105 protein-coding genes and 1 pseudogene (2 of these 106 cut by a window edge) are annotated in these 114026 nt (G+C 71.4%); 55 read left to right on the top strand and 51 right to left on the bottom strand.

Annotation, left to right across the window (positions count from 1 at the left end):
• The 3 genes from NE234_RS22960 to NE234_RS22950 form a co-directional block, all read left to right on the top strand.
• A protein-coding gene (locus NE234_RS22960) for an acylase (protein WP_252782555.1) crosses the window boundary here: on the top strand, positions 1-889 show its 3' end. 1424 nt of this gene lie to the left of the window's left edge; 889 of the gene's 2313 nt are visible here — the last part of the coding sequence; its start codon lies off the left edge, out of view; its stop codon occupies positions 887-889.
• A 92-nt stretch (positions 890-981) separates the two neighbouring features.
• On the top strand, positions 982-1287 hold the full coding sequence (locus NE234_RS22955) for a hypothetical protein (RefSeq protein WP_252782554.1): 306 nt from the start codon (positions 982-984) through the stop codon (positions 1285-1287).
• Positions 1288-1397: 110 nt separating this feature from the next.
• A complete protein-coding gene (locus tag NE234_RS22950; RefSeq protein WP_252782553.1) occupies positions 1398-3851 on the top strand; it encodes a tetratricopeptide repeat protein in 2454 nt (817 codons plus the stop codon).
• Between the two features lie 216 nt (positions 3852-4067).
• Here NE234_RS22950 and NE234_RS22945 read toward each other — a convergent pair whose 3' ends face one another.
• The 5 genes from NE234_RS22945 to NE234_RS22925 are packed head-to-tail and all read right to left on the bottom strand — an operon-like array spanning position 4068 to position 11941.
• Positions 4068-5405, bottom strand: coding sequence for a UDP-glucose dehydrogenase family protein (locus NE234_RS22945; protein ID WP_252782552.1), 1338 nt, complete (start codon positions 5403-5405; stop codon positions 4068-4070).
• Between the two features lie 14 nt (positions 5406-5419).
• A complete protein-coding gene (locus tag NE234_RS45430) occupies positions 5420-6547 on the bottom strand; it encodes a right-handed parallel beta-helix repeat-containing protein (protein ID WP_252782551.1) in 1128 nt (375 codons plus the stop codon).
• A complete protein-coding gene (locus NE234_RS22935; protein ID WP_252782550.1) occupies positions 6544-8523 on the bottom strand; it encodes a right-handed parallel beta-helix repeat-containing protein in 1980 nt (659 codons plus the stop codon). Before NE234_RS22935 ends, NE234_RS45430 begins: the two co-directional genes overlap by 4 nt.
• A gap of 36 nt (positions 8524-8559) precedes the next feature.
• Positions 8560-10674 carry a right-handed parallel beta-helix repeat-containing protein gene (locus NE234_RS45425; protein ID WP_252782549.1) on the bottom strand — a complete coding sequence of 705 codons (2115 nt, stop codon included), beginning with the start codon at positions 10672-10674 and terminating at the stop codon, positions 8560-8562.
• 1 nt (position 10675) lies between these two features.
• Complete coding sequence (locus NE234_RS22925) at positions 10676-11941, bottom strand: glycosyltransferase family 2 protein (protein WP_252782548.1); 1266 nt, start codon at positions 11939-11941, stop codon at positions 10676-10678.
• Between the two features lie 1057 nt (positions 11942-12998).
• Here NE234_RS22925 and NE234_RS22920 point away from each other — a divergent pair.
• On the top strand, positions 12999-13832 hold the full coding sequence (locus tag NE234_RS22920) for an SAM-dependent methyltransferase (RefSeq protein WP_252782547.1): 834 nt from the start codon (positions 12999-13001) through the stop codon (positions 13830-13832).
• Positions 13833-13913: 81 nt separating this feature from the next.
• Here the strand turns inward: NE234_RS22920 and NE234_RS22915 are convergent, their stop codons facing one another.
• Both NE234_RS22915 and NE234_RS22910 read right to left on the bottom strand, forming a co-directional pair.
• On the bottom strand, positions 13914-15023 hold the full coding sequence (locus NE234_RS22915; protein ID WP_252782546.1) for a hypothetical protein: 1110 nt from the start codon (positions 15021-15023) through the stop codon (positions 13914-13916).
• A 123-nt stretch (positions 15024-15146) separates the two neighbouring features.
• On the bottom strand, positions 15147-15974 hold the full coding sequence (locus tag NE234_RS22910) for an SAM-dependent methyltransferase (RefSeq protein ID WP_252782685.1): 828 nt from the start codon (positions 15972-15974) through the stop codon (positions 15147-15149).
• Between the two features lie 177 nt (positions 15975-16151).
• On the opposite strand from NE234_RS22910, the gene NE234_RS22905 reads away from it, so the two are divergent.
• From NE234_RS22905 to NE234_RS22885, 5 genes are all read left to right on the top strand, one after another.
• The gene (locus tag NE234_RS22905; RefSeq protein ID WP_406567050.1) at positions 16152-17060 is read left to right on the top strand and encodes a helix-turn-helix domain-containing protein; all 909 of its coding nucleotides are present in this window, start codon (positions 16152-16154) and stop codon (positions 17058-17060) included.
• Between the two features lie 70 nt (positions 17061-17130).
• Entirely contained in the window at positions 17131-19500 is a 2370-nt protein-coding gene (gene pabB, locus NE234_RS22900; RefSeq protein WP_252782545.1) for an aminodeoxychorismate synthase component I, read from the top strand.
• Between the two features lie 36 nt (positions 19501-19536).
• Entirely contained in the window at positions 19537-20838 is a 1302-nt protein-coding gene (locus tag NE234_RS22895; protein WP_252782544.1) for a serine/threonine-protein kinase, read from the top strand.
• A 369-nt stretch (positions 20839-21207) separates the two neighbouring features.
• Entirely contained in the window at positions 21208-25560 is a 4353-nt protein-coding gene (locus NE234_RS22890; protein WP_252782543.1) for an NYN domain-containing protein, read from the top strand.
• Between the two features lie 120 nt (positions 25561-25680).
• Entirely contained in the window at positions 25681-25947 is a 267-nt protein-coding gene (locus NE234_RS22885; RefSeq protein WP_252782542.1) for a hypothetical protein, read from the top strand.
• A gap of 15 nt (positions 25948-25962) precedes the next feature.
• On the opposite strand, the gene NE234_RS45420 is transcribed toward NE234_RS22885, so the two are convergent.
• The gene (locus NE234_RS45420) at positions 25963-26739 is read right to left on the bottom strand and encodes a mechanosensitive ion channel domain-containing protein (protein WP_252782541.1); all 777 of its coding nucleotides are present in this window, start codon (positions 26737-26739) and stop codon (positions 25963-25965) included.
• A 145-nt stretch (positions 26740-26884) separates the two neighbouring features.
• Between NE234_RS45420 and NE234_RS22875 the strand changes: the two genes are divergently transcribed.
• Positions 26885-28147, top strand: a complete 1263-nt coding sequence (locus NE234_RS22875; protein WP_252782683.1) for a cytochrome P450 — start codon at positions 26885-26887, stop codon at positions 28145-28147.
• Between the two features lie 12 nt (positions 28148-28159).
• On the top strand, positions 28160-29479 hold the full coding sequence (locus NE234_RS22870; protein WP_252782540.1) for a GH39 family glycosyl hydrolase: 1320 nt from the start codon (positions 28160-28162) through the stop codon (positions 29477-29479).
• Positions 29480-29510: 31 nt separating this feature from the next.
• On the opposite strand, the gene NE234_RS22865 is transcribed toward NE234_RS22870, so the two are convergent.
• The 11 genes from NE234_RS22865 to NE234_RS22815 all read right to left on the bottom strand — a co-directional run bounded on the left by NE234_RS22865 (position 29511) and on the right by NE234_RS22815 (position 40480).
• The gene (locus NE234_RS22865; RefSeq protein WP_252782539.1) at positions 29511-29969 is read right to left on the bottom strand and encodes a hypothetical protein; all 459 of its coding nucleotides are present in this window, start codon (positions 29967-29969) and stop codon (positions 29511-29513) included.
• 5 nt (positions 29970-29974) lie between these two features.
• The gene (locus NE234_RS22860) at positions 29975-30442 is read right to left on the bottom strand and encodes a hypothetical protein (RefSeq protein ID WP_252782538.1); all 468 of its coding nucleotides are present in this window, start codon (positions 30440-30442) and stop codon (positions 29975-29977) included.
• Between the two features lie 324 nt (positions 30443-30766).
• Positions 30767-31159, bottom strand: coding sequence for a hypothetical protein (locus NE234_RS22855; protein ID WP_252782537.1), 393 nt, complete (start codon positions 31157-31159; stop codon positions 30767-30769).
• Positions 31160-31202: 43 nt separating this feature from the next.
• The gene (locus NE234_RS22850) at positions 31203-31742 is read right to left on the bottom strand and encodes a hypothetical protein (protein ID WP_252782536.1); all 540 of its coding nucleotides are present in this window, start codon (positions 31740-31742) and stop codon (positions 31203-31205) included.
• A gap of 156 nt (positions 31743-31898) precedes the next feature.
• The gene (locus tag NE234_RS22845; RefSeq protein ID WP_252782535.1) at positions 31899-32300 is read right to left on the bottom strand and encodes a hypothetical protein; all 402 of its coding nucleotides are present in this window, start codon (positions 32298-32300) and stop codon (positions 31899-31901) included.
• A gap of 332 nt (positions 32301-32632) precedes the next feature.
• Complete coding sequence (locus NE234_RS22840; protein WP_252782534.1) at positions 32633-33028, bottom strand: hypothetical protein; 396 nt, start codon at positions 33026-33028, stop codon at positions 32633-32635.
• 14 nt (positions 33029-33042) lie between these two features.
• Positions 33043-36564, bottom strand: coding sequence for a polysaccharide biosynthesis protein (locus NE234_RS22835; protein ID WP_252782533.1), 3522 nt, complete (start codon positions 36562-36564; stop codon positions 33043-33045).
• A gap of 50 nt (positions 36565-36614) precedes the next feature.
• A complete protein-coding gene (locus NE234_RS22830) occupies positions 36615-37388 on the bottom strand; it encodes a polysaccharide deacetylase family protein (protein WP_252782532.1) in 774 nt (257 codons plus the stop codon).
• Positions 37381-38328: a glycosyltransferase family 2 protein gene (locus NE234_RS22825; protein WP_252782531.1), complete on the bottom strand. Its 948-nt coding sequence runs from the start codon at positions 38326-38328 to the stop codon at positions 37381-37383. Before NE234_RS22825 ends, NE234_RS22830 begins: the two co-directional genes overlap by 8 nt.
• Complete coding sequence (locus NE234_RS22820) at positions 38325-39632, bottom strand: GNAT family N-acetyltransferase (RefSeq protein WP_252782530.1); 1308 nt, start codon at positions 39630-39632, stop codon at positions 38325-38327. The genes NE234_RS22825 and NE234_RS22820 overlap by 4 nt, the downstream gene beginning before the upstream one ends.
• On the bottom strand, positions 39629-40480 hold the full coding sequence (locus NE234_RS22815; protein ID WP_252782529.1) for a glycosyltransferase family 2 protein: 852 nt from the start codon (positions 40478-40480) through the stop codon (positions 39629-39631). The genes NE234_RS22820 and NE234_RS22815 overlap by 4 nt, the downstream gene beginning before the upstream one ends.
• Before the next feature lie 451 nt (positions 40481-40931).
• On the opposite strand from NE234_RS22815, the gene NE234_RS22810 reads away from it, so the two are divergent.
• Genes NE234_RS22810 through NE234_RS22800 form a run of 3 tightly spaced genes read left to right on the top strand, consistent with a single transcriptional unit; the run spans position 40932 to position 43953 of the window.
• Positions 40932-41969 carry a thiaminase II/PqqC family protein gene (locus NE234_RS22810; RefSeq protein WP_252782528.1) on the top strand — a complete coding sequence of 346 codons (1038 nt, stop codon included), beginning with the start codon at positions 40932-40934 and terminating at the stop codon, positions 41967-41969.
• A complete protein-coding gene (locus NE234_RS22805) occupies positions 41966-43012 on the top strand; it encodes a thiaminase II/PqqC family protein (RefSeq protein ID WP_252782527.1) in 1047 nt (348 codons plus the stop codon). The genes NE234_RS22810 and NE234_RS22805 overlap by 4 nt, the downstream gene beginning before the upstream one ends.
• Entirely contained in the window at positions 42985-43953 is a 969-nt protein-coding gene (locus NE234_RS22800; protein ID WP_252782526.1) for a DMT family transporter, read from the top strand. The genes NE234_RS22805 and NE234_RS22800 overlap by 28 nt, the downstream gene beginning before the upstream one ends.
• A 55-nt stretch (positions 43954-44008) precedes the next feature.
• On the opposite strand, the gene NE234_RS22795 is transcribed toward NE234_RS22800, so the two are convergent.
• Positions 44009-45157 carry a saccharopine dehydrogenase NADP-binding domain-containing protein gene (locus NE234_RS22795; RefSeq protein ID WP_252782682.1) on the bottom strand — a complete coding sequence of 383 codons (1149 nt, stop codon included), beginning with the start codon at positions 45155-45157 and terminating at the stop codon, positions 44009-44011.
• A gap of 47 nt (positions 45158-45204) precedes the next feature.
• Here NE234_RS22795 and NE234_RS22790 point away from each other — a divergent pair, with 47 nt between their 5' ends.
• A complete protein-coding gene (locus NE234_RS22790; protein ID WP_252782525.1) occupies positions 45205-45849 on the top strand; it encodes a TetR/AcrR family transcriptional regulator in 645 nt (214 codons plus the stop codon).
• Between the two features lie 598 nt (positions 45850-46447).
• Here the strand turns inward: NE234_RS22790 and NE234_RS22785 are convergent.
• Positions 46448-46615, bottom strand: coding sequence for a hypothetical protein (locus NE234_RS22785; RefSeq protein ID WP_252782524.1), 168 nt, complete (start codon positions 46613-46615; stop codon positions 46448-46450).
• 162 nt (positions 46616-46777) lie between these two features.
• On the opposite strand from NE234_RS22785, the pseudogene NE234_RS22780 reads away from it, so the two are divergent.
• Both NE234_RS22780 and NE234_RS46270 read left to right on the top strand, forming a co-directional pair.
• Positions 46778-47128: pseudogene (locus tag NE234_RS22780) on the top strand (putative protein N(5)-glutamine methyltransferase); the annotation flags it as partial.
• On the top strand, positions 47108-47878 hold the full coding sequence (locus tag NE234_RS46270; protein ID WP_454923400.1) for a hypothetical protein: 771 nt from the start codon (positions 47108-47110) through the stop codon (positions 47876-47878). The pseudogene NE234_RS22780 and the gene NE234_RS46270, both read left to right, overlap by 21 nt.
• 428 nt (positions 47879-48306) lie before the next feature.
• Here NE234_RS46270 and NE234_RS22770 read toward each other — a convergent pair whose 3' ends face one another.
• Positions 48307-48834, bottom strand: a complete 528-nt coding sequence (locus tag NE234_RS22770; RefSeq protein WP_252782523.1) for an ATP-binding protein — start codon at positions 48832-48834, stop codon at positions 48307-48309.
• 163 nt (positions 48835-48997) lie between these two features.
• Here NE234_RS22770 and NE234_RS22765 point away from each other — a divergent pair, with 163 nt between their 5' ends.
• Entirely contained in the window at positions 48998-49861 is an 864-nt protein-coding gene (locus tag NE234_RS22765) for a helix-turn-helix domain-containing protein (protein ID WP_252782522.1), read from the top strand.
• A 180-nt stretch (positions 49862-50041) separates the two neighbouring features.
• Here NE234_RS22765 and NE234_RS22760 read toward each other — a convergent pair whose 3' ends face one another.
• From NE234_RS22760 to NE234_RS22735, 6 genes are all read right to left on the bottom strand, one after another.
• A complete protein-coding gene (locus NE234_RS22760; RefSeq protein ID WP_252782521.1) occupies positions 50042-51673 on the bottom strand; it encodes a WXG100 family type VII secretion target in 1632 nt (543 codons plus the stop codon).
• Positions 51674-51711: 38 nt separating this feature from the next.
• Positions 51712-52917, bottom strand: a complete 1206-nt coding sequence (locus NE234_RS22755) for a UDP-N-acetylglucosamine--N-acetylmuramyl-(pentapeptide) pyrophosphoryl-undecaprenol N-acetylglucosamine transferase (RefSeq protein WP_252782520.1) — start codon at positions 52915-52917, stop codon at positions 51712-51714.
• A gap of 184 nt (positions 52918-53101) precedes the next feature.
• Positions 53102-54538, bottom strand: coding sequence for a glycoside hydrolase family 18 protein (locus tag NE234_RS22750; protein WP_252782519.1), 1437 nt, complete (start codon positions 54536-54538; stop codon positions 53102-53104).
• Positions 54539-54700: 162 nt separating this feature from the next.
• The gene (pip, locus tag NE234_RS22745; protein WP_252782681.1) at positions 54701-55681 is read right to left on the bottom strand and encodes a prolyl aminopeptidase; all 981 of its coding nucleotides are present in this window, start codon (positions 55679-55681) and stop codon (positions 54701-54703) included.
• Between the two features lie 72 nt (positions 55682-55753).
• Positions 55754-57064: a sensor histidine kinase gene (locus tag NE234_RS22740; RefSeq protein WP_252782518.1), complete on the bottom strand. Its 1311-nt coding sequence runs from the start codon at positions 57062-57064 to the stop codon at positions 55754-55756.
• Positions 57061-57735 carry a response regulator transcription factor gene (locus NE234_RS22735; RefSeq protein ID WP_252782517.1) on the bottom strand — a complete coding sequence of 225 codons (675 nt, stop codon included), beginning with the start codon at positions 57733-57735 and terminating at the stop codon, positions 57061-57063. The genes NE234_RS22740 and NE234_RS22735 overlap by 4 nt, the downstream gene beginning before the upstream one ends.
• Before the next feature lie 79 nt (positions 57736-57814).
• On the opposite strand from NE234_RS22735, the gene NE234_RS22730 reads away from it, so the two are divergent.
• From NE234_RS22730 to NE234_RS22700, 7 genes are all read left to right on the top strand, one after another.
• Positions 57815-58306, top strand: coding sequence for a hypothetical protein (locus NE234_RS22730; protein WP_252782516.1), 492 nt, complete (start codon positions 57815-57817; stop codon positions 58304-58306).
• Positions 58307-58390: 84 nt separating this feature from the next.
• Complete coding sequence (locus NE234_RS22725; RefSeq protein WP_252782515.1) at positions 58391-59164, top strand: SDR family NAD(P)-dependent oxidoreductase; 774 nt, start codon at positions 58391-58393, stop codon at positions 59162-59164.
• A gap of 7 nt (positions 59165-59171) precedes the next feature.
• Positions 59172-59936 carry a crotonase/enoyl-CoA hydratase family protein gene (locus NE234_RS22720; protein ID WP_252782514.1) on the top strand — a complete coding sequence of 255 codons (765 nt, stop codon included), beginning with the start codon at positions 59172-59174 and terminating at the stop codon, positions 59934-59936.
• An 863-nt stretch (positions 59937-60799) separates the two neighbouring features.
• Complete coding sequence (arfB, locus tag NE234_RS22715) at positions 60800-61228, top strand: alternative ribosome rescue aminoacyl-tRNA hydrolase ArfB (protein ID WP_252782513.1); 429 nt, start codon at positions 60800-60802, stop codon at positions 61226-61228.
• 148 nt (positions 61229-61376) lie between these two features.
• The gene (locus NE234_RS22710) at positions 61377-62945 is read left to right on the top strand and encodes a DHA2 family efflux MFS transporter permease subunit (RefSeq protein WP_252782512.1); all 1569 of its coding nucleotides are present in this window, start codon (positions 61377-61379) and stop codon (positions 62943-62945) included.
• A gap of 655 nt (positions 62946-63600) precedes the next feature.
• Positions 63601-64152: a hypothetical protein gene (locus tag NE234_RS22705; protein WP_252782511.1), complete on the top strand. Its 552-nt coding sequence runs from the start codon at positions 63601-63603 to the stop codon at positions 64150-64152.
• Positions 64153-64273: 121 nt separating this feature from the next.
• Positions 64274-65215 carry a hypothetical protein gene (locus NE234_RS22700; RefSeq protein WP_252782510.1) on the top strand — a complete coding sequence of 314 codons (942 nt, stop codon included), beginning with the start codon at positions 64274-64276 and terminating at the stop codon, positions 65213-65215.
• A 232-nt stretch (positions 65216-65447) separates the two neighbouring features.
• Here the strand turns inward: NE234_RS22700 and NE234_RS22695 are convergent, their stop codons facing one another.
• Positions 65448-66062, bottom strand: a complete 615-nt coding sequence (locus NE234_RS22695) for a TetR/AcrR family transcriptional regulator (protein ID WP_252782509.1) — start codon at positions 66060-66062, stop codon at positions 65448-65450.
• Between the two features lie 111 nt (positions 66063-66173).
• Here NE234_RS22695 and NE234_RS22690 point away from each other — a divergent pair, with 111 nt between their 5' ends.
• Positions 66174-66965, top strand: coding sequence for an SDR family NAD(P)-dependent oxidoreductase (locus tag NE234_RS22690; protein WP_252782508.1), 792 nt, complete (start codon positions 66174-66176; stop codon positions 66963-66965).
• Positions 66966-67020: 55 nt separating this feature from the next.
• Here NE234_RS22690 and NE234_RS22685 read toward each other — a convergent pair whose 3' ends face one another.
• The 3 genes from NE234_RS22685 to NE234_RS22675 all read right to left on the bottom strand — a co-directional run bounded on the left by NE234_RS22685 (position 67021) and on the right by NE234_RS22675 (position 69601).
• On the bottom strand, positions 67021-67764 hold the full coding sequence (locus tag NE234_RS22685) for a GNAT family N-acetyltransferase (RefSeq protein WP_252782507.1): 744 nt from the start codon (positions 67762-67764) through the stop codon (positions 67021-67023).
• 286 nt (positions 67765-68050) lie between these two features.
• Complete coding sequence (def, locus tag NE234_RS22680; protein WP_252782506.1) at positions 68051-68581, bottom strand: peptide deformylase; 531 nt, start codon at positions 68579-68581, stop codon at positions 68051-68053.
• Between the two features lie 57 nt (positions 68582-68638).
• Positions 68639-69601, bottom strand: coding sequence for a DivIVA domain-containing protein (locus NE234_RS22675; RefSeq protein WP_252782505.1), 963 nt, complete (start codon positions 69599-69601; stop codon positions 68639-68641).
• Between the two features lie 214 nt (positions 69602-69815).
• Here NE234_RS22675 and NE234_RS22670 point away from each other — a divergent pair, with 214 nt between their 5' ends.
• Positions 69816-70343, top strand: coding sequence for a gamma carbonic anhydrase family protein (locus NE234_RS22670; protein ID WP_252782504.1), 528 nt, complete (start codon positions 69816-69818; stop codon positions 70341-70343).
• 72 nt (positions 70344-70415) lie between these two features.
• Here NE234_RS22670 and NE234_RS22665 read toward each other — a convergent pair whose 3' ends face one another.
• Both NE234_RS22665 and NE234_RS22660 read right to left on the bottom strand, forming a co-directional pair.
• Positions 70416-71609, bottom strand: coding sequence for a CU044_5270 family protein (locus NE234_RS22665; protein WP_252782503.1), 1194 nt, complete (start codon positions 71607-71609; stop codon positions 70416-70418).
• The gene (locus NE234_RS22660; protein WP_252782502.1) at positions 71602-72189 is read right to left on the bottom strand and encodes an RNA polymerase sigma factor; all 588 of its coding nucleotides are present in this window, start codon (positions 72187-72189) and stop codon (positions 71602-71604) included. The genes NE234_RS22665 and NE234_RS22660 overlap by 8 nt, the downstream gene beginning before the upstream one ends.
• A 226-nt stretch (positions 72190-72415) precedes the next feature.
• Between NE234_RS22660 and NE234_RS22655 the strand changes: the two genes are divergently transcribed.
• Positions 72416-77077, top strand: a complete 4662-nt coding sequence (locus NE234_RS22655; protein WP_252782501.1) for a hypothetical protein — start codon at positions 72416-72418, stop codon at positions 77075-77077.
• Between the two features lie 115 nt (positions 77078-77192).
• A complete protein-coding gene (locus NE234_RS22650) occupies positions 77193-77363 on the top strand; it encodes a hypothetical protein (RefSeq protein WP_252782500.1) in 171 nt (56 codons plus the stop codon).
• A 148-nt stretch (positions 77364-77511) separates the two neighbouring features.
• Here the strand turns inward: NE234_RS22650 and NE234_RS22645 are convergent, their stop codons facing one another.
• Entirely contained in the window at positions 77512-77793 is a 282-nt protein-coding gene (locus tag NE234_RS22645; protein WP_252782499.1) for a metal-sensitive transcriptional regulator, read from the bottom strand.
• Between the two features lie 222 nt (positions 77794-78015).
• Between NE234_RS22645 and NE234_RS22640 the strand changes: the two genes are divergently transcribed.
• Both NE234_RS22640 and NE234_RS22635 read left to right on the top strand, forming a co-directional pair.
• The gene (locus NE234_RS22640) at positions 78016-78633 is read left to right on the top strand and encodes a DUF47 domain-containing protein (protein ID WP_252782498.1); all 618 of its coding nucleotides are present in this window, start codon (positions 78016-78018) and stop codon (positions 78631-78633) included.
• Between the two features lie 79 nt (positions 78634-78712).
• On the top strand, positions 78713-79711 hold the full coding sequence (locus NE234_RS22635) for an inorganic phosphate transporter (RefSeq protein WP_252782497.1): 999 nt from the start codon (positions 78713-78715) through the stop codon (positions 79709-79711).
• A gap of 85 nt (positions 79712-79796) precedes the next feature.
• On the opposite strand, the gene pstB is transcribed toward NE234_RS22635, so the two are convergent.
• The 5 genes from pstB to mshD form a co-directional block, all read right to left on the bottom strand.
• Complete coding sequence (gene pstB / locus NE234_RS22630) at positions 79797-80573, bottom strand: phosphate ABC transporter ATP-binding protein PstB (protein ID WP_252782496.1); 777 nt, start codon at positions 80571-80573, stop codon at positions 79797-79799.
• A 12-nt stretch (positions 80574-80585) separates the two neighbouring features.
• A complete protein-coding gene (pstA, locus tag NE234_RS22625; RefSeq protein ID WP_308206914.1) occupies positions 80586-81464 on the bottom strand; it encodes a phosphate ABC transporter permease PstA in 879 nt (292 codons plus the stop codon).
• Positions 81461-82438, bottom strand: coding sequence for a phosphate ABC transporter permease subunit PstC (gene pstC, locus NE234_RS22620; protein ID WP_252782495.1), 978 nt, complete (start codon positions 82436-82438; stop codon positions 81461-81463). The genes pstA and pstC overlap by 4 nt, the downstream gene beginning before the upstream one ends.
• 107 nt (positions 82439-82545) lie before the next feature.
• Positions 82546-83649, bottom strand: a complete 1104-nt coding sequence (gene pstS, locus NE234_RS22615) for a phosphate ABC transporter substrate-binding protein PstS (RefSeq protein WP_252782494.1) — start codon at positions 83647-83649, stop codon at positions 82546-82548.
• Positions 83650-84029: 380 nt separating this feature from the next.
• A complete protein-coding gene (gene mshD, locus NE234_RS22610) occupies positions 84030-84884 on the bottom strand; it encodes a mycothiol synthase (RefSeq protein ID WP_252782679.1) in 855 nt (284 codons plus the stop codon).
• Positions 84885-85001: 117 nt separating this feature from the next.
• On the opposite strand from mshD, the gene NE234_RS22605 reads away from it, so the two are divergent.
• From NE234_RS22605 to NE234_RS22595, 3 genes are all read left to right on the top strand, one after another.
• Complete coding sequence (locus NE234_RS22605) at positions 85002-85691, top strand: hypothetical protein (protein WP_252782493.1); 690 nt, start codon at positions 85002-85004, stop codon at positions 85689-85691.
• A 42-nt stretch (positions 85692-85733) separates the two neighbouring features.
• Complete coding sequence (locus NE234_RS22600) at positions 85734-86048, top strand: hypothetical protein (protein WP_252782492.1); 315 nt, start codon at positions 85734-85736, stop codon at positions 86046-86048.
• Positions 86049-86151: 103 nt separating this feature from the next.
• Positions 86152-86991 (top strand): hypothetical protein, encoded by an 840-nt coding sequence (locus tag NE234_RS22595; RefSeq protein WP_252782491.1) that lies wholly within the window; start codon positions 86152-86154, stop codon positions 86989-86991.
• A gap of 120 nt (positions 86992-87111) precedes the next feature.
• Here the strand turns inward: NE234_RS22595 and NE234_RS22590 are convergent, their stop codons facing one another.
• On the bottom strand, positions 87112-87963 hold the full coding sequence (locus NE234_RS22590) for an SDR family oxidoreductase (RefSeq protein WP_252782490.1): 852 nt from the start codon (positions 87961-87963) through the stop codon (positions 87112-87114).
• Between the two features lie 100 nt (positions 87964-88063).
• Here NE234_RS22590 and NE234_RS22585 point away from each other — a divergent pair, with 100 nt between their 5' ends.
• Positions 88064-88639 carry a TetR/AcrR family transcriptional regulator gene (locus tag NE234_RS22585; protein ID WP_252782489.1) on the top strand — a complete coding sequence of 192 codons (576 nt, stop codon included), beginning with the start codon at positions 88064-88066 and terminating at the stop codon, positions 88637-88639.
• A 482-nt stretch (positions 88640-89121) separates the two neighbouring features.
• On the opposite strand, the gene NE234_RS22580 is transcribed toward NE234_RS22585, so the two are convergent.
• Positions 89122-89829, bottom strand: a complete 708-nt coding sequence (locus NE234_RS22580; RefSeq protein ID WP_252782488.1) for a winged helix-turn-helix transcriptional regulator — start codon at positions 89827-89829, stop codon at positions 89122-89124.
• A gap of 135 nt (positions 89830-89964) precedes the next feature.
• Here NE234_RS22580 and NE234_RS22575 point away from each other — a divergent pair, with 135 nt between their 5' ends.
• From NE234_RS22575 to NE234_RS22560, 4 genes are all read left to right on the top strand, one after another.
• Positions 89965-90219, top strand: coding sequence for a MoaD/ThiS family protein (locus tag NE234_RS22575; protein ID WP_252782487.1), 255 nt, complete (start codon positions 89965-89967; stop codon positions 90217-90219).
• Positions 90220-90341: 122 nt separating this feature from the next.
• Positions 90342-91046, top strand: a complete 705-nt coding sequence (locus NE234_RS22570; RefSeq protein ID WP_252782486.1) for an LmeA family phospholipid-binding protein — start codon at positions 90342-90344, stop codon at positions 91044-91046.
• Positions 91047-91098: 52 nt separating this feature from the next.
• The gene (locus tag NE234_RS22565) at positions 91099-91605 is read left to right on the top strand and encodes a sigma-70 family RNA polymerase sigma factor (RefSeq protein ID WP_252782485.1); all 507 of its coding nucleotides are present in this window, start codon (positions 91099-91101) and stop codon (positions 91603-91605) included.
• Entirely contained in the window at positions 91602-92327 is a 726-nt protein-coding gene (locus NE234_RS22560) for an anti-sigma factor family protein (RefSeq protein WP_252782484.1), read from the top strand. Before NE234_RS22565 ends, NE234_RS22560 begins: the two co-directional genes overlap by 4 nt.
• An 87-nt stretch (positions 92328-92414) precedes the next feature.
• On the opposite strand, the gene NE234_RS22555 is transcribed toward NE234_RS22560, so the two are convergent.
• Entirely contained in the window at positions 92415-92726 is a 312-nt protein-coding gene (locus NE234_RS22555; RefSeq protein ID WP_252782678.1) for a TlpA family protein disulfide reductase, read from the bottom strand.
• A 490-nt stretch (positions 92727-93216) separates the two neighbouring features.
• Between NE234_RS22555 and NE234_RS22550 the strand changes: the two genes are divergently transcribed.
• The 5 genes from NE234_RS22550 to NE234_RS22530 all read left to right on the top strand — a co-directional run bounded on the left by NE234_RS22550 (position 93217) and on the right by NE234_RS22530 (position 96188).
• Complete coding sequence (locus NE234_RS22550) at positions 93217-93639, top strand: DUF4395 domain-containing protein (protein ID WP_252782483.1); 423 nt, start codon at positions 93217-93219, stop codon at positions 93637-93639.
• Between the two features lie 75 nt (positions 93640-93714).
• Positions 93715-94554 carry a sulfurtransferase gene (locus NE234_RS22545; RefSeq protein ID WP_252782482.1) on the top strand — a complete coding sequence of 280 codons (840 nt, stop codon included), beginning with the start codon at positions 93715-93717 and terminating at the stop codon, positions 94552-94554.
• 42 nt (positions 94555-94596) lie between these two features.
• Entirely contained in the window at positions 94597-94905 is a 309-nt protein-coding gene (locus tag NE234_RS22540; protein ID WP_252782481.1) for a DUF1416 domain-containing protein, read from the top strand.
• Positions 94906-95331: 426 nt separating this feature from the next.
• On the top strand, positions 95332-95778 hold the full coding sequence (locus tag NE234_RS22535) for a hypothetical protein (protein ID WP_252782480.1): 447 nt from the start codon (positions 95332-95334) through the stop codon (positions 95776-95778).
• Positions 95775-96188: an SMI1/KNR4 family protein gene (locus NE234_RS22530; RefSeq protein WP_252782479.1), complete on the top strand. Its 414-nt coding sequence runs from the start codon at positions 95775-95777 to the stop codon at positions 96186-96188. Before NE234_RS22535 ends, NE234_RS22530 begins: the two co-directional genes overlap by 4 nt.
• A 49-nt stretch (positions 96189-96237) precedes the next feature.
• On the opposite strand, the gene NE234_RS22525 is transcribed toward NE234_RS22530, so the two are convergent.
• On the bottom strand, positions 96238-96615 hold the full coding sequence (locus NE234_RS22525) for an Mth938-like domain-containing protein (RefSeq protein ID WP_252782478.1): 378 nt from the start codon (positions 96613-96615) through the stop codon (positions 96238-96240).
• Between the two features lie 135 nt (positions 96616-96750).
• Between NE234_RS22525 and NE234_RS22520 the strand changes: the two genes are divergently transcribed.
• The 6 genes from NE234_RS22520 (at position 96751) to NE234_RS22495 (ending at position 103803) form a co-directional block, all read left to right on the top strand.
• A complete protein-coding gene (locus NE234_RS22520) occupies positions 96751-97506 on the top strand; it encodes a YbaB/EbfC family nucleoid-associated protein (protein ID WP_252782477.1) in 756 nt (251 codons plus the stop codon).
• Positions 97507-97518: 12 nt separating this feature from the next.
• The gene (locus NE234_RS22515) at positions 97519-97842 is read left to right on the top strand and encodes a hypothetical protein (RefSeq protein WP_252782476.1); all 324 of its coding nucleotides are present in this window, start codon (positions 97519-97521) and stop codon (positions 97840-97842) included.
• 7 nt (positions 97843-97849) lie between these two features.
• The gene (locus tag NE234_RS22510) at positions 97850-98329 is read left to right on the top strand and encodes a hypothetical protein (protein WP_252782475.1); all 480 of its coding nucleotides are present in this window, start codon (positions 97850-97852) and stop codon (positions 98327-98329) included.
• An 85-nt stretch (positions 98330-98414) separates the two neighbouring features.
• Positions 98415-102089: a DUF6531 domain-containing protein gene (locus NE234_RS22505; protein ID WP_252782474.1), complete on the top strand. Its 3675-nt coding sequence runs from the start codon at positions 98415-98417 to the stop codon at positions 102087-102089.
• 8 nt (positions 102090-102097) lie between these two features.
• On the top strand, positions 102098-102481 hold the full coding sequence (locus NE234_RS22500) for a hypothetical protein (RefSeq protein WP_252782473.1): 384 nt from the start codon (positions 102098-102100) through the stop codon (positions 102479-102481).
• A complete protein-coding gene (locus tag NE234_RS22495) occupies positions 102478-103803 on the top strand; it encodes a hypothetical protein (RefSeq protein ID WP_252782472.1) in 1326 nt (441 codons plus the stop codon). The genes NE234_RS22500 and NE234_RS22495 overlap by 4 nt, the downstream gene beginning before the upstream one ends.
• Here NE234_RS22495 and NE234_RS22490 read toward each other — a convergent pair.
• From NE234_RS22490 to NE234_RS22480, 3 genes are read right to left on the bottom strand one after another with little or no spacing between them, the layout of a single operon-like run.
• The gene (locus tag NE234_RS22490; RefSeq protein WP_252782471.1) at positions 103697-104689 is read right to left on the bottom strand and encodes a hypothetical protein; all 993 of its coding nucleotides are present in this window, start codon (positions 104687-104689) and stop codon (positions 103697-103699) included. The genes NE234_RS22495 and NE234_RS22490 overlap by 107 nt on opposite strands.
• Positions 104689-105285: a hypothetical protein gene (locus NE234_RS22485; RefSeq protein WP_252782470.1), complete on the bottom strand. Its 597-nt coding sequence runs from the start codon at positions 105283-105285 to the stop codon at positions 104689-104691. The genes NE234_RS22490 and NE234_RS22485 overlap by 1 nt, the downstream gene beginning before the upstream one ends.
• Positions 105282-105881, bottom strand: coding sequence for a hypothetical protein (locus tag NE234_RS22480; protein WP_252782469.1), 600 nt, complete (start codon positions 105879-105881; stop codon positions 105282-105284). Before NE234_RS22480 ends, NE234_RS22485 begins: the two co-directional genes overlap by 4 nt.
• Before the next feature lie 180 nt (positions 105882-106061).
• On the opposite strand from NE234_RS22480, the gene NE234_RS22475 reads away from it, so the two are divergent.
• The 3 genes from NE234_RS22475 (at position 106062) to NE234_RS22465 (ending at position 109065) form a co-directional block, all read left to right on the top strand.
• Complete coding sequence (locus NE234_RS22475) at positions 106062-107372, top strand: S8 family serine peptidase (protein WP_252782468.1); 1311 nt, start codon at positions 106062-106064, stop codon at positions 107370-107372.
• A gap of 60 nt (positions 107373-107432) precedes the next feature.
• Positions 107433-107861 carry a YbaB/EbfC family nucleoid-associated protein gene (locus NE234_RS22470; protein ID WP_252782467.1) on the top strand — a complete coding sequence of 143 codons (429 nt, stop codon included), beginning with the start codon at positions 107433-107435 and terminating at the stop codon, positions 107859-107861.
• 190 nt (positions 107862-108051) lie between these two features.
• Positions 108052-109065: a WXG100-like domain-containing protein gene (locus tag NE234_RS22465; protein ID WP_252782466.1), complete on the top strand. Its 1014-nt coding sequence runs from the start codon at positions 108052-108054 to the stop codon at positions 109063-109065.
• A gap of 93 nt (positions 109066-109158) precedes the next feature.
• On the opposite strand, the gene NE234_RS22460 is transcribed toward NE234_RS22465, so the two are convergent.
• Positions 109159-109500, bottom strand: coding sequence for a hypothetical protein (locus tag NE234_RS22460; protein WP_252782465.1), 342 nt, complete (start codon positions 109498-109500; stop codon positions 109159-109161).
• A 16-nt stretch (positions 109501-109516) separates the two neighbouring features.
• Between NE234_RS22460 and NE234_RS22455 the strand changes: the two genes are divergently transcribed.
• Both NE234_RS22455 and NE234_RS22450 read left to right on the top strand, forming a co-directional pair.
• Positions 109517-109924 carry a hypothetical protein gene (locus tag NE234_RS22455; protein WP_252782464.1) on the top strand — a complete coding sequence of 136 codons (408 nt, stop codon included), beginning with the start codon at positions 109517-109519 and terminating at the stop codon, positions 109922-109924.
• A gap of 36 nt (positions 109925-109960) precedes the next feature.
• The gene (locus NE234_RS22450) at positions 109961-110887 is read left to right on the top strand and encodes a hypothetical protein (RefSeq protein WP_252782463.1); all 927 of its coding nucleotides are present in this window, start codon (positions 109961-109963) and stop codon (positions 110885-110887) included.
• A gap of 22 nt (positions 110888-110909) precedes the next feature.
• Here the strand turns inward: NE234_RS22450 and NE234_RS22445 are convergent, their stop codons facing one another.
• The 3 genes from NE234_RS22445 to eccCa form a co-directional block, all read right to left on the bottom strand.
• Positions 110910-111278, bottom strand: coding sequence for a YbaB/EbfC family nucleoid-associated protein (locus NE234_RS22445; RefSeq protein ID WP_252782462.1), 369 nt, complete (start codon positions 111276-111278; stop codon positions 110910-110912).
• Positions 111279-111322: 44 nt separating this feature from the next.
• Positions 111323-112054 carry a hypothetical protein gene (locus NE234_RS22440; protein WP_252782461.1) on the bottom strand — a complete coding sequence of 244 codons (732 nt, stop codon included), beginning with the start codon at positions 112052-112054 and terminating at the stop codon, positions 111323-111325.
• Positions 112055-112127: 73 nt separating this feature from the next.
• Positions 112128-114026: the 3' end of a type VII secretion protein EccCa gene (gene eccCa, locus NE234_RS22435; RefSeq protein ID WP_406567048.1), read on the bottom strand. Its footprint extends 2007 nt past the window's final position; the window shows 1899 of its 3906 coding nt (coding positions 2008-3906); the start codon falls outside the window, past its right edge; its stop codon occupies positions 112128-112130.

Raw genomic sequence — 114026 nt, 5'->3', positions numbered from 1 at the left:
CTACGTCACCAACGCGAACAACAGCCCCTGGCTGACCAACCCGGACGCGCCGCTCACCGGGTTCCCGCAGATCTTCGGGGACACGGGCACGCCGCGCTCGCTGCGGACCCGGCTCGGCCTGGACATGGTGAAGCAGCGGCTCGCCGGAACGGACGGGCTCGGGCCGCGCGGGTTCGACCTGACGACCCTGCGGCGGACGATGCTCGGCGACCGGGACCTGAGCGCCGAGCTGCTGCGCGACCAGCTCGTGGCCTACTGCCGCGAACACCCGACGCTGACCGCGACCGACGGCTCGCCGGTCGACGTACGTGACGCGTGCCGGGTGCTGGCCGCCTGGGACTCGCGCACCGACCCGGGCAGCAGGGGCGCCGTCCTGTGGCGGGAGTTCCTGAACGGCGCGTCGAGCCCGGCGCTGTTCCGCACGCCGTTCGACCCCGCGCACCCGGTGACCACCCCTCGGGACCTCAACACGGCGGACCCGGCCGTCGGCCGTGCCCTCGCCGACGCCGTCCAGCGGATGGCGTCGCTGCGCGTGCCGCTGGACGAGCCGCTGGGCGCGGCGCAGCGGTACGCCGGGATCGCCATCCCCGGCTGCCCGGGCGGCGAGGGCTGCTTCAACGCCATCTACCCCGCGAGCCCGGACCTGCAGGCGAACGGCACCTATCCCGACGTGACCTCCGGCTCCAGCTTCATCATGGCGGTGTCCCTCACCCCGGCCGGGCCGCGGGCCTCGACGATCCTGACCTACTCCGAGTCCGCGAACCCGAACTCGCCGCACCACACCGACCAGACCCGCCTCTTCTCGGCGAAGCAGTGGGTCCCGGACCGGTTCACCGACGCCGACATCACCGCCGACCCGGCGTACCGCACCACCCGCGTCACGGGCTGACGCGCGCGATGCTCGCACCAGCCGCATGGCAGGGAGTGGACACTTTCCTGGCGTGGCGTGGTTTCGCGTTCGGGTGAGGCGATGATGTGGCTATGGCGAGGCGTGTGCTGATGTGGGGCGGCCTTACGTTGACGGTGGCGGCCGCGGCGGGACTGGGGGCGTACCTGTCCATGGTCGGGTTGGACAAGGCCGACAAACTGGCCAGCGTGCTGGGGCTGTTCGTCGCCGTGGCCGGGCTGGTGCTCACCGTGTACGGCGTGTTCGCCGACCGTCGGGCCGGCGACCAGACGGGACGACGGCAGGCGCCGGCGGCGGGGAAGCGGTCGGTCTCCATCGGCGGCGACAGTTCCGGGATCGTCTCCACCGGCGATGACGCCACCAACATTCAGTCGCGATGAGGCGACCTCGCCGGGACGGACGACGAGAGCCGGCCTCGTCGTCCGCCACCGGCCCATTGCCCGCTTCGGCGCTGGAGGAGGCGGTCGGGCCGGTGGCAGGGAACGCGCCTGTGGGCGGATCGGTGCGGGTGGGCGGGGACAACGAAGGGATCATTTCCACCGGTCCGGGTGCTACCAACATTCAGGCGGTGTTGCCGGCGGAGGCGTTGCGGCCGGTCGATCAGGTCGACGCTGTGCCGGGGTTGAGCAACGTTCCGGCCGGTCAGCATGACTTCGTCGGCCGGTCCGATGAGCTCGCCGACTTGGAGGAGGCTCTGGCGGGTGCGGGGCCGGTGGTGGTGGCCGCGGTGCACGGGCTGGGCGGGGTCGGCAAGTCCACGCTGACCGCCCGGTATGCCGCCGCGCATGCCGGGAGGCTGAATCCGGTCTGGTGGGTCACCGCCGATACCGCCGCCTCGCTGCAGGCGGGACTGGCCGCCCTGACGGTAGGGCTGCAACCGGAGTTGGCGGCCGTGCTGCCGTTGGAGGCGCTGGCCGAGCGGGCGGTGGGCTGGCTGGCCTGCCATACCGGGTGGCTGCTGGTCCTGGACAACGTCACCGACCCGGCCGACGTCGCACCCGTGCTGGCCCGCGCCCGGTCCGGGCGGGTGGTGGTGACCAGCCGGCTGGGCGAGGGCTGGCATCGCCTGGGCGCCCGGACACTGCGTCTGGACGTACTGGCCGAAGAGCACGCGGTCGACCTGCTGACCCGGATCGCCGCCCGCGACCGGCCCGGCGCCGACCTGGACGGCGCCGCCGAACTGGTTCGAGAGCTGGGGTGCCTGCCGCTGGCGGTGGAACAGGCCGCCGCCTACCTGCACCAAAACCACCTGAGCCCACGCGCCTACCTTCAGCTGCTGGCCGAGCACCCGGCCGTCATGTACGACCAGGCCGCCCTCGGCGCCGACAGCGAACGCACCATCGCCCGCATCTGGCGCCTCACCCTCGACCGCCTGGCCGAGACCCCGCAGGCCGCAGACCTACTGCGGACCCTGGCCTGGTACGCCCCCGAACAGATCCCACGCACCCTGCTGACCGGCCTGACCGACCCGCCGGCCCTGCAGCAGGCACTGGGCGCACTGGCCGCCTACAACCTGATCACCCTGAACCAGGCCGGCGTCACCGTGCACCGCCTGGTCCAAGCCGTCGCCCGCACCATCGACCCCGGCGACCCCCACCGCCGGCCCGACGCCGTCACCACCGCACTGCACGAGGCCACCCGGCTGCTCCGCGAAGCGATACCCGACCAATGGCGCGAGCCGAGCACCTGGCCGCAGTGGCGGGCACTGGCCCCGCACATCGACGCCGTGGCCGACCGCACACCCACCGACGACCAGACCACCACCCTCGCCGACCTGCTCTTCAAAACGGGAGGGTTCCATTTTGAGCAAGGAGCCCTCGACCAGGCCATCAACTACCGCACCCTCGCTTCGAACACCTTCGCCCGGCTCTTGGGCGAGGACCATCCCAAGACGCTGGACTCGCGGACCACCCTGGCGTACGCGTATGAAGCGGCAGGTGATCTTGGGCGGGCGATTTCGCTGTTCGAGGCGGCCGTGGCGGACTGTGCGCGGGTGCTGGGCGAAGACGAATACCTCACGCTGGCCTCGCGGATTCACCTTGCGAGCGCATATCACCATGCGGGTGATCTGAGACGCGCGATCCCGCTGCTCGAGGCGGCCCTGGCAGACTGCCTGCGGGTGCTGGACGAGGACGACTACCTTACGCTGGGCGCACGGAACAACCTGGCGTACGCGTATCGGGACGCGGGTGACCTTGGGCGGGCGATTCCGCTGTTCGAGGCGACCGCGGCGGACTGTGCGCGGGTACTCGGCGAGGACCACGCCGACACGCTGACCGCGCGGAACAACGTCGCATTCGTGTACCAAGATGCGGGTGATCTTGGGCGGGCGATCCCGCTGTTCAAGGCGAACCTGGCGGACTGCGTGCGGGTATTCGGTGAGGATAAACCGCAAACGCTGGCATCGCGGAACTACCTTGCGCTCGCGTATGAGGACGCGGGCGATCTAGAGCGGGCGATCCCGCTGTTCGAGGCGACGCTTGCCGCCCGGACCCGGGTGCTGAGCAAGGACCATCCCGACACGCTGGCCTCGCAGCTTTACCTTGCGGGCGCATATCAGAGTGCGGGTGATCTGGAGCAGGCGATCCCGCTGCTCGAGGAGACCCTGGCGGACTGCGTGCGGGTACTGGGCGAGGATCGACCGCAAACGCTGGGCTCACGGAACAACCTCGCGTGCGCGTATCGGGACGCGGGTGATCTGGGGCGGGCGATTCCGCTGTTCGAGATGACCCTGGCGGACTGTGTGCGGGTGCTGGGCGAGGACCACCCTGACACGCTGCTCGTGCGGCACCACCTTGCACTCACGTATGAGGCGGCGGGTGATCTGGGGCGGGCGATTCCGCTGTTCGAGTCGACCCTGGCGGACTGTGTGCGGGTGCTGGGCGAGGACCACCCGGAAACCGGGAGGATCCGCCGCAACCTGGAGTCTGCGGCCAGGCGATAGACGATCCGTGCCGCTGTGCGGGGTGGCAGAACGACTGAACGCCGTCCCGCCACTCGGGGGAGGGCTTCCTCGTGGCGGGACGGCTCAGGACGCGGTGGTCGTCGTGGAACGGGCGGCACCGGCGCCGCCCGCCCGTTGCACCACGACGACCACCCCGTACCGCCCGGCGCGGCCGGACGCCCCCTCGGATGGGCGACCCGGCCACGCCGTGCGGGGTCAGTTGCGGCCGAGGGCGCGGTACTCCCAGCCCGCGGCGCGCCAGGCGTCGGCGTCCAGGGCGTGACGGCCGTCGACGATCCGCCTGTGCCGGACGACCTCGCCGAGCGCGGCCGGGTCGACCTCGCGGAACTCCGCCCACTCGGTCAGCAGGACCACGACGTCGGCGTCGCGCGCGACGTCGAGGGCGCTGTCGCCGTAGCGGAGCTCCGGGTAGGCGCGGCGGGCGTTGTCCAGCGCCGCCGGGTCGAACACCCGGACGTGGCCGCCCAGCCCGTGCATCGTGCGGGCCACGTCGAGGGCCGGCGCGTCGCGGATGTCGTCGGAGTTCGGCTTGAACGCCGCTCCCCACGCCGCGATCCTCGCCCCGGCGAGCTGCCCGCCGAGCAGCTCACGTACGAGGTCGACCGTACGGGCGCGGCGGCGGCGGTTGATGGCGTCGACCTCGCGCAGGAACGACACGGCCTGGCCGACGCCGATCTCCTCGGCCCGGTGCGCGAAGGCGCGGATGTCCTTGGGCAGGCAGCCGCCGCCGAAGCCGAGGCCGGGGCGAAGGAACTTCCCGCCGATGCGGTCGTCGAGGGCCAGGGAGTCGGCCAGGTCCTTGATGTCGGCGCCGACCGCCTCGCAGACCTCGGCCATCGCGTTGATGTAGGAGATCTTGGTGGCGAGGAAGGAGTTCGCCGCGACCTTGACGAGCTCGGCGGTGGCCAGGTCGGTCCGGACGACCGGCGTGCCCAGGTCCAGGATCGGGGCGAAGGCCGCGCGCAGCCGCTCGTTCGCCCAGTCGGAGGCGACACCGAAGACGAGGCGGTCGGGGCGCATCGTGTCCTCGACGGCGAAGCCCTCGCGCAGGAACTCGGGGTTCCACGCCAGCTCGACCTCCGTGCCGGCGGGCGCGAGCTCCTGGATCACGTCGGTGAGGACGTACGCGGTGCCGACCGGGACGGTCGACTTGCCGACCACGAGGGTGCGGCGCTCCAGATGCGGGGCGAGGGCGCGCACGGCGGCGTGGACGTAGGTCAGGTCGGCGGCGTCGGAGCCCGGCTGCTGCGGGGTGCCGACGCAGATGAAGTGGACGTCGCCGAACGCCCCCGCCTCCTCGAACGACGTCGTGAAGCGCAGCCGTCCGGAGTCGAGCGCTTTCGTGAGAAGCTCCGGCAGGCCGGGTTCGAAGAAGGGCACCTCGCCGGAGGCCAGCTTGGCGATCTTCTTCTCGTCGACGTCCACGCCGAGGACCTCGTACCCCAGGGCCGCCATGCAGACCGCGTGGGTGGCGCCCAGGTAACCGGTGCCGATCACGGTGAGCCGGGGCAGCTCGGTCGGCTTCGGGGTCATGCCTTCTCCTTCATTCACTTGTTGACGCACTTTCCGTTCTTGGTGAGCCGACCGCCGCTCACCTTGTTGTCGCAGAGGATCGTGTTGCCGCCGGCCGTGTCGTTGATGCCGACACCGCCGCCGCCGGCCAGGTCGATCGTGTTGCCGCGGAACGTGTTGCCGGTGCCCCAGCCCTTGATGATCTGGTGGGTCTGGAACCCGTCCGCGGGGGTCTTCGTGCCGGTGTTGTCCTGCAGCACGTAGTCGTTGCCCTTGACGTCGACCCAGGAGTCGTTGTGCTTGTCGCCGCCGAGGTTCGACCCGTCGAAGACGTTGCCGATGACGCGGCCGCCGGTCGTGCCCTCCTTGATGTCCACCGCCTCGGCGGTGGCCTGGATGACGTTGCCGCGCACGACGTTGTGGTCGCTCTTGTCCATCTTTCCGCCGGAGACCTGGCTCCAGTTCGACTCGGCCGAGCCGAGGTAGACGCCCTCGCCGAACTTCGCGCGCCGCCGGCCGGTGCCCCAGATCTTGTTGTACTGGACCGTGTTCCCGGTGCTGAAGTCGCGCAGGTGGATGGCCTCGTCGCCGATGTCGTGGACGGCCAGGCCCTGGATGACCGAGCCGTTGCTGCCGTCCGCCATCACGCCCTTCTGGCTGTTCTGGACGCTGAAGCCGATCAGGTGCCAGTACGCCGCGTGGTCGAGGTGGAAGGCGTAGCCCTTCTTGATGCCGCCGCCGTCGAGGATCGCCGAGGCGTCCCCGCACAGGCTGATCGGCCGATCCGCCGTGCCGGAGGCGCGGGTGGCGAACTTCCCCTGGTACGTGCCCGGCGACAGCTTGATGACGTCGCCCGGCTTCGCCTGCTCGAGCGCGCTCTGCAGCGCGTCGGCGCTGTCGACGGTGCGCGTGGCCGACGGGCAGGTGATCTTCTCCGCGCCGGTCGGGACGGGCAGGTCGGGCTCCGGGCCCGCCGACGCGCCGGCGTCCCCGCCGTCGCCGCCGGCGGGGGAGGACTCCGGTGCGGGCCGGAGGCGGGAGGCGGTCTTGTGGTGCTTCGCCGGCGAGGACCCGCCGCGGCCTCCGGCCAGCAGCCAGGTCAGGCCGGCCACGAGGAGCGCGCCGACGACCAGCCCGGAGACGAACTTCAGGTCGATCTTCACAGCGACTCCCGTACCTGCTCGTCCGCGCCGCCGGAGGGAAGGGTGAGCGCCAGCAGATCGGGGCTCGTCTCGGTCGTGTCGACCTTACGCGCGCGCTGCAGCGCCAGCACCGGCCGCTGCTCCAGCCTGCGCTGGTCGTCGTACGGGTGGACGTGGCGGCGGCCGATCCGCAGCCCGCTGCCGCGCGAGCGCAGCGCCGAGACCACGACGAGCAGGAAGACGAGGGTCCAGATGATGTTCATCGGCTTGGCGACCCGCTTGACCTCCGTCCAGAAGCCCGCGGTGTCGTGCCAGCCCGTCGTGCCGTTGTTCGAGATGGCCGCGGTGCCCTTCGCCCGGGACACGTCCAGCGCGCTCGTGCCCGCGCCGCCGAACGTGTTGCCCGTGATGCGGGCGCCGCCGACCTGGCCGACCAGCGAGACGCCGTGCCGGGACGCCGACTGCACCGTGTTGCCGATCACCGAGCCCGTCGAGTCGCGCAGGTAGATGGCGGTGTCGGTGTCGTCGACGATGTTGCCGGCGATGTTCGCGGCGGTGACCCCGCCGCGCAGCACGATGCCCTGGCGGGCCTGCCTGCTCAGCTCGTTGCCGGAGATCTGCACGCCGGTCGCGTCGCCGCTCGCCACGATCCCCATGTCACCCCCGACCACCTTGCTCGTCTGCACGGCCAGGTGTGTGCCGCCGAGCAGTTCGACCCCGTAGCGTCGATTGTCCCGTGCCGTGCTGCTGGTGACTGAACTGTCCCCGTACGCGCGCGGGGACTCGCCGCTCGCGGACGGGCCGTTCGCCAGCGGCTGGCCGTTGAGGGTGAAGCCGTTGCCGCCGTTGCCCTCGGCGGTGCAGCCGGTGATGCGGACGTTCTCGGTGCCCCGCGACAGGACGAACCCGTCGCCCCGGCTGCCGGTGACGGTGGTGTTCTCGATGCTGGCGTTCCGGGCGAACCGGTGCATCAGCACGCCGTTCACCTGGCTGTTCTTGATCCGGTCGTTCGTGATCTGCGTCCCGTCGGACGCCGAGACGAAGATCCCGTACGCGTCGCCGTCGATGGTGCTGTGGTCGACCGACCCGGTGACGAGGTTGGCGGCCGGGATGAGGAAGCCGACGCTCGTCTTCCCGTTCGACGTCATGACCTCGACCTCGTTCTGGCCGCCCCGCGTCGTGTCGGTGGTGCCGTCGGCCAGCTCCACGCGCTTGGGCGCCGAGGCGCCCGGGTCGACGCGTTCGGCGGCGTCGTCGGGCCGGTCGCTGCCGGTCATCGCGATCCCGCCGGTGGGGCCGCTCCAGAAGCCCAGGTCGGACACCCGGGCGTACTTCATCTGGAACTCGCCGCCGATCGCGCGGATGTAGGCCCGCCCGTCGCCGAGGCGCGTGTCCGTGGTGCCGGACTGGTCGTTCCAGCTCATGATCCGCACCGGGTTCTGCGCCGAACCGTTGATGCGGATGCTGGCGCCGAAGCCGACGATCGAGGTGAACACCCCCGGAACGCTCTTCATCCGGATCGTCAGCGGGCCCGATGAGCTCTGCAGCACGAGCTTGGCGCCCGCCGCGACGAAGACGTTCACGCCGAGCACGTACGAGCCGTCGTTCTGCTGCTGGAAGTCCCGCTGGGCGTACTTCTGCAGGTCCGCGACGTAGTACGGCCGGCTGCGCTGCGGCAGCACCAGCGTCTTGCCGATCGAGGACCCGAAGATGTTCGGCTGGCGCATCGCCGCCGCGCGCGGGCCGCCCCGGCGCAGCGTCGAGGTCAGCACCGCGTTGGTCTGCATGATGCGCTGGCTCTCCTGGTCGACCAGCGCCGCCTCCTGCCGCGCGTCGTTCGGCGACACGTCGTCGACGGCCGGCAGACCGGCGGGCTTCTCGGTGTACCGCACGTAGGCGTACGTGCCGCCTGCGGCCAGGCCCAGCACCAGGACGGTGGTGACCAGCCGCCGGCCGCGCCGGCGCGGCGCCGCCTCGCCCGAGTCAGGCGCTGCCATCGCGTACCTCCCGCTTTCGCGTCGTCCCCGTGCCGTTCATCGCCCGTCACCGCCCGCGGTGATGCCCCGCAGCGCACGCGCCGGGCGTTCCGCGAGCTGCCGCTGCGCCGCGTACGGGTCGATCCCGCGCCGGTTCCGCCGGGGAAGCGCGCGCGACCGGACCATCATGAAGATCACGATGAGGAACACGGCGGCCCAGATGACGTTCATCGGCTTGGCGTACCGCATCGCCTTCGTCAGCAGGCTGGACGTGTCGTCCCAGCCGGAGGTGTCGTTGTTCTCCCGGGTCAGCGTGCCGTGCGAGCCGGCCTTGCTGATCGCGCTCGGCCCGGACCCGCGCAGGGTGTTGCTGACCACCTGCGTGCCGTCCATACCGCCGCGCAGCACGATGCCGTGCCGGGTCGCGCCCCGGATGATGTTGCCCGACAGCTTCCCGCTCGAGTTGCGCAGGTAGATGCCGACCTGAACGCCGTTCACGAGGTTCCCGGCGACCTGCGCGCCGGTGACCCCCTCGCGCAGCGCGATGCCCTGCCGTCTCTGCCCGCTGAGCTGGTTCCCGGAGATCTGCACGTTCGTGGCCGCGGACCGTACGACAATGCCCATGTCGCTGCCGATGACCTTGCTGGTCTGCACCGCCAGCCGGTTGCCGCCCAGGACCTCGATGCCGTAGTGGCCGTTGTCCCGTGCCGTGCTGCCGTTGACGGAGCTGTTGCCGTACGCCTGCGGGGACTCGCCGCTCGCCGACGGGCCGAGCGCGAGCGGCGACCCGTTGAGGGTGTAACCGTTGCCGTGGTTGCGCTCGGACGTGCTGCCGGTGATCCGGACCCCCTCGGTGGCGCGGGACAGGACGAACCCGTCGCCGCCGCTGCCGGTGACCGTGGTGTTCTGGACGCTGGCGTCCTTCGTGTAACGGTGCAGGAGGATGCCGTGGGCGAGGCTGTTCTCGACCCGGTCGTCGATGATCTGCGTCTGCGTGGAGCCGGAGACGAAGATCCCGTACGCGTCGCCGGTGATCCGGCTGTGCTCCACCGCCCCGGTGACCAGCCCGGCGGCCGGCACGTGCGACGCGGTGCCGCCCGGTCCGTCCGGGCCGGCTGGAGTCACCTCGACGTCGCCGGGGCCCACGGCCTTGGTCTGGTCCTTCTTACCGGCCAGCCGTCGCGCCTTGGCCTCGTGCCGCTGCGTCTTGGTCAGGTGCCGGGCCGCGTTGGCGGGCCGCTCCGTCCCCGTCAGCGAGATGCCGCCCGTACGGCCGCTCCAGAAGCCCAGGTCGGACACCTGCGCGTACGACATGCGGAACGCGCCGCCGATCGCGCGGATGTACGCGCGCCCGTCGCTCACCTGGGTGTCCGGCTGCCGCGTCCGCACGTTCCAGCTCATGATGCGGACCGGCGCCTGGGCGGTGCCGTTGATGGTGATGGTCCCGCCGAAACCGACGATCGAGCTGAACGCGCCGGGGACGCTGCCCATCCGGATCGTCAGCGGCCGGCCGTTGCTCTGCAGTGTCAGCTTCGCGCCGTCGGCCACGAAGAGGTGCGCGCTCAGCAGGTACGAGCCGTCGTGCAGCCGCCGGAAGTACCGGCCGCCGTAGCGCACCAGGTCCGTGATCGTGTAGGCCGAGTCATCGGTGCGCTGCGGCAGGACGAGCGTCTTGCCGTGCGCCGAGCCGAAGATCTCCGGCTGCTTCCACGTGAGCGACTCCTTGCCGCCCCCCTGCATCAGCGAGGACAGGACGGCGCGGATCTGGATGATCCGCTCGTCCTCCTGGTCGACCAGGGCGGCCTCCCGCCCGCCGTCGTCCTGAGGCGCGGCGGCCCCGGTCTGCGACGGGGCGGGGATCGTGGGCGGGGTGGAGGGCTGCGATGCCGCGGCGCCGGACGGCGTACGGGAGGCGTGGGGCTTCGCCGTCGTCGCGGTCGTGCGGGAGGCGTCTGGCCCCGGCGTGACGAGGGTTCCCCGGGTGCTCCGGGCACCGGGGGTGGTGCCGCGCGACACGGTGCGGTGCGGGGCGGGGGAGGGCGTGGCGGCGTGGACGTCCGCGGGCAGCAGCGGCAGGCCGAGCGCGAGCGCCGCGACCAGGAGCCCGCGCGCCCCGGCGTTCGCGGGCACGCGGTACCGGCCCGGTCGTGCGCCGGGCGTGGTGGCCGTCACCTCAGACCGCCTGTTCCTGCAGCGTGGCGGCGGTCTGCCCGGCCCCGCCGATCTGGTCGGAGGTGCGCGTCAGCCAGCCCTGCCGGTTCATGGTCACGAAGGCGTAGAGCTTGATCGGCAGCGCGATCAGCATGACCACGACCGCGGTCAGCGGCAGCAGCAGGATCTCCTGCGGGTGCCGCTTGAGGTGCGACCAGCCTCGGATGCCACGGCCGGCCAGCATCCAGCCCACCGACAGGCCGATGCCGAGCGGACCCATGTGCAGCCGGCTGAAGACGAAGTACCCGAGCGTGACGCCCATGGTGACCGGCGTCAGCAGGATCTGCAGCACGGTGACCTTGGTGACGAAGGGCGTCTTCCACAGCCAGCCCTTCCACAGGGCGGTGAGGTAGCAGCGGTAGGAGTTGCGGCTCCAGCGGACGCGCTGCTTGATGAACGCGCGGAAGCTCGCCGGGAACATCGACACCGCGCGGGCCGAGGACTGGTGGACGGTCTTGTAGCCCTGGGAGAGGGTGAGCCAGGTCAGGCGGCCGTCGTCGCCGGCGATGCAGCGGCGGCCCAGGAAGAACTCGTTCTCCAGGTGCTCCACCACGGGCAGGATCACGGACCGGCGGTAGGCGGCGGTGCGGCCGGACAGGCAGGCGACGCCGCCCTTGCTGCCCATGGCCGGGACGTAGTCGTAGTAGCGGAGGTTGACCAGCCAGTCCGCGATGCGCCGCCAGACGCTGGTGGTGCGCTGGTAGACGTTCTGCTGGGTGCCCACGCCGCCGACCTCGGGGTCCTCGAACGGCATCTGCACGGCGGCCAGCAGCCCGGGCTCCCACCAGGTGTCGGAGTCCGCGAACACGATGACGTCGTACTTGGCCGCCCGGATGCCCACGCCGAGCGCCGAGCGCTTGCCGGCGTGCTCGTAGACCAGCACGTTCAGCCGGGGGTCGGTGATCTTGGCGAGCCGGCGCTGGGCCTCGCGGTCCGCGACGTCGATCACGATGATGACCTCGTCCGGGTCCTGGTCGAGCCAGCTGCTCAGGCAGCGCAGCAGGATGTCCGGGTCCTCCCGGTAGGAGGGGACCACGACCGAGACGGTGGTCTTGAAACCGTTGATGACGGGCTTGTAGAACCGCGACAAGATCACGCGGTAGAGCCAGAGCGACCAGACCAGGAGACCCGCGAGGCCCAGCGGAACGAAGGTGTGCCAGCCGCCGCCGGCCGTCGCCGACGAGATCCAGGTCCAGGCATGGCTCGACCATGCGGTGATAGACGACAAGGTGATCCTTCCCCCGGCGCCGTCACCGGCGCCAACCCCAAGATCAGCTGGAGAGCCGGAGCTCCCCTCGCGCAACCGGGCCCCATTGCCCCACATGTCACGACAAACACGCTAGACCCCAAAATAACTATCAAACGTTCAAGTATCGCGACAAGTTCTCGACCGCAGCTGTAACGCCATCGAAACAGGAAAGGCGAAGCATGAAGCACGTTTCAGGCTTTCGTAGTGGAAGGTGGGTTGAATAGGAGGTTGGTTTTAAACCACCTCCAGGTGTCCGGAACCCGATGCCCGGCGCCGGGCCGACCGGCCGCTTGATGATCACGACTGGTCGCCGCGTCGCGCGGGCGTTCCCGGGGGTCGGGCGAACGCGCCGCGTATCGCCGGCGCCGAGTTATCGATGCCCCTTCGGGGGCGCGGGGCGCGGGCTTCGCCGGTGGCCGGGACGGTGCCGATTTCGGGTGATGGAAATGCCGGTAAATCTCCATTCACTTCGCGGTGTCGAATGCTCGATCGTGAGGCGTCGTCCCGTTTCGGAAGGCGCGCTCGTCTTTTCGGCCGAGCTTTTTGTCATGGCGCTCCGGTCATTAACGGGTGCTGCTCGGCCGGGCCCGCGGAATCCGTTCCTCGCCGCCCTCGGGCCGGATGGGGCGCTCGGGGGCAGGTCGGCCGGGTCCGGCGGCCGCGCGGACGTCTCTCGCCGAGCGGGTGCGGGGCCGGGATCGGGCGGTCGCGGGGCGCGCGGTCAAGACGTGAATCGCCCTCACGTCAGAAAACGGAAATTAACCGCTATTCGGGCAATCTGCGGCCCTGAGCGCGCCGGCGCGGACCGTGACCCGGGCCACACTGTCAATGGCCGGTCATGGTCCGCGGCGACCGGCCGGCGGGCCGTGGGCGGCCGCCGCCTGGGGCGGTCCGGGGCCCGGCGGGTGCGGCCGCCGTGGAGGGCCTCGGACCCGGCGGCCACCTGTGGCCGTGCCGCGTCGATAACCGAGCGGGCCGGGGCTCGTGGGCTACGTTCGCAGGGTTGGGGTCAACCGTTTTGGTAGGAGATGCGCCGATGCATGATGAACTGTCCCAGCCGGTCGAGCGCCCCAAGATCGACACTTCGGTGCCGCACTCGGCCCGGATCTTCGGGTACTGGCTGGGCGGCAAGGACAACTACCCGGTGGACCGGGAGGCCGGGGACCGCGTCAAGGAGCTGTTCCCGCAGATCGTCGACCTGGCGCGGATCGGCCGCCACTTCCTCGGCCGCGTGGTCCGGTACCTCGCCGAGGAGGCCGGCGTCCGGCAGTTCCTGGACATCGGCACCGGCCTGCCGACCGTGGACAACACCCATGAGGTCGCCCAGCGGGTCGCCCCCGAGTCGCGTGTCGTCTATGTCGACAACGACCCGCTCGTCCTCGCACACGCCGAGGCGCTGCTCACCGGACTGCCCGAAGGGGCGACCGAGTACATCCACGCGGACGTGCGCGAGCCGGAGAAGATCCTGGCGGACGCGGCCCGGACGCTGGACTTCGACCGGCCCGTCGCGGTGATCCTCATGGGCATCCTCGCCCACGTGGAGGACTACGACGAGGCGCGGTCGATCGTACGGCGACTGCTCGACCCGCTCCCGTCCGGCAGCTACCTGGCGGTCCGGGACGGTACGGACACGGACCCGGCCTACCGGGAGGCCCTCCGCCAGTACAACGCCACCGGCGCGGTCCCGTACCACCTGCGCAGCCCGGCACAGATCACCGGCTTCCTCGACGGCCTCGACCTCGTCGAGCCGGGCGTCGTGTCCTGCCCCCTGTGGCGGCCCGAGGTCTCGCCGCTGACCCCCGCCGAAGAGGTCGCCCTGTACGGCGGCATCGGCCGCAAAGGACGTCGTTCTCACCGCTCGGACCGGTGATGCCGGCGTCGTGCGCGCCGCCGCCCGTGGTGGTGGGAGGGCTCGTGCTCGGTGGCGCACCGCGACGGGCGGTCACGCCGTTCAGGTCCCGAGGCGCTTGCGCAGCTCGGACCACAGACCGTCCGCGGGCTGCTCGGGCGTGACGGACAACGACCACCGAGCGGACTCGGCGGCCCTGACGAGAATCAGTCCGGGCCCACAGAACCGGGCGCTTTTGAGGTTCTCGTCCGAGTAGCTGTAGATAAGGGTTTCGGGTCTGCTGCTGAATCTGCATCCCTCCCGGCGGCGGTGCTTCTTGAGACAGCGGTACTCGACCCGCCACGATTGCGCGGTGTCGATGTGGATGCCGAGAACGGCCGGCGCGTTCGACCGGTGGACGAGCACCTCCGAGCCGGTTCCCTGATACTCGCGCGGCAGTTCCACGGCCTCGCCGAGCGGACGCAGCCGGACCGTCCATGACCCGGTTCCCGGTCGTACCTCGGACGGAGCGATGCGTAGGTGCGTGGGAGCGTAGTGACTGTCCGGGGTGGTGGCGAGGTAGAAGCGAGAGCGCCCGCTGCCCCCCATCTGGTGGAGGTCGATGGTCTTCGGCTTGGCCTCTTCCGCCGGAACGAGCGCGGAGTCGAAGTGGGTGAAACCAGTACCGTGCCTGGTCACCTCCATGATCGCTCCCTGGCCTGGCTCGGGCCAGTCGATCGGGATCAGGTAGGTCCGCTCGTTGCTCCCCGAGTAGGAGAACCGCTCCTTCTGGAACGGCTGCGGAGCAGGCGGCTCGCCGCGGTCGCGCGCGGCGCGCGAGACGTCGATGGGCACCGGTAGCCCGTGGGCGCGGGCGTCGAGCCGGACGAGGGCGTTCCTGGCGTAGGCGAGCTCCTGCCGGACCCGCTCGGAGTCACGGGCGTCGAGCGCGTCCCTGGCGTTCCCGTAGGAGTCGAGCGCCCGCCCGTAGTCGGCCAGCGACTCCGGCCGTACGTCCGGCGCGGCCGGATCGAAGGTGAGCTGGGCGATCTCTTCGCCCAGTTCGGTGACGACCTCGGCGAGTTCCGCGATCCGCCGGTCCCGCTTGCTCACGTGCCCGTTCCGCGCGACGGCCGTCGGCTCCGGCGGCGACGAGGCCCGCGTCACCCGGATGACGAGCAGGATGAGCAAGACGCTGGCGACACCCAGCACATAGCCGAGCCCGACCTCCACGACGGCCTCCCGACCGACGGACGCTCCGGGGGACGAAGCGCAAGATCGCCTCATCGTAGCCCCCGTCCCGAACCAGCCGCTGACCTGCCGTCATCGGTCGCCCCGGCGGCGGGCGTTGGAGGGTCAGGGCTTGCGGCCCACCCCGCCGAGCGTCTCGACGCGGGGCGGGATGCCGAAGGGGCTGTGCTCCGGGCGCCACTGGGAGACGGGCACCACGCCGGGCTCCAGGAGCTCCAGGCCGTCGAAGAACCGGGTGATCTCCTCCGGAGAACGCAGGTGGTACGGCACGGCGCCGCCGCGGTTGTACCGCTGGTGCGCCTCCCGCCGTTTGGGATCGGCGTCGGTGCCGTCGTTCAGCACGAGGTGGCTGCCGGACGGCAGGGCGTCCAGCAGCCGGCGCACGATCGCGTGCGGGTCGTCCCGGTCGTCGAGGTGTCCCATGATGCCCATCAGCATCAGCCCGACCGGGCGGCCGAAGTCGAGGGTCTCGGCGGCCGCCTCGAGGATGCGGTCGGGGTCGCGGACGTCCGCGTCGATGTAGTCGGTGGCCCCCTCGGCGGTGCTGGTCAGGAGGGCGCGGGCGTGCGCCAGCACGAGCGGGTCGTTGTCGACGTAGACGATCCGCGCCTCGGGAGCGACCCGCTGGGCGATCTCATGGGTGTTGTCCACGGTCGGCAGGCCCGTGCCGATGTCCAGGAACTGCCGGATTCCGACGTCCTCCGCCAGGTGGCGCACCGCGCGGGCGAGGAAGTGCCGTACGGCGCGGGCGGCGTCGACGATCCCCGGGAAGATCTCGGTGAACTCGTCGCCGGCCTGCCGGTCGACGGGGTAGTTGTCCTTCCCGCCGAGCCAGTAGTTCCAGATGCGCGCCGAGTGCGGCACGGTCGTGTCGATCTCCGGTGGCGCCGGTCGTTCGGGCTCGGCGGGGGAGGAGGGGGGCCGGTGGTCGATTCCGGGGTGCTGCCGATCGGATGCGTGCGCGTCGTCGGTCACGGGGAAGACCTTTCCTCGATGCCGCGGGAGGGATGCCGTAGGGCAAACCGTCCAATCCGGTTCGCACGGCCGAGGCTATCGTGAGAAGCTTCGGAAGCGATCAGTGTCGGCGACGGTGGAGCGGAGAGAGACGGCATGGTCACTGGCCCCCTCGCTGGTGGCGTGGCCGACAGCGCTCTGCTGGCCTACCGCCAGGCCGGTCCCACGGTGTTGCGGATGCTCGTCGGCGCCCAGCTCCGCAGGTTGCGCGAGGCCAGCGGCCTCACCTGCCAGAGCGCGGGCGCGGCCATCCAGGCGTCACACTCCAAGATCAGCCGACTCGAGCTGGGACGGCGCGGTTTCAAGCAGCGCGACGTCTCGGACCTGCTGACGCTGTACGGCGTGGACGGCGGCGCCGAGCGCGCGACCCTGCTCGAACTCGCCGAGCTGGCCACCGCGCCGCCGTGGTGGCGGGAGTACGCCGACGTGGTCCCGCGCTGGTTCGAGGACTACCTCGGGCTGGAGCAGGCCGCCAGCGTCATCCGCACCTACGAGGTCCAGTTCGTTCCCGGCCTGTTGCAGACGCCGGAGTACGCCCGCGCCGTCGTCCGCCTCGCCCATCGCGAGCAGCCCGAGGCCGTCATCGACCGGCGGGTCGCGCTCCGGATGAAGCGGCAGCGGCTCCTGCTGCACCGGCCGAACCCGCCCAAGCTCTGGGCCGTGATCGACGAGGCGGCGCTGCGCCGCCCGATCGGCGGCGCGGACACCATGCGCGCCCAGCTGCGCCACCTCCTCGAGGTCGCCGAGCTGCCGAACGTCACCGTCGAGGTCATGCCGTTCAGCGCCGGAGGCCACGCCGCGGCGGGCGGCCCGATCACGCTGCTGCGCTTCCCCGAGGACGACATCCCCGACGTCGTCTACCTCGAGCAGCTCACGAACGCCGTCTACGCCACGAAGACGACCGACGTCGACTACTACTGGCACGTTCTCAACCGCGTGGTCATCGAGGCGGAGCCGCCGAACGCCTCAGTGAAGATCCTCCAGCGGATCCTCCGCGAGACCTGAGCCCGGCGCGGCACGGGGACATATCCTTCGAGGTGAGCTCCGCGGACACCGGCGAGAGATTTCGCGCTCGATGCGAACCCTGCTGATCGATAACTTCGACTCCTTCACCTACAACCTCTTCCACCTGCTGGCCGAGGTGAACGGACGGCCGCCCGTGGTCGTCCGCAACGACGTCGAATGGTCCTCGCTCGACCCGCGCGACTTCGACGGCGTGGTGATCTCTCCGGGGCCCGGGCGTCCCTGCCGGGAACGGGACTTCGGGGTCAGCGCCCGCGCGATCCGCGACTGGGACCGGCCCGTGCTCGGGGTGTGCCTCGGCCACCAGGGACTGTGCGAGCTGTTCGGCGGCACCGTCGGCCACGCCCCCGAGCCCGTGCACGGCATCGCGTCCCCCATCCACCACGACGGGCGGGACCTGTTCGCGGGCATCCCCTCGCCGTTCACCGCCGTCCGCTACCACTCGCTGGCCGTGACCGCGCTGTCGGAGGAGTTCGAGCCGCTCGCCTGGACGCCCGACGGCGTCCTCATGGGCGTACGGCACCGGCGGCGCCCGCTGTGGGGCGTGCAGTTCCACCCGGAGTCGATCGGCACCGAGTACGGCCGGGAGCTCCTCACCAACTTCCGCGACCTCGCCATGGCCGGTGGCCTCGCCGGTGTCCGTGACTCCGCGGAGGTCCATGGCCCCGCCGGCGTCCATGACCCCGTCGAGGTGCATGGGCCGCTGGAGATGCCTGTCCTCGCCGAGGCCGGCGGCCTCATCGACGCCCGTGACGCCGCTGCGGTCCGTGGCCCCGCAGGCCACCGATCCCGCCCGCTCGTGCGGCCGGCTCCCGGCGTGCGCGCGCCGTCCGAGCGGCCGTACCAGCTGCAGGTGCGGCGGATCGAGCGGGCGCCGGATCCGGAGGCCGCCTACCAGGGCCTGTTCGCGGGCCGGCCGCGGAGCTTCTGGCTGGACGGCGCGGCCGGGGCCGCCGTCGGATCCCGCTTCTCGATCATGGGGGACGGCACCGGCCCGCGGTCGGAGTACCTGACCTACCGCGTGCGCGAGGGGACCGTACGGGTGGAGCGGCCGGGGCGGTCCGTCGAGCTCCTCCCAGGGCCGTTCCTCGACCGGCTCGACGAGCGCCTCCGGGCGCGCGCCCTGCCGCCGGACGACCGGCTGCCGTTCGACTTCACCCTGGGCTACGTCGGTTACCTCGGCTACGAGCTGAAGGCCGAGACCGGCGGCACCGCCGCGTACGACGCTCTGACGCCCGACGCGGCCCTGCTCTTCGCCGACCGCGCCGTGGTGTTCGACCACCGGGAGCGCACCTGCCACCTGCTGTGCCTCGGCGAGGGTCCTGAGGACCCGCACGCCGCGGCGTGGCTCGACGAGACCGAGGCACGCCTGCTGCGCCTGCCCACCGCGCCCGCCGAGGCCGCCGAGGGCGGACCCCTGTCCCGGCCGGTCCGCGCACCGGCCGAAGGCGAACCCCTGTCTCAGCCGGTCCGCGCACCCCTTGAGGGCCGGCCCTTGTCTCAGCCGGTCCGCGCGCCCGCTGCGAGCGGACTCCCGGCCGCGCCGGACCGTGCGCCCGCGCTTCCGTACGAGCTGCGTCACGGTGAGGACGCCTATCTCAAGCTCATCGGCGAGTGCGCCCGGGAGATCCACGACGGCGAGTCGTACGAGATCTGCCTGACCAACCAGGCCGTCGCCCGCGTGGCCGCCGATCCGCTGCGCACCTACGGATTCCTGCGCCGGGTGAGTCCCGTCCCGTACGGCGCGCTGCTGGACTTCCCGGGCGTCGCGGTGCTCAGCGCCTCACCCGAGCGCTTCCTGTCCGTCGGCGCCGACCGCGTCGTGGAGTCCAAGCCGATCAAGGGCACGCGACCGCGCGGCACGACGCCGGAGGAGGACGCCGCCCTCCGCCGCGACCTGCGCGACAGCGCCAAGGACCGGGCCGAGAACCTGATGATCGTCGACCTGGTCCGCAACGACCTCGGCGCGGTCTGCGAGGTGGGCTCGGTGCACGTGCCGCGCCTGTTCGCCGTCGAGACGTACGCCCCGGTGCACCAGCTCGTGTCGACCGTCCGTGGGATGCTGCGGCCCGATGCCTCCGCCGTCGACTGCGTACGGGCGGCGTTCCCCGGCGGCTCGATGACCGGTGCGCCGAAGCTGCGCACCATGGAGATCATCGACCGGCTGGAGGGCGGTCCGCGCGGGGTCTACTCCGGCGCGCTCGGCTGGTTCTCCCTCAGCGGCGCCGCCGATCTGGCGATGGTCATCCGGACGATCGTGATCACGCCCGAGACGGTCGGGTTCGGGGTCGGCGGGGCGATCGTGGCGGCGTCCGATCCGGCCGCGGAGTTCGAGGAGACGCTGGTCAAGGCGAGGGCGATGGCCGTCGCGCTCGGCCTGAGCACCGCGCCCGGCACCGGACGACGCTCTCCGAGGAGGTGATCCGCGGCGGCCGGTGTCGGTATCGTGGCGCGAACGATGACTGTCACATTCGGCCCCACCACGGTGCTCGGCGACCGGTACCGCCTGGTCGCGCGCATCGCCGTCGGCGGCCAGGGTGAGGTCTGGCGGGCGGAGGACACCGCCCTCGGACGCCCGGTCGCGGTCAAGCTCCTGCGCGGCGAGTACGCCGACAGCGCGGAGTTCCGCCAGCGGTTCCGCCTGGAGGCGCGGAACGCCGCCGCCCTGTCGCACCCCGGCATCGCCCAGGTCTTCGACTACGACGAGGGCCAGGGCGACGAGCCGCCGTACCTCGTCATGGAGTACGTCGAGGGTGAGTCCCTCGCGGCGACGATCGCACGGGACGCGCCGATGCCGCCGGACCGCGTGCTGGAGATCATCGCGTCGGCCTCGGCCGCCCTGGCGGTGGCGCACGCCGCCGGGCTCGTGCACCGCGACGTCAAGCCCGGGAACCTCCTGGTGGGCCGCGACGGCACCATAAAGATCACCGACTTCGGGATCGCCCGCGCGGTGGACGCCATTCCGCTCACCCGGACCGGCATGCTGATGGGCACCCCGCTGTACCTCGCGCCCGAGCAGGCGACGGGCAAGCAGGCGACGGCCGCCGCCGACCTCTACGCGCTGGGCATCATCGCGTTCGAGCTGCTCACCGGCCGGCCGCCGTACGAAGGGCCGGCGACCGCCGTGCTCGTCGCGCACCGCGACACCCCGCTGCCCGAGCTCCCAGGGTCCGTGCCGTCCGGCGTCCGCGACCTGGTCGGCGCGCTGACGGCCAAGGACCCGGCGGCGCGGCCCGCCGGCGCGGCGCTCGTCGCCGACCGGGCGGCCCGGCTGCGCGCCGATCCGGGCGTGACGATCGCCGGCGGCACGCGGGTCGACGGGGCCACGGTGCCTCCGGCGTACCCGGTCGGCGCCGCGGTGACCTCCGCTCCGGTGGGCGTCGCGTCGGGTCACCCGTCGCTCGGCGCACTGCCGGATCACCGGCCGGGCGGCGCGACCCAGGTGCTGGCGGTGCCGCCGGTCGCCGACGAGCCGGCCCGGCGGAGCCGGGCGCTTCCGCTGGCGATCGGAGGGCTGGCGATCGCCCTGCTGGCCGGGGGAGTCGGCTGGTTCGCCCGCCCGACGTCACCGCACCACCCTGCCACCACGCCGTCCTCGGCGCCCGTCTCCGCGCGCCCGGTCTCCTCGCACCCGGTCTCCCGGCCGTCGCCGACCGCGCACCGGAGGCCCGTCCACAAGGTGCAGCCCCCGCCGAAGCGCACGATGCCTCGCCCGCCGAAGTTGAAGCACAAGAAGCCCGGGCACGGCAAGCACCACTAGATTCGCGGCCGCGAGGCCATGGATCGAAACGGGTCACGACCGACCTCGCGCGTCGCCGTGATCGGCGCACGCAACGATCGGCGTCGTTTCCGTCAGCTCGGGTCGTCAACGTGTTCGGACCGAATCCGCCATTTAAGACGGCCCTGATCAGGCCAACTTCTTGATCTAGTAATTCCGCGGTCCGGCGACTGATTCACATCGGTCGCTGCGCTGTAGGAAGATCAACTATTTGCGCCCTTCCAGCCGCTTCCCCCGTGCGAGACCCGAGCGTATAGTGAATGCAACTAACGGGGCGTTCACATCAATGACGCAAAACTATGCGGCCTAGTCCGCTAACGCATTATCCCTGACCTGCAACGAAGGTATTCCATGCGTAAGTGGCGATTCATTACAGGTGCTGAACTAGAGGATCTCGTCGCAGCTGAGATCGACAAAGCGAGGGACCTCCTCGGTCTGCTCCGGCCGGACGAAGGCGAGCAACTGGCCACCGTGCTGGACAAGTTAAGCGCCTTGGCGCCGAGTGACGCGCTCGCCGATGGCGACCTGACGACTCTGACCGATGGCCTCGTCGCCATCGCCTGTGCGCAGGCGGATCTCGACGAGACCGAGGACGCGCTCGACAGGCTCAACGTCGCACACGAGCTGGCCCGAGGGGGCCGGGTCGGCGGCGGCCCGTCACGGCAGATGCGGCTCTGTCTGCAGATGGCCTGCGACGTGATGACCCGGCAGCAGGTCCGGGAGATCGGTGCATCCGAGGACGGATCGGTCGATGCTCTGATCACCGAGCTCGAGGAGCTGATCAACGAGGTCCACGGGCAAGCGATCACTCTTCAATACCGGATCAGGATCAACGAAGTCCTCCTGCGTGAGTTGGAGAGCCTGCGCGAGGCGAACAGTGGGGATGTCAATTTCGAGCAGCGATTGGTTCGGAACAACATCACCGCGGTGCTCGGGCTCATTCTTCCTCATCACATGAAGAGCGTTCAGGCGAGGTGGCGGGAGATAGCCCGGCATGTCGCACCCCACGCCCTGCGCTTCGCAGAAGAAGAATACGCGTTGCCGCAGCCTCTGACGGACCTGCTCGGGCGGGAGTCGCTGGAGCGACTCGAAGAGGCGGTGTCCTCCGGTGACAACAGCTCACTCATCGATGCGTTGGCGGACGTGGAAGACCTCCTCACGGGCAACCTCCTGCTGAGGCTGGACGCCACTCCCGAGGTCATCCCTCCAGAACGCAAGGTGTTCTCCCGGCCGGGAGTGCAGGATCCCCAGTGGCTGAACGCCAAGAGCAAACTCGACCGTAACAATCGCGACGCCATCATCGATCTGCGCAACCTGTGGCTTCGCCGGGGACAGAACGTCTACACCCGGATGTGGCTCGCGTACGCCTTGGTCAAACTCGGCCGTCCGGCTGAGATTCACGAAGCCATAAGCCTTTACCAGGGGGTAATCGACGACGAGCGGTTCGACCGGGAGCGCAATGGCAGTGCCTACTGGAACCTGGCCGTCTCACTCAGCCGGGTGCCCGCGCGGGCCGCTGACGCACTCGAAGCGCTGCTGCCGGTGCTCGACCTGGAGCGCCACCCTGCCGGCGCACTGGACCTCGCCATGCTCTGGGCGGAACAGCAGGGGCGGACGGACGTCCAAAAGCGGTTGTACGCGAAGTTCCGCTATCCGGAGGCACGTCTGCTCGGCGCCCTGTGGAGCGCCCGCGAAGGCATCGAGGGCGGCGAGCGCACGGCTTCATCGGAGCATCTGCGCAGGCTGGGTGCGCTCCTGAGCAATCCCGACCATGAGTTCCCGAACCCGGCAGAGCGGATCGATGTCCGCAAGCTCGATCAAGCGGCGAGAGACTTCGTCGGGCTCAACATCCTGGACGCCGGCATCGAATGGTTCCAGCAGCGGTTGACCTACCCGGGCGAGTTCTACAGTTACAAGAACTGGGAGTGTCTGGCCGACCTGTATGAGCACGCGGGGGATTTCGCCGGTTCCTGGCGGGCCAGGTGCCAAAGCCTCGAGCGAACACTCCGGACCAGTGCCAAACAACGCCGGCCCGAGATGGCCAGCGGCCCGTTCAAACGCCTCCTCACCTGGGGAATGCGTCACGGCTTCCAGGAGGACGCCCTTCGGGAACTCCGCAAGCACTGGCAGAAGACCACCCTCAGCCAGGGCGAGGTACGGGTCTGGGAGGAGAAGCTCGGTCCGGTCGGCCCGGTGGGCTCGCGGCAGGCGGGCTCCTCCGCGGCGAGGCCGACCGGCGGCTCGGATCGAACCCGTGGGCCGCAGCCGGACGGGCTCAGCGCCGCGGCGGCCCAAGAGATAGTGGACCGCCTCGCGCCACGCTTCGAACACGTCTCTTCGGCCCAGGGCCTGTCCGCTTTGACCGCCGAGACCGACGAACTCCTGACCGCCGCCGCCGCTCTCGGCCGGTCCGGCCCCCAGGCGGCGATCAAGGCGATCCGCGCGATCTCCGCCCTGGCGGCAGAGTTCCAGCGCGGTGTGAACGAGAAGCGCGCCCAGGCGCTGGACGCGGAGATGCGTGAGCACGGTCAGGCCCTCCAGCAGGTGCTGGACGGGGTCCCGCTGGAGTTGCGGGGTCTGGCGCGGGCCTCGCTGAACGTCGTGCAAGGGCTCGCGGCCCACTTGCGCGGGGTCCCCGACCTCAACCTGACGATGCCGGCCGATCTGCACATGACATTGACCGCTCGGGACGTCAGGACCAGGTTGGCTGTCCGGCTCCACAACCCGGCCGTCGAGTCGGCCCGGCGGGTCCGCGTTGCGTTCAGCTCCGAGACCCCCGAGCTGACGGTGCTCAATCCACTGGTCACTCTGGACGAGATCCGGCCGGAGGAACGGCGGCTCGTCGATGTCGAGGTTCAGTTGACCGGCGCGCCCGCTCCGGCGGCCTGCAAGGTCCTCTGCCACGTCACCTGGGACTCGCTCGGCGTCGAGCGGGAGGTCCACGCACGCGCCGACGTTCCGGTCGGCCCGCCGGGTGATCCGGTACCCGTGACCGAGCGGTTCGTGCTCGCGGCACCTGTCGCGGCCGACCGAGTCGATCTCTTCCAGGGCCGAGATCGGGAGCTTCGCGAACTGCGCGAGGCATTCGCCGGCGGACGGATGCGGCGGCTCTATTTCGTGAACGGAATCCGCAAGGTCGGTAAGTCCACGCTCGTACGCCACCTCGGCAGGGTCTGTGCCCCAGAGGTACTCACCCTCATGGTCGACTTCGACATCGACACAGGGCTGAACGACAAACGGCTCATCCGCGAGCTCCTCCGCAAGGCGCAGCATTCGCTGCGGGAGTATCCGGAGTTCGCCGACTACGAGATCCCCCTGCCGGGCGCCGCCGACTTCGAACTCGACGCGCCGTGGACCGTCTTCGAGACCTCACTGCGGGACCTGCAACGCCGGACGGGACGGCAGATCCTGATCTGTTTCGACGAACTCCAGGAGGTCGTCAGGCGCATCAACGACCCCTCGGAGGAGCTCAGCGGCAGCATGCTGTCCTGGCTGCGCACGAAGGTCCAGTCCGAGTCCGACCTGCTTTTCCTGTGCACCGGGTCGGAGTCGTACGACGCGACCAAGCGCCGGGTGGAGAGCCGTCTGTGGGCGAACATGCAGCCGTACAACATCTCGTTCGTCGATAGATCGGCCATGACGCGGATCGTCACGGTCCCCCTTCAGCGGGACGAGGTCCGCTGGCTGCCTGAATCCCTCGACCTGCTGTGGGACCTCACCGAGGGCCACCCGTGGGTGATACAGGTGCTGGCCGCCGGTGCCGTCACCGCCCTCAACCGGGAGCAACGCCGGGTGGTCCTGCCGGGAGACATCATCCGCGCCGCCGACGTCGCGGCCACCGAGTCGCGGGTGAGTGACTGGTGGTGGAACGAAGAAGAGGGCGTGGTGACCGAGGCGCACCGGCAGATCGCCTTCCTGATCCTCAAACACCAGCCCGGCCCGCGCCGCGGAGTGACCACGAGCGAGTTGTTCCAGGCGTGCGCTCGCTCCGGTATCCAGTCACCCGGAATGTACGTCGACACGATGGCGGCGCTGGAACTCCTGACCCTCGAGGAGTCCGCCGACGGCGACCGCTGGCGCATCCGTGGCGGGTTCCTGGAGCGATACCTCGAGAGCCTGCTCGCCCGGGTGATCAGCGAAGCGCAGGTGGACACCTCGGCGAAGGCGGCCAACCAGCCGCTCGGGGTCTTCCTCGACGTGGAGAACATCAAGCGCTCGCTCATGGAGCTCATCGAAGAACGCCCGGTCGATGAACGGATCCGGCTCCAGCGCCGGATCCGCGGTGACGAGTTGGGGAACCGACTGCTGAAGGCGGCGGCCCGGCACGGTAATCCGGTTATCAGGTGGGCCGTCGCGAACTGGCATGTGGCCTACCTCGAGGGCGACCAGATGTCCTACAAGTCCGCCGGTTACCAGCCGGACATCGCCGGCGCGGACAAGGCCAACGCCTCCGACCATGTCTTGAAGGAGCACATCCATGCCGCACTTCGCGACAACGAGTTGAGCGCCTTCGTCATCGGGACCGGGGACGGCGACTACCAGGCCATCACTCAGACGCTGCAGTCGCAGGGCAAGTACCTGGTGCTCTGGGCCACCCGGAAGAACATGAGCAACGCCTTCGGGGCCAATCTGCGCAGCAGCGACGGGACGCTCGTCGTCGAGTTCCTGGAAGACATCGTCTTTTCCGACGACGACCTCACTTGACAGTCCTTTGACGGCTTACGCATTCTGAAGGGAGGCAAGCCACACCTCGCTTCCTTATATCTCCTCGGCACGCGTCCGCTCAGCCGGAGCCGGCGTGCGAGCGAGAACAGGAGCGGGGAGATGCGAGGACTGGGTAGCTTCACCGCTGGAGCCGCCGTCGGAAGCGCGTCCCTTCAGCTCGCCGAGCACGCCGCCGGCGGGTTCTCGCTCCTCTTGGTGCCGGTGCTGTTGTACTGGCTCCTCATCATCTTCCTCGCGCTGGCCGCCGTGTTCTGCGGGCCGGCCCGGCGCCGCGCGGCCCGTGCCGTACTCGAACTCCTGATCAGCCATGGCGCACGCTCCACGAGCCGGCCCCGCCGGTCTGGTGCGCGGCGACGTGGCACTTGATCCGCCGGTGGCCGGTCAGCGTCCGGTTGCCGTTCCTTCGTCGTGGCTCCGTCCGTCGTTCTCCGCGCCGGCCTGAGCGGCGACGGCTGACCCGGTGACGATGGTCGCGTCGGTGCTCGCCGTCTCGCCGGCCGAGGGCGTCCCTACGGCGGGGTCGGGGGCGGTCGGCGGGCCGACGGCGGCGGACAGGACCTGGGCGTTCGGCAGGTGGTAGTCGCCGTCCTCGGACTGGAGCAGGACGTACGTCAGGCCGATCTCCAGCACGGTGCCCTGGAACTCCCCGCCCAGCGGCCCGGACGACAGGCGTACCTCGTCGCCGACGGTGAACGGCCTGGACAGCAGCAGGATGATGCCCGCGAAGAGGTTGGCGAGGGTCTGCTGGGCCGCGATGCCGACGAACACCCCGGTCAGCGCGCCACCGAGCACGAGCTGCCCGACGGGCAGGCCGAGCAGTTGCAGCGTGAGCACGAGGGTCGTGAGCCCGCCGATCAGCACGAGGACGAGCCGCACCATCGTGGCGTGGCTGGTTCCGAAGCGGGGCAGCAGGAGGTCGCGCGCCCGGCCGGACAGGCCCAGCGTCGCGGCGAACGCCAGCAGGCAGAACACCACCGCGCACCCGACCGCCGCCAGTTGCCAGGGCAGCCGCTGACCGTCGGGCAGCCGGGCCTGCTGGCGGGCGAGGATCGACCCGGCCATCGCGAGGACGGCGAGCACCGCCGCGATGATCGAGCGCCATGGCCGTGCCCTCCTGCGAACCCGGGCGACCTGGTCGGCCAGGTGGATCTGGTTCACGCACGACCACCTTCACGAGCTTCGGAACCTGAATCGCGCGCATCCTAACGCCTCGTGGTTGGCACGATCCGGCCGATAACGCGTCAACCGCGGTCGTACGGGTTAGCGTCCAAGGAGGTGGTACGTGAACCACGATGGGGGTCTCATGGGCGCGCGAACCCGGGCCGAAGAGCCTGACGTCGACCTCGCCGGACTGGAGTTCTGGGCGCGCCCCGCCGAGGAGCGGCTGGCCGCCTTCGCGCGCCTGCGCTCGTGCGACCGGCCCGTGTTCGTGAAGGAGCGGCGGGTGCCGTTCGTACGGGACGGGCGGGGCTTCTACGCGCTCGTACGCCACGACGACGTCGTACACGCCAGCCGGAACGCCAAGGTCTTCAGCAGCGAGCCGGCGGCCACGTCGCCCGAGCCGCCGCCGTGGATCGTCCTGCTGTTCGGGCGGCCGATGGTGAACATGGACGACCCGCGTCACGCCCGGCTGCGGCGGATCGTCTCCCGCGCGTTCACCCCGCGCCGGCTCGCCCGCATCGACGAGCACATCGCCGCGACGGCCCGGGCGATCGTCGACGACGTCCTGGAGCGCCGGTCGGGCGACTTCGTGGCCGACGTCGCCGCCCGCCTGCCGATCGCGGTGATCTGCGCGATGATGGGCATCCCGGAGCGGGACCACCCGAAGGTCGCCGCCTGCGTGGACGCCATGACGGAGTACTCCGGGATCCGCGGCGACGTCGTACGGCTCCGCGCGCTCCGCCTGCTGGCGGGCAACCTCAAGGCCATCGTCGTGCTGCACCGCCTGGTCGCGCGGCTGGGCCGCGAGCGCCGCCGCCGGCCGGCCGACGACCTGGTGTCGGCTCTGGTCACCGCGGACATCGACGGCGAGCGGCTGTCGCTGCGCGAGCTGGGCGCGTTCTTCGACCTGCTGCTGGTCGCCGGGAACGAGACGACGCGGAACGCTCTCGCGCACGGGCTGCGGCTGTTGACCGACCATCCGGACCAGCGGGCGCTGCTGCTGGCGGACTTCGACGGCCGGATCGGCGGGGCGGTCGAGGAGATCGTGCGGTACTCCTCCCCGATCATGCAGTTCCGGCGTACGCTGACCTGCGACTACGAGATGAACGGGCAGTCCTACCGCAAGGGCGACAAGGTCGTGCTGTTCTACGGATCCGCGAACCGGGACGAGAGGGTGTTCGCCGATCCGGACGTCTTCGACATCACCCGGAGTCCGAACCCGCATGTCGGCTTCGGCGGCCCGGGACCCCACCTGTGCCTGGGAGCCAACCTGGCGCGGCGGGAGCTGACCGCGATGTTCCGTGAGCTCTTCACGCGGGCGCCGGGGATCCGGGCGACCGGCGAGCCGGAGTTACTGCTGTCCGGCTTCGACAACGGCATCACGCGCCTGCCGTACGAGATCTGAGGCGAGTCCGCCGTGGCCATCCGCAAGCGCCTGCCGATGCTGATCATCTGCGCCACTCTGCTGGGGGCGCTGGCCGCGACCCTCGGATTCGCGATCCAGCGCGCCTCGGAGGGCCGGGAGCCGGCGCGCACGGTCGGCGTCGTGGGGGCCCGCGGCCTCGGCGACTGGCCGGTGTGGGGCTTCACCCACACGGACTACAGCGCCGACGTGGGGCCGGCCAGCGGCACGGCCGCCTCCGCCATCGCCGGCCGCCCGGTTCTGCAGAACCAGCACATCATGGGCTGGGGCGCCGGCAACCCGGAGCCCGCCCCCGGGACCTTCGACTTCCGCTCGCTCGACCGGCGCATGGACTACATCCGGCGGACCCACGGCGTTCCCGTCATCACCCTGTGCTGCGCCCCCGACTGGATGAAGGGCGGCACGCCCGGCCGGACCGACTGGAACACGCTGGAGGTCGCCCCGACCCGTGACCACTACCGGGACTTCGCCGCGCTGGCCGCCACGGTCGCCCGGCGCTATCCGGACGTGCGCTACTTCGCGGTGTGGAACGAGCTCAAGGGCTTCTTCGACCAGAAGGCCGGCCGGTGGCGGTACGAGGACTTCACCGACTTCTACAACACGGTCTACGACGCGGTGAAGGCGGTGAATCCGCGGATCCGGGTCGGCGGGCCGTACATCCCCATGTACAGCTATGTGGGAGGCGGCCACCGGTCGGCGGTCAGCGGGCCGTGGGGGAGCGTCGACCAGCGGGTGATCGACGCCATCGACTACTGGCTGGCGCACAAGCACGGCGCGGACTTCATCGCCGTGGACGGCCCGACGGCCAGTGACGACCGCGACGTCTACCCGGACGAGGTGACCGCCCTGGACAAGCTGGGCGCGATCGACGCCTGGCTGCGCTCGAAGACGAACCTGCCGATCTGGTGGGACGAGTACTACGTCGAGCCGCAGAGCCTTCCGTGGACCGAGAGGAAACGCGTCGCCATCAACGCCGCGGCGCTGATCGAACTGGCCCGGACCGGCGTCAGCACGGCCCTGTACTGGAACAACGAGGCACAGGACGCGCGCTGCCAGGGCTGCCTGTGGATCAGCACGCTCGTGTCGAACGGCGGTGCGCCGGGAGGCATGCTGACCCTCCTGCAGGACTTCGCCCGGTGGTTCCCCGCCGGCACACCGCTGATCGGCCTGTCGTCGGCCGACCGCCGGGTTCGGGTGCTCGCCCAGCCGCGGGAGGCGGTCGCCGTCAACGTGAGCGATCGCCGGGTCCGCACCCGGATCGGCGGAGATGAGGTCACGCTCGCTCCGTACGAGATCCGCTGGCTGGACGGTTAGCGGCCCGGCGATCGTCGTTCAGCTGCTCCGTTCACCGCCGGAAGTGCCGGAAGCGGTACGGCCGGTAGTGCCGGAAGTGCCGGTGGCGGTACGGCCGGTAGTGCCGGAAGTGCCGGTGGCGGTACGGCCGGTAGTGCCGGAAGTGCCGCCGGTAGTGCCGTCGGAAGTGACGCCGATGACGGCGGTAGTGGCGCCGGCGGTGGTGGTCACCCCGCACGACGGTGACCGGTCCGGTTCTGTCCTGGGCGACGCCGGCGGGTGCCGGTGCCTCAGGGGCCGTGCCCTCCGGTGCCGCCGCCACGCGGGAGGCGGTGCTCCGGTCGAGGTCGGACTGCGCGCTCGCGGGCGTTCCCGCGAACACGACGGCCGCCGTGGCGGCGCCGAGCAGGCCGACGATTGCGCTCTTCTTGATCAGCACATCGAACTCCTTCTTGCAGAAGGGACTGTCGGGTTCTTCTCGGGCCGGGACCGGCGCGAGAAGAGCGTGCACGCGGGTCAGTCGACGAAGGCCGCGGCGTCGCCCGCCCGCGCGAAGGTGCCGCGTCTGCCTACGACGGCCGTGACGCCATCGCCGAACCCGTCGACCCCGTCGATGAACCCGTCGCGTCCGAGGAACCCGTCGCGTCTGACGAAGCCGTCGCCGAGGAACCCGTCACGACCGAACCGGTTGCAGCAGCCACCGCCGCCGAAGAAGCGGTTGGGGCGGTTGACGTTCCTTGCCACCGCGACGTTGTTGTTCCGGTTGATCACGCGGACCGGGACCACGACGCGGGTCACGTTGATGTTCCGGTTGTGGTTGCGCGAGAACACCCGGTGACTCGCGACGTAGCGGTGGTATGAGCCCCAGCGGTGGTGGCCGTGCCCGGTGAGAGCCTGGGCCGACGCGGGCGAACCGGTGAGCAGGATGCCGGCTGTAGCGGCGGCGATGGCGAGACCGCCGGCAGCGCTTGTCGTCTTCAGCACGTTCATCTCCTTGTTGCCGGAAATGGCCCGATGGCCATGAGTGCCCGTTTTGGGCGCCATAGCCGTACTTTCCCGGCGACCCCCGCAATGCGGCAACCTTGGCGTAACTTGCCGACAAAAGCGGCGAAGACGACACCAGCCCCGGGGCGGGATTTCATACTCCCTGCCCCGGGGCTGGATGTTCTGTCGGCGCGTCTTTACCGGCCGATGCCGCTCTTCACAGAAAAGGCACCTTAAAACCACCATGTTCCAGTGCGGCATCCCTCTCGGCGCAAACCGCCGACGTGGGCCCATCAGACGTCAGACCGAGCGGAGGTCAGCGGATCAACGGCGGTCCTGGTTCTGGTTCTCGTCGAACTGCCGCTGGTTCTGCCGCTCGCGCTGGTTCTGCCGCTCGAACTGGTTCTGCCGCTCGTTCTGGGCCTGGTCGTTCCGGGCGACGGCGACGTTGTTGTTCCGGTTCCTGAGGCGGAGCCGGATGTAGTTCCAGGTGCTGTGGTTGTTCCAGGTGAAGGAGTTCCAGCGGTTGCCGAGGGCGCCGAAGGCGGCGCCACCGAAGCCGCCGCCACCGCCACAGCAGCCGAAGCCGCCGCCGCCGAAGCCGCCGCCGCCACCGCCCCACTGCGGGGCGACGGCCGATGCGGGGGAACTGGTGAGGATCGCGCCTGCGGCGCAGGCGACCACGAGGCCCCCCAGGGTGAAGGACTTCTTCGACATCTCAATCTCCTGTCAGTGCTCGATCGGACGATGTGGTGGGTGATCAGGGCGTCTGCCACTCACTACTTCCGGCACCCTGCTCGGCACTCGCGCTCTGCCGGGCCGGCGCGCCACCGGAGTCGCCTGAGGCGCCGGAGTCACCGGGATCGCGCGCGACGCCGGATCCGCCCGCGACCTGCGGCCGGACCTGGCGGGCCGCCGCCCCGACCGGCGCGGTGTCCGTGCCGGTCGCGGCGGGCGTGAGGTCCGAGCGGCGGGCCATGCCACCGCCGGTGTCCCCGGCCCGGTCCTGCTGCAGTAGCCGCTGGCGCTCCAACTGCCGCTGGCGCTCACGTTGGGCCTGCTCGTTCCGCGCGATGGCGATGTTGTTGTTCCGGTTGTAGATGAAGATCCGGATGAAGATGCGCGGACGGTTGCTGTTGAGGTTCACACTCCGGTGCCGGTGCACGGAGTAGTGGCGATGGTGGTTGCTCCACCAGTAGCCGGCGAGGTCGGGTTGAGCGTTCGCCGGCGAACTTGTGAGCAAGACGCCGGCGGCGGCCGATACCACCAAGCCGAGAGAGGCGTATTTCGTTTTCAGCACGCCGATCTCCTTTCGCTGTCGGGGAGAAGGGCGCCGAAGAGGTCATCTCCGGCGCCCTTTCCTGACCGGACGGCGCGGCGGCCGTCACCGCATGGTTCTCCGAGCCGTCGCCGGGCTCCGCCGGCTTTTACCGCCCTGGGTCAGACTCCGCTGGACTCAGACGATGGGAGCGCCGACGCCCGGGCCTCGCTCCCCGTCACGCCGGTCCCGCTGCTGGTCGATCTGGTCCTGCCGCTGCCGCTCGTTCTGCCGCTGACGCTCGAGCTGGAACTGGTTCTCACGCTGGGCCTGAGCCTGGTCGTTGCGAGCGACCGCGACGTTGTTGTTGCGGTTGTGGACCCGCAGCCGGATGTAGTTCCACACCGAGTTCCCGTTGAAGTTCAAGTTGCGGTGGTTCGAGAAGTGGCGGAAGTTCTGGCCGGAGAACCAGCCACCGCCGCCGCCCCAGCCGCCCCAGCCGCCCGGACCGAAACTGGCGTTGGCCGGAGAAGCGGTGAGGATCGCACCAGCGGCGGTGGCGATCACCAGGCCACCGAAAGCGAACTTCTTCTTAAGCACGTCGGTCTCCTTATCTCGGAATGGCGCGATGGCCTTCACGAAACGGCTCTGCCCCCCCGTTTCGGGTGGACGCCGTTGTTTGTAACATTCCCACGTCCTTTCTCGGCAAGATAACTACAGGGTAAGATGACAATAAAGAGCGAAATTCAAAAACCGGACTTATCGCCCTGTTCTCCGACCTGTCCGTTCTTTGTTCGCGGAATGGGCGTGACGACCCTCTGAGCCGTTCCGGATCTTGTTCTGGAGTCCGCCCCGGACGGTGTGTCGCCGCATGCGGGAGGCCCGCCCGGCACTAGGTTCAGGACGCCGGGCGTGCGCCCTGGCCGTTCCGGTCAGCGATCGAAGGCCCAGGACTCGTCGTCGTCATCCGGGTCTGTTTCCCTCAATAGCCGCGATTCCGGCGAACCATCGTTATTGCGATGGCCGATGGCCAGTGCGGCGATAGGCGCACAGATGGCGGCGATGGCGATCAATCCGCCCCGCGGCGACCAGATCGAGCACACCAGCATGACCTCGGCGACCGCGGTGTTCAGGACGACCGCGCCGATGCCCGCGACGACGGCCCGCGCCGCCCGGTCGAGCCGGGCGAGCAGCGCGGCCAGGCAGAACGCCGGCGTGCCGAGGGCCAGCGCCGGCGCCAGCGGACGGGCGAGCGCGGGAACGGAGGGCAGGAGCGCCATCGCGGCCAGGCCCACGAGGAGGACCGCGCCGACCGCGCCGGAGAGCACCCGCCGTCCCGCCATCAGGACGATCCCAACGCCAGGAAGCGCTCGGCGATGACGCCCGCGCAGGCGATGAGCAGTACGGCCGCTCCCCAGGTGAACGGCCGCAGCCGCGATCCCGTACCGGGCGGCGCGTACAGCCGGACGATCTCACGCACGAGCAGAAGGACGATCAGCGACGGCAGCGCGACCAGGCCGAGCGGCGTCCAGCGCGTCGAACCGAACGTGAACCGCGCCGCGCGGGCCGGAGGCGGCGGCGCACCCGGCGCCGGGGTCCGCAGCGCGTAGACGGCGGCGTCGCCGTCCGTGAAGACGGGACGGAGTTGCGGCGCGGCGGCCAGCGCCGCCCGCAGCCGGCCGGCGTACGAGGCGGGCAGGCCGTAGTTGTAGTGGTTGTACGCCTCGTTGGCCCGGCTGGTGATGAAATACCCGCCGGGCCGTTCCCGGAGGGCCGCGACGATCCCGGAGACGTCGGACGGGTTCGCGGAGGCGCGAACGGCGGTGTAGTCGAAGCGCTCCATCGACCGGGCGCCCCACGGCATCATCGGGAAGTACCCGGCGTCGTCCTGCGGGTCCGCCTGCCACACGACGTTGATCACGCCGGTCGGGGTCTGCCGCAGCATCGCCTCGAACGCCTTGACCTCGCCGGGGCGTACCTGCTCGAACGTCTCATTGCCGAAGCGGACGAACAGGAAGCCGCCCGCCAGCAGCAGCCCGGACAACGCCGCGCCGCCGACCGCGAGGGTACGGCGCGGCGCGGGGAAGGTCGTCGGGAAGAAGGCGTACGCCGCGAGGAGGCAGGCGCCCGGGAGGACGAAGAAGTACACCCGCAGCGCGATCTCGCCGCCGTAGTTCTGCAGGCCCGCCGCGAGGAAGGGCGCGGCCAGCAGGACGAACGCGACCCGGTCGTCCAGGCGGCGCAGCCGCCGCCGTACCGCCCCGTACACCGCGAGCAGCATGGTCACGGCCGCGATGAGGATCCGCACGAGCTGCACCGTCGCCAGGCTCTCGCTGCCGTTGCTCACCCGGCCGGCGACCCCGCCGGTCAGGTTCGACAGCAGCGCGCCCGCCCCGGAGAACAGGTCGCCGATGTGCCCCGCCCAGTACGCCGTCGCCATGAAGCCGACCCAGCCGGCGACCATCACCGCGAGCAGGACCGGCAGCCCGCGCGCCGTGCAGCGCCGGACGACCACGAGCCCCGTGCAGGTGAACAGGGTCAGGAACGGCGTGAGCTGGTGGCTCGCCGTGGTCACCGCGAAGACCACCGCGAGCACCACGAGCAGGGCGGCGCGGGTACCGGCCGGGACGTCGACGGGCGGGCGTTCCCCGGCGGCCAGCGGCCCGCTGACGAACGCCCGGACCCGTCCCGGTACGGAACGCCACGCGGCGGGACGTACCGGCGGGCGGAACCAGTTCAGCAGCACGCCGATGAACAGCAGGTAGAGCAGGTACGTGAAGCCCTGCGGGCTGAAGTAGTCCTGCCCGACCCAGTCCACCACCACGAACAGCCACGCGGCCAGCCAGCACGCGCGCCAGTTCGCGCGCATGGTCCGCAGGATGAGGTACAGCGGCGCGAGGTAGAGCAGCTGCGCGGCGACCGGCGCCCAGTGCAGCAGGGGTTCCAGGTCGCGGAGGCCGGCCACCCGGGTCACGAAGGCGACGAGCGCGAAGAACCCCGGCCAGCTGAACCGCGCGTCCAGCGCGTAGTCCGCCGCGCCGGTCCGCCGGATGTACTCCACGAACCCGTAGTGCTGCCAGGCCGTCTCCGGCCGGGCGTACGGCTCCAGGGCCGGGGCCAGGCCGTGCAGTGCGACGACGATGGCGACGAGCTGCAGGAGCAGGAGGACCCGGCGCTGCCGGTCCAGCCACAGCGTGCCGAAGAACGCGGCGACGAGCAGGCCGGCGCCCACGAGGGTGGCGACCGGCAGCACCGAGATCAGGCCGTACCCGTTCATCCGGGTGAGCCGCACCTGCCGGAGCGGCAGCCAGTAGAGGCCGAGCCCGGCGGCGAACAGCACCCATGGCGGCCAGGCGACCCGCGCCCTCCGGCGCGGCCGGCGTCCGTCGGGCCGCCGGCCGGGCCCGGAGACCGCGACGTCCCCGGACGCCGTGCCGGCCATCGCCTCGTGTGCCATCTCGGGCGCCGCGCCGGGCAGCACCTCGGCCACCACCTCGGGCGTCGTGTGGAACGCCGCGTCGTGCGCCACCTCGGAGACCGCCACATCCCCTGACGCCGCGTCGGGCACCGCCTCGGGTACCGCGCCGGGCGCGGTTTCAGGCGGGACGGGCGTGACCGGGCGGATCACGCGGAGCACGGCCGGGAGGACGGCGACGGCGAGCGCGGCGGTGACCGTCAGGACGGCGTACCCGGGGCCGGTCGCGTGCGCGCCGCCGGGCAGGAGGAGCACGAGCCCGAGCACGCCGGCGAACCGCGCGCCCTGCAGCAGCGCCACCAGCCGGGTGCGCCGCCGCACCCGCAGGACGCCGATGTACACCTCGATCAGCGCCTTGGGCAGGACGGCGAGGGCGAGCAGCCGCAGCAGCGGGGCGCCCTCCCGCGCGTACCCGTGGCCGAAGATCGACAGGCCGAGCCGGGCGCCGAGCAGGAGGACCACGGTCGCGGGCAGGAGGATGAGCGTCATCCGGACGAGCGCCGAACGGCAGGCGGCGGCGAGCCCGCCCGCGTCGAACGCCCCCTCGACCGTCAGCGAGGTCGCCATGTTGACGGCCAGCACGTCGACGGTCGCGCCGAGCACCCACGCCAGGTAGAAGTAGGCGTTCGTGCGGGCGTCCAGGCGCGTGGCGACGACGACGGGCACCAGGTTGCACAGGGCGTAGTAGAAGAGCGTTCCGGTGTAGTCGCCGAGGATGTAGCGGCCGATCTCCGCGCCGGTCGGGACGGGCCGGTCGTCGGCGGTGGTGGCGGCGTGGCGGGGAATGAGCCGCTGGTGGACCAGCGCCTCCACCGGGATGAGGACGAGCAGCGCCGCCAGCACCCAGGAGATCGCGATGCCGTCCTCCGGCAGCGCGCTCGCCAGGACGACCAGCAGCACGATCTTCAGGCCGGCGAACAGCGTGTTCTTGCCGAGCACGCCCGTGGCGTGACGGAGCCCGGTGAGCACGCCGTCCTGGGCGGTGAACAGGCTCCACGAGACGACGGAGACGACGAAGAAGATCCCGGTGCCGAGGCCGGACAGGTGCGCGAACGACGGCCCCCACCAGCGCAGGGTGAGCAGGAACCCGGCGGCGAGGGTGGCGGCGGCCGTGATGCCCGCGATGTACGTCCGCAGCACCAGCCGGCTCGTGCCCTTCCCCATCTCCGGGACGAACCGGATGAGGATGAAGTTCAGCGCCGTAAGGCCGCCGAGGAACATCATGGCCTGGTTCTGCGCGGACTGCCGGCCGACCTCGGCGGGAGGGTAGAACCGGGCGGCGAGGAGCCAGTAGCCGAGCCCGAGCACGCCGGTGAGCCCACCGTTGATCATCAGGGCGTAGGCGTTGCGGAACAGCGGGTTGGACAGCTCGCTCCGCAGGGCCGCCATGGGCTCCAGTGTCGCCCTCTCGTCCGTCCGCGCAAGTGCCTTCGACCGTGTCACACGGTTCCTCGGAGGCGTCGTACGGCGTAGCGGGACCGGCGCAGGAGCGCGTATCCCTTGGTCAGCGCGTGGTCGGCGAGGAATCCGCGGCCGCGCAGCGCCCGCTCGAATCCCGCGAGCGACGTGCCGGCCCGTACGGTCACGCGCGGTACGGCCAGCCGGTCGCCGTCCCCGGACGCGAGGGCGTTCGCGACCGCGCACGCCGCGTCGTACCCCGCCGCCCGCACCTCGCGGCGCACCCGCGCGCTGGAGTAGCCGTACGGGTAGGCCATCGTCGTGACGGTGCGGCCGACCCGGTCCTCCAGGAGCCGCCTGCTGCGCAGCAGCTCCGTGCGCAGCACCGCGTCGCTGAGCTGGTCGAGCTGGGCGTGACTGTGGCCGTGCCCGCCGACCTCGATTCCGCAGCTCGCGATCTCGGCGACCTGGCTCCAGCTGAGCGTCGGCCCGAGCGGCCGCCCGGCGGCGTACGGCCCGGCGTCCCGGATCCAGCCGGTGGTGACGAACACCGTCGCGCGGAACCCGAACTTCTCCAGCAACGGCAGCGCCCGCTCGTGGAAGTCGGCGTACCCGTCGTCGAACGTGATCACCACCGGACGGCCGGGCACCGGACCGCCCGCCGCCAGCTCGCCGAACGTGATCGGCGTGTAGCCGTTGTCCCGCAGGTGGGCGAGCTGCTCGGCGAACGCCTCCGGACGGACCGCGAGCCGGTCCGATCCGCCGATGGAGTGGTACATCAGGATCGGGACGGGAGCGGCCGGGGCGTCACCCATGGGACCTCCGGAGAGAGCCGGCGGCGTATCCGGGGAGCCTGAGGGACCCGGCCGCGTACCCGGACATCGTGAAGGCGAGCCCGGCCACGATCGCCGCCGCGCGCCCGAGGCCGGCCGGGTCGCCGGTGACCGCGGCGCGCAGCCCGCGCCCGACGCCGCGCGGCAGTTCGACGAGGGCGTGCCGGCGTTCGCTGGCCAGCCCGTCCCCGACGCCCACGCTCCGGGTCACCATCGCCTTCGACAGCCCCTCGGCGTAGCAGCGGGTGCGGAAGTACGCGAAGCGCGCGCGCTCGCCGGGCACGCGGTGCCAGATCACGGCGCGGTCGTCGAACAGCAGCACCGTCTCCGGCGCGGCCTGGCGCAGCCGGATGCAGAACTCGGTCTCCTCGCAGCCCAGCGGCCGTTTGCCGGGCGCCCGCCCGATGCCGCTGCGGAAGCCCCCGGCGACCTCGAACGCCGCGCGCCGGAACGAGGCGTTGCCGCCCATGAGATTCCGGATCGGGCCGGCGGCCATCCCGCGGTACGTGCAGCCGACCACCCACGCGAACTCCTCGGGGAACCAGCGCGGCGCGTCGGACGGCCAGAGCGGCAGCGTACGGCCGCCGACCCCGGCGACGTCCGGGTTCTCGTACCCGGCGGCCAGCACCGACAGCCAGTCGGCGTGGGCGACCGCGTCGTCGTCGAGGAACGCGACCACGTCGCCGCGCGCCGCCGCCACGCCGGTGTTCTTGCCGCCGGACAGGCCGCGCGGCCCGGCGTTGGGAATCACGCGGACGTCCGGCAGCGCGGCCCGCAGGCGGTCCAGCAGCGCCGCGTTGTGGTCGACGACGAGGACGATCTCCGAGGGCGCGAGCCGCTGCTCCCGTACGGAGGCGACGGCGGCCAGGACGTCGTCCCAGCGCCGTTCGGTGTAGGCGCAGATGACCACGGAGATCCTCACGCCGCGTCCCCTTCCCGGACCGTGGCGTGCCCCGCCGCCCCTTCTCCGGCGCCGGCGTGCCCGGCCGCCCCGTCCACGGGCGCGGTAGGCCCGGCCGTGCGGCCCTTCGGGCGCAGCCGGGCGTACGTCCGCAGCACGCGGTCCGCCCCCGCGTACAGCGCCGGGTGCGCCAGCACGGCGCTGCGCGCCCGGCGGACCGGGGCCTCGCGGACCCAGTGCAGCCCGGCGGCGGCCGACACCCGGGCGGCGCGGCCCTCGGCGATGCCGAACTCGGCGTTCTTCAGCCAGTCCTTGTACTCCCGGCCGCCCCGGCCCATCGCGATCCAGCCGATCCCGGCGCCGGCCGCCGCCTCCGCCATCCGGAGGTGACCGATCATGCCGGGGGAGTACCGGCCGAAGTCGACGTCGTACGCGGGGAACCAGCCCGCCATGACCGGGCCCGCCCGCAGTCCCAGGTGCGCGGAGACGGGACGGCCTCCGGCGCGCAGCACGCTGAGCACCCCGGCGCCGGTCTCGTGCAGGTGCTCGACGAGTGCCACGATCCAGGGCACGGCGAATCGGTCGGTGCGGCCGGTCCGGCGGTACTGGGCGGACTTCCACGCCATCAGCCGCCGCAGCTCCGCCGGGTCGCGCTCGTCGAACGTGTAGGTCACCTCGCCGGCCTCGCGGCCGAGCTTGCGCTCCTTGTACCGGACGGTCTTCAGCGTCTTCGGCGACCGCTTCCGTACCTCCTCCGCGTACGCGGCGAAGCCCGCGCGCAGGTCCATCACCGGCTCGACGCGGGTCTCGGCGTGGAACGGCGCGAACGCCGCCTGGTCGGCGAGCAGATGGTCGAACTCCCACACCGACAGGCGGCAGGCGCGCAGCAGCGCCCGTACGTCGAACTCCAGGTCCGGCGGGCCGATGAGGCCCTGGCAGTCGGTCAGTCCGGCGCCGATCGGACGGCCCAGCCCGAGCGCGTGCCGTTCGTACGGGAAGAAGCCCGCGATCCCGGTGCCGTCGCTCAGCACGGCCACCCGCGCGCCGGCCCGGAACCGGCCCACGGCCAGCGTGAACTCCGGCGCGAGAAACGGGTTGCCCAGGGCCGGACCGCCGGGGATCGGGCTGGTGGGGATCGGGCCGCCGGAGACCGGTGCGGTGGGGACCGGCCCGCCAGAGACCGGGCCGGGGCCGCCGGAGACCGGGCCGGGGCCGTCGGGGGCCGGGCCGGGGGCGCCGGGGGGCGGGCCGGCGCACTGGAGCGCGCGCCAGCGCGCCAGCTCCGCTTCCCCGAGCTCATCCGGGCGCGCGATGTCGAACCTCACCCGCGCGCCTCCTCCAGGACCTGCTCCAGGGCCGCGCGCTCCGGGGCGAGGGCGGTCCGCGGCCGCGGCCGGGCCCGGTTCGCGGGCCCCCGCCGGCCCCGGATCATCGTGCGCAGCACCCGCAGGCCGTCCCGTCCGGCGTTCAGCTTCGAGACGCCCGACCTGCGGTCGAGCTCGTGACTGGGCAGCTCGGCGATGCGCAGCCCGGTCGTGACGGCGTTGACGCACAGCTCCGTCTCGATCTCGAACCCGTCGGCGGCCAGGCCCAGCCGGTCCACGACGGAGCGGCGCAGCGCGATGTACCCGTAGCACAGGTCGGTCCAGCGCACCCGGTACAGCACGTTGGCGAGCCTGGTCAGCCAGAGGTTCCCGGCCCTCCGCAGCAGCGTGAGGTCGTCGGAGCCGCCGCCCACGCAGTAGCGCGAACCCTTGACGACGTCGAACCCGCAGCAGATCAACGCGACGAACGCGTCGATCTCCCTCGGGTCCATGCTGCCGTCGGCGTCGATGGCGACGATGACGTCGCTGGTGGCGGCCTGGAAGCCGGCTCGCATCGCCGCGCCCTTCCCGGCGGGCGGCTGGCTGATGACGACGGCGTCCGGCCGCAGCCGCCGGGCGACGTCGGCGGTACCGTCCGCCGACTCCCCGTCGACGACGATGACCTCGTCGACCCCGGACAGGCGGGGCAGCAGCCAACGGAGGTTGTCGGCCTCGTTGAGGGTGGGGATGACGGCCGTGACGGTCGGTCGGGTCGCGCGGTGCCGCGCGACGTCGCGATGGTGGTCGCGATGATGCAGGAGCGCGCCGGGTCGGACGCCGGCGCCGTGGAGGAATTCCGGCTCGTGCATGGTGGTGCCCCCGGTTAGGCAGGGGAGGCTCGGAGGGGACGAGATCCTGCCGAGGTCGATTGACACCATCGATCGTCGCCTTGCCAGGACGGAAAGCCCTCCCCTGACTGACGCAATCGGCCTACGTCAGCCGGGGGGATCCATCCGGTGAGAGCAGCCTCACCTTTGCTGCACGCTTCTATTCCGGCGCGACCTAAAGGAGGGCTTTGGGTCGACTTTTCCGCGAGTGTTGACGTTCGCAAGTCCGGCATGTTTTGTTGATCAAAGCCGTCTGAAACCGGCGGCAGTGTCCGGTCCGTCGCACGAAGGGATGGTCGCATGAAGATCAAGCGCCGCTCGAAGGTCGTCGCCCTTTCCGGCGTGCACCTTTGATCCAGAACACGGGCCGGGTCGTGGCGGGATTCCGCCGCGGCCCGGCGTTCGTCGGCGACCTTTCGCGAAGGAACCGGACATGAACGAACAGCACGGTGACGACAGGATCGTCCCGGAAAGACCGCTGCTCCTCGCCGAACACCGTCGAGTGGACGACGCGATCGAGCTGCGCACCGCGAACGAGACCTTCGACGTCGAACCGGCCGAGGGCCTCACCGTCGAGCAGCTCGCGGCCGTGCTGGGCCGGCTGGACGGCGGAACACCCCTCACGGAGATCGCGGCGCGGGCCGAGGTGTCCGAGGAGACCCTCCGCGACGTCCTGGTCCCCGCGCAGGTCGCGGGCCTTCTCGACGAGGGTGCTCCGGCCGCGGGACGCCACCCCCTCGCCGTGCTCGCCGATGTCGAGCACGTGCTGAACGAGCTCATGGAGGAGCTGATCTTCGACGGGCCGTTCTGGCAGGCGGTCGTGCGGCGCCCCGAGTCCCTTCCGCCCAGCGTCTTCCACGGCTTCGGGCTGGAGAACTGGTTCTTCCTCTTCCACGAGAACGAATTCGACTCGGCCATTCTCGCGCTGCCGCAGAACGCGGGACTCCGTACCCTGGCGAACGAGTTCTACCAGGAAGAGCACAAACACGACGATATCGTCGTACGGGCGTTCTCCTGCCTAGGAATAACGAAGGACGACCTCCTGCGATCCCGCCCGTTGCCGACCACCACCGCGCTCATCAGGATGCTCTCCTGGTGGGCACGGACCGACCCGCTGTTCTTCATGGCGACCATCGGCGTCCTCGAAGGACGTTTGAACAGCGAGGGCGACGCGGAGAACGCCGCGTACGACTCGTTCCTGGAGGCCTGCGGAAAGGCCGACCTCGATCCCGAGTTCGTCGAGCCGCTCCGCATGCACGCCAAGATCAACGCCGCGCACGACCACGGCAGCGTCAGCAGGGAGCTGTTCTCCCGGCTGCCGGGTCTCGACGCCGCCACCGAGGCGCGGCTGATCGGCAAGGCCCACCTGTTCGTCGAGGCGTACGCCGCGTTCTTCAACGGGATTCTCGACTACTACGGCGACCCGGCACGCCCCCTGCTGCGGCCGGCGTACGAAGGGGACGGCAGATGAGCGGACATCGTCTCTTCGAGCGGCCGGCGCTCCGCCCGCAGGTGCGGATCGAGGCGGGCGACGCCGGAGCCACGCTGCGCTACCTCGGCGACCGCCGCTGGCTCGAACTCGACTTCCTCCACGGCGGAGACGCCGAGCAGCGCTTCCTGAAGCTCCTCCAGGAGGGCGGACGGAGCGCCGCGGACCTGGCCGAGGTCTTCCCCGGAACAGCGGACGAACTCGACGAGCTGCTGGCCGCCCTCGACGAGCAGGGCATGCTGACCGAGTCGGCCACCGCCCCCGCCGAAGGCCTGTCCGGCGTCGCCGCGTACGGGCGGCTCAAGCGCAACGCCGACGCCGTCCGCGCCCGGCTGCACAGCCCCTTCGTGCAGGCACTGGCCGCCGGTGAGGTGACCCGCGACCAGCTCATCGGCTACGCCGTCGAGTACTGGCACATCACCCATCTCTGCCCGCGCGCCCTCGCCCCGGTGCTGGCCCGGGACGACATCAGCCAGACCGCGTGGTCCAAGACCATGGCCTTCTACCAGATGGAACGCAACCACGACCGGCTGCTGGAGAAGTCCCTGCAGGCCGTCGGCGTCTCACGGGAGGTGCTGCGGCGCGTGCAGCCGCTCCCGGCGACGATGGCGCTGATGGCCGCGCTGGGCGTGTACGCCTACGAGTTCCCGGCGGCGCTGTTCGCCACGCTGTTCCCGATGGAGGAGCCGGAGCCGGAGTTCCTGGAGCTGTTCGTACGGCGCTGCGAGGAGCTCGGCCTGCCCGAGGAGTTCACCGCGCCGATCGTCGCGCACTCCGGCGTCAACGAGGATGAGGACCACGAGGCGGTCACCCTCGAACTGCTCGCCGAGCTCCCCTTCGTCGGGCTCGAAGAGGTCCGCGAATGCGCCGCCGCCGTCACCGACATCCTCGAGCAGCGCGCCCGCCTCGACGGAGAGATCATCGCCTGGTACGGCCGCGCGAGCCTGCGCGACCTCACCGTCGGGTCCTACCCGTCCGCCGCCGGTAAGGCACTGACGTGCGTGTCCTCAGCGTCGTCGGCCTGACCGCACTCGCGGTCATCTGGGGCACCAACTTCCTTCTGGTCGAGGAGGCCCTGCACGGATCGGACCCCGCGCAGATCGTGCTGGCCCGGCTCTGGCTGGGCGGGCTGCTGCTGCTCGCCTGTTCGCTCGCGACCCGGACCCCGCTTCCCCGGCGGCCGGGCGTGTGGCTGAGGCTGACCGGCATGGGCCTGCTCGGCCAGGCCGTGCCCTGGCTCCTGTTCGCCTGGGGACAGGAGAGCGTCACCAGCAGCCTGGCCGGCATCTACAGCGGCGCCACGCCCTTGATGACCATTCCGGCCGTCTGGCTGATCCTCCGCAGCCGCAGCAGCCGGATCGAGGTGGTGGCCTCCGCGATCGGCTTCGCGGGGCTGTTCGTGGTGCTCGCCCCGTGGCGGGGCACCGGCGGCTCCTCCCTCACCGGCCAGCTCGCCTGCCTGGGCGGCGCCGCCTGTTACGCCCTGGCCTACACCTACGCCCGGCACCTGATCGACCACCTGGGCTATTCCAAGCTCACCCTCGCCACCACCCAGGCGCTGTCGGCCGGGCTGGTCATGCTGGTGGTGTCCGCACCGCAGGTCACCCGGCCGCTGCACCTGACGCCGGGCGTGACCGTGTCCCTCCTCCTCATGGGCATCGGCACCGCCGTGGCCTTCGGCATCAACTACTGGCTCATCGCCTCCATCGGCCCGGTCCAGGCGGGACTGGCCTTCTACCTGCTCCCCGTCGTCGCGGTCGTCATCGGCGTCACGTTCCTCGACGACCGGCTCGCCGCGCATCAGCTGACCGGCATGGCGATCGTCTTCGCCGCGCTCGCCGTCCAGTTCATCGGCCAGGGAAGACCTGCCGCCGATCCCGAGCCCCCCGCCGACCGGCCGCTCGAACCCCCACCGGCCGACCGGCCCCAGGGGAGTGACGACCTGGGGGTCGGCAGGCGTATCTAGGAGGAGTCGGCGGCCGGTCGGGTAGCCGTGGGCGGCTCCGGCGTGAGCCGGAACCTCATGAAGCGGTCCGTGCGGTGGCCGGCACGTACGTTCCGCCGCATGCCTCGGCCAGCGACGGGCCGAACAGGGCGGCCGGCGTGTACGCGCCGGGTCGGCCTTCGCCGGACAACAGGCGGTGCACCACCTCGGCGGGGACCGTGCCGGTGAACTCCTGCGCCTCACCGACGCGCAGCCAGCCCTCCTGGACGGTGCCGTCGGCCCACTCCAGGCGCGCGTGTCCCCAGGAGTGCGGGCGTGGCCGCGGGCGGGCCTTGACCTGCACTCGGGCCAGCCGGCGCCGGGCGAAGTCCCGTATCCGGGTGCTGGCCAGCAGCGCGGTGGCCGCCGGCAGGACCGCGCGCATCAGCGGCGAGGAGGGAGCCTCGCTGGACGCGGCGACGACGTCAGGCGCCCCGCTGGCCCGCTGTGCCGCGACCAGCTCGCCGAGCGGGACGCTCGCGGTGGTGACCCGCTCGCCGCCGGGGAGTACGAGGTGGGCCGGCTCGCCGCCGATGGGTGCCGGTGCGAGCCGGCCGTCCCGGTAACGGCGACCTCCGTACCGGCGGCCGCCCTCGACGCCAGGGATGCCCTCGACGAGGGTGGCGGCGAGCGCCTCGCCGACCTGCCCGGCGGCCACGTCGATCGAGGGCACCATGTCGCCCCGTACCCGCACCGGCGCCGGACGGCCCGCGCACAGGTGGACCACCACGCTCTCGGCGGCCGTGACGCCGAACCCGGCCCCGGTCACCAGGCATCGTCCCGCGGCCGAAGCCGCCTCGTGCAGGCCGAGCACGCCGGTCACCGCAGCCACGTCGTTGGCCAGGTCGACGTAGTCGCCGACGTCCAGGCAGGCGCGCGTGACCGGCGGCGCGGTCGCGGTGAACGGCCCGACCGTGTTGACCACCACGGCCGGTTCCTGCCGGTGGATCTCGTCGACCATCGCTTCGACCGAGCCGGCGGCCACCGTGCGCCCGCTGTCGACCCGCGCCGCCGCGGCGGCCAGCCGCTCGGCGTTCCGGCCGACCAACACCGGTGCCACGCCCCGGCGTGCCAGCTGTGCCGCGATCGCTTGGCCGCTGCGGCCGCTGCCGCCCAGGATCCAGACCTCGCCACCCACGTCGTACTCCTCTCCGCCGTCACCGTGAGTGACGACATGCCGTGTCATCACGGTAGCCGATGATGACACGACATGTCATCACCTAGACTGGTCCGGTGAGCAGATGGCGGCCGGACGCGCGCGAGCGCCTACAGCGGGCGGCGCTGGAACTGTTCGCCGAGCAGGGATTCGCCGCGACGACCGTGCCGGAGATCACCGCCCGGGCGGGCCTGACCACCAGGACCTTCTTCCGCCACTTCGCCGACAAGCGCGAGGTCCTCTTCGCCGAAGACGAGTTCTCCCAGATGGCCGCCCGGATGCTGGCCGACGCGCCGGCGTCGATGGACCCGGTGACGGTGCTCGTGGAGGGCCTGCGCACCGTGGCCGAGACCCGGTTCGACGGGCGGAGGGCCGAGGTGCGGCAGCTGCGCGCCCTCATCCGGTCCGACGACGGCCTGCGCGAGCGCGACCTGCGCAAGCGCGCCGCCCTGCGGGAGGCGGTCCGGGACGGCTTCGTGCGCCGCGGCCTGGCCCCGATGACCGCGGCCGTGCTCGCCGACACCGGCGTCACCGTGCTCACCGTGGCGCTCGACGAGTGGGTGGACCGAGACGACGAGCGCCCCCTGTTCGAGATCGCCCTGGACGCCCTGGAGTCGCTGCGAGCGGCCCTGGCCGCAGGCCCTGCCGGGGCGACGCCCCCGACCGGACCGAGCGAACCGTCAGAGTCGCCGGGCGACCCCGGCGAGCCGCCAACCGCCTAGCCGGGCGTCCGCCCCTAGGGGGCCCGTGAACGTTGGGACTCCCGGCATCAAGGTCGAGCATCGAGGGTCTGGCTCGACCGCAGGTGAGCGCCGCACTGGCCGAAGGTCGTGAGGTCATCCCCGCAGGTCCTTGATGGCCTCTCGCTCCGTTGCGAGGCGAGCCGTTCCTATATGCGGCGAGCAAAAGATCTAGGGCGCATGCAAGGTAGAGTAAAGCGGTTATGCCTGGTCGCCTCGCCGAATCCTGCAGAGAATCACGTCGGTTCGCTGTTTGCCGCGCAATCGTGTCGATCATGATTTCAGCTGGGGTGGTCATCGCCGCTGTACAGGTGGGCCTCTTGATTCGAGAGCACGGGTCCGGAGTGGTGAAGTGTCCGTCCGCCCCGCCTGCGGTGGGGCGGACGGATCGGGACCGTAAATACCGCAAGCTGGATGAAAGGCGGATGTTCTCCGGAGATCCCAGCGCGCTTCGGGCCTGCTTCTATGGTGCGCGTGCTTACAGCGCCGACAATGTGGAGCTGAATGCAGATGTATCAATCTCCGCACATCATATCGATCGTATAGCGGCTCTGATGAGGTCGCCTCTCCTGCCGGGCGATCACGGGTGTCCTGAAGTGGCCTCTCGGTCGCAGGTATTCTTGATTTCAACTTTCCCTGCGGCGCCCAGGCTGGTTGTGTCGATCCGCGCCGACTGCGGCACTGTGACGAATGGGTCTTTGGCGGGATCTTTCGCTTCCCGTTCGGTCGGCCCGACACTCGTGTCCATGCTCCGCGAAGGCTGAATCCGGGGTCCTCGCGAGACCGACCAGATCCGGCGCCGCAAGAACCGGGGCAGCCGGGGCGGTCGGCCGCCTACGTTCTGCGCGATCGACTACCGGCAGCACTGAGCTGCCGTTGAGGCGGGCCCTAGTAGGGTTGTCGTCCTCTCATGTCGACCTTCTCCCCTTCCCCCGCCGCGATCGTCGCCCGTCTCCGGGCCGCCGGCTGCGTGTTCGCCGAGGATGAGGCGCGGCTGCTGCTGGACACGGCACGTACGCCCGGCGACCTCGCCGCCATGGTGGACCGGCGCGTCGCCGGCCTGCCGCTCGAGCATGTTCTCGGCTGGGCTGAGTTCTGCGGGCTGCGTATCGCGGTCGATCCGGGCGTGTTCGTACCGAGACGCCGAACCGAGTTCCTCGTCCACCAAGCCGCCGCCCTAGCCGGCTCTGGCGCGGTGATCCTCGACCTGTGCTGCGGCTCAGGCGCCCTGAGCGCCGCGCTGGCCGCGCTCCTCGCCGACCCGGAGGCACCAGACGCCACCGATGCGGGCGATGCCGGGGCGGGCGATGCCGGGGCGGGCGATGCCGGGGCGGGCGATGCCGGGGCGGGCGATGCCGAGGCAGACGGTGCCGAGGCAGGCGGAGCTGGAGCGCGCGGAGCCGGCGTGCGCGGTGAGAGCGAGGTACGCCGCGAGGCCGGAGTACGTGGCCGGCCTAAGGCGTACGGCGAGCGTGAGGTACGCCGCGAGGCCGGAGTACGTGGCCGGCCTAAGGCATACGGCGAGCGTGAGGTACGCGGCGAGGAAGGGGTGCGCGGCGGCGCTCAGGTGGGGGTGGGAGTCGAGGTGTACGCCGCCGACATCGATCCGGCTGCCGTCGCCTGCGCCCGTCGCAACCTCGCGGCCGTCGGCGGTCGGCTGTACGAGGGTGACCTGTACAAACCGCTGCCCGCGACGCTGCGCGGTCGCGTCGACGTCCTCCTGGCCAACGTCCCATACGTCCCCACGGGAGAGGTTCCCCTGCTGCCCGCCGAGGCCCGCGACCACGAGGCGCGGGTCGCGCTCGACGGCGGCGCCGACGGGCTGGACATCGCCCGCCGCGTGACCACGGAGGCGCCGGCGTGGCTGGCCCCGGGCGGTCATCTGCTCTTCGAGACCAGCGACCGCCAGGTATCGGCCGCCCTGGAGGTCGTCGCCCGTGCCGGCCTGTCCGCTCGCGTGGCGACCTGCGAGGAGACCGACGCGACGGTCATCATCGGCACCCTCCCGTAAACCGGGGGGCGGGCACGGCAGGGCCCTACGGGCGGACGTCGGATCGGCCCGGTTGAATGCCCCGATTGGCGCATTTCGCTGATCGGTAGAGACTGGGGCCGCCGTTAGTGCCGTGGGTTTTGGTGGCTGGGGGCACCACGATCCTCGGCGTTGTTCAGGGGGGCCGACGCACATTGCGGCGCTCGGGATTCTGACGCCGTCCGGGCCTTACCTATGGCCCGCGGTCGCCGTGCGTTCGGTACGTCTCGTGGGCGTGGACAGCTCTTGGGGTCCGGGTCGGTGGTCCCGGGGCTTTGCTCGGTGTGGCAGGCCGGATGTCCGGATTGGCGCATTCGCCGGTCAACAGAAACCGCGGCCGCCGTTATTGCCGTGGTTTTTGGTTGCTGGGGGCACCACAATCCTCGGCGTTGTCCAGGAGGGAGATGCTCTCACCGGCGCGACTCCCGGATCCGCTCCAGTTCCTCGGGCGTTAACGTGACATCGGGTGCCGCGACGACGACGTGCACCGTCTTGCCGTGCTCGGTGTAGGTGACCCATCGGGCGGCGACGATGTGGTCGACGATCCCGAGGCCGCGTCCGTGCTCGACGAGTTGGCCGCCCTCATCGGACGCGGGCAGCGGCCGGTGATCGGGGTCCGTGACGGCGAGGTACGCACACCGACTGCAGGCGGCGACGTCGAGGCGCAGCGGCCAGGCGTCGTACGGCCATTCGCGCAGGGCGCGGGCGGCGTTGACGGCGTTCGTCAGCAGCTCCGAGACCAGGAGCCGAACCGTGTAGGCGTGATCGGCGTCGAGGGTGTGCCCGGAGATGACGTCCCCGGCGAAGCGGCGGCCACGGGCGACGGCGGCAGGTTCGGCGCGCAGCGCGATCCATGACGGCCGGCGGAGTCCGGCGGCGAGGACGGGTGAGACGTCGGTGGGGGTGACACGTCCGGTAATAGTTGGTTCACGTGACATCGTCATCACTCTCCGTAGCGAATGAAGGCCTGACCGTACGACTTGAGGGCCAGGTACTGGGTCAGCATGGCGTTGATCAGGCAAAGTTTCAAGGGCAATCTTTGCCTGGCATGAAAAGTGACTTATGACTGGTTCCCTGACTGTGGTGGCTACGATCGCCTGCATGCCAGAACGCCGCAGCCCGACCCTGCGCCGTCGGCGCTTGTCCGCCGAGCTACGGCAGTTGCGCGCCCATGCCGGGATGACCTTGGAGCAGGTCGCCGAGCGACTGGAGTTCTCCGTCGCGAAGCTGCGGTTCATCGAGAGCGCTCAGTGGATCCGGCCGAACATCGGCGACGTCCGCAACCTCCTCGAGGTCTATGGCGTCACCGATGAACGCGAGCGGGAGGAACTTCTCCGTCTTGCTCGGGAAGGCCGCCAGAAAGGTTGGTGGCAGCCGTACAGCAAAATGCTTTCGGCGACGTACACCACTTACATCGGCCTCGAAGCAGAAGCGACGAAGCTCCTCACCTACCAGCCGCTGATCGTGCCGGGCCTTTTTCAGACCGAGGCGTACGCCCGTGCCTTGATCCAGGTCACGCCGGACGAGGCCAGCGAGAAAGTACTCGAAGACCGCGTCACCGTACGGATGGAGCGCCAGCAAATCCTTACCGGGCCTGATGCGCTGAGTGTGTGGGCGGTCATCGACGAAGCGGTGCTGCGCCGCCCGATCGGCGGACCGCAGGTCATGCGGGCCCAGCTAGAGCGGCTGGCGGAGGTGGCCCGCCTGCCCGGCGTGACCTTGCAGCTGATCCCGTTCGCCATCGGCGCGCACCCCGGTGCCGGGCGTGGCCCATTCACGATCCTGCAGTTCCCGGAAGAGGCCGATCGGGACGCCGTCTACGTCGATAATTTCGCCGGCGAACTGTACGTCGAGGAGAGAGCCGAGGTCAGCGCGTTTCACGAGGGGTTCAGACATCTCGTCGGGGTGGCGTTGAGCCCCGCCGATACGATGACGTTCATCGCCGGGGAACTGGCGAATTCTTGACCCACCCAGCGAGGGACGTGCGTTCATGCCCGAGATCGATCTGTCGAATGTCGACTGGCGGAAGGCTGAGTCCAGCACCAACACCGGGGAGTGCGTCGAAGTGGCGGTTGTGATCTGCTGACGGACACCGCGGAGTCCGGGTTCTTATGCCGTGGCGCGTACTGTCGGCGGGGGAGCGGGTCAGGTGGCCGGGTCGGGGGGCTGCGGGTCTCCCTCGGTGGCCCAGAGGTCGAGGTTCTGGTCGATGACCTGGCCGGGCGGTACGTGGCCGGCTCGCAGCCGGTACTCGACGCTGCGGCCGATCGGCAGGACGGTCGCCGCCGAGGCGCCGACGACTCCGACGGGGTTCCGTACCGAGCGCACTCCGCCGTTGCCGTCCGACACCTGGTACGACATCATCCGGATGTGCCGCTTGCCGTCGGGATAGCGCTCTCCCGTCGGGGTGGTGCGGTACAGGTGGAATCCGAACTTGTTGAGGGCACCGTTCTGCGTCGCTCGTACGGCCTGCTTGGACGTGCTCACGAAGATGTGGAAGTTGCCGATCTTCGCGTGCCGTCCCCGTACCGCGTCCTCTTTGACGTAGTCCATGGTCTGGCGCCCGCCGCCGTACGGCGAGTTCCAGAACTTCGCGCCGACGGACGAGTCGAGGAGTTTCGCGAAGGACTTCTCCTTGATGTGCCGTAGCTCGGTGCGCAGCCGGGCCATGAGTTCGCCGATGCGGCGGATGAATGCCTTGAGCAGGGTCAGCACGCTCGTCACCTGGCTGGCCGTTCTCGACGACTCGGCCGTGATCTGCCTGACGGCGGCGACCTCCGAGACCCCGAACGACTCGGCCGCGAGCAGCCCGGCGCTGATCCAGGCGTAGACCGCCCAGGCGACGAGATTGCTGATCATTCCCCGCAGGATGGTCTCGACGTCGGCGATGAGCGAGCTGACGAGTTGCAGCAGGGCGGCGATCCGGTCGGCGCTGTTCCCGGTGTCCGCGATGCCGTCGCGCAGGGCCGTCAGGCGGGTCCGCGCCGCGTCCGCGGCGTCCCCTCGTTCTCCGCTCAGGGTGCGGCTCAGGGCTTCGCCGAGGTCCTCCGCGAGGCCGCGGCAGCTCTCGGCGATGCTGTCGAAGTTGTACGCGGCCTGTCCGACGGCGATCGGATCCCCCGTGAGCCAGTCCACGACCCACTTCGTCCAGTAGAAGGCGTTGAGCAGGAAGCCGAGGCCGTAGCGGACCAGGAACCCCATCGGATCGGCGAGGAGGAAGTCGTAGTTGGCGCGGATCTCGAGGAAGGCCGAGGAGGCGTCCGTGGCCAGCAGGGCGATGTCCGTGCCGATGTTGTACTTGTCGTCGCTGGTCAGGTCGCCGGTGAAGCGCCATGCGTCGAGAGCGGCCGCCCCGGCCGCGCCGAAGGGCGGGGGCAGGGCGGTGATGACCCCGTTCCACGTTCGATGGTCCCGGTAGAAGCGCGAGGCCGGATTCAGCCGGCGGACCTCCTGGCCGCTGCCGTGGTCGCGCCCAGCGAGGGCCAGGGTCTGCAGGATCATCGTCTCGGTCGCGGAGTAGTGGGCCCCCATGGTGTGGAGGCGTTCTCGCGCGCCCTCGATCGCGCCGGACATGTGGCCGAGGTGCTGCTGGAACTCGGCCGCCAGCGACAGGAACTCACTCCGTACGGGCCTGAGGATCCCCCACGGGTGCGAACCGGACAGCGAGTGCGCCACGGCGTCGGTGGTGCGATGGATGTCCTGCACCCGGGAGGCCAGGGCATCGGCGCCGCGGGCCGCGTCGCCGATGGCCTCGGAATGGGCCGTGAATCCGTCCATGCGGCCCGGCGCTCCTTCGGACTCCCGCCCCGGCAGGCTCAGTGAGCTCCGTGGGCCACGACGGACAAGAGGACATCGACGAGCCGGTCGGCGGCGTCCGGGCGTCCGGCGGCGCGGGCCCGTTCGGCCATGGCGACCCGCCTGGCCGGGTCGGAGAGCAGCGGATCCACCGCGGCGCCGAGGGTCTGCGGCGTCGCCTCCCCGAGCAGGGCGACGGCGGCTCCGGTGTCCTGCAGGTGACGCGCGTTGTGCGCCTGCTCGTCGCCCGCCGCGGAGGCGAGCGGGATGAACACGGCGGCCTTGCCGAGGGCGGTGAGCTCGGCGATCGTGCCGGCGCCGCTCCGGGAGATGACCACGTCGGCCAGCGCGAGGACGTCGGGCAGCTCCGGGCCGACGTAGTCGGTCAGCAGGTAGCGGGCCGCGAGCTCCTGCGGCAGGGACGCGGTGTGCTGCCGGAGGCCGGCGAGGTTGTCCGGTCCGCACTGGTGGATGACGTTGGCGCGGGACAGCAGCCACGGCAGGATGCCGGCGACGAGGGTGTTGATCTGCTGCGACCCCTGCGCGCCGCCGGTGACGTAGACGGTCGGGCGGTGCGGGTCGAAACCGTGCAGGTTCAGCGCGTGGACCGCCTTCTCCGGCCGTCCCTGGAGGACTTCCGGCCGTACCGGATTGCCGGTGACCACGGCGTTCGCGCGGGTCTTCTCGGGCAGCAGCGGCAGGGTCGACTCCGAGGAGACGGCGACGCGCGTCGCCCGGCCGGCGAGGCTGCGGTTGGCCAGGCCGAGCCGGACCGTCTGCTCGTGGACCACCAGGGGACGGTGGCACAGCCGGGCGGCGGCGACCCCGACCGGGACGGCGACGTAGCCGCCCGTCGCCAGCACCACGTCCGGGCGGAACCTCTTGATGATCTTCCGGGCCTGGAGCACGCCCAGCGGGACCCGGAGCATGTCCTTCACGTTGGCCGGGGACAGGAGCTTGATCGGGTTGCTGGAGCGGCGGATCTTGCCGGTGACGACCGTGGCGAAGGGGATGCCCTCCCCGGCGGCGACCCGCGACTCGAGGCTGTCGGCCTTGCCGACCCACAGCACCTCCAGCGCGCGGCCCGAGCGCTGCAGCCGGGCCCGGAGGGTCCGCACCGCGGTCAAGGCCGGGTAGGTGTGGCCGCCGGTCCCCCCGCCGGTGACGATCAGGCGGAGCGGCGGCTCCGCGGCGAAGGGCGGGTGGGAGACGTTCTCATTGTTCACGGGAGGCAACCTCGGTCGACGTAACCGGTTGATCTTCATACCGGCCCTCCCACGGTAGCCATGAGCACGGGAGCGGGGCGCGGGAACCGCGGCCATGTGATCCATCCCGCCCCGCAACAGGGGCGTGGCGGGGCCGTGCGTGCGCTGCACGGCCCCGCCACGGAGCGGGGAGAGGAAGGTCCGGTCAGCCGGTGAACGCCCTGGTGAAGTCCAGGTCGTTCTGGGCGATGCCGCTGCAGGTGGCGCTCGCCCACTGCTGCGGTCCGCCGGGGCACGCCTTGTCGCGGGTCGCCGACCACATCGACAGCCACGCGAGGTTCTTCTGCTTGGCGAAGGCCGCGAGCTTCTTGGCGTCGGCGACGGTGAACACCTCGGTGTTCGTGTCGTTCACGCCGATCATCGGGGTGACCGCGATCCGGCTCCACGCGCTGCTCAGGCCGAGCGCGTCACGGACCTGCGCCTCGGTCGAGGTCGCCGCCTGGATGGCGTAGTCGCCCATCTTGCCGCTCGGGTTCGGGGCCTGGCCGTCGCCGTAGTCCATCGCCATGATGTTGACGGCCGAGACGGAGTCGCCGTTCTGCCTGGCGTTCTTCAGCAGGTTCACGCCGTCCTGGGTCAGCCCGGACGGCAGGACCGGCAGCGTGAACGACACCTCCAGGCCCGGCACCTGCTTCTGCAGCGTGGCGATCGCCTGGGCGCGTCGGCCGTTGGCGGCCTGGTCGGCGATCGCGGCACCCTCGACGTCGAAGTCGACCTTCTTCAGCTTGAACGCGTCGATGACCTGCCTGTACGCGGACGCGAGCGTTCCCGCGTCGGAGCAGGCCTGGGCGAGTTCGGTGCCGTTGGCGCCGCCGAACGACACGCGGACGTCACCGCCGGCCGTGCGCAGCGCGCCGATCTGCTTGGCGACGTCGTTGTCGGCGAGCGCCTGGGAGCCGCCCCACTTGGGCGTGCAGCCGCCGCCGGCCACGATGAACGCCAGGTTGAACGTCGTGACGCCCGTCTTGGCGGCCGTGCCGGTCAGGTCGAACGGCGGGTAGAGGCCGACGTCGACGTACGGCGCGAAGCCACCGGCCGAGGAGGACGGCGGGGTGGTCGGCGGATCCGAGGGCGGGTTCGACGGCGGGGCGGGAGTGCTCGTGGTGGGGGAGGGCGCGGGAGCGCCGTCGCCGGAGCAGGAGGCGCCGTTGACCTGGCAGGCGGTCGGGGCCGCCGCCTTGCCGTCCACGGTGAACCCGACCTGCCGCTCCTGGCCGGGCGCGAGATCGGCGTTCCAGCTCTCGTTCTTCACCGTGACGTGGGCGCCGTCCTGGTGGGACACGCCGTTCCACAGGCTCGTCACCTTCGCGCCGGCCGGCAGGTCGAAGGACAGGTCCCAGCCGTGCACGGTGCCGGTGCCGTCGTTGGTCAGCGTGTACTGGCCGGTGTAGCCGGTGTCCCAGGAGGAGACGGTGCGGTACGCGGCCCGTACGGAGGCGGTGTCGGCCGAGCCGCTCGCCGCCATCAGGCCGCCGGTGCTCGCGCCGCCGGTCGCCAGGGCGACGCCGCCGGCGCCGATCACGGCTGCGAGGCCGACCAGCAGCGGCATCCGCCGTCGGCGGCGCGCGCGGTCTGCGTTCATGAGGGACTACCTCCAGTGGAACCGGGGATGCGGGGTCTGCGCCTGCAGGGCGGTGCCAACGTACGGCCGCGCGGTGCCCCGTGGACGGCCGTTAAGGCGTGCTTAAGGAGCGGTTGAAGCGCGTTTGATCTGGTGCCCGGCTCCGAGTGGGAACGCCCGGCTTCACGCCATCCGGGGCCCGTTCGCGGAACTTCGGGAACGGAAGCGGTCGGTGGCGCCGATCAGGTGGTGCAGGATCCCGGATTCCATGCTGCCGTGGCCCGCGTCCTCGACGATGTGGAACTCGGCCTCGGGCCAGGCCTGGTGCAGATCCCATGCCTGGCGAGGCGGGGTCTTCATGTCGTAACGACCGTTGATGATCACGGCGGGGATGTGCCGTATGCGGTCGATGCCCGGCAGCAGGCCGCCGTCGGGGAGGAACCCGCCGCCCGCGATGTAGTGGTGGAGGATGCGGGCGGAGGAGATGAGGGCCGCGTCGTCGAGTGCCGGCGGCTCGATGGGGAGCAGGGTGTTGGCGGACAGTTCCCAGTCCATCCAGGCACGGGCCGCGGGGAGGTGCACCGCCGGGTCCGGGTCGCCGATACGACGGCCGTAGGCGGCGATCAGGTCGTCCCGCTCGGCGGCGGGGACGGCGTCGCGGAACGCCGCCCACTCGGCGGGGAACAACTGGGCGATGCCGGTGTCGGTGAACGTCCAGGCCTCGTCGGACCGGCGGACCAGGTAGATGCCGCGAAGCACGAGTTCGGTGACGCGGTGCGGATGGGCCTGGGCGTACGCGAGGGCGAGGGTGCTGCCCCAGCTTCCCCCGAAGACCAGCCAGCGGTCGATGCGCAGATGCTCGCGGAGCCGCTCGATGTCGGCGACCAGGTGCGGGGTCGTGTTGTGCTCCAGCGAGACCCGCGGGTCGCCGGCACTGGGCCGGCTGGCACCGCAGTTGCGCTGGTCGAACAGCACGATGCGATAGGCGGCCGGATCGAAGAACCGGCGGAAGGCGGGCAGGACGCCGCCGCCCGGGCCGCCGTGCAGGAAGACCGCGGGCTTGCCGGCGGGGTTTCCGCAGACCTCCCAGTGCAGGTCATTGCCGTCACCGACACCGAGGAGGCCGGACTCGTACGGCTCGATCGGAGGGTAGAGCTCTCTCAACGCCATACGGGTAATCAATCAATGATCAGCGGCTCGTACGAGCCCCCGATGCGGACGGACGGTTCCGCGACGCTAAGGCCGCCGCCTCGTTCGGGGGCGCTTGGGCGTCGTGGGCAGCCAGATCTGCACCTGCGCGCCGCCGAGCGCGGGGGACCGGTCGATCCGGACGTCGCCGCCCACGGTCTCCGCCATGCGGCGGGCGATGTCCAGGCCGAGGCCGGTGGAGCCGCCGCCGCTGGAGCCCCGGCGCAGCGCGGCCTCCGGGTCGGCGATGCCAGGGCCCGCGTCGGCCACGAGGATGCCGACGAGTCCCGCGCCCGCGTGCAGCGTCACCGCGAACGCCGTGCCCTCCGCAGTGTGCCGGAACACGTTGCCGAGCAGTGAGTCCAGCACCGCGCTGAGCTCGCCGCGCGGCACCGGGACGGCGACGGGCCCGTCCGCGCCGATCAGCTCGCAGTCGCGTTCCTGGTCCTCGGCGAGGGCGGACCAGAAGGCCATCCGGTCGCGGAGCACCGCGGCGGCGTCGCACCGGGCGGTCTCCTTCGGCTTGCGCGCCGAGCGGATGATCGAGTCGACCTCCTCTTCCAGGCGCGCGACGGCGAGCCGGGTCTGCTCGGCGGCGGGTTCGGGGCCGAGCGCCGCGGCGTTCAGGCGCATCGCGGTGAGGGGGGTCCGCAGCCGGTGGGACAGGTCGGCGATCAGCTCGCGTTCGGCGGCGAGGAGCTGCTCGACGCGGTCGGCCATCGTGTTGAACGCGCGGCCGGCGTCGCGCAGCTCCGGCGGCCCCTGCGGGTCGATCCGGGTGCGCAGGTCGCCGCCGCCCAGGGCCGTCGCCGCGCGGGCCAGGGTCCGCGCGGAGCCGACCACGCGCGCGCCGAGGCGGTCCGCGACGACGACGGACCCGGCGACGAGTACGGCGGCCACGACCGTGAGCGTGATCCACGCCGGCCGTACGCCCCGCGCCAGGTCCTGGCGCGGCAGGTACACCTCGACGATCGCCGTACGGTCCTGGTCCAGCGCCACCGGCTGCAGCAGCACGTAGCCGCCCGCCGCCGGGGCGGAGAAGGACCGGCCGCGCGTGGTGGCGGTGGCGAGGTCGCCGGGCCGCGCCCGCGAGGTCCCCACCGTGCCTCCCGTCCTGAGGGGCAGGTGGACCGCCATCCGGCCCGCCGCTCCGGCCTGGGTGCTGGCGACGGCGCGCTGCAGGGCACCGCGGTCGGTGGTGACGGCCAATGCCGGGGCGAGCGACCCCGCCTGGCGTTCGGCGTCGTTCAGCGCCCGGTCGCGGGCGATCTCCTTGACCATCAGCGCCAGGGGGATGAGGAACGCCAGCGCGACCATCGAGGTGACGGCCGCCGACACGAGCGCGAGCGACCGCCTCACGGCGCCATCAGCTTGACGCCCACGCCGCGTACGGTGTGCAGGTAGCGCGGGCGGGAGGCGGTCTCGCCGAGCTTGCGGCGCAGCCAGGACAGGTGCACGTCGATCGTCTGGTCGTCGCCGTACGGCTGCCGCCACACCTCGGTCAGCAGCTCCCGCCGGGAGACGACGTGGCCGGGGCGCGACGCCAGGTGGGCCAGCAGGTCGAACTCCCGCCGCGTCAGGTCGAGCGGCCGGTCGTCGAGGAACGCCTCGCGCCGGTCCGGATCGACCCGCAGGCCGCCCACCTGGTACGCCCGCGGCCGGGCCGTCTGCTGGGACCGGCGGAGCACGGCGCCGAGGCGGGCGCTCAGGTGCTCGGCGGAGAACGGCTTGATCAGGTAGTCGTCGGCGCCGGCGTTCAGCAGCCGTACGATCTCGGTCTCGTCGTCGCGCGCGGTCGCCACGATCACCGGGACGTCGGAGACGCCGCGCAGCATCTTCAGCGCCTCCGCGCCGTCGAGGTCGGGCAGCCCCAGGTCCAGGATGACGACGTCCGGCGCGGCGCGGGTCACCTCACGGAGGGCGTCCAGCGCCGTACCCGCGCTGCGGACGGCGTGCGCCCGCTCGGTGAGCTCCCGGATCAGTGCCGACCGTACGAACGGGTCGTCCTCCACCACGAGCACATTCGCCATGCCCGGCACCTTAGAGGTTGAGCACCGCATAACCGCCGAAAAGGCAACAAAGCACGGCTATTGCGGCACCATTGGGGCGGTGCGACGGGCGATGACGTACGTGGCCGCCTGGGGCGGCGCCACCTCGCTGGCGGTGATGCTGGTGTGGTTCGGCGCGCGCCCGGTCCTGCACAACGCGGTGTTCGGCCCGCCGCCGGCCCGCTCCGTCGTCGACCACGTCCCCGTCTCCCCGGCCGCCGGCCCCTCTTCGCCGCCACCGGCGAGCCCGACCGTACGCGCGACGCCGAAGCGGACCGTACGGCATGCGTCTCCCCGGCCGTCCAGCGTCCGGCCCACGCCGTCGCCGCACACGGACGCCCGGAGCTACACCCTGACCGGCGGCCAGGTCGTGCTCTCGATGACCGCGACGTCGGCCCGGCTGGTCTCCGCCACCCCGGCCGCCGGGTACGAGGTGCGGACCTGGCACGCGCCGGGCTGGCTGCGGGTCGACTTCACGAAAGACGCGCACACCTCGACGTTGTTCTGCACCTGGAACGGTCACGCACCCGCCGTACAGGTTCAGGAGCAATAGCGGTCGGACCGCTTGGACAATTTTTGATACGCGTGAGTAACATCACTAGAATTCGATTCGGCCTAGTCCGGTAACCTCCTGCTCATGGACGTAAACGGAGTTGCCGCCATCGTCACGGGCGGCGCGAGCGGACTGGGTGAGGCGACCGCGCGGGACCTTGCCGCGCACGGTGCCAAGGTGGTCGTCGCCGACCTCAACGAGGACAAGGGCAAGACGATCGCCGACGAGATCGGCGGCGTCTTCGTCAAGGTCGACGTCTCCGACGAGGAGCAGGTGCAGGCCGCCGTCGACGCGGCCGTCGCCACCGGCGCGCCCCTGCGCGTCGTGGTGAACAGCGCCGGCATCGGCTGGGCGACGCGGACCGTCAACCGCGACGGCTCTCCGCACGACCTCGCCTCGTACAAGAAGGTCATCGAGGTCAACCTGATCGGCACGTTCAACGGCCTCCGGCTCGGCGCCGCCGCGATCGCCAAGACCGAGCCGGTGGACGAGTTCGGCACCCGCGGCGTGGTCATCAACACCGCCTCGGTCGCCGCCCTCGAAGGGCAGACCGGCCAGATCGCCTACTCCTCCTCCAAGGGCGGCATCGTCGGCATGACCGTGCCCGCCGCCCGCGACCTGGCCGCCATCGGCGTCCGCGTCAACACCATCTGCCCCGGCATCATCGACACGCCGATCTACGGCCAGGGCGAGCAGGCCGAAGAGTTCAAGAAGAAGCTCGTCGCGCCGGTCGTCTTCCCCAAGCGCATGGGCCGGCCGTCCGAGTTCGCCCACCTCGTCCGCTCCCTGGTCGAGAACGACTACGTCAACGCCGAAGTCATCCGCTTCGACGGCGGCATCCGCTTCCAGCCCAAGTGAGGTCCTGATGTCGGACGCGGTCCTGACCGAGGTGGACGGCGGCGTCGCCGTCATCACGATCAACCGGCCCGAGGCGAGGAACGCCATCAACGGCGCGGTCGCCCAGGGCATCGCGAGCGCGATCGACGAGTTCGACGCGCGCAAGGACGTCTCCGCCTATGTCCTCACCGGCGCCGGCGGCACCTTCTGCGCCGGCATGGACCTCAAGGGGTTCCTCACCGGCGACGACCCGAGCAAGGGCGGGCGCGGCTTCGGCGGCATCACCGAGCGGCCCCCGGCCAAGCCCATCATCGCCGCCATCGAGGGGTACGCCCTGGCGGGCGGCTTCGAACTGGCGCTGTCCTGCGACATGATCGTCGCCTCGTCGGAGTCGAAGTTCGGGCTCCCGGAGGTCAAGCGCGGCCTGGTCGCCGGAGCGGGCGGCCTGCTCCGGCTGCCGCAGCGGATCCCGTACCACGCCGCGCTGGAGATCGCGCTGACCGGCGACCACTACCCGGCCGCGCGGCTGGCCGAGCTCGGCCTGGTCAACCGGGTCACCGAGCCCGGAGAGGCCCTGCGGGCCGCCAAGGAACTGGCCGCCAAGGTCGCGGCGAACGCCCCGCTGGCGCTGGCCGCCACCAAGCGCGTCATCGTCGAGTCCCGCGACTGGCCGAGCGACGAGCAGTTCGCCCGGCAGGGCGAGATCATCATGCCCGTCTTCGGGTCCAAGGACGCGATGGAGGGCGCGGCCGCCTTCGCCGAGAAGCGCACGCCCAACTGGTCCGGCGAGTGACCCACGCGCCGGGGGCGTGACCCGCCACGCCCCCGGCGCTCCGGCACCCGGAAAACGCGACCGCACCTGAAGCCCTGGCTCTCGCAACGCCCGCCCCGATTTCGGTAGGCACATGGTGCCAATCCCGCCAGGAACCGGATCTCCGCACCGTCGCGCTAGGTGCGTGGTCTCCGCGCCGGCTCTCCCAGGGATGGGGTGTCCGCGCCGGTCGCGCTAGTGCGGGGTGTCCGCGCCGGCTCTGCCAGGGACGGGGTGTCTGCGCCGGTCGGGCTAGGTGCGGGGTGTCCGCGCCGGTCGCGCTAGTGCGGGGTGTCCGCGCCGGCTCTCCCAGGGATGGGGTGTCTGCGCCGGTCGGGCTAGTGCGGGGTGTCCGCGCCGGCTCTCCCAGGGATGGGGTGTCTGCGCCGGTCGGGCTAGTGCGGGGTGTCCGCGCCGGCTCTGCCAGGGACGGGGTGTCCGCGCCGCGCGCCAGGCGTGCCTTAGGACTTGAGCCGTCGCGGTGGTCACCTTGCCGCCGGAGTGCCGCGCGTTCACCTAGAAGACCAGAGCGCCGAGGGTTTTCGTTGCCCCGGCCACCAGGATCCTCGGCACTCCGCTACGGGGAAGATCAGCGCGCCCCCTACGCGGCCTTTGGGTGAGGAGCATTCGGCGCGGCGGGGCCGCCGAAGGTGGTGCCGGTCCAGGCGGGAACGGCTGCCCGGAGTGTAGGGGCGCCGAAGGCTCCAGGCCCCCCCACGGTCCCGGCTCGCAGCAGCCGCGCCGGGGAGGGGCGGCCGCGCCGGGGAGGCCGCGCCGGGGAGGCCGCGCGGATCCGGCCGTAAATGAGACGACAGAGAGCGCGTGCGCCGGGGATAATCGGGCGTATGTCCGATCCCGTGCGTGTCCGCGGCTCGGTCGTCATCCCCGACGCCGAGCTCCGCTGGCGTTTCTCCCGCTCGTCGGGGCCGGGCGGGCAGCACGTCAACACCAGCGACACCGCAGCCGAGCTGTCCTTCGACCTCGCCGGGTCGACGGCGCTGCCGCAGCCGTACAAGGAACGCGCGCTGCAGCGCCTCGCCGGACGCCTGGTCGACGGGGTGATCACCATCCGCGCCGAGGAGTACCGGTCGCAGCTGCGCAACCGGGAGGCCGCCAAGGCCCGGCTGTCCGCCCTGCTCACGGAGGCCACGGCCCCTCCGCCCAAGCCGCGCCGCCCGACCAAGCCCAGCCGCCGCGTCCACGAACGTCGCCTGGAGAACAAGCGCCGCCGCGGTGAGGTGAAGCGGGGCCGCTCCGGCCGCTTCGACGGCTGACCGCCGCCGCCCCGAAGGACGCCGTAGGGGCGGCGCCGCCGCGCGCACAGTAATTCGATTGCGAGACTGTCGGTGCCACCCGGCATGATGGTCCGCCGATGCGACACGGCATCATGGTTCGCCGCTGAAACCGCAGCTAGTCGCCCAGATGAGCGTCACCGACGATTGGAAGACCGAGATGAGTGCCGTCCCCTCCCCTGAACTCGCGGAAGATCCACCGCAGATATCCGAGCCGCCGGCAGGGCTCGACCGGGGAGTGCTCGCGGTCGCCATGGTCGTCGTCCTCGGCGCGATCATGTCGATCCTCGACGTCACCGTCGTCAACGTCGCGATCAACCACCTCGCCGGAGCATTCCACTCGTCACTCGCCACGATCCAGTGGGTGGCCACCGGCTACACGCTGGCCCTGGCCACGGTGATCCCGGTCACCGGGTGGGCGTCGGCGCGGTTCGGCACCAAGCGGCTCTACATGATCTCCATCGCGCTGTTCGTGCTCGGATCGGCGCTGGCCGGCCTGGCGTGGTCCGCCGAGTCGCTGATCGCCTTCCGCGTCCTGCAGGGCCTCGGCGGCGGCATGATCATGCCCGCCGGCATGACGATCCTCACCCAGAAGGCCGGCCCGTCGCGGGTCGGGCAGGTGATGAGCGTCGTCGGCATCCCGATGCTGCTCGGGCCGATCTGCGGTCCCATCCTCGGCGGTTGGCTGGTCGACGACGTCTCCTGGCGCTGGATCTTCTTCATCAACCTGCCGATCGGCGTCGTCGCGCTGTTCCTCGCCGCGCGGATCCTCGAGCGCGACACCCCGCGCCCGGGTGAACGCCTCGACCTGCTCGGCCTCGTGCTGCTGTCGCCCGGCCTGGCCTCGCTGATCTACGGCCTGGCCAAGGGCGCTCAGGCGAGCGACTTCAGCAAGCCCGAGGTCCTCATCACCACGATCGCCGGAGCGGTGCTGGTGGTGCTGTTCGCGGTCCGCGCGCTGACCGCCCGCGTCCCGCTGATCGACCTGCGGCTGCTGAAGCGGCGCTCCGTCGCGGCGGCGTCGGGCACGATGGTCCTGTTCATGTGCGCGTTCATGGGCGCGATGCTGCTGCTGCCGCTCTACTACCAGGTCGTCCGCCAGGAGAGCGCCTTCTCCTCCGGCCTGCTGCTCGCCCCCCAGGGCATCGGCGCGATGATCACGATGCCGGTCGGCGGCAAGCTCACCGACCGGATCGGCCCCGGCCGGGTCGTCCTGATCGGCCTGCTCGTGGTCGTCGCCTCCGTGGCCGGCTTCACCTCGGTGCTGCACGCCGACACCTCGTACTGGACGCTCGGCGCCGTGCTGTTCGTGATGGGCCTGGGCATGGGCATGACGATGATGCCGACCATGGCGGCCGCGATTCAGACGCTGTCCCACGACGAGGTGCCCAAGGCCAGCACCATGCTGAACATCATTCAGCAGGTGTCCGCCTCGATCGGCACCGCACTGATGTCCGTCCTGCTCGCCAACGCCCTCACCGACAAGCTCGGCGGCGGTGCGGGCGGCGGCGGGCTGTCCGCGGCCCAGAAGCTGCCGCCGCAGATCATGCAGAAGATCGTCGGTCCGATGGCCGACGCCTTCCAGAGCACCTACTGGTGGGCGGTGGGCCTGCTCGCGCTGGCCTTCATCCCCGCCCTGCTCCTGCCGCGCCGCAAGCCGACCGGCGCTCCGGCGGAGCCCCCGATGCCGATGCACTGATCCCCATTGAGCACCCGTCCTCGGCCCCGTGGCCTCCCGGCCACGGGGCCGTCGTCGTCCCCCACCCGGCCTGCGGAGCGCGGACCCTCTGCCACCGACGCGCTCCGGCGCGGCTGTGGTCTGGCGCGGCTGTGGTCTGGGGAGGCCGCGGTCGGGTGGGTGCCGCTGCGGCCCGCATGCGCTGCGGTACGGGGATTCGCTGCGGCGGGTTGTGTCCAGCGCCGCGCGGTGCACGGTGCGTGGGTGTGGTTTCGGCGAGGCAGGGGTCGGGCGGGTGCCGCTGCGGCCCGCATGCGCTGCGGTACGGGGATTCGCTGCGGCGGGTTGTGTCCAGCGCCGCGCGGTGCACGGTGCGTGGGTGTGGTTTCGGCGAGGCAGGGGTCGGGTGGGTGCCGCTGCGGTCCGGACGCGCTGCGCTGCCGTTGTCTTCGGTGCAGTGCCGAGCAGTGCGCGGGTGCGATTCGGGGGGTGCGATTCGGAGGTGCGGCCGGTCGGGGATGGGTCGCCGCGGGGATGGGCCGTCGCGGGAAGGGGTGGTCATGGGGCGGGCCGTCGCGGTGAGCTGGTTGCATCCGGTCGTACGCCCGGTGGCGTAGGCGAGGTGCCTCCGGGCAGGGGATGACTCGCCGAAGCGACGTGGGGATCGTGGTCTGACATGACCGACGTGTCCAGCCCTCCTTCGTCAGCCTCCGCCGTCCGTACGCCGTCGCGTCTCCGGCTCTCACCGGCTGCCCGGAAGACCACGCTGGTCGTGCACCTGATCGCGTCGATGGGATGGCTGACGCTGATGGTCTGCGTGCTCGTCCTCGCGCTGGCCGCCCTCGCCACCTCGGACGCGGAGACGCTGCGCACCGCCTACCGCGCCATGCCCTTGCTGGGCGACGCGCTGGTCCTGCCGCTCAGCCTCCTCTCACTGATCAGTGGGCTGATCCTCGCGCTCGGGACACCCTGGCGGCTGTTCCGGTACCACTGGGTGGCGGTGAAGTTCTGGCTGACCCTGGTCGCGACGGCGGCGTCGAACCTCGCCTTCACGGCCAGGCTGCACGACGCGGCGCGTGCGGTGGCGCGGCATCCCACGGGATCCATCGCTCGGATGCACCTGGGCTTCCTCCCGTACAACCTCGTGATCATTTCGTGTGTCGCCATCGCCCTGTACACGACCAACGTGGTGCTCTCCGTCACCAAACCATGGGGGCGCCGCGGCTGAGCGCGGAGTGCCGAGGGTTTCGGTGGCCGGAACGACGAAAATCCTCGGCGTCGAGCGGGGCTTATCCACAGACCTCCCTCAGACACGCTCCTCCAGCCTCTCGATGGCGCAGGCTGGTGTCGTGCTCGGACAGGTCCTCGCCCGGCAGCACGGGGTGATCGCGCGGTGGCAGGCGCTCGCGTGCGGTCTCACCGACGCGGTCCTGCGCGCCCGCATCGAGAGCGGCCGGTGGCAGCGCGTCTTCACCGGGGTCTACGCGGCGTTCAGCGGCCCGCTGCCCCGGGACGCGGTGCTATGGGCCGTCGTCCTGCGGGCGGGCCCCGGAGCCACACTGAGCCATCGCACGGCGGCGGAGCTCGATGGGCTGGTCGATGACGTGCGCGACCCGGTTCACGTGACGGTGCGCCGCGGCCGCAACGTGCTGCCGATCGAGGGCGTTCGACTGCACTACTCGAGCCGGGTCGACGACGCCCGGCATGCCGCGCGGGTGCCGCCACGGACCACCATCGAGGAGACCGTCCTCGACCTGGCCGTTTCGGCCCGCGATCTCGACGAGGCGATGGCGTGGCCGGCTCGGGCCTGTCAACGCCGTCGCACCACGCCGGAGCGGCTGCTGCGCGCGCTGGAGAGGCGGAAGAGGGCACGGTGGCGGGCCGAGCTGACGGCGGCGTTGGCGGACGTCGATGCGGGGGCGACGACGCTGCTGGAGATCAGGTTCGTTCGCGACGTCGAGCGGGCGCACGGACTGCCGCCCAGCGCCAAGCAGGTCCGGTCCCTGCGCGGCGGACGGGTGACCTACGAGGACGCGCGCGCCGAGGCGTACGGCGTCGTCATCGAACTGGACGGGCGGGCGGCGCACCCGTTCGCCGAGCGGCACCGCGATCTGCGCCGCGACAACGCCGCCGTACGCGCCGGGCTGGCGCCGCTGCGCTACGGATGGGGCGACATCACCGAGCGGCCGTGCCTGGTCGCGGCGGAGATCGGTGACGTGTATCGAAGGCGGGGCTGGACGGGTTCGCCGCGGTCGTGCGGGGCGGGATGCGTGTTCGCCGTGGCGGCGTGATCGGTGGCTCGGGTGTGTACCGCGGCGACGCCGATGGGGGAGCCGAAGGCGGGGCTGGAGGGGTTCGCCGCGGTCGTGCGGGGCGGGATGCGTGTTCGCCGTGGCGGCGTGATCGGTGGCTCGGGTGTGTACCGCGGCGACGCCGATGGGGGAGCCGAAGGCGGGGCTGGAGGGGTTCGCCGCGGTCGTGCGGGGCGGGATGCGTGTTCGCCGTGGCGGCGTGATCGGTGGTTCAGGTGTGCACCGCGGCGGCGCCGGCCGGGGAGCCGAAGCCGCGCAGCAGGGTGTCGACGACCTTCGTGGCGAGGACGTCGGCGTCTCCGCCGTCGGTCTCCGCCGCGGCTTCGTGGATCAGCGCGTAGTAGACACGGCGGGTCCAGTCGAGGTCGGCGTCGGGTCGGAGCACGCCCGCCTCGCGGGCGCGGCGGAGGAGCCCGACGCAGCGCTCCTGGATCTCGGCGTGGATGCGGGCGGCCTCCGAATGCGCCTCGTCGAAGGTGCGGTTCATCGCGAACGACCAACTGGTCTTGACGCGCAGGACGTTGGCAGTGACCTGGTACAGCGCCACGAGGGGCGGGGTGGCGTCCGGACGCGCCGAGTCGACGGCCTCGGCGAACTGGCGGGCGGCCCAGCCGGTCAGCTCGTCCAGGAGCGCCTCACGGGTCGCGAAGCGACGGTGAACGGTCGTGCGGGCCACTCCGGCCGCCTCGGCGACCTGCTCCATGGTCGCCGCCGGATTGGCGGCGAGGACGCGCTCGGCCGCCTCCAGGATCGTGCGCACCGTGCGCTCGGCGTCGGCCCGGAGCGGCCGCTTCGTCTGCTGCCGGGGCTGATTCACTGTCGCCACCCCGACATGTTACCTCCCAGGCCCGACTTAGGATCTACTTGCAACATCGACGTCGCAGTTACTAGATTGATCGCGTCGTGAAGGTCGCGACTCTTGGCGTGGGAGGTTCGGATGGATACTCAGCTCACTGGTCGTACCGCCCTGGTGACCGGCGCGAGCCGCGGGATCGGGCTGGCGATCGTGACGGCTCTCGCCGCGGAAGGCGTCCGCGTCGTTGCGGCGGCACGGACGATCACGCCCGAGTTGAAGGAGACCGGTGCGATCACCGTTCCGGTGGACCTGGCGACGCCCGACGGTCCCGCCCAGCTGGTCGACCGGGCCCTCGCCGAGCTCGGCGGCGACCTCGACCTGCTGGTCAACAACGTCGGTGGGGGAGACAACGGGTCCGAGACGGTCCCGGGCTTCCTGGGATTCGCGGACGGCGACTGGCAGTCCTTGTTCGACGTGAACTTCTTCGCCGCCGTCCGCACGACCCGCGCCGCTCTGCCCGGCCTGCTCCGCAGCCGGGGCGTGATCGTCAACATCTCCTCGAACGGCGCGCGCATGCCGCACGCCGGACCGGTCCCCTACACGACGGCCAAGGCGGCGCTGACCGCGTTCGGGAAGGCGCTCGCCGAGGAGTTCGGGCCTCAGGGCGTCCGGGTGAACACGGTCTCGCCGGGGGCGGTGCGGACCGCGCTCTGGGAGGCGCCCGACGGCTACGGCGCCGGGCTGGCGAAGGCGTTCGGCGTGTCCCAGGAGGAGCTCCTGGCGGCGCTGCCCCAGCAGACGGGCATGACGACGGGCCGGCTGATCGAGCCCGCAGAGGTGGCCGCGCTGGTGACCTACCTCGCCTCGCCCCTCGCGGCCAGCGTCAACGGTGCGGATCTGGTCATCGACGGTGGTGCGATCAAGACCGTCTGACCGGGGTGGTCGGCGAGGGCCTGCAGCGGACCGGGACCCTCGCCGGGCACGCGCGTCAGACGAGCGGCTTGGTGAGGTGCACGAGGTCGACGCCCGGGCGGAGGGGCTCCCGGCGCTCCTCGGCGTAGCCGAGGCGCTCGTACAGGCGGAGGTTGGCCATGCTGAGATGACCGGTGAAAAGGGCGGCGCGTCGTACGGCGGGGGTGACCGACTGCTCGATGGCCGTGAGCAGGGCGGTGCCGAGGCCCCGGCCCTGAAAGTCCGGTGCGACGGTCAGCCGGCCGATGTGGAGAACGTCGTCCTCGACGCGGCCGCGTACGGCGCCGACGATCCGGTGGCCGTGGGTGACCTTGAACGCGATGCCCTGCTGCAGCTCCCCGGTGAGCTCGTCGAGGGTCTGGACCAGCGGCGGGAGCCCGGGGTCGCCGTAGATCCGCGCCTCGCTCGCGTACGCGGCGCGCTGCAGCGTCAGCAGCTCACCGGCGTCGTGGGGGCCCGCGGGTTCGATGGGCGGAGCGGCCGTCGCTCCGATGCTCGCCAGCTCCAGGTCGATGAACGCGCCGATCATCGCTCGGTAGGTGCGTTCGACCACGTCGGGCGAGGCGCCGAGTTCGGTGGCGGTGGACCGTGCGCGCCGGACGACCTGGGCGACGCGTTGCGGGGCGCGTACGGCTCCGGCGTCGGTCTTCAGCCGGCCGGCCTGGCGTACGAAGGTCTCGCGTTCGGCCAGCAGCGCGATGATCCGGCGGTCGAGCCCGTCGATCCGGGCGCGGATCTCGGCGATCTCGTCATTGGACATGGGTTCCGTCCTCTGGTCGGCTCCCGAACGTCCGGCACCGGGGCGACCTCTGCCCAGACCCGCGCTCTGGAGCGGCGGTCTGGGAAGCAGTGACGACAGGCCGCCTAAGGGCGGCGCCACCAGCGGGCGGTGAGAGTCGGCACGGAGCGACTCTAACAGGGAACGATCTTCACTGGCGCGAGACCATCGGTCCGGTCGCGAGCACCGGGTCGCCGGCTCCGGTCGCCGGGGTCAGGGCGTCGGCTCCGGCCGGCGACGCGGGGCCATCGGCTCCGGTCGCGGGGCGTCAGCTCCAGTCGGCGGCGCGGACGGCGCGGAGCGCGGCCTTGCGCGCGTCGCCCTGGAGGGTGTCGACGTACAGCCGTCCCTTGAGGTGGCCGGTCTCGTGCTGGAGACAGCGCGCGAAGTAGCCGGTGCCCTCCACGCGCAGCGGTGCGCCCGTCATGTCGACGCCTTCGACGACCGCGTGGTCGTACCTCGGCGTCGGGAAGCGGAGGCCGGGCAGCGACAGGCAGCCCTCGTCGTCCGAGACGGTCTCGCCGTCGGCGGACACCAGGACCGGGTTGACCACGTGGCCGACGTGGTTGCGGCCCGCGTCGTCGTCACAGTCGTAGACGAAGACCTGCAGGGAGACGCCGATCTGGTTGGCCGCGAGTCCGGCGCCGTCGTTGGCGTACATCGACGCGAACATGTCGTCGATCAGCCGTCGCAGGTCGGCGTCGAAGGAACGCACCGGGTCGCACTCGGTGCGCAGCCCGGGGTCGCCCATGTAGCGGATCGGCCGTACGGTGCCGGCATCGCCGCGTCGTCGTCTCACAGCCCAGGACTCTAGATGATCGGGCCGGTGACCGCCCAACGGTCACCGGCCCGATCGTCAGTCCTCGGGCTCGCCGCTCGCCGGGAACACCTGGACATTGCGCTCCTGCGGTTGCTGCACCGGCTGCGGCTGCACCGGCTGCATCGGCTGCGGCTGGGCCGGGGGCTGGGCCGGTGCGCCCGCCTGGTGATGACGGCCGTTCGGCGGCTGCGGCTGCGCCTGCTGCTGTTGCTGCGGCGGCTGGGGCTGCTGCTCGGGACGGGCCGCGGGCCGCTCGGGACGGGCGGCGGGCCGCTCCGGCTCGCTCTGGCCGACGGCGTCGGCGACCATCTCCTCCAGCGGGCCGGCCTTCTCCTCCTGCTCCAGCAGCGTCACGAGCGTCTCGGTGATCTCGCTGAGCCGGCCGAGGGCCTGGGTGTGCCGCTTCGTGAGCTGGGCCAGGCGGTCGGAGGCGTCCTCGTTGATGACCGCCGAGCGGCGCTCGGCGGTGGTGAGGGTGCGCTCGGCCTCCGTGCGGGCCTCGGTGATCATCGTGTCCGCGTCGTTCTTGGCCGTGGCCATGATCTGCTCGGACTCGCGCTGGGCCGCGGACAGCATGTGGCCGGCGTTCTCCTGGGCCTGGGCGAGCGTCCGCTCGGACTGGCCGCGGGCCTCGTCGATGATGCGGTTGGCCTCGCGCTCGGCGTCCTGCTGGATCTGGGTGCCCTTGCGCTCGGCCTCGCTGAGCTTCGACTGGGCCTCTTCCTCGGCGAGGTTGATGATCTGGCGGAGTCGCTCGCTCAGGTCGTCGCCGGTCGGACGCCGGGCCTCGCGGACCTCGGTCATCTCGCGGCGCGTGCGTTCGACCTCGTCGAGGGCGCGCGACAGCCGGGCCTCGAGCTCGCGGATCTGGTTGCGGGTACGGGCGATGTATTCGTCGACCTGACGGCGGTTGTAGCCGCGCATGACGATCTCGAACGTCTCCTCGCGGAGGGGCTCCTCGCGGAAGAGGTTCGGCAGGATCTCGGCTTCGTTGCTCATGGCCCTCGGGGGTCGAAGGAACGTCTGTGACGACTCTCGATGGTTCCCCCCTTTTCGCGCAAGGGGAATGGGAGTACTGGCAGGAATTCCCGGTCCGCCGGCGCGGCGACACGAGAGTCTTCCCAGCTTAAATATCGCAAAATACGGTATTTGGGAAATGTGGCGCGCCAACCGGACGGAGACGGCACCGCCGCCGCTTCTAGACTGGACGACCGTGACTGACTTCTTCCACGGCACGCTCGGCGAGCACGGGCCCGACATCCACCCGGAGGCGTGGGTCGCCCCCGGAGCCGTCGTCGTCGGCCGCGTGCGGCTCGGCCGCGCGGCCAACGTCTGGTACGGCTCGGTGCTGCGCGGCGACGACGAGGAGATCATCGTCGGTGAGGAGTGCAACATCCAGGACCTGTCCTGCCTGCACGCCGACCCGGGCATGCCGGCGGTGCTGGAGGACCGGGTCAGCCTGGGGCACAAGGCCATGGTCCACGGCGCGTACGTCGAGACCGGCTCGCTCATCGGCATCGGCGCGATCGTGCTCAACGGCGCGCGGATCGGCGCCGGAACGCTCGTCGCGGCGGGCGCCCTCGTCGGCCCCGGCAAGAAGATCCCCTCCGGGGTTCTCGTCGCGGGGGTTCCGGGCAAGGTCGTACGGGAGCTGAACGACGACGACCGCGCGGTCCTCGCCTACACGCCCGAGACGTACGTACGGAAGGCCGCCCTGCACCGCGAGGCCCGCTGGGGCTGACGCCCGAGCGGGCCCGCGATCAGGGTTCTTCAGGGGTCAGCGGCCGCGCTGCACCACGAGGCCGGCTGGGGCTCACGCCCGAGTGGCCCCGCGGTCAGGGCTCTTCAGGGGCCGGCGGCTGCGCTGCGGTCCGGCGGTCCTGGTGGGGGCCGAGGCCGTCCAGCCCTGCGTGACCACCGTCGTGGAGTTCCACACCGAGCCGGGGGCGAACCCGGCCGTGAAGCCGCCCGGCTTCACGACGACGAGGTCCTCGCCCAGCGCGCGCCCGGCGGCGGTGTCGATGATGAGGCGGTGCTGAAGGGCGCCGGCCTGCTTCGTCCGCTCGGTCACGGCGATCGCCGTGCCCGTCCGGCCCTGCGCGTCCTTCACCTGGCCGATCGCCGTGACCGTCCGCAGGCCGGTGAGCATCCGGAACGCCGCGCCACGGACCTTCGGGGTCACCGGCATGTCCGTGATGAGGCCCTTGGCGACGGTGTACAGCCACAGGTCCGAGGACATCGGGTCGCTCGACGACTCGGTCCCGTGTCCCCCGTACCAGCGCTTCAGGGAGGCCTTCAGCCGCTGCGGGTCGGCCGGCAGCGCGCGGAGGTCCTTCATGGTGACGTTGCGGCCGAGCCAGAAGACCTTGTCGCCGTCGACGAGCGGGGCGCGGTAGACGCTCGCCGTTCCCGGCTTCATGGACAGGGTCATCGGCTCGAGGCCCTTGCCCGGGACCGTCACCTTGAAGGTGGCGGGAGAGCCCGCGCGCTGCCAGGCCGCCGTGTCCGCGGCGGTCGCCGGCCGGGCGCCGAGCGACCGGCCGCTGCTCCACTGCGGGCGCCCCGGCCGGCTCGGGGTCCACTCCTCGTGCTGCTCCTGCTGGACGACGGTGTAACCGCCGTCGGCGACCCGGTAGAAGCTCCGGTCCACGGTCGTGGTGTGCCAGTACCCGCCGGTGCCGTCCGTCTGCCCGTCCGCCTCGGTCGCGGCGGCCAGCAGGATCGAGCGGGCGTCGAGCGTCGTCGTGGTCGTCGAGCGGCCCGCCTGCGGACCGGCCGATCGGTTCCCGTCCGTCCCGGCGGTTCCGGTCGTGGAGATCGCGACCGCCGCCGCGGCCGTCGCGGCGGTGAGGCCGAGACCGCCCGTCACCCACAGGGTCCTCCGGGCCGGCATCGTACGGCGACGGCCGCGCGTCTCCGTACGGAGCCGTTCGCGTCCCTTCGCGACGACCGCGTCGTCGGGGGCGGGCCGGTCCAGCATCGTGCGCACCATGCGCAGCTCATCCATTGACGTCGATCTCCTTCTCCAGAGCGGTGCGAAGCTTCTTCCGGGCCCGGTTGAGGCGCGAGCCGACGGTGCCGTACGGGATCCCCAGGGCCTGGGCGACCTCCTCGTGGCTGAGGTCGGCGAGCGCCACGAGCAGCAGGACGTCCCGTTCCTTACGGGTCAGCGCGGCGAGGGCCCGGGCGAGCTGCGGCTGCAGCCCGGCCGCGGCGACCGCCGTGACGACCTGGTTCTCGTGACCGTGATCGTCGGGGGCCGCCCGCACGCGCGTGAGGGTCTCGTAGTGCCGCGACTCGACGCGCCGGTGCTGGGCGACGAGCTTGGTGGCGATGCCGAACAGCCACGGCCGCAGCGCCCCGCGCGCGGGATCGAACCGCTCCCGCTTGCGGAACGCCACCAGGAACGTCTCGGCCGCGATGTCGTCGGCCGCCTGGGTGTCGAGCCGTCCCGCGACGTACCGGTGAACGTCGCCGAAGTACCGGTCGTAGACGTCGGTGAACCGGTCGGGGTCACGCCGGTACTCCCGGACGAGGTCGGCGTCGCTCACCCTCCCGGCCGTCCGCGCGTCGGTCAGGCCGGTCACGTCTTGGTCTCCGTCATGGGCGCCTCCCGGGCGAGGTGATGGGCGGACACCGGTTCTCCGCGCCTTCGCCCGATCGCTTTCGCTCCCGATGCGGAATCTTTCGGTCCGGGGCCGTCCGGCACCGGCTCTCGAGTACGGGCCCGGTGCCCTAATACCGGGCTCCGAGGGCTCCGGTCCGTGATCGCTGTGAACCCGGCGGTCTTGGGGTGGCGTTTACCATTGCATGGTGGTCTGGGGGCAGGCGTACGGCGGGGCGCCCTCGGCCGCCGCCCAGGATCCGTTCGCGGTGGTCGAGCGGGACACGCGTGCCATGGTCACGGCCGGCTGGTGGCCCGCGACGCCACCCCTCCAGCGGCAGAACCTCGTCGCCGGCCGCATGCTCGTCCTGCCCGACGGCACGTGGTGGCTGTTCGGCGCCTGGGCCCGCTGGTACCGCTGGCTGCCCGCCGACGGCCAGTGGCACCTGTGCCCGCCGCCCCGGCTGCCGATGACGCGGACGTCCGCCCGGCCCCTCGGCCAGGGGATGCCGGTGCCGCGCATTCCTCCTCACCTGGTGCCCTCCGGCCCCGACTTCACCGTCGAACCGCCGCAGTCGCTGCCCTTCGTGGACGTCGACGTACGGCCCGAGGTGACCTCTCGCGTACGCGCCACGGTCGAGTCGGCGGCCGCCCTGCCGCCCCAGGACTACCCGCACTGGTGGAACACCTTCTCCTCCGCCACGCCCAGCACGGTGGCCATCGGCTGGGGCGTCATGCTCTGGTCCGCAGCGGCTCCGGTGTTCGACTCCGGCCTCGACGCGCAGCTCCTGGGCCTGTGGTCGCCGTACCGCGCCCGGCCGCTCCCCGCGGCCGACGGGCCGCGCTGGCTCACCCCGCCGCCGTTGGAGGCCCTGGTCGGCCTGTACGCCGAGCGGCTGCGCGCCCACCGGGTGGACGCGGCCGTCGTCATCCTGCGGACGATGTGGGCGATGGCCAGCGCCCTGCGCGAGGACTCGCGGTTCCGCGCCCGCGCGGACGCCCTCCTCGCCATCCTCGGCGCGACCCTGCACAATCCCACGGTCGACTACGCCGCCCTCCCGTACGGCGACCAGGCGCTGGTCCAGCAGTGGCTCACCCGATGCCCGCCCGCCCTGGCGCCCGCGCTGCGCATCGAGGCGTCGGCGGGCGAACACTTCCGCAACGCGTTCTACGACCTGGCCGTCTGTCTCGCCTCGATCGCCGGCGACCCGGCCGAACACGGATACGTCGAGCCTCGCCTCATCGCGGCGGCGCTGCTCGCCGCCGACCTGGCGGTCGTCCGGCACGACGTCGTCGAGCAGGTGATCGGCTGGCTCGACCCGGAGACCCGCCGCGCGACGCAGGCCATCCTCACCGGTACCGACCACCCGCTGCGGCGCTTCTGGCCGCAGGACGGCCGGCTGCCGCCTCTCCTCCGGCGGCGCGTCGAGACCCTCCGTCCGGCCGCACGAGGCGCGCTCCTCGCCACCGTGTACGCAGCGGACCTCGCCTGGTGCAGGCTGGGCGGCGGCATCCCCGCCCGCCCACGCGGCTTCCCCGTGCCGGTCGCCGTCCTGGCCGAGATCCTCGGCGCCGACCGCGCCAAGTCGGCGGCCCCCGCCGACCCGGTGACCCCCGATCTGGCCCCGGTCGCCCGGCAGTATCCACCCGTTCCCGCTCCCGGATCGCCGCCGGTCGTGCCCCCTGTCGCCCATCAGCCGCCCACCGGCCCGCCCGGCCAGGCCCCGGCCTGGGCGGCGCCTCCCGCCGCGGCCGGACAGGCGGCGGACGCCAGCCGGCCCGGGGCCGCCCCGGCGATGGGGAGCGCCCCGCCGCAGGCCGTTCCCCCCACTTCGGCCGTCGGCGCCTCGCGAGCGGCCGGAACCGGTGAGCCGGCGCCCGCCCCCGCCGAAAGCGCCGGGTCCGGCGCGGACACTGGCCCAGCGCCCGACGACCTGTTCGCGACGCGCATCGAGCACGACGCGCCGAACGTTCCCCGCGACGCCTTGCGGAATGTCCCGCCGGACGCATCGCCGGACGTCTCGCGGGATGTCCCGGCGAACGCCGCGTCGGACGGCTCCCAGGACGCCGCGCGGAACGTCGCGCCGGATGTTCCGTCGGGTGACGTGTCTTCCGCCGTAAGTGCCGGGATGGAGGCGGACGGCGGCTCGGAACAGGACGACCTGTTCGCGACGCGGATCGAGCACGATGCGCCGGACGCCTGGAACGCCTCGCCGAATGCCTCGCCGAACGAGGCGTCGGATGGCTCCCGAGACGCCGCGTCGGATGCCTCGCGGGACGAGTCGGCGAATGTAGCGTCGGATGGCTCGCGGGATGCCCGGGTGAACGCCCCGGCGGAGGCTTCGCGGGACGTCTTGTGGGACGCCCTGGCGAACGCCGCGTCGGCCGCCTGGCCGGGCACTGCGGCGAACGCCTCGTCGGATGCCTCGCGGGATGCTCCAGAGGATGGCGCGTCGGACGGCTCCCGGAACGCCGCGCGGGACGTTCCGGTGGACGCGGTGCAGGGCCCCTCGTCGGGCGAGGTTTCGCCCGCCACGCGAGCCTGGCACCCGTCCGCCGAGCCGAAGTCCGCGCATGGGGGAGGGGAGGAGCCACTGGCGGACGAGGTCACGATGCTGGACCCGCCACCGGGGGTGCCGGCCGACGCCACGTACGTCGACCCGTTGGCGGACGGTACCCGGGCGGACGGCTGGGCGCCCGTTCCGGGCCCGCAGCCGGGCGTTTCCGCGCCGGCTTTGCCGCCCGGCCCCTCGGCGGGGTCTGCGCCGCTCCCGCCGGGTGGCCCTCCCGTACCGCCGGGGCCTTCCGCGCAGCCCGGATTCTCGGGACCATCTGCGTTGCCCGGTCATCCGGGGTCGTCTGCACAGTCCGGACCTCCGGGGGAGTCTGCGCAGCCCGGTCATCCGGGGCCGTACGCGTTGCCCGGTCCTTCAGGGCCATCCGCGCAGCCCGGACTTCCGGGGGCGTTCGCGCAGCCCGGACTTCCGGGGGCGTTCGCGCAGTCCGGTCATCCGGGGTCATCTGCGTTGCCCGTGCCTCCCGTGCCTCCCGCGCCGCCCTTGCCGGCCGGGCCTCCGTTGCCTCCCGCGCCCGTGCCGCCGACGCGGGTGCCCGGGCCTCCGCGCACCCGGGTCCTCGGGGAGGCTCCGGGCAGCCCGGCCCCGGAGGACCAGCCGGAGCGGCCGGGCACGCGGATCATGTCGCAGACGATGATGGGCGACCTCCTGGGCGCGCCGATGCCCGGCCGCCCGGTCGGCGAGATCGAGCCGCCGCCCGCCGGGTCGGCCCTGCCGGAGGTGACCGAGCGGTTCGGGATCCGGTTCGTCTCCGGCGCCGATGATCTCGCCCGGCTCCTCGATGACGTGCACCGCCGCGCGTCCTCCGGCGAGGAGACGGCCCCCGCCCTCCTCGTCGTCGGCGCCCCGCACAGCGGGCAGCGCCGGTTCGCCCGGCTCCTCGCCCGTACGCTCGCCGGCGCGGGAACGGGCGACGGCGCCGTCCGTACGGTGGACGGCACGGAGGCCGGTCACACGGCCGAGACGCTGGACGTGGCCCTGAGAGGCGGCGCGCCGCTGCTGCTGGAGTGGATCGACGCGGCCCTGCGGCGGGCGGCCGAACCGGCGGCGGTCGCGGCGGCCGTCATCCGCTCTCGCGAGGGCGCGGCGGGCGCGGCCGCGCTCATCGCGACCTGCGAACCGGGGGCGTACGACCGGCTGAAGAGCGACTTCCCGGAGCTGGCCGGGGTGTTCCGGGTGTTCCGGCTGCCGGATCTGGCCGACGCGGAGACCCGGCTCGCGCTCGTCCACGTGCTGGCGGACGAGCGCCGCGTGACGGTCAACGCGCCCGCCCTGCAGACCCTCAAGGCCGACCTGCCGAGGCTGACCGGGTACGGCGACCTGGTGAACGCGCGTCTCGTCGAGGCGTACCTCGACCGTGCGGTCACGCGGCACACCGACCGGTACGGGGTGCCTCGTGACCGGCTGGTGCTGACGCCGGAGGACTTCACCGGCGTGGCCGAGGAGATCGAGCCGGCCCTGCGCGCACCGGGGGACGTCGACGGCTTCCTGCGCACGCTGGACCAGATGATCGGGCTCGACGAGGTGAAGGAGACCATCGGCGGCCTGGTCGCCGAGGCGCGGCTCGCCGCCGCCGAACGCGCGGGCCGGAGATCGCCGGCCGGTGATCCGAGCCGCCATCTGATCTTCCTGGGTCGCCCGGGCACCGGGAAGCGTACGGTCGCGGGGCTGGTCGGCGGCGCGTACGCCGCGCTGGGCCTCCTCGACTCAGGTCAGGTGGTGGTGTGCGACGCGCGCGACCTCGCCGGCGACGACGCGGAGGCCAAGGTCGCGGCGCAGGTGGACCGCGCCGCCGGAGGCGTCTTGCTGATCGAGAACGCCTCCCTGTTCGACCGGATGTCCGGAGCGGTCGCGGCGCTGCTCCGGCGGATGGACGTCCGCCGGGACGAGTTCCTGGTGATCTGTTCGAGCGAGCCGGGCGAGATGGACGGGTTCCTGCTCGCGAATCCGGAGTTCCGGGCGGAGTTCGGGGCGATCGTGGAGTTTCCGGAGCCGACCGACCGTCAGCTCGTGCAGTTGTTCTCCCGGTTCGCCGAGCGCGAGCTCTACCTCCTGGACGAGGAGCTGCGCGTCGAGCTGCTGGGACGGTTCGGAGAGATGCGCGCGTCGCGGAGTTTCGCGTTCGCCGAGACGGTGCGCCGGCTGTTCGACGCGATCGTCGCGCGGCAGGCGGCGCGCCTGGCGGGGGCGCGGGTCGACGCGGCGACCGTGGCCCGTCTCACCGTCCGTGACCTGCCCGAGTCGCCCGCCGAGCGGTTGCTGCAGAGCCTCCACCAGGAGCGTACGGGGCGGTAGTCCGAGGTGGCCCCCGGCCCCACCTCGGCGGGTGGCCGCCGAATGGTCCTCTTGGGTCATGTGCGGCGGCGGGTCGGGCGCGTAGCCTTTTCCACAGGTGTGGGGACGAACGGAGGTGGACGCGGTGCGCCAGTCGAACCTCGATATGCGCGTCCACGACCGGGTCGCGTTGGATGAGATCGAGCTCTACTCGGAGATGCTCAGCGCTGTCGCGACGGCGGATCGGCCGTTGACGACCGATGAGATCGACATGGTGCTCGGGATCGGCCACTCGCCACGGTCGTAACGACGTGAGGTCGGCGCACGCGGGGATGCGCCGACCGGCTCCCCACCGGTCGGCTCCACGCCGACCGGCTCACCGACCCGTACCGATCACCGCCGCGGGAGAGCCGCCGCGCGACAGCTCACCTCGCCGGCGACCGAACGCGCCGGGCTCAGGACTTCACGAGGCGTGCGATGGCCGCCGAGGCCTCCTTGACCTTCTCCTCGGCCGCGGGGCCACCCTCGGCGACGGCCTGGGCGACGCAGTGGCCGAGGTGGTCCTCCAGCAGCCCGAGCGCGACGGACTGCAGGGCGCGGGTGACCGCCGAGACCTGGGTGAGGACGTCGATGCAGTACTCGTCCTCGGCTACCATCCGCTGCAGGCCCCGCACCTGGCCCTCGATCCGGCGCAGCCGAACGAGGTAGGCGTCTTTGTCCTTCGCGTACCCGTGCATACCGGCCACTGTATACCCCCTAGGGGTAGACGCCCAAGTGATCGTTTGAGGTGCTCGCCCCGGGGCAGGGACGAACCGACCCCCGCAGCCGAGGCGGGCGGCCGTGACCGAGCCGATCGCGGGAGACTTGTTGCGGTAAGTAACAGGGGGGCGAAGGTTCGCTTTCCCCCTGGTAAGCCGTACCATCCTCTGCGGACTGTTCCCGCACTTCAGGAGAAGGACGTGCGATTCCGACTCACCCCGCGTGAGGACAGCTACTACGACATGTTCGCGGACTCCGCCAACAACTTGGTGACGGGTGCCCGGCTGCTCGTGGAGCTGATAGGCGACGGGGCCGACCGTGAGGGGATCGCGGAGAAGATGCGCGCCTGCGAGCACGCAGGCGACGAGTTCACTCACGCGATCATGCGGAGGCTCAACGAGAGCTTCATCACGCCCTTCGACCGGGAGGACATCTACCGGCTCGCGTCCACGCTCGATGACGTCATGGACTTCATGGAGGCGGCGGCCGACCTCGTCCTGCTCTACAAGATCGACGAGCTGCCCCGTGACGTCGTGGCCCAGGTCGAGGTGCTGGAGCGGGCGGCCGAGCTGACCGCGGAGGCCATGCCGCGGCTGCGCGGACTGCGGGATCTCAGCGAGTACTGGATCGAGATCAACCGGCTCGAGAACCAGGGCGACCAGATCTACCGGCGCCTGCTGGCCGAGTTGTTCGGCGGTGAGTACGACGCGCTGACCGTCCTGAAGCTCAAGGAGGTCATCGACCAGCTCGAGGCCGCCGCGGACGCGTTCGAGCACGTCGCCAACATCGTCGAGACGATCGCGGTCAAGGAATCGTGATCTCCGTGTCGCCGACGCGTGTGTTCGCCATGTCCGCGATCCGATGTCCGCGGTCCGCTGCGGGGAAGGGAACGTCGCCGTGGAGTTGACGGCCCTCATCGTCGTCGTGGGCATCGCGCTGTTCTTCAACTACACCAACGGTTTCCACGACGCCGCCAACGCGATCGCCACCTCGGTCTCCACCAGGGCGCTCACCCCACGGGCCGCCCTGGCCATGGCCGCGGTCATGAACCTCGTCGGGGCGTTCCTCGGCACCGGGGTCGCCAAGACGGTCGGCAGCGGCATCATCGATCCGCCGAAGGACATGCACGGCCTGTCGATCGTCGCGGCCGCGCTGATCGGCGCGATCGTGTGGAACCTCATCACCTGGTACTTCGGCCTGCCCTCCTCGTCCACCCACGGGCTGGTCGGCGGGCTGGTCGGGGCGGCCCTCGCGGCGTCCACCAAAGTGCTGTGGCACGGCGTCATCTACAAGGTCGTCCTGTGGATGGTGGTGTCGCCGCTGATCGGCCTGGTCCTCGGCTACCTGGTGATGGTCGTGATGCTGTGGATCTTCCGTAACTCCAACCCGAGCAAGGTCGGGCGCCGGTTCCGCATCGCGCAGTCGCTGTCCGCGGCGGCGATGGCCCTCGGCCACGGCCTGCAGGACGCCCAGAAGACGATGGGCATCATCGTGCTCGCGCTGGTCACGACCGGCTACCAGTCGGCCGCCGACTCGCACGTCCCGGTCTGGGTGATCCTCGTGTGCGCGGCGGTGCTGTCGTACGGGACGTACGCCGGCGGCTGGCGGATCATGCGGACCCTGGGCCGCAGGGTCATCGAGCTCGACCCGCCGAAGGGCTTCGCCGCCGAGGCCACCGCCGCCAGTGTCCTGTACGCGACGGCGTTCATCTGGCAGGCGCCGGTGTCCACGACTCACACGATCACCGCGGCCATCATGGGCGTCGGGTCGACCAAGCGGCTCTCGGCGGTCCGCTGGGGCGTCGCGGGCAACATCGTGGTCGCCTGGATCCTCACCATTCCGGCGGCGGGCATCGTCGCCGCGATCGCGTACTGGATCATGCACCTGTTCGGCTGAGGTTCGCGTGACCCGTTCGTGGAACGGGCCAATGAGAAGCGGGGCGGGGAGGCCGATCGGCCCCCCGCCCCGCGCCGTTCGCGCATCAGCCGAAGCGGCCGGTGATGTAGTCCTCCGTGGCCTTCTCGCCCGGGTTCGTGAAGATCTTGTTGGTGTCGTCGATCTCCACCATCCGGCCCGGCTTGCCCGGCCCCGCGAGGTTGAAGAAGGCCGTACGGTCGCTCACCCGCGCGGCCTGCTGCATGTTGTGGGTGACGATGACGATCGTGTACTGGTCCTTCAGGCCGGCGATCAGGTCCTCGACCGCCAGCGTGGAGATCGGGTCCAGTGCCGAGCAGGGCTCGTCCATCAGCAGCACCTGCGGCTCGACCGCGATGGCGCGGGCGATGCACAGGCGCTGCTGCTGACCACCGGACAGACCGGCCCCCGGGCGGCCCAACCGGTCCTTGACCTCGTTCCAGAGGTTCGCCCCGCGCAGGGACTTCTCCACGATCTCGTCGAGCTGCGCCTTGCGGCGGACGCCGTTGAGCTTCAGGCCCGCGACGACGTTCTCGTAGATCGACATCGTGGGGAACGGGTTCGGCCGCTGGAAGACCATGCCGACCACCCGCCGTACGGCGACGGGGTCGACGCCCGGCCCGTACAGGTCCGTCTCGTCGAGGAGCACCTTGCCCTCGACCCGCGCGCCCGGGATCACCTCGTGCATCCGGTTGAGGGTCCGCAGGAACGTCGACTTGCCGCACCCGGAGGGGCCGATGAACGCGGTCACCGAGCGCGGTTCGATCGTCATCGAGATGTCCTCGATGGCCCGGGTCTTGCCGTAGTAGGCGTTCAGCCCGGAGACCTCGATCCGCTTGGCCATGGGGGAGTTCTCCTATCGGGATACGGGCTTGCGCAGGCGGGCGATGAGGCGCGCCGCGAGGTTGAGCAGCATGACGAAGAGGATCAGCGTGAGCGCGCCGGCCCACGCCCGGTCGATGGCGACCTGCTGCGGTAGCTGCGCCTGGTCCCAGACGAACAGCGGCAGCGACATCTGCGGGCCCTTGAACGGGTCGTTGTTGATCGCCGTGGTGACGAACACCGTCATCAGCAGCGGAGCGGTCTCGCCCATGACGCGGGCGACGGCGAGCATGACGCCGGTGATGATGCCGGTGAAGGCCGTCGGCAGGACGACGAAGCAGATCGTCCGCCAGCGCGGCACGCCGAGGGCGTACGAGGCCTCGCGCAGGTCGTTCGGGACCAGCTTGAGCATCTCCTCGGCGGCCCGGACGACCGTGGGCAGCATCAGCACCGACAGGGCCAGCGAGCCGGCGAAGCCCATGTACTCGAAGCCGAGCAGCGCGATCCAGAACGCGAACACGAACAGGCCCGACACGATCGAGGGCACGCCCGTCATGACGTCGACGAAGAACGTCACGACCCGCGCCAGCCGACCGCCGCCGCCGTACTCGACGAGGTAGATGGCGGTGAGCACGCCGATGGGGATCGAGATCACGCTGGCCAGGCCGACCTGCTCGATCGTGCCGATGATCGCGTGGTAGGCGCCGCCGCCTGCGTCCCGGCCGCCGATGGCGTTCATGGAGTGGGTGAAGAACTCCATGTCGAACCGCTTGGCGCCGTTCTTGATCACCGTGTACAGCAGCGTCACCAGCGGGATGACGGCCAGCGCGAAGGCGGCGCAGACCAGGACGAGGGCGAGCTTGTCCTTGAACTTGCGAATCCCGGACGGGCCGGCGAGGTTCACGGTGCTCACACGAACTCCTTGCGGCGGGCGATGACCGCGCGGGCGGCCATGTTCACGAGAAGGGTGATGACGAAGAGCACCAGGCCGGAGGCGATGAGCGCGCTCTGCCCGATCTTCCCGGCCATCGCGAACGTGTTGGCGATGTTGGCGGCGAAGGTGTTACCGCCCGGCTTCAGCAGGTGCAGGCTGATGCCCGAGGCCGTGCCCAGCACCAGGGCGACCGCGATCGTCTCGCCCAGGGCCCGGCCGAGGCCGAGCATCGAGGCGCTGATCATGCCCGAGCGGCCGAACGGCAGGACCGCCATCCGGATGACCTCCCAGCGCGTCGCACCGAGGGCGAGGGCGGCCTCGACGTTGGCCCGCGGCACCTGCAGGAAGACCTCGCGGGTGATCGACGAGATGATCGGCAGGATCATGATCGCCAGCACGATCGAGGCGGTCAGGATGCACTGCCCGCCGACCGTGTCCCCGCCGAACAGGGGGATCCAGCCGAAGTCGTCGTGCAGGAAGGTCGCCACGCCGTTCATCTTCGGGACGAAGAACTGCAGGCCCCACAGGCCGTACACGATGCTGGGCACCGCGGCGAGCAGGTCGACGACGTATCCGAGCCCGTCGGCGAGCCGCCTCGGCGCGTAGAACCCGATGAACAGCGCGATCCCGACCGCCACGGGCGTCGCCAGGATCAGCGCCAGCAGCGACGACAGGACGGTGCCGAAGGTCAGCTGGGCGATCCCGAACCGCGACTGCGCGGCGTCGGGGTTCCACTCCTGCGAGGTGAGGAAGTTGGCCTTGTCCGCCCGCAGTGCCGGCAGCGCCTTCACGATGAGGAACACCGCGATCGCCGCCATGACCGCGAGCAGGAGGATGCCGGAGCCCTTCGCGGAGAGGCCGAACAGCCGGTCCCCCGTGCGCCCGGTACTCATCTTGCGGGCTCTGCCGCCCAGAGCGCGGGTCGCGCCCTGCTCGAGGGTCTCGCTGGTCATCCTGCCTCCCATGCCCACCGACTCACCCTGTCGTTCATAGAGGTCTCTTCACATGCACGCGACCGAGCCGGTACGGGTCTCCCGCACCGGCTCGGTACTCCTATCGGTCAGGACAGGCCCTTAACGGCGGCCTGGACCTTGGTGAGGATCGAGTCGGGCAGCGGCGCGTAGCCGAGGCCGCTGAGCACCGACTGGCCCTGCTGGCTGGAGGTGTAGGTCAGGTACGACTTGACGAACTTCGCCTGCTGGTCGGGCAGACCCTTCTCGCAGGCGATCTCGTACGTGAACAGGATGATCGGGTAACCCTGCTTGGTCTTGTAGTCGACCTTGAGGGACAGGTCGTTGCCGGTGCCGACGATCTGGGCGCCGGCCGCACCCTGCGACGCGGTCTCGGGGGAGGGCTCGACGAACTGGCCCCCGCCGTTGCCGATCTTCGCGGTCTGCAGCTTGCCGTTGGTCGCGTAGGACATCTCCGTGTAGGAGATCGCGCCGTCGGTCTGCTTGACGACCGTGGAGACGCCGTCGGACTTGGTCGCGCCCTGGCCGCCCGGGGCGGTCCACTTCTTGCCGCCCGGGAACTTCCAGATGTCCGGCGCGGTGTCGGTGAGGAACTTGGTGAAGTTGTCCGTCGTGCCCGAGTCGTCGGCGCGGTGCACCGTCTTGATCGGGGTGCTCGGGAGCTTCGCCTGCGGGTTGTCCTTCTTGATCGCCGCGTCGTCCCAGGTCTTGATCTTGCCGGCGAAGATGCTCGCCAGGGTGGTCGGCGACAGCTGCAGGCCGTCGACGCCCTTCAGGTTGTAGACGACCGCGATCGGGCCGATCACCATCGGCAGGTCGAGGGCCTTGCCGTCCTTGCAGCGCTGGTCGGCCGGGCCGTGCTCCTCCGGCCTGAGTGCCGAGTCCGAGCCGGCGAAGGCCACCTGGCCCTGCGTGAACGCCTGGATGCCCGCGCCCGAACCGTTGGCGTTGTAGTTGAGGTTCGCTCCGGCGCAGTTCTGCTGGTAGCCCTTGGTCCACTCGCTGATCGCGTTGGCCTGGGCCGTCGAACCGGCGGCGTTCACCGCGGTCTTCACGCAGTCGCCGCTCGCGGCGGTGCCGCCGCCGCTGCCGCTCCCGCCTCCGCCGTTGTTGTCCGTACCGCACGCGGTCAGCGCGAGCGCACCCGCAAGGGCCACGCCGCCAAGAGCGGCCAGCCGAGTGCTGTTGATCACCGAAGTATCTCCTCAAGTATGTGTCGGGCGGGGCCCCGAGCGTTCGCACGGTCGGGGGGCACCGTCGAGTCCCGACGCTAAGCAGGAGAGATGTCCAGCCACTCCGATCCAGGTGAACGGAGGATGAACGTGATGGTGACTTGTCGGAAAATGAGCGCTTCTGTGAGGCGTCCGTACGGTTAACACCCCAGGAGGCGGGCCCCGCCGGCCCCTGCGGCCACCCGCGTGCGGGTGGTCAGCGGACCGGCGGTCAGCGCGCGGGCGGCGCCGGCGGACGAGCGGCGCCGGCGGACGGGCGGTCAGCGTACGGGTGGCGCCGGCGGACGAGCGGCGCCGGCGAACGGGCGGTCAGCGTACGGGTGGCGCCGGCGGGAGGGCGGTCAGCGGGCGGACGCGCGGTACATCGCGTCGGTGGCGAAGTGCTCGAAGCCCAGCCGCGCGTACATGGCGGTCGCGGGGGTGTTCGACTCGTCGGCGTACAGGATGACCTCCGGCAGGGCGAGCGACCTCAGGTGGTGCAGGCCGGTCAGGGTCAGCGCCCGGCCCAGCCCCAGCCCCTGCGCGGACGGGTCGACGCCCACGACGTACACCTCGCCCACGCCGTCCTCCACCTTGGTCCAGTGGAAGCCGAGCAGCTCGCCGTCCCGCTCCGCGAGGAAGAACCCCTCCGGGGAGAACCACGGCTCGCGCTCCCGCCGCTCCAGGTCCGCGCGGGTCCAGGCGCCCTGCTCCGGATGGTCCGCGAAGGCCCGCGCGTTCACCCGCACCCACGCGTCCTCGTCCGCCCCCACCTCGAACGTGCGCAGCCGCACACCCGCAGGCCACGCCACCTCCGGCAGCGACGCGTCGAGCGGACGGCGCATCTTCCACAGCGCCCGGAACCGCTCGAAGCCCAGCGAACCCGCCAGCGCCACCGCCCCCGGAAGCTCCCCGTGCGCCCACACCCGCAGCGAACCGGCCTGCCCGAGCAGCGCCGTCGCCAGGGCACGGCCGTGTCCCCGCCGCCGGAACCCCGGATGCACCACGAACTCGGCCGCGTCGCCGTCGAGAACGCCGACCCCCGCGAGAGTCCCCCCGTCGCGCGTGAGGAACGCTCCACCGCCGTCCCGCAGCCGCAGGAGCACGCTCTCGCCCAGCGGCCGTACGCCGTCGGCCTCCGCGGCCGCCTCCGCGACCGCCAGCGCGTCCCTGACCTCGTCGTCCGTCAACCGCTCCCGCGTCATCACGTCCACGATCGCGAGCGTAGCCTCAGCCCCTTTGACCGTTGAAGTCAGGATTTGGTCCAGAGCCCTTCCGTACGATGCGGGCATTGCCATACGATCAGGCCTTCACCTGCGCGGAAGGCGGTCGTCGTGGGCGATCCGGGACTCCCGATCATGGCCGGTGCGCTGGCCGTGCCCGTCGCTGTGCTGCTCCTGGTTCTCGTGTTCGCGCTGATGGGCCGCCGCTGGGTCCTGACCGGCCCGGACGTGGCCTTCGAGGACGACGCTGCCGCGTACGAGGACGACGACTTCGAGCCGACGCCGTACCGGGCCGCCCTGGAGCCGCCACGCCCCGCCTCTCCGGCCGCGTACGACGCGTACCGCCCCTCCACCCCGGGGTACGGATTCGCTCCCGCGGCCCACGACCCCTACGGGCCCGGCCGCGACCCGTACGCCACGCCGCCCCGCGACCCGTACGACAGGACTGCGCGGGAGCCGTACGACAGCCCTGCGCCGGAGCCGTACGCGCCGCCTCAGCGGGCCGAGGTTTCCGACTGGGAGCCCTACGTCCCGGCCCCGCGACGGTCGCCGGAGCCGGCCTCCCGGCCCTCCTACGGCGCGCCCGCGGACCCGTACGGGCAGGGCGATCCTTACGCGGCCTCGGCCGATGATCCGTACGGCGCGCGCGGCCGGTCGCCCTTTGAGTCACCCGAGTGGCAGCGGAAGAACCCGCGGCCCGTCCGGACGGATCACCTCGACCCGTCGGCGTACCCCGACCCAGGGCACCGCGAGCCGGAGGACCGGCAGCGCTTCCCCTACGACCCTTACGATGCCCGCTGAGGCGACGGCCGCACGAGAGAAACGACCGGAGACGAAGGCGCCATGGCGGCACTGGCTCTGATGATCATCATCCTGTTCTTGTCCGGGGTCTTCGGGATCCTCCTCATCGCCCTCACGGCGGGCGCACGACGCAGGCGGCGGAGCGCCGCGCCCTACGGTCCCGGTGCGCAGCAGCCGTTCCCGCCGGTGCCCCACGGGTCGTACGGCCCGCCGCCGAACGGCCCTGGAGGCCCCTACGCTCCGGGCGGCCACCTGCCGCCTCAGCCGGACGGTGCCTACGGCCCTTACCCCCAGGCACCTCATCCGCAGGGTGGCCCGCCGCCGCAGGGCCCGGGACGGCCCACGTCGCCGCGCTGATCGCTGGAACGTCCAGCGGAGCGCCGCAGGTCTCGGTGGTCGGTACGACGAAGACCCTCGGCGCTCCGAGTCGAATCGCACTTTGGCCGAGGAGAGGCCCGACATGGGGACCCGTCCGACCGACCTTCCGGTGGGCGAGCCCGCCGGCGACCACGACGACGCGCCGCGTGGGTCCGCCCGCTCGAGTTCAGGGCGCAGGCGCGCGGGGCGCCGGGTGGTGGTCATCGGCGCCGTCGCGGCCACCGCGATCGCCGCGGTAGGCGTCATCGCTCTGACGGGCCGTCTCGGTAGTTCCCCAGACCCCGTACGGCTCGCCGCGGCGATCCAGATCAAGCGCGAGACGACCTACTACGAGGCCCGGATCGTCGATCCCCACGCCGCCGTCAAACTATTCAAGGCGGCGTTCGCCAAGTACGGGCTCCACATCGGGGTCACGCTGCTGCCGGCCTCCCCGCACCTCGTCGGCACCGTCGTCTTCCAGACGGAGGACGAGAGGGCGCAGCAGTCGGAGAGCGAGGGCGCGGGGATCAAGATGATCCATGATCCCGCCTGCCACACCGCGAGTGGCGCCGAATGCCCGATCGGCCTGCGCATTCCGCTGCGCTTCAAAGGGCACGCCGACATCTCCATCGGCCGTAACGCCGAACCCGGCGAACCGTACGCCACGACATCGCCGAAGGACGGTGCACACGGCCTGGAAGGCATGACGGTGGCCGAGGCGGAGGTCGCGCTCGCCCGGAAGTACCTGCGAGTCGGGATGTACAACGTGTACTGGCCGCAGTGGGGCACCTCGCTGCCGCGTACACGGATCCCCTCGCGGTGGAAGGTGACCGGCGATGGCGCCGACCCGTACTCCCCTGGGACCGTGCTGCTGCCCATCAAGGCCCAGGGGCCGATGCCGCCCGACGTGGCGGACCAGGCGAGACGCAACTGGAGCCGGTGATCGAAGCCCCTGCGGGGGAGCCGCGGAAGGCCGGCGCAGGGGCAGGGCCGGCCCACGCCACCGCGCCGACCCCTGGAAGGTCGGAGCCCGGCCGCTTGGAGGTCGTGCCGGCAGGCCGCCTCAGTGGTCGAACGCGACGGACGCCGCGAGGTCCTTCTGGCTCTTGAGCGCGGCGAGACGCTCGGTGAGCGCGCCGTGGACGGCCTCGTAGGTGTCGGAGCCGAGGGCGAGGCGGAGAGGCGGGCTCGGATTCCGGGTGATGTCGTAGATCGCGGCGGCGACCTTGGCCGGGTCGCCGGGGAGTGCATCGGCGTCCGTGGTCTCCAACCGCCGCCGGATCCGGCCGACGGCGTTGTCGCGGTAGGGGGCGGTTTCGGTGGTGTAGCGCAGGGCCGAGGCGAAGCCGGTGCGGGTGCCGCCGAGTTCGACCAGGGTGAGGTGAACACCGAAGTCGGCGACCTCGCGGCCGACGCTCTCGGTGAAGCCTTCGAGCCCCCACTTGCCCGCGTGATAGGCGCTGTGCGTGGGGATGCCGATCTGGCCGCCCATGCTGGAGATCTGGATGATCCGGCCGCCGCCCTGTTCGCGCATCGGCTTCAGGAACGCCCGGGTGATCAGCATCGGCGCGAGCAGCAGGACCTCGATCTGGTCGCGCACCTGCTCGACGGTCATCTCCTCGGCGGCGCCCACGACGGCGTATCCGGCGTTGTTGACCACGACGTCCACCGGGCCGGACCGGAGCGTCCGGTCCACCACCGCGTCGACCTCGGCCGGCCGGGTGAGGTCGAGGATCTCGACGCTCAATCGGTCGCCGTACGCCGCGCGCAGATCGTCCAGCGCCTCGGGGCGGCGGGCCGTGGCGGTCACGCGGTCGCCGTGCCGGAGGGCGTGCTCGGTGATGTGCCGGCCCAGGCCGCCGGCGGCCCCGGTGACGAACCAGTGGCGTACGGCCTGTTCGGAAAGGGCGGGCATGAGCGCTCCCAGGTAGAGTCTTAGCGGAATCCGTTCCGCTTGAGAGTTAAACGGAATGGATTCCGGAACGCAAGCGAAGAGAGACAGCGAGGGAACCCGCATGCCCGCCACGCCTCGCCGGACCAGGAGCGATGCGCTGTCGAACCGGGCGCGTCTGCTGGAGGTCGCCGCGCAGGTCTTCGCCGAGGAAGGGTTGGACACCGCGCCGGCCGCCATCGCCAAGCAGGCGGGTGTCGGCGTCGGCACGCTCTACCGGCACTTCCCCACCCGAGAGGCCCTCATCGACGCCGCCTACCGGCATCAGCTCACCCGCGTGTGCGACCAGGCGGCCGGCCTCCTCGCCCGGTACCCGGCCGCCGAGGCCACCCGGCGGTGGATGGCCCACTTCATCGACTACGCCACCGCCAAGAGCGGCATGTCCGCGGCGCTCAACGCGGTCATCGCCTCCGGGGTCGACCCGTTCGCCGACAGTCGCGCCCTCCTCATCGGCGCCGTTACCGCCCTCCTCGAGGCCGGCGCCCGCGACGGCACCCTGCGCACCGACGTCGCCCCCGACGATGTGCTGCTCCTCATGGGCGGCATCGCCTACTCCGTGCAACGCGGCACCCGGGAACAGGCCCGCCGGCTCGTCGACCTCTTCATGGACTCGCTGACCAAGGACCCGACCGCGAGCTGAGCCCACACGCCGTCGCCAGATGCGTCGAACGCCCGCGGGGTGGCCCCGCCGCCGCAGGAGCCGCCGCGGAGCGCCGAGTTCCGTCCCGCCGACCGGTGGCCCAGAGAACGAGCGGGCCGGTCGGCCTGGTCGCCGCGGATCGCCGAGGGTTTTGGTGGTCCGCACGACGAAAACCCTCGGCGCTCTCATGCCGGGGGCGCTCGGCGGGCACCTGATCGCACGTCGGCCACGGCTCGTCTGGCAAGGGGCACAGCGTGAGGTCCCACCGGACGGTACGTTCGGCGGTCCTCGCCCCCAGAGCGGCCTGGCCCCCAGAGCGGCCTGGCCCCCAGAGCGGCCTGGCCCCCAGAGGGGCCTCGCCCCTCGCCCCTCGCCCCCAGAGCGGCCTCACCCGCGGAGCGGCCTGCCTAGGGGCCGCGGAAGGCGAAGTAGCCGGGGTGTTCGCGTCGCCGTGCCGGCCTGTCAGATCAGTGAGCCCCCGCTCAGCGGTGGGCGGGGGCTCCTTCCTCGGTCGGCCGGGTGTCGGCCACGAATCGGTAGCCGACGTTTCGGACCGTCCCGATCAAGGATTCGTACTCCGCGCCCAGCTTGGCGCGCAGCCGTCGTACGTGCACGTCGACCGTGCGGGTGCCGCCGAAGTAGTCGTACCCCCACACCTCCTGGAGCAGCTGGGCGCGGGTGAAGACCCGGCCGGGGTGCTGGGCGAGGTACTTCAGCAGCTCGAACTCCTTGAACGTCAGGTCCAGCACCCGTCCGCGCAGCCGCGCGGTGTAGGTCGCCTCGTCGATCGTGAGCTCGCCGTTGCGGATCTCGCCCGGAACGTCGTCGGGCTGGGCGGCGGCCACCCTGCCGAGCGCCAGCCGGATGCGCGCCTCCACCTCGGCCGGGCCGGCCGTCTGCAGGAAGACGTCGTCGAGGCCCCATTCGGGAGTGAGGGCGGCCAGCCCGCCCTCGGTGACGATCGCGATGAGCGGGGAGTCGAGGCCGGTGGTGCGGAGCAGGCGGCAGAGGCTCTTGGCGTGGGCGAGGTCCCGGCGCGCGTCGACGAGCACCAGGTCGGTCGGTGGCGCGTCGATGAGGGCGGACCCCTCGGCGGGAGCGACGCGAACGGAGTGCAGCAGCAGGCCCAGGGCGGGCAGGACCTCGTCCGAGGGTTCGAGCACGTTGGTCAGCAACAGCAGGCTACTCATACGGCCTCCTCGTTTGGGGCCCAAAAAGACGTCGAGGACCCGAGGGCGACGCTGCCCGGATCCCTAATAGGCGAGGATATCGAACGAGGGAAAAGAGCTCACTACCCGAGTGGTGTAGACCACGGAAGGGGGACCATGGCCAAGGGCCTGATCAGGTACTGGGCCGCCGCGCGCGCGGCGGCCGGGACCACGGAGGAGCCCTATGACGCCGCGACGCTCGCGGAGGCCCTGACGGCCGCCGCGGCCGATCGGGGCGCGGAGTTCGGGCGCGTCCTGGCCCGGAGCTCGTTCCTGGTGGACGGCGCTCCGGTCGGCACGCGGGACCCCGGGGCGGTCGAACTGCCCGACGGCGGCACGGTCGAGGTGCTGCCGCCGTTCGCCGGCGGATGAGGGGCGCCGCGGCGGTGTGGTCCCGCCGGGCGACCCGGCGCCGGCCGATCTCAGCACACGGTGTGACCACGCCGGGGTGGCGCCATCGGTAAGGTGATCGCCTACCGCCGATCGGGGGAGACATGCGAAAAGCGTTCGTTATCTGCCTGATTCTGCTGATCGTCTTCGGCGGAATCGCCATCGCCGGCGACATCGTCGGGCGCAGGGTGGCGCAGAACGAGATCGCCAAGAACGTCGCCTCGCAGTACAGCCTCGACCACACTCCCGACGTGTCCATCAAGGGCTTCCCGTTCCTGACGCAGGCGATCGACGGCCGGTACGACGAGATCGACATCAATGTCGGGGACCTCACCCAGCAGGGGGTCCACCTCACCGACACGAAGGTCGCGCTCAAGGGCGTCACCGCGCCGATGTCCGACGCGATGCACGGCGACTCCTCCAAGATGGTCGCGGAGACCGCGACGTCCACGGCCACCGTCGGCTACGACGACGTGAACAAGTCCGCGCCGCGTGACATGAAGGTCTCGGCGGCAGGTTCCGACCTGCAGGTGCGCGGCCCGTACACCGTCCTGGGCATCACGCGGACCGTGACGGCCACGGTGTCCGTGCAGCCCTCCGGGCGCAGCGTCCGCGTCGTGCCGCAGTCGGTGAAGGCGGGCGGGACGACGGTGCCGCTGGGCCTGGTCCGCCAGGCGTTCAGCTTCACGATGTCCGTGAACGGCCTCCCGCTGAACACGCGGATCACCGACGTGAAGGTCGAGTCGGACGGCCTGCGTGTGTCGACCACCGCGCAGAACGTCAAACTGGACAGCCTCAACGTCCGCTGAACCCGGGCCGTAGGACGGTGAACCATCCGGCGCCCCGGTACGTGTCGAGGGTGTGGGACCCACTGCGGACGAGCGGCTGCTCCGCGCGCTGTACGCCGAGCACGGCGGCCCGCTCCTGGGATACGTCCTGCGGCTGACCGGCGACCGCCAGCAGGCCGAGGACATCGTCCAGGAGACGCTGCTGCGCGCCTGGCGTCATCCCGGCGCGCTGGTCGGCCGTCCCGTACGCCCCTGGCTGTTCACGGTCGCCCGCAACCTCGCCGTGGACGTCCACCGGTCGCGGCGGTCACGGCCGCCCGAGACCGGCGAGGCGGCGCTCGCCGCCCTGCCCGCGAGCGACGACATCGACCGCGCCCTCGAGTCGTGGACCGTCGCCGAGGCCCTCGCCGACCTCAGCGCCGAGCACCGCGCCGTACTGGTCGAGACGTACTACCGAGGGCGTTCGGTGGCGGAGACGGCGGCGGTGCTGGGCATACCGGCCGGGACGGTCAAGTCCCGCACCTACTACGCGCTGCGCGCGCTCAAACTGGCATTGGAAGAACGGGGGTTGGCGCCATGACGACGCATGCCCGATGCGCCGATCTCCGGGCGCTGCTCGGGGTGTACGTCCTCGGCGCGATCGATCCCGCGGAACGTGCCCTGGTCGACGATCACCTGGCCCACTGCCGCCGGTGCCGCGACGAGCTGGCCGGCCTGGCGGGCCTGCCCGCTCTGCTGGGCCGGGTGACCGAGGAGCAGATCACGCAGGTCGGCGCCCCGCCGCCGGAGCTGCTGGAGTCGGTGCTCGCCCGCGCCGCCGCCGAGCACCGGACGCGGAGCCACCGGAACCGCCGGTGGCTGGCGGTCGCGGCGGCCGCCGCCCTGGTGACGGGAGGGGCGGGAGTGGCCGTGGGGCACCACCTCGGAACGGCCCGGCCGGTCGCCGCGCCCACGGCCACCCCGACGCCGGGTCCGACGACGCCCGCACCGGGGTCGACGGCGAACGGGGTCACGACCGTTCAGGCCACGGACGCCGCCACCGGCATCAGCGCCCGGATCACCATGCAGGCCGAGAAGTGGGGGACCGCGTTCACGGTCCGTCTCAGCGGCGCCCCGGCGGAGACCCTCTGCCATCTGGTGGCCGTGGCCCGGGACGGCCGGCGTGACATCGCGGGCGGCTGGGCGGTGAAGTACGAGCGCTCCGCCGAGTTCGCCGGATCGTCCATGATCCCCAAGGACCGGATCACGGCGGTCGAGGTGCGTACCGTCGACGGCCGGCGGCTGCTCAGCATCCGGGTCTGAGAGGCCGCGGAAGACCGCCTCGCTGCGGCAGAAGGTCGCATCGCCTCGCGACCGCCCGCCTCACCGTGCCAGGAGGCCTCCGCCTTGTCAGGCGACCGCTTCGCCGAGGGCGGCGATGATGTCGGCCTTGCGGGGCAGTCCGGCGCCGCGGCGTACGATCCGGCCGGACGCGTCGAGCACGAGCACGGTCGGGGTGCGCAGGACGTTCAGCCGGCGTACGAGGTCGAGGTGCGCCTCCGCGTCGATCTCGACGTGGGTCACGCCCTCGACCATATCGGCCACCTCGCCCAGGACCCGCCGGGTCGCGCGGCACGGCGCGCAGAACGCCGAGGAGAACTGCACCAGGGTGGCCCGGTCACCGAGGTCGGCGCCGAGCTCGGCGGCGTCGAGACGTTCCACGTCACCATCCTTCCGCGCGCGCAGGGCGCCGTTCCGGTGCCGCCAGATCAGGCCGTACACCGTGGCCAGGAGGAGCGCCGCCACCGCGACGTAGATTCCGGTCATCACCGGTTCTCAAGGTACGCGCGGCGCCGCGCATTCCCGCGCCTCTCAGCGGCCCCGGTTTTCCCTCGGACCCCGATTCCGCACACCGGGCTTCCCGTAGTCCTCCGCCACCCGGCGCGCCCAGCGTTCCAAGATCCTTTTCTTGGGTGTTCGCGCAGGTCGGCGGCGTCCATGGGAGAGGGTTCACGTCTCGATGGCCGAGACAGGGTTTTACGTTGAGCGAGACGGCGCTTACCATCGTGTCCGTGCGTACCTGGACGGAGTTGCTGACGAAGCGACGGGCGGTCGACTTCTGCCGCGTCGCCACCGCGCTCTGTCCTGCGGCCTGAGGCATCTGAGCCCGTCCAGCCCGTCGCACCACCGCAGTCACCGGGAGCATCAGCCGATGCAGGTCGACCCACGGGGTCAGCGTTTCGGCGCGGCCCTCACCACCTTCGTCTTGGTCGTCGTTCTCGTGACCGGCAGTTGGTTGCTACTGGCGGCCCAGGCCGTCGTGTTCGTCGTCGGAGTCGTCTTCGGGCTCCGCAACGCCCCGTACGGCCTGATCTACCAGGCACTCGTCCGCCCCCGGCTCGGCGCTCCGCGCGAGTTCGAGCCGGAGGCGCCACCCCGCTTCGCACAGGGAGTGGGTGCGGCGTTCGCCCTCACGGGGGTGCTCGGATATGTCCTGAAGGTCCCTGCGGTGGGAATGACCGCGACGGCGTTCGCGCTGATCGCGGCGTTCCTCAACGCGGCCTTCGGGTTCTGCCTGGGATGTGAGGCTTATCTGCTGATCCGGCGGCTCGCTCCACGGCGGGCCGCACCGTAGGCCGGGTTCGTCCAGACCACGGCCATGCCACCAACACCCGAAGAAGATCCGCCGACTCCACAAGGAGGACCACGCATGAGCCGCTCCGACGTCCTGGTCGATGCCGACTGGGTGCAGGCTCACCTCGACGACCCGGGTGTCGTCCTCGTCGAGGTCGACGAGGACACCAGCGCCTACGAGAAGGGCCACATCCGTGGCGCCGTCCGTGTCGACTGGAAGACCGAACTGCAGGACCCGGTACGCCGCGACTTCGTGGACAAGACCGGGTTCGAGAACCTTCTCTCCGAGAAGGGCATCGCCAACGACGACCTCGTCATCCTGTACGGCGGCAACAACAACTGGTTCGCCGCGTACGCGTACTGGTACTTCAGGCTCTACGGCCACCAGAACGTCAAGCTGCTCGACGGCGGCCGTAAGAAGTGGGAGCTGGACTCCCGCGAGCTCGTCGAGGCCGTCCCGTCCCGCCCGAAGACCAACTACGTCGCCCAGGAGCAGGACCACACGATCCGCGCCTTCCGCGACGAGGTCGTCGAGGCGATCAGCACCAAGAACCTCGTGGACGTGCGCTCGCCCGACGAGTTCTCCGGCAAGCTCCTCGCTCCGGCGCACCTGCCGCAGGAGCAGGCGCAGCGGGGTGGCCACATCCCGACCGCGCGCAACATCCCGTGGTCGAAGGCCGCCAACGACGACGGCACCTTCAAGTCCGACGAGGAGCTGCGCAAGCTCTACGAGGACGCCGGCGTCGACCTGTCGAAGCCGACCATCGCCTACTGCCGCATCGGTGAGCGCTCGTCGCACACCTGGTTCGCCCTGCACGAGCTGCTGGGCCTGCCGGACGTGAAGAACTACGACGGCTCCTGGACCGAGTACGGCTCGCTCGTGGGCGTGCCGATCGAGCTCGGCGACGCCAAGTAGCCGCTCGCCGGCCCAAGACGCGCATCTCAGCAAGGAGGAACAATGAGCGACGGTTGCGGAGCTCCGACCCAGACGGCGAGCCTGCCGGCCACGGTCGATCTCGCGAACGAAGCGGTCATCCAGGGCACGGTCGTACGCGAGGGCACCCCGGTGTCCGGTGCGTACGCGCGCCTGCTCGACGCGACCGGTGAGTTCACCGGCGAGGTCGTCACCAGCGACGAGGGGGTCTTCCGGTTCTTCGCCGCGCCCGGCGACTGGACGATCCGCGTGCTCGCCCCGGGTGGCGTCAGCGTCGACTCGCAGGTGACCGCCCAGGTCGGCGAGATCGCCGCCCTTGAGGTCGCCATCTGACCTGACACGATCAACTGCCACGGGCACGGCCACCCCACCACGGGGGCCGTGCCCGTCGTGTTGCCGGGAGGCGCCGGCGCCTCGGGATCCGTACGCGGGGCGGCGGCGTCCGGTGGTCCGCATCGATTCCGCGGAGGAACCGGGTCGCGGCCCGACGCGTCGTTATTCTCCGGGTCGGGGATAAGTCAGGTTTGGAGGGCATGGTCGGTGGCGGCTGGTGGTGGCTTTCTCCGGGCGGTGCTGGGCTTCTTGCGGACGGCGGACCGGACCGCGGAATCCTCGGTCGCCAGAACCGCCGCCGGCAGGGTGGAGAACCAAGCGGTTCACCAGGTGCCGAGCCAGACGCTTCACCAGGTGCCGAGCCAGACGCTTCACGAATGGCAGACCCCAGTGGCTCACGAATGGCAGCATCAGGCGGCTCACGGAGTGCAGCCCCCGCCGGAGCCGCAGCTCAGGCCAGAGACGGCGAACTCCCTCTCGAACCTGGAGGACGCCGCGCTCCGGAACCCGGAGACGCTGCGCGATGTGCGTCCCGGTGACGCGTTCAGCGGTGTCTACCACCCGGCGTCGGGCCGCTTCATGTCGTTCCGCAGCGTCGACGATCCCGCGGCCATGGACGCCCCGGTCAACGCCGTCAACCGGTACGGCGGCCACGGGGAGATCGAGGACAAGATGGTGGGCCTCATCGGGGGCCGCGATGATAAGAAGGTCGCCTTCACGATGTTCGCGGAGGACGACGGATTCGCCGTCGGCTGGCGCTCACGGTCGGTCAACCAGTACTACCACGGCACGATCGCGGCGCCGGAGGAGTATCGCGCTGCGGTGATGGACGCGATCTCGCAGGCGACCGGAAGAAGGGTGTGGTCACGATGACCGAGACCGACGGCGTCCCGCTCTCCGTCGAGGGGCTGCTGCTGCCTCGCCGGCTGGTCCTCCTGCTGAGCGGCGGCCGGTGGACGGCTCCCGACGACGCGGTCCTGCGCAGAGTGTTCCCCGAGCCCGCGGACTTCCCGTCGTTCTACGGCGCGGCGAGCATCGTCGGCGTCAACCGCGGGTGGCATTCCGAGAGCCGCGCGGCCTACGTCTGCCGGCCCGATCCCGCGAACCCGCCCGGGGACATCGATCCGGCGCGCTCGTTGCTGATCGGGGAGCTGGGCCCCGACCAGATGTTCGCCCTGGACTATCGGCGCCCGGGGTCTCCCGCAGTGGTCTACCTCGCCGAGCCGGGCTGGGTCGAGGTCGCGCCCGACTTCGACGCGTTCGCCGACCGCCTCGGGCTGTGACGGCGATCCAGCCGGTCGAGTTCGGGCTGTGAGGGCGGGTGCCGGCGGTCTAGCAGGTCGAGTGGAACAGCCCGCCGACCGGAACGGTCTCGGCCAGCCGGTTGTAGAGGGCGACCGCCTCGGTGGTCTCCGCCATGTGGACCGCGACGCCCTTGTCCTCCAGGTGGCGAACGGTCTCCGCGGGCACCTGGAGGCGGCACTCCATGCCCCGGCTCAGGACCACCGCCTCGCAGCCGTGTTCGAGCAGCTCCGCGACGTCGGCGGGCTGGATGCCCGGCACATGGTGCGTTCCCGTCTCGGCCCAGTCCCAGGGCCGTCCGCCCGCCGGCCAGAGTTTGTAGTCGCGCGCCTCTCCGAGCCCGTCCACCCAGATGCGCCCCCACGTGACCTTCGTGATGAACGGCGATGTGATCTTCGGCGGGTTCATGGCGACCTTTCGAGCCGGGCGTGACTGCTGACCTCCAGCTTCGTCGCGGGTCCCTCGCGACGGCAACCCGCGCCTTGACCGACTCTAGAATGTCGTCGGTCATCAATGTGTCGTTCGTCCGCCGGGGGAGTCGACGTGTCCGAGTCAGTGAACGCAGCCTCCGGGAGGGAGGCGGATCGGGGCGTCGGTGAGGCGGAGGACGGGCGCGTGCGCGCGGTCGTGACCCACGGCAGGATGATCTCCCTGGACGTCGAGCCCCGGCTGCTGCGTTCATCCCCGGAGAAGCTGGCGGACCACCTGACCGAGGCGGTCAACGCCGCGTTCGCCGACCTCCTGGCCGCCGGAGCGGTGCCGCAGGTCGACCCGCGCGCGCTCGCCCGCCAGCTTCGCGGCCTGCGCGACGACCTGAGCGCGGGGATGGCGGAGTCGACCGCGTCCGTCCAGCGCAGCATCGAGGGTCTGCGGGGCGACGCGGTGGTGCCGTCCAGCGTCCCGACCATGGACTTCGCCGGCATGTTCGACCAGCTGATCGACGTCCTGGAGACCATCGGCGGCGTTCCCGACGAGGACACGGAGGAGCTGCGCGGGCAGGGCGCCGTGCCGGGACGGATCTCGGTGACGTGCGCCGCGGGCCCGCGCCTGGTCGAGATGGACCTTCGGGAGCGGGCCATGCGCTCGACCCCCGACCTGGCCGATGCCGTCACGACCGCGGTGAACGCCGCGCTGGACGACCTGGCGGACAAGCTCCGCCGCCGGCGGGAGGAGGCCGGCGCCGACTCCGAGAGGATCACCGGCCGGATCGCGGAACTTCGTGAGCTCGGAGTGGCACGCCTGGACGCTTACGTGCGTCAAATGACCGACTTCATGGCCGGCATCCGGCCGCTCGACTGATCAGGAGGGGCGATGAGCAACGAGCTCTACGTTGACCGCGATCAGCTGCGACGCTCCGCGCAGGGCATGGCTGACGTTCACCAGCGGTTGCAGGAGGAGCATCGGCGGTTCGTCGCCAGGCTCGCCTCGTACGGCCGGCCCTGGGGGAACAACAACGGCCTCAGTCAGGCGATCGACAGCGTCGCCCCGGTCGTGCAGGACGCCTGCACCTCCTGCCACGAGGAGAACCACGCCGCGTGGGCCGACTACCCGGCGGGGCTCCAGGTGCACGCCGCCACGCACGGTGCCGCGGAGCAGGCGGCCACCGAGCTGAGCGACCAGTACCGCCAGGTGTGATGCGCTGATGGACATCCAGCTTCCCTCCTATCTCCTGCCCATCGAGCTGTTCCTCGGCAAGCCCCTCAACAACGGCAAGGTCGATGACTGCCATCGGATGGGGGACGACTGCGAGCAGTACGCAGCGACGAACAAGGGGATCCTGGCCGAGGGCCAGGACCACAAGACCCGTGCCGTCGCCACCGGCCAGGGTGACGACATCGCCGCCTTCCACCAGAAGTTCGAGGACCCTCAGGGAGCACATCGCAACCTGGTGGACGCCTCGACCGGCACGCACGTCATGGGCACGGGTCTCAAGGTGGCGGGCAACATCATCCTCGCCCACAAGGGCGTGACCCTCTTCCAGTACGGCCTCACCGCCGCTGCGCTGGCCGAGGCGGCCCTCACCGGCGGGTTCGGCGCCATGGCCGCGCCGATGATCAGGCAGGCCGCCAACAAGGCGATCGACTACGCGACCAACCAGGCGGCGTACCAGGTCCTCGGCTGACGGCACGGCGCGGCGCCGTCCCGGACGGCGCTCGGGGCCGGTGTCGCGCGGTACGAGGTGGTGACGTCATGTTCGGAGGGTTCGAGTGAGCGCGGGATCGCGGGCGGTCGGGAAGACCGTCATGAAGGTGGCCGGCGGGCGGCTCTTCCCGATCGGCGCCTTCCTGCGCAGCCCGGCCTCGCGCGCCCTCGTCACCGCGGCGCGTTCGAGCGGCCGCGCGGTGCGGGGGTCGCTCCGGGCGGGCGCCGAGGCCTCGGGGCGGGCGCGGGCGTTCCTCGCGCGGGTCCTGACCAAGGACCCGATCGACGTCGCGAGCGGCGAGGTGGTGCTGCGGCAGGTCGACGCGGAGTTCCCCGGCGTGCTGCCGCTGGTTCTCGAACGCACGCACCTGTCCTCCTACCGCGCCGGCTCGCTGTTCGGACCATCGTGGGCGTCCACGCTGGACCAGCGGATCGAGATCGACTCCGAGGGCGTGTGCTTCGCGGCGGAGGACGGGATGGTGCTGACCTTCCCGGCTCCGGCGCCCGGCACGCCGGTGCGGCCGGAGCGCGGCCCCCTGCGAACGCTCGCGGTCACGCCCGGCGGCGAGTACACCGTGACCGACCCCCTCACCGGCCGTACGGCGCACTTCCCCGCGCGGGGGCCGTACGGGACCGTGCCGATCACCGCGATCACCGACCGCAACGGCAACCGGATCGACTTCGAACGGGACGAGGCCGGGATCCTGCGGACGGTCCGGCACTCGGGCGGGTACACCGTCGACGTCGAGGTCGACGCGGGGCGCGTCCGCGCCCTGCGGCTGCGGACGGGGGACGGCCCGGACGCCGATCCGGTACTGGTCCGCTTCGGCTACGACGAGCAGGGGCGGCTGACCGAGGTCGTCAACTCCTCGGGCGAGCCGCTCCGCTTCTCCTACGACGCGCAGGGGCGGCTGACCGAGTGGATCGACCGCAACGGCGCCTGGTACCGCTACGCCTATGACGCCGAGGGCCGTGGCGTCCGGGGTGAGGGCCGGGACGGCTTCCTGAACGTCGCCCTCGCCTACGACGTGGCCGGCCGGACCACGACGGTGACCGACTCGCTGGGCGAGCGGACGGTGTACCACCTCAACGAGGCGGGCCAGGTCGTCGCCGAGGTCGATCCGCTGGGGCGGGTGACCCGGTCGGAGTGGGACCGGAACGATCGGCTCCTGTCCCGCACGGACCCGCTGGGCCGTACGACGCGGTACCGCTACGACGAGGCCGGGAACCTCACCGAGGTCGTCCGTCCCGACGGCAACCGCACCCGCGCCGTCTACGACGCGTCCGGCCGGCCGACGGAGGTCACCGAGGCCGACGGCGCGGTCTGGCGGTACGCCTACGACGGGCGCGCCAACCTCGTCGCCGCGACCGATCCGCTGGGCGCGACGACCCGGTACACCCACGACGAGCACGGCTGCCTCGCCACGGTGACCGACCCGATGGGCGGCGTCACGCGGATCACCGGCAACGCCGCCGGCCTGCCGGTCGAGATCACGGACCCGATGGGCGGCACCACGCGGTACGCCCACGATCCCTTCGGCCGGGTCTCGGCGATCACCGATCCGCTCGGCGGCGTCACCCGCCTCACGTGGACGCCGGAGGGCAGGCCGGCCTCACGGACCCTGCCCGGCGGCGCGACCGAGACCTGGAGCTACGACGCCGAGGGCAACCTCGCCCGGCACGTCGACGCCCTGGGGAACGTCACGCGGTTCGAGTCGACGTTCGACCACACGACCGCGCGGACCGATCCCGACGGCGGGCGCCTGGAGTTCGCCTACGACACGGAGCTGCGGCTGTCCGCCGTGACCAACGAGCAGGGTCTCGTCTGGCGCTATGAGTACGACCCTGCCGGCGACCTCGTGGCCGAGACCGACTTCAACGGCCGCGAGCTCCGGTACGCCCACGACGCCGCCGGGCAGCTCGTGACCCGGGTCACCGCGCTGGGCGAGACGACCCGGTACGTCCGTGACCTCCTCGGCAACGTCACCGAACGACGGGGCCCCCGGGCCACCGCGACCTTCGCCTACGACCTGGCCGGACGGCTCGTCCGGGCGGTCAATCCCGACGCCGACGTCCGCTTCGAGCGGGACCGGATGGGCCGGATCACCGCCGAGGTGTGCAACGGCCGCACGCTGTGGTCGCAGTACGACGCCGCGGGGCGCCGCGTCCGCAGGCGCACGCCGTCCGGGACCGAGAGCCTCTGGAGCTACGACCGGGCGGGCCGGCCGGTCGCCGTACGGACCGCCGAGCGGGTCCTTCGGTTCGCCTACGACGCGGCCGGGCGGGAGACTCGGCGCTACATCGGCGACGGCGCCCTGCTCGAACAGCGGTGGGACGCCGATCACCGCCTGAGCGCGCAGACCCTGTGGGGCGCTCCGCGGACCGTCGCGGGCAGGCCGGCGGAACCCGTCGGGGCGGCCGGACCCGCAGGAGTGGGCGAGCCGCGTCTCCTGCAGCACCGCGCGTACGCCTATCGTGCCGACGGCCACCTCACCGACGTGTCCGACCGCCTTCTGGGCCACCGCCGGTTCGACGTGGGCGCGACCGGCCGGGTCACCGCGGTGCGCGCGGACACCTGGAACGAGCGTTACGCCTACGACGCGTCCGGCAACCTCACGGAGGCGGGCTGGCCCACGTCGCCGGACCAGGCGGAGGCGGGCGGAGACGCGGTCGGCGGGCGGGAGTACGCCGGGACGCTCCTGCGCCGGGCGGGGAACATCCGGTACGAGTACGACGCGGAGGGGCGTGTCGTCGCCCGCCGGCACAAGCGGCCGTCCGCCAAGCCGCTCACCTGGCGCTACACCTGGGATTCGGAGGATCGGCTCGTCGCCGTCACGACCCCGGAGGGCGCGGAGTGGCGGTATCTCTACGACGCCCTCGGCCGGCGCGTCGGCAAGCGGCGCGTCGGGCCGGACGGGCGGACGGTCGTCGAGGAGACCGCCTTCGTCTGGGACGGCACGGTCCTCGCCGAGCAGGCGGACGGCGTCCGGCGGCCCTCAGGCGCCACGGACGTCCGGACGACGGTCTGGGAGCACCTGCCCGGCGACCACCGGCCGATCATCCAGGCGGCGCGTACGTGGGCGGCCGAGGCGCCGCAGCGATGGATCGACGAGCAGTTCCACGCCATCGTCACCGACCTCGCCGGCACGCCGACGGAACTCGTCGCCCCGGACGGCGAGGTGGCCTGGCACGCGCGCGCCACGCTCTGGGGGATGGGCGGGCCGGAGCCGCATGACGCGGTGACCTGTCCGCTGCGGTTCGCGGGCCAGTACCACGACCGGGAGACGGGGCTCGCCTACAACTACTTCCGCCACTACGACCCGGCCAACGCGCGCTACCTGACGAGCGACCCGCTGGGCCTGGCCGCCGCCCCGAACCCCTACGCCTACGTCGCCAACCCGGCCCGCTGGATCGATCCCCACGGGCTGATGCCCTACCCGGCGCACAGCGTCCGAGGGCTGCCGCGGAGCCTGGACAAGGTCACGACCGGGCCCGGCGACTGCAAGACGGTCGCCGAGAAGATCCAGCGCAGCCTCGGGGCCGGGGAGGTGCGCCGGTTCGACGCCGCCCCGTACCCGGTCATGGGTCCGTATCGTGGGCAGCACTCGGAATGGAGCCACCACTACGCCGTGATCCACGAAGGGCGCGCGTACGACGCGTTCACGCCGCGCGAGGGCGTGCCCATCGACGAGTACAAGCAGTTCTTCGAGTACAACGACGTGATCAACTTCGGTTTCTAGGGGACGTAATGGAGTTCCGGCTCGATGAGCTGCTGTCGGCCGTCCGGTCCAGGCCGCAGATGTTCCACCTCAGTGGGTCCTACGACGGCTATGTCGCGTTCCTGACCGGGGTGGACCTGGGTAACGCCGGTGGGGTGCTCCGGGGTTTCACCGAGTGGCTGAGCGTCCGCTGGGGACACCCGACCAGCCTCGGCTGGCCCGCGCTGGTGCGCCGGATCGCGCTCGGCGTCGGCGCGGACGAGGAGCTCCCGCCGACACAGTCCCCGGAGGAGGAACGCCGGGCCGTCGAGGCGCTGTTCCGGCTGCTGGAGGAGTACCTCGAACAGCGCCGGAGCCCGCTCGCCCTCGCCCGGATGTACCGGGAGTACGCCGCGCTCCACGGAGAAGCATGACCAGGCCGTCCGGCCACCGTGCCGCGCCCCGGCGGCCGGCGTCGGGGCCCGCGTCCTCCGTGTCCCCGCTGACGCTGCCGTGGAGGACGCTGCGCCTGGCCGGGCGCTTCGCCGTTCCGCTGGCGCTGTGGTACACGGTGGGACAGACGCTGCGGTACGCCCTCTTCTACGCCGGTTACCGGTTCGTCCACAACCCGGTCGTGCCGATCATCGTGCTGGGCCTCATCGTGGTCGTGACCGTCGCGACGACGGTCGCGATGGTGCACTGCGTCAAGGACGGCCTGCCCACGATCAAGAAGCGGGACCTCGACGAGTCCCTCGCCTCCTGGACGGCGGACGAGGACGAGGGGATCGCGCGCGCCATCGGACGCGCGGTCTTCCCCTTCATGATCTTCTACCTGGCGTGGGGATGGTTCGGCAAGGACGCCCAGGCGTTCGCGCAGTCCGCGGCGGACCGGGGATATGCGCAAGGTGGCCTGGGCAGCCAGCTCGACGCCATGAAGATGCTCATGCTCCTCCAGAACCACCTCTACATCGCGATCGCGGCGACCGTCGTCTTCTTCGTCCTGAAGGACGTCTCCGAACGCTTCCTCTCCCCTCGCCTGGCCGGCTTCGGCGGCCTCCTCGTCGCGTTCTGCGAGGTCAACTGGACCCTGTTCGGCATCTTCACCGTCGACCAGGTCCGCGGCGACGTCGTCGGCTGGATCACCGGCCGGCAGGTGTGGGGCTGGCTCGGCTCGGCGCTCGGCCAGGTCTTCGCGGTCTGGCCGTACTTCAAGGACGGCGTGCTCGCGAGCCTGATCTGGCTGGTCATCGCGGGCCTGATCCTGGGAGTCGACGCGGAGGACGAGGAGAAGATCATCGGTGAGCACCGGGTCATGCGCGGGGTGGCCCGCGCGAGCGGCATCTACCAGCCGCACACCCCCCGCGAGGTGCTGACCCGCGAGCTCCGCGAGAAGTGGCTGCCGGCGGTCTACGGGTTCCGGCTGGTGTTCCGGGCCGGCGGCCTGTCGTTCGCCGTCTTCTGCGTGCTGTACGCCGCGCTCGATCCGCTCGGGGACCTGGCGAAGCGCGGCGTGTACCGGCTGCTCGGCCCGCACCCGGTGCCGTGGTGGAACATCCGGCTGGACTCGATCGGCCTCGGCGTCGGCCTGGTCCAGGAGGTGCTGCGCGTCTGCCTCCTGGCCGCGGCCTTCGAACTCGTCGTGGCGCGGGTCAGTGCGCGAACCGCACCCAGTCGCCCGGCCCCGGCTGCAGCGCCGGGGCTGCTCGCAGCTCCAGCACGGCCGCCGCGACGACCTGCTGCGGAACCACCGCGGTGACCTTGACCTGGGCGGCCCGGCCCACGACCGGCTTGGCCGCCCCCAGGTCGTCCTCGCCGGCGCTCCACTGGTGGCCCTTGCCGTCGCGGACGCGGAACGTGAGGTTGAACGGCTCGGCCTGCTTCACCCCCTGAGCGTCCAGCGGCCGTACCTCCAGCAGCAACACCAGGGAGACGGCGCCGGATGCGGTGGGCCGGCCGGTGGACGGGACGCGGCCCAGCAGGCGCCATTGCATGTGGTCGATGGTCACCGTCGCTCCGCGCGGCACGGTGCTGATCCGTTCGCGGTTGGCGTTCTGGTGGCGGTCGTCCGTCACCTGCGTGACGATCAGCGCCGGAAGCAGGATCGCCAGGGCGACGGCCTCGGCCGTCCGCCGGCCCCGGGGGCCGAGCCGTCGCCGCGGGGCGCGCCGCGGCCGGTCGGAGCGGGTCTCCTCCAGCGGATCGGGCGCCTCGCCCGGCCCGTACGGCCCCGGACCCCCGTCCGCGGGCCCGTACGGCCGAACGGGCGATCCATACGGCCCCGCGCCCTGGCCCGGCGCCCCGTACGGCGAGGCCGGCGACGCGTACGGCGTGCCCTGCGTCGACGGCCCGTCGGGGGAGCCGGGCGGCCCGTACGGCGTGCCCTGCGCCGACGGCCCGTACGGGGAGCCGGGCGGCCCGTACGGTTCCGTGCCCCCGGTGGGCGGCCCGTACCGGCCTGCGGTCTCGGAAGGCGGCCCGTAGGAGGTCGTGCCCTCGGCCGGTGGTCCGTAGGGGCCTGTGCCCTCGGGCGGCCGTCCGTAGGCGGGCGTGCCCTCGGGCGGCGGTCCGTAGGAAGGCGGCCGGCCCTGCGGGTCCGGAGCGCCGGGTGGCCGGCCGTCCGGCGGAAGTCGGTGGTCCGGCATCAGGCGTCCCTGAGCTTGTAGTCGTCCGTGGGATGGGCGAGCAGCCGGTCGGCCGAACCGGTGTCGAGACCCAGGTCGACGTCGGCCTCGGCCGAGAGCTGGTTCAGTGAGTCCGACTGGCCGACGATCAGATGCGCGCCCTTCAGCTGGTCCTTCGGGATCTCGAAGACGTACGAGGCGTTGCCCCAGAGCATCGGCTCGAAGATTCCCTCGTTCTTCGTCAGGAGACCGTCGCGGCCGCTCTCGGCGTAGTGCAGCCCGGAGTGCGTCGTCAGGCGCACGTGCCCGAGGCCGACCGGTCTCTGGTTGCTCCGCACCGAGAGGTACACGACGACGAAGATGCCGGATGTCGTGATCCGCTCGTTCTTCTTCGGATCGACGATGTCGGTGTGCGTCACGATGGAGCGGGCGACGTCGACGCGGTCGACCCGTACGCTGAACACCCGGTTGCTCACGATCTTCCCGGCGCGGCCGCCGTTCGGAATCGGGTCCTGCAGCCGGGCCTCGAGGTGCGGCGCGACGTGGGTCAGCCACATGGAGACGCCCAGCAGTGCGGCCGCGACCAGGCCGGCGACGACCCGTCTCAGGACCGTCATGATCCCCCCGCCTGTACGGAGACCCCGACCTTGGCGGCGTACGAGGAGTCCTTGCCCGCGTACCAGTAGTACGCGGAGTCGAAGAAGCCGTGCTTGTAGACCCACTGCCGCAGGGCGACGGTCACCGTCGTCGGCGCCGAGGTCTCCGGGATCTTCCAGACCGCCCGCACCTCGATCGGCAGCCGGGGGTGGATCTCGGACGTCTTCTGCCCGCCGATCAGGCCGGTGGTGAGCTCGTTGTCCGCCGCGACGTACGATCCGGGCTTCGGCTCGGCCATCACGCCTTCGAGGAACTCGAAGACCGAGTGCGACCGGACGTCCTTCACGGCGACGCGCATCCGTACGGCGAGGACCTTCGTCCGCCCGCCCCCGAAGGCGTTCTTGTCGTGGCCGGTTCGCGCGTCGAGGACGTCGACCGTGAACAGTCCCTGGTCGAAGGTCTTGCCCGGGCCGCCCTTCGCGGGGGCGTGCGACTGGGCCCGCAGGCCGCCGAACACCGCGACCACCGCGATGACCAGCCCGAACGCCCCCAGGGTCGCCGCGGTGACGCGGAGCCTCGGGCGTGTTCGGTCACCCGGCGGCGGGGGAGCTGACATGGGCAAATCGTAACGTTCGGTGCTATTCATCGCTGGCGAGCGCTGACGTTCCTTCCTTTACCGCATTGTTCCGGCGCGGTAATGGTCCGGGGGACGACTGATTCGGCCTCGTATCGGACGGTCGCGGGCGGACTGCGGTTCAGGTAGGTTTTCGCGCTGGAAACGTCGGATGGGGTTCGCATGAGCGCTGTGAAGTCAGGGGGGCTCGCCGTCGCCGGGGCCCTGGCCATCGCGTCGCTCACTGTCGTTCCGGCCGCTCTGGCCGTGGACAAACCGACTCCGCACCCCACGAGGAAGACCACGTCGCCGCGGCCGACGGTCACCAAGTCGATCACGGTCACCGCCAAGCCGACGACGCCGAAGCCGTCGCCGACCCCGAAGCCGGTGGTGACCTGTAATCCCACCCTCGGCCTGCCCGCGATCAAGACCGCGGGCTGGGGCCAGCAGCGACTCGACTTCACCCGGGCGTGGAAGCAGACGCAGGGCGCCGGCGTCTCCGTCGCGGTCGTCGACAGCGGAGTCGACGCCCGGTACGCCCAGCTCTCCGGGCGGGTGACCTCGGCCGACGTGACCCAGACCGTGCCCGGCGACTGCGTCGGTCACGGCACCGCCGTCGCGGGGATCATCGCGGCCAAGGACCTGCGCGCGCAGAACATCCCGTTCGTCGGCGTCGCCCCCGCCGCGCACGTCATCTCGGTCAAGTTCACCAATCAGGCACAGATCCAAGGGGCGGACCCGAACCTCCCCAAGGCCATCCGCAGGGCCGTGGACCTCGGCGCCGAGGTCATCAACGTCTCGGTTCAGGCGCCGGACACGATCGCGCTCCACACCGCCGTCCAGTACGCCCTGTCCCACGACGTCGTCGTCGTCGCGTCGGCCGGAAACGTCACCGACGAGCAGAAGGGAACGGTGGGGCCGGCGTACCCCGCCGAGTACCCCGGAGTCGTCAGTGTCGGCTCGCTCGATTCGGACGGCTCGATCGCCGACAGCTCCAACACCGTCACGAGGGTCAGCGTGAGCGCCCCGGGCAAGGACGTGATCAGCACGTGGCCGGGCGGATTCCGCCAGGACCTGGAGGGCACCAGTTACGCCGCCGCCTACGTCTCCGGCACGGCGGCGCTCGTCCGCGCGTACCACCCGGATCTCAGCCAGCAGCAGGTCAAGGCCCGCATCGAGGCCACGGCGGACGGGTCCGTCGGCACCGGCTCCGGTGCGGGCATGGTCGATCCCGTGCAGGCGGTGACGGCCATCCTCCCCTCGGAGGGTCGGGCCTCCGCCTCGCACGTGCCGGCGGTACAGCCCAAGCCGGTCCGGGTGGCCTACCGGCGGCCCCGGGACGAACGGACCCGCTCCCTCGCGATGACGCTCGCCGGAGGCGCCCTGGTGGCCTGTGCGCTGGTCGTCGCGGGCGGTGTTCTCATCCCGATGGGCCGGCGGCGCAAATGGCGACCCGGACGGCGGACCACTCCGCGTACCGAACAGGACACTTAGTCACAAACGCCCTTACAGCCGCTAAGGTGAACACCTGGTGAACCATCACTAGGAGCGTGAATGACGTCGACGTTCGGCGACCCCCGTGAGTCGATCGAAAGCCTGCTCGCCACCGTCACCGAGCAGAACGAGAAGCTGGCGGAGATGCAGCGCACCATGGCGGACATGCGCGGCAAGGGCGAGGGCGCGGACGGACGCGTAAAAGTGGAGGTCGCGCACAACGGCGCTCTCGTGGGGCTGACGATCGACCCCCGCGCCATGCGCCTCGGCTCGGGGCAGCTCGCCGAGGAGATCCTCACCGCGGCGAGGGAAGCGGCCAAGGACATCTCCGCGCGCGCCGAGGAGATGATGCGGCCGCTGATCACCGAGCTGATGCAGGGATCCGGGCGGCTGGGCGACGCCGCCGCGGGCTCCTCCTTCGGCGGCTCGGACGTCGAGCAGGTGCTGGCCGCGCTCAAGGAGGCCCGCAAGACGATGGGCATCGAGTGATTCCGCGTACGGCGGCGGGTTGACGCGCCGATCGTTCCTCTTTTTTCGTCCTCGTTAATTCCTCATTTCGGCCGGAGATGCCGGCTCGGCGTCCGGTTACCCTCGAGTAAGTCCGTCCTGGTGCGACGCTTCGGGAGAAGCTCATGCGACGTTTCCTGCCTGCTTCGACGACGTCCGAGCGAGGCTTTTGATGGCGTTGAAGCTCGGCGGCCTCATGGGGTTCGCCGCGGCGGGCGACCTTCTCTTCAGGCTGGCCACGGTCAAGATGCCCGACGGCGATCCGGGCGCCTGTCATCAGGCGGCCGACCATTGGCGCGGGGTCGCCCAGCGCGTCAAGTCCTCCGAGACCGCGATCAGGAGCATTCGCGCGCTGATGCGGGACGCGAACATCGGCCCCGCCGCCGAGGGATTCGACGCATTCTGCACCGAGAAACTGGTGCCCTATCTCGAACGGTTGTCCGGTGGCATCGCGGAGATCGGCGACCACTGTGACACCTACGGGAACGAGCTGAACAAGCACGTCAAGGCGCTGCGGCTCCTCGAGGCGAGCATGGTGGCCAACGTCGCGTTCTGCGTCTGGTACGGCTGGGCGACGGGCGGCGCGGGCTTCCTGGCGACCGAGGCCACCATCGCCCGGCTGGTGTTCCAGGCACGGCTCGAAGACGCCCTCTGGCGGGCGTTCATCCGGGCGTTCGTCGAGGCGCTCTCCCACCAGCTCATCGAACGCATGCTCTGGTACGCCGCCATCGACTCGGTCATGTGGGCGGCCATGCAGCAGGAGCTTCAGTACGTCTTTCTCGTCGGCGGAGCGAAGGTCCTCGGGATCGACGACACGACGATGACCGACGTCGCCGGCTTCGACCCGGCCGACCTGAAGACCAACCTGACCCAGGCCGGGCAGGCGTTCGTGGCGAACGCGGTGTTCGACCTGACGATGGAGGGCGCGGGGCGCCAGCCGTACGGCAAGTACTTCGACCGGGGCAATCCCGCGTGGCGCGGCTCCGCGGCGTGGAAGCCCGCCCTGGCCGGATTCGCGGGGCGGATGAGCGGCTCGCTCGCCTACAGCGTGGCGATGGACGCGCAGACGGGCGACTGGAGCAACTTCACCGACTCCGACAAGCTCTGGACAATGATGTTCGAGAAGTCCCTCATTCACGGCACTCGAATCGGCGTCCACCCCGCGCAGGTCAAGACGGCCGGCTGACCCCGTCCGCGCGCGTGCGGGACCGGCGCGCAGGCGAGCGGCCGCCAGGGCGATCCCCGGCGGCCGTGCCGTGTTCTCAGCGGCGGGGGCGCGTCAGCCGCCCGGGCGTGACGTGAGGGGATCGGCCGGATCTCCGGTCGGGATCGTGAGCGCCCATTCCGTGGCCTGCCCGGTCGCGGCCATGCCGTCCAGGCGTTCGGCGACTCCGGCCTTGTCGCTGCCGGGTGGGGCCGGCAAGGGGGCGGGATTCTCGACCGGCGGTTCGAGCAGGTCCTTCGGATCGTGCGCGCGGGTGCTGAAGATGCTCGCCAGCGCGTTGATCATCGCGGTCGCGTTCTGCGCGGCCTTCGCGTAGCCCTCTTTGAAATGCCTGGCCGAGTCGTCGGTGCCGATGAAGTCGCCCAGGCCGGCGAGCTGATTGAAGTGGTTCCGCACGTCGTCGACGAGGTCGATGGACTCATTGCGGAACCTGCCCGCGCATGTCCGGAGATTGTCGAAGTCGCCGCGCGCCCTGCCGGAGGTCGGCGGTGTCGACGAGGCGGGCGGCGTCGACCCGGGGCGCGGTGCGGTCGAGCGCCCGGTCCCGATCGTCGGGTACGAGGCGGAGGGCGCCGGGCCGTTCGTGGTGGGAGACGGCCGGGGCGATCCGGTCGGCGAATGCGACGGTGCGGCGGTGGGGGACGGCGAGGGTGAGGGTGCGGGGGTGGGGGAGGGCGTCGCCGTCGGCGAGGGTGGCTCGCTCGGTGACGACGAGGCGGTCGGTGACGGCGAATCGGTGGGCGCCATACGACCTCCGGAGTCTGTTGTTAACACACTTTTTACAATTTGTTCCGGCCCAATATTGGGGGCCGCCACATAGTAATGCTCTGACCTATTTCCTACCACTATGGTAGGTTTGGGCGTTGTGACACTGAACCTGACGCGCCCGCAGGGCTTCGCCATCGGAGGTGCTTATTCCTCCGCATTCGTCGGTCTGATGCTGTTGGTGCAGTTGCCGGAGGGGGACCCGGAGAAGATCCGGGAGGCGGCGCAGATCTGGAGGCGGATCGGTGGTCGTGTCGACGAAGGCCTGAGTCAGGTTCAGGGAGCCGCCCGGGCGGCGCTGACCGTGAACGGCGGTCACGCGATCGATGAGTACCGGAAATTCTGGAACGAGGACCTGGCGCCGTACCCGCCGCAGGTCGCCGCCTACGCGACGAAACTCGCCAAGGCGATGGACGACTATGCCGCGCATCTGGACCGGACGCGGAAGACGCTCTGGGAGATGGCCATCATCTCGTGGGCCGAGTCCCTGATGTTCGGCGTCTGGGCCGAGCTCGGCGGCACGTACATGTGGATCCTGCGGCGGGCTGCGCGGCGGATCCAGGCCAAGGCGGTCCTCAGGCTGCTGGAGTACGTCCTGGGCAGCACGCTCTACGCCGTGGCCGACGAGGGCATCACCGACCTCGTGAAGCTGGCGTGGGATGACGACCAAGGCCCGGTGAGCGAGCACCTGGAGCGGATGGGGAAGAACTTCCTGGCCGCGATGGCCTTCTACAGCATGGATCCGGCGAATCCGGGGTTCAAGCAGTTCGACAGGGCCGTCTTCCAGAAGAAGGTGATGGGCCCCGGCGGCGATCCGGAATGGGTGGTGCGCAACAAGGTCGTCCAGAAGTACTTCTGGTACGTCTTCGGGTCCAGCGTGTTCACGACGACCTCGAACTTCGAGAACGATCCGGGCGCGCTCATCGATGACCCGGCCGGCCTGCTGCCCACCTGGCAGCAGATGATCGGCAAGTTCGGCGTCGCCACGGCTCAGCAGGGCAAGGGCTGGCGCCGGTAGGCCGGGAGGTCGATCCGAGGGGTCACGCGAGCCCGTCGAGGAAGCGGTCGGCCTCCTCGATGAAGGGGGCCATCCCTTCGCCCATCAGCTCGGCCAGTCGCGTCGTGGCGTCCTCGACGGCCTTCCCGGAGGCCTCGAGGATCGCAGCCGACAGCGCCTGCCGGTCCAGGCGCAGCGCTCGCGGACCGAACTCCACGCCGGTCAGCACGCCGGCCGCGGTGACCTCGACCGTGACCTGGCCGCCGGCGGCCTCGCCCTTTCCGCGGAGCTCGGCCATCTCCTGCCGCAGGGCGCGCAGCGGCTCCATCTCGGACTCGAAGTCCGTGAGGATCCGCCGCATCCCCGCGTCGAGATGCGGGGCGGACGGGTCCTCGGGGTCGGGCATGGTCATATTGTCTACTTTACCGGTCGAGAATTGTGCAGGTGGATCGGCGCTCAGGGTGTCAGCGTGCCGTCGGACGCGGAGAACTCGGGGCCGTCACCGACCTTGGGCAGGGCGATCGTGCCGGCCCACTCGGCGTCCCGCATGTTGGCGGCCATGTTCGTCAGGTTCGTCGAGACCTGCGCGTAGACGGTGGACAGAGCGCCGACGTAGCCGACCGCGTTGGCCACCGCCCGGTCGTATCCGCTGCGGAACTTCTTGCCGATGTCGTCTCCGCCGACGAAGTCACCGAGGTCGGCGATCGCGATCAGCAGGTTGTTCACGTCCACGGGCAGGTCGACGGCCTCGTGCCCGAAACCCGACGCGGCTCTCGGCAGGCTTCCCTGCTCATCCCCGCCCCAGTGCACCCTCGTACGGCCGTCCGGCCCGGAGTCGCCTCCGGACGCTCCGCCGCCGGACCGCGAGCCGGGGATGTGCGGGGTGGGCGTATAGATCGTCGGCGAGTGGCCGTAAGGCCCCGGCGACGGCCGATCCGACGGACGCGAGGTCGGCGACGCCGACGGCGACGAGGACGCCGGAGGCTGTGACGTCGGCGGCTGGGAGGTCGGGGGCTGCGAGGTGGGCGGCGCGGACGTCGGGGGTCGCGTCGTCGGCGGCTGCGAGGTGGGCGGCTGTGACGTCGGCGGCGCGGTGTCGGTCGGGGACGGGGTCGCCGTGGGCGTGTCCGTCGGTGCCGCCGTCGTCGTGGGGGCGGTGGACGGAGACGGCGTGCCGGGGTCGGTCACGTGATCTCCTTTCAGTGCTCACCGTGACAACGGTCGTTCGTGATCTTTCGGGACAGCGAAGCCGGCCTCGCGTCTATTCCGTCTCCGCACCGAGGAACGCGGTCTGGATGAGCCGGGTGCCCGTACGCCGCTCGACGAAGTAGCCACGGCCGGGCGGAAGCGCCCGGGGGCGGACGTCGCCGAACAGCACGCCCTCGTCCCGGTTACCGGACATCACCAGCGCCGGGCTGGCCATCTCCTTGATCCGCTGGATCACCGGGTCGTACAGCGCACGGCTCGCGCCGCCCATCGCCCGGCCGATGATCACATGCAGGCCGATGTCGCGGGCCTGCGGCAGCAGGTCGACGAGGGGCATGAGCGGGTTGTTCGACGTGGCGACCAGGTCGTAGTCGTCGACGATCAGGTAGAGGTCCGAACCGTGCCACCACGACCGCGTCCGCAGCTGCTCCGGGGTCAGGTCCGGCGTCGGCAGGCGGGCGACCAGCGCCTCGTGCACGTCCTGGATCATCGGGCCGGCGGCCGTGCTCGACGCCGCGTACCCGATCCGGTGCTCGGTGTCGGCGGTGTCGAGCAGCGCGCGCCGGTAGTCGATGAAGATGACCCGCGCCTCCTGCGGGGTGTGGCGGGCGACGACGCCCTCGGCGATCATCCGCAGGAGGTTCGACTTGCCCGACTCGGTGTCGCCGACGACGACGAAGTGCGCGTCGGCCTCGAAGTCGAGCATGACGGGCGAGAGCGTGTCCTCGTCGATCCCGATCGGGATCCGCCGTCCGGTGTCGGCGATCGACGGAAGCTCGGCGACGGGGAGCACGTCGGGCAGCAGCCGTACCTTCGGTGCGGCCGGCCCGTGCCAGGCCGCGGAGATCGTCTCGACGAGCGAGCGGACGCCGTCCGAGAGGTCGTCGGCGGACTGGTGCCCGTCGATGCGCGGGAGCGCGGTCAGGAAGTGCAGGCCGTCGCGGGTGAGACCGCGTCCGGGGCTGTCCTGGGGGACGTTCGCGGCGAGCTTGCGGTTGACCTCGGACTCGTACGGGTCACCGAGCCGCAGCTCCACCCGGGTGCCGAACAGGTCCCGGATGTTCATGCGGTACTCCGACCACTTGTTGGTCGAGGTCACGATGTGGATGCCGAAGCCCAGGCCGCGGGCGGCCAGGTCGGTGATGGTGCCCTCGACCGACTCGAACTCCTGCCGGAGCAGGAGCCAGTTGTCGATGACGAGGAAGACGTCGCCGAAGCCGTCACCGGGGACCTTGCCCTCGGCCCGCAGCCGGCGGTACGTCGCCATCGAGTCGATGCCGCGTTCGGTGAACTCGCGTTCGCGCTGCGTCAGCAGGGTGGAGATCTCGGCCACCGTACGCCGGACCCGGTCACCGTCGAGGCGCGAGGCCACGCCGCCCACGTGCGGGAGTCCCGCCAGGGAGGTCAGGGTTCCGCCGCCGAGGTCGAGGCAGTAGAACTGCACCTCCTGCGGCGTGTGGAGGAGCGCCATCGAGGTGATGAGCGTCCGCAGCACCGTCGACTTGCCGCTCTGCGGGCCGCCGACCACGGCGACGTGCCCACCGGCGCCGCTGAGGTCCAGCCACATCGGGTCGCGCCGCTGGTCGAAGGGACGGTCGACGATGCCGACGGGAGCGTGGAGCCGGCCCCGCCCGTCCCAGCCCGGGGTCGTGAAACCGTGTTCCGGCGTGGGCCGCAGCTCCGGGAGCAGGTGGTCGAGCGTCGCCGGGTCGTCCAGCGGCGGCAGCCAGATCTGGTGGGCGGGCGGGCCCTGCGCCGCGAGCTGCCGGACGACGATGTCGAAGAGGCTGTCGTCACCGGTCGACTCCCCGGTGTGCTGCGTCTTCTCCGCCTCCGGCTCCCTGATGACCTGAGGCTCGAGGTAGTCGGGGAGGTACGGGACGATCTGCTGCGCGAAGCGGGGCCCGGAGTCCTTGCCCGCCTCGTCGGGCTTGTAGGCGCCCGAGACGTACGC

Origin of the sequence: Actinoallomurus rhizosphaericola (genome assembly GCF_024055675.1) — a bacterium.
GTDB lineage: Bacteria > Actinomycetota > Actinomycetes > Streptosporangiales > Streptosporangiaceae > Actinoallomurus > Actinoallomurus soli.
Note: the sequence above shows the minus strand (reverse complement) of the source record. Positions and strands in the feature narration are given on the sequence as shown.

What these genes read in the sequence shown, in the direction of transcription:
- NE234_RS22955 (WP_252782554.1), top strand. Translation starts at nt 982, where the DNA reads ATGGCGAGGCGTGTGCTGATGTGGGGCGGCCTTACGTTGACGGTGGCG.
- NE234_RS22945 (WP_252782552.1), bottom strand. Translation starts at nt 5,405, where the DNA reads ATGACCCCGAAGCCGACCGAGCTGCCCCGGCTCACCGTGATCGGCACC.
- NE234_RS22935 (WP_252782550.1), bottom strand. Translation starts at nt 8,523, where the DNA reads ATGGCAGCGCCTGACTCGGGCGAGGCGGCGCCGCGCCGGCGCGGCCGG.
- NE234_RS22920 (WP_252782547.1), top strand. Translation starts at nt 12,999, where the DNA reads ATGCATGATGAACTGTCCCAGCCGGTCGAGCGCCCCAAGATCGACACT.
- NE234_RS22905 (WP_406567050.1), top strand. Translation starts at nt 16,152, where the DNA reads ATGGTCACTGGCCCCCTCGCTGGTGGCGTGGCCGACAGCGCTCTGCTG.
- pabB (WP_252782545.1), top strand. Translation starts at nt 17,131, where the DNA reads ATGCGAACCCTGCTGATCGATAACTTCGACTCCTTCACCTACAACCTC.
- NE234_RS22895 (WP_252782544.1), top strand. Translation starts at nt 19,537, where the DNA reads ATGACTGTCACATTCGGCCCCACCACGGTGCTCGGCGACCGGTACCGC.
- NE234_RS22890 (WP_252782543.1), top strand. Translation starts at nt 21,208, where the DNA reads ATGCGTAAGTGGCGATTCATTACAGGTGCTGAACTAGAGGATCTCGTC.
- NE234_RS22885 (WP_252782542.1), top strand. Translation starts at nt 25,681, where the DNA reads ATGCGAGGACTGGGTAGCTTCACCGCTGGAGCCGCCGTCGGAAGCGCG.
- NE234_RS22875 (WP_252782683.1), top strand. Translation starts at nt 26,885, where the DNA reads ATGGGCGCGCGAACCCGGGCCGAAGAGCCTGACGTCGACCTCGCCGGA.
- NE234_RS22855 (WP_252782537.1), bottom strand. Translation starts at nt 31,159, where the DNA reads ATGTCGAAGAAGTCCTTCACCCTGGGGGGCCTCGTGGTCGCCTGCGCC.
- NE234_RS22835 (WP_252782533.1), bottom strand. Translation starts at nt 36,564, where the DNA reads ATGGCGGCCCTGCGGAGCGAGCTGTCCAACCCGCTGTTCCGCAACGCC.
- NE234_RS22830 (WP_252782532.1), bottom strand. Translation starts at nt 37,388, where the DNA reads ATGGGTGACGCCCCGGCCGCTCCCGTCCCGATCCTGATGTACCACTCC.
- NE234_RS22815 (WP_252782529.1), bottom strand. Translation starts at nt 40,480, where the DNA reads ATGCACGAGCCGGAATTCCTCCACGGCGCCGGCGTCCGACCCGGCGCG.
- NE234_RS22810 (WP_252782528.1), top strand. Translation starts at nt 40,932, where the DNA reads ATGAACGAACAGCACGGTGACGACAGGATCGTCCCGGAAAGACCGCTG.
- NE234_RS22805 (WP_252782527.1), top strand. Translation starts at nt 41,966, where the DNA reads ATGAGCGGACATCGTCTCTTCGAGCGGCCGGCGCTCCGCCCGCAGGTG.
- NE234_RS22795 (WP_252782682.1), bottom strand. Translation starts at nt 45,157, where the DNA reads ATGACACGGCATGTCGTCACTCACGGTGACGGCGGAGAGGAGTACGAC.
- NE234_RS22785 (WP_252782524.1), bottom strand. Translation starts at nt 46,615, where the DNA reads ATGGACACGAGTGTCGGGCCGACCGAACGGGAAGCGAAAGATCCCGCC.
- NE234_RS22770 (WP_252782523.1), bottom strand. Translation starts at nt 48,834, where the DNA reads ATGTCACGTGAACCAACTATTACCGGACGTGTCACCCCCACCGACGTC.
- NE234_RS22765 (WP_252782522.1), top strand. Translation starts at nt 48,998, where the DNA reads ATGCCAGAACGCCGCAGCCCGACCCTGCGCCGTCGGCGCTTGTCCGCC.
- NE234_RS22760 (WP_252782521.1), bottom strand. Translation starts at nt 51,673, where the DNA reads ATGGACGGATTCACGGCCCATTCCGAGGCCATCGGCGACGCGGCCCGC.
- NE234_RS22750 (WP_252782519.1), bottom strand. Translation starts at nt 54,538, where the DNA reads ATGAACGCAGACCGCGCGCGCCGCCGACGGCGGATGCCGCTGCTGGTC.
- NE234_RS22735 (WP_252782517.1), bottom strand. Translation starts at nt 57,735, where the DNA reads ATGGCGAATGTGCTCGTGGTGGAGGACGACCCGTTCGTACGGTCGGCA.
- NE234_RS22725 (WP_252782515.1), top strand. Translation starts at nt 58,391, where the DNA reads ATGGACGTAAACGGAGTTGCCGCCATCGTCACGGGCGGCGCGAGCGGA.
- NE234_RS22720 (WP_252782514.1), top strand. Translation starts at nt 59,172, where the DNA reads ATGTCGGACGCGGTCCTGACCGAGGTGGACGGCGGCGTCGCCGTCATC.
- arfB (WP_252782513.1), top strand. Translation starts at nt 60,800, where the DNA reads ATGTCCGATCCCGTGCGTGTCCGCGGCTCGGTCGTCATCCCCGACGCC.
- NE234_RS22710 (WP_252782512.1), top strand. Translation starts at nt 61,377, where the DNA reads ATGAGCGTCACCGACGATTGGAAGACCGAGATGAGTGCCGTCCCCTCC.
- NE234_RS22705 (WP_252782511.1), top strand. Translation starts at nt 63,601, where the DNA reads ATGACCGACGTGTCCAGCCCTCCTTCGTCAGCCTCCGCCGTCCGTACG.
- NE234_RS22690 (WP_252782508.1), top strand. Translation starts at nt 66,174, where the DNA reads ATGGATACTCAGCTCACTGGTCGTACCGCCCTGGTGACCGGCGCGAGC.
- NE234_RS22685 (WP_252782507.1), bottom strand. Translation starts at nt 67,764, where the DNA reads ATGTCCAATGACGAGATCGCCGAGATCCGCGCCCGGATCGACGGGCTC.
- NE234_RS22675 (WP_252782505.1), bottom strand. Translation starts at nt 69,601, where the DNA reads ATGAGCAACGAAGCCGAGATCCTGCCGAACCTCTTCCGCGAGGAGCCC.
- NE234_RS22665 (WP_252782503.1), bottom strand. Translation starts at nt 71,609, where the DNA reads ATGGATGAGCTGCGCATGGTGCGCACGATGCTGGACCGGCCCGCCCCC.
- NE234_RS22645 (WP_252782499.1), bottom strand. Translation starts at nt 77,793, where the DNA reads ATGCACGGGTACGCGAAGGACAAAGACGCCTACCTCGTTCGGCTGCGC.
- pstB (WP_252782496.1), bottom strand. Translation starts at nt 80,573, where the DNA reads ATGGCCAAGCGGATCGAGGTCTCCGGGCTGAACGCCTACTACGGCAAG.
- pstC (WP_252782495.1), bottom strand. Translation starts at nt 82,438, where the DNA reads ATGACCAGCGAGACCCTCGAGCAGGGCGCGACCCGCGCTCTGGGCGGC.
- NE234_RS22600 (WP_252782492.1), top strand. Translation starts at nt 85,734, where the DNA reads ATGGCGGCACTGGCTCTGATGATCATCATCCTGTTCTTGTCCGGGGTC.
- NE234_RS22595 (WP_252782491.1), top strand. Translation starts at nt 86,152, where the DNA reads ATGGGGACCCGTCCGACCGACCTTCCGGTGGGCGAGCCCGCCGGCGAC.
- NE234_RS22590 (WP_252782490.1), bottom strand. Translation starts at nt 87,963, where the DNA reads ATGCCCGCCCTTTCCGAACAGGCCGTACGCCACTGGTTCGTCACCGGG.
- NE234_RS22585 (WP_252782489.1), top strand. Translation starts at nt 88,064, where the DNA reads ATGCCCGCCACGCCTCGCCGGACCAGGAGCGATGCGCTGTCGAACCGG.
- NE234_RS22580 (WP_252782488.1), bottom strand. Translation starts at nt 89,829, where the DNA reads ATGAGTAGCCTGCTGTTGCTGACCAACGTGCTCGAACCCTCGGACGAG.
- NE234_RS22575 (WP_252782487.1), top strand. Translation starts at nt 89,965, where the DNA reads ATGGCCAAGGGCCTGATCAGGTACTGGGCCGCCGCGCGCGCGGCGGCC.
- NE234_RS22570 (WP_252782486.1), top strand. Translation starts at nt 90,342, where the DNA reads ATGCGAAAAGCGTTCGTTATCTGCCTGATTCTGCTGATCGTCTTCGGC.
- NE234_RS22560 (WP_252782484.1), top strand. Translation starts at nt 91,602, where the DNA reads ATGACGACGCATGCCCGATGCGCCGATCTCCGGGCGCTGCTCGGGGTG.
- NE234_RS22550 (WP_252782483.1), top strand. Translation starts at nt 93,217, where the DNA reads ATGCAGGTCGACCCACGGGGTCAGCGTTTCGGCGCGGCCCTCACCACC.
- NE234_RS22545 (WP_252782482.1), top strand. Translation starts at nt 93,715, where the DNA reads ATGAGCCGCTCCGACGTCCTGGTCGATGCCGACTGGGTGCAGGCTCAC.
- NE234_RS22540 (WP_252782481.1), top strand. Translation starts at nt 94,597, where the DNA reads ATGAGCGACGGTTGCGGAGCTCCGACCCAGACGGCGAGCCTGCCGGCC.
- NE234_RS22530 (WP_252782479.1), top strand. Translation starts at nt 95,775, where the DNA reads ATGACCGAGACCGACGGCGTCCCGCTCTCCGTCGAGGGGCTGCTGCTG.
- NE234_RS22525 (WP_252782478.1), bottom strand. Translation starts at nt 96,615, where the DNA reads ATGAACCCGCCGAAGATCACATCGCCGTTCATCACGAAGGTCACGTGG.
- NE234_RS22515 (WP_252782476.1), top strand. Translation starts at nt 97,519, where the DNA reads ATGAGCAACGAGCTCTACGTTGACCGCGATCAGCTGCGACGCTCCGCG.
- NE234_RS22510 (WP_252782475.1), top strand. Translation starts at nt 97,850, where the DNA reads ATGGACATCCAGCTTCCCTCCTATCTCCTGCCCATCGAGCTGTTCCTC.
- NE234_RS22500 (WP_252782473.1), top strand. Translation starts at nt 102,098, where the DNA reads ATGGAGTTCCGGCTCGATGAGCTGCTGTCGGCCGTCCGGTCCAGGCCG.
- NE234_RS22495 (WP_252782472.1), top strand. Translation starts at nt 102,478, where the DNA reads ATGACCAGGCCGTCCGGCCACCGTGCCGCGCCCCGGCGGCCGGCGTCG.
- NE234_RS22490 (WP_252782471.1), bottom strand. Translation starts at nt 104,689, where the DNA reads ATGCCGGACCACCGACTTCCGCCGGACGGCCGGCCACCCGGCGCTCCG.
- NE234_RS22485 (WP_252782470.1), bottom strand. Translation starts at nt 105,285, where the DNA reads ATGACGGTCCTGAGACGGGTCGTCGCCGGCCTGGTCGCGGCCGCACTG.
- NE234_RS22480 (WP_252782469.1), bottom strand. Translation starts at nt 105,881, where the DNA reads ATGTCAGCTCCCCCGCCGCCGGGTGACCGAACACGCCCGAGGCTCCGC.
- NE234_RS22475 (WP_252782468.1), top strand. Translation starts at nt 106,062, where the DNA reads ATGAGCGCTGTGAAGTCAGGGGGGCTCGCCGTCGCCGGGGCCCTGGCC.
- NE234_RS22470 (WP_252782467.1), top strand. Translation starts at nt 107,433, where the DNA reads ATGACGTCGACGTTCGGCGACCCCCGTGAGTCGATCGAAAGCCTGCTC.
- NE234_RS22465 (WP_252782466.1), top strand. Translation starts at nt 108,052, where the DNA reads ATGGCGTTGAAGCTCGGCGGCCTCATGGGGTTCGCCGCGGCGGGCGAC.
- NE234_RS22455 (WP_252782464.1), top strand. Translation starts at nt 109,517, where the DNA reads ATGGACTCATTGCGGAACCTGCCCGCGCATGTCCGGAGATTGTCGAAG.
- NE234_RS22445 (WP_252782462.1), bottom strand. Translation starts at nt 111,278, where the DNA reads ATGACCATGCCCGACCCCGAGGACCCGTCCGCCCCGCATCTCGACGCG.